At 64.8% G+C, this 112,429-nt stretch carries 107 protein-coding genes and 2 tRNA genes (2 of these 109 running past the window's edge); 63 read left to right on the top strand and 46 right to left on the bottom strand.

From position 1 onward, the window contains the following. Positions 1-129, top strand: the final stretch of a protein-coding gene (locus tag ACOQOU_RS01700) for an IS1595 family transposase (RefSeq protein WP_306025828.1). It extends 759 nt beyond the left edge of the window; the window shows 129 of its 888 coding nt (coding positions 760-888); the start codon falls outside the window, past its left edge; its stop codon occupies positions 127-129. 291 nt (positions 130-420) lie between these two features. On the opposite strand, the gene ACOQOU_RS01695 is transcribed toward ACOQOU_RS01700, so the two are convergent. From ACOQOU_RS01695 to ACOQOU_RS01680, 4 genes are all read right to left on the bottom strand, one after another. Beyond that, a complete protein-coding gene (locus ACOQOU_RS01695) occupies positions 421-966 on the bottom strand; it encodes a hypothetical protein (RefSeq protein WP_306025827.1) in 546 nt (181 codons plus the stop codon). Between the two features lie 111 nt (positions 967-1,077). Then, positions 1,078-1,689: a hypothetical protein gene (locus ACOQOU_RS01690; RefSeq protein WP_306025826.1), complete on the bottom strand. Its 612-nt coding sequence runs from the start codon at positions 1,687-1,689 to the stop codon at positions 1,078-1,080. 101 nt (positions 1,690-1,790) lie between these two features. Beyond that, the gene (locus tag ACOQOU_RS01685; protein WP_306025825.1) at positions 1,791-2,402 is read right to left on the bottom strand and encodes an SH3 domain-containing protein; all 612 of its coding nucleotides are present in this window, start codon (positions 2,400-2,402) and stop codon (positions 1,791-1,793) included. 19 nt (positions 2,403-2,421) lie between these two features. Further along, positions 2,422-3,150 (bottom strand): VIT1/CCC1 transporter family protein, encoded by a 729-nt coding sequence (locus ACOQOU_RS01680; protein WP_109768179.1) that lies wholly within the window; start codon positions 3,148-3,150, stop codon positions 2,422-2,424. 96 nt (positions 3,151-3,246) lie between these two features. Between ACOQOU_RS01680 and ACOQOU_RS01675 the strand changes: the two genes are divergently transcribed. Both ACOQOU_RS01675 and gltX read left to right on the top strand, forming a co-directional pair. Beyond that, positions 3,247-4,482, top strand: a complete 1,236-nt coding sequence (locus ACOQOU_RS01675; RefSeq protein ID WP_306025824.1) for an MFS transporter — start codon at positions 3,247-3,249, stop codon at positions 4,480-4,482. Positions 4,483-4,500: 18 nt separating this feature from the next. After that, entirely contained in the window at positions 4,501-5,880 is a 1,380-nt protein-coding gene (gltX, locus tag ACOQOU_RS01670) for a glutamate--tRNA ligase (protein ID WP_109768111.1), read from the top strand. On the opposite strand, the gene ACOQOU_RS01665 is transcribed toward gltX, so the two are convergent. The 4 genes from ACOQOU_RS01665 to dgcA form a co-directional block, all read right to left on the bottom strand. Then, positions 5,798-6,847, bottom strand: coding sequence for a DUF2865 domain-containing protein (locus ACOQOU_RS01665; RefSeq protein ID WP_158585145.1), 1,050 nt, complete (start codon positions 6,845-6,847; stop codon positions 5,798-5,800). The two genes, gltX and ACOQOU_RS01665, sit on opposite strands and share 83 nt — an antisense overlap. 170 nt (positions 6,848-7,017) lie before the next feature. Then, positions 7,018-9,366, bottom strand: a complete 2,349-nt coding sequence (locus ACOQOU_RS01660) for an NADP-dependent malic enzyme (RefSeq protein ID WP_109768109.1) — start codon at positions 9,364-9,366, stop codon at positions 7,018-7,020. Positions 9,367-9,447: 81 nt separating this feature from the next. Then, positions 9,448-10,224 carry an SDR family oxidoreductase gene (locus ACOQOU_RS01655; RefSeq protein WP_306025823.1) on the bottom strand — a complete coding sequence of 259 codons (777 nt, stop codon included), beginning with the start codon at positions 10,222-10,224 and terminating at the stop codon, positions 9,448-9,450. 75 nt (positions 10,225-10,299) lie between these two features. Beyond that, positions 10,300-11,301: an N-acetyl-D-Glu racemase DgcA gene (gene dgcA, locus ACOQOU_RS01650; RefSeq protein ID WP_109768107.1), complete on the bottom strand. Its 1,002-nt coding sequence runs from the start codon at positions 11,299-11,301 to the stop codon at positions 10,300-10,302. Positions 11,302-11,449: 148 nt separating this feature from the next. Between dgcA and ACOQOU_RS01645 the strand changes: the two genes are divergently transcribed. From ACOQOU_RS01645 to ACOQOU_RS01630, 4 genes are all read left to right on the top strand, one after another. Beyond that, entirely contained in the window at positions 11,450-12,634 is a 1,185-nt protein-coding gene (locus tag ACOQOU_RS01645; RefSeq protein WP_109768106.1) for an ABC transporter permease, read from the top strand. Then, positions 12,634-13,410 (top strand): ABC transporter ATP-binding protein, encoded by a 777-nt coding sequence (locus tag ACOQOU_RS01640; RefSeq protein WP_306025822.1) that lies wholly within the window; start codon positions 12,634-12,636, stop codon positions 13,408-13,410. Before ACOQOU_RS01645 ends, ACOQOU_RS01640 begins: the two co-directional genes overlap by 1 nt. A gap of 13 nt (positions 13,411-13,423) precedes the next feature. Then, positions 13,424-14,803: an MlaD family protein gene (locus ACOQOU_RS01635; RefSeq protein ID WP_306025821.1), complete on the top strand. Its 1,380-nt coding sequence runs from the start codon at positions 13,424-13,426 to the stop codon at positions 14,801-14,803. A gap of 107 nt (positions 14,804-14,910) precedes the next feature. Then, positions 14,911-15,534 carry an ABC-type transport auxiliary lipoprotein family protein gene (locus ACOQOU_RS01630; RefSeq protein ID WP_306025820.1) on the top strand — a complete coding sequence of 208 codons (624 nt, stop codon included), beginning with the start codon at positions 14,911-14,913 and terminating at the stop codon, positions 15,532-15,534. Positions 15,535-15,611: 77 nt separating this feature from the next. Here ACOQOU_RS01630 and ACOQOU_RS01625 read toward each other — a convergent pair whose 3' ends face one another. Next, a complete protein-coding gene (locus ACOQOU_RS01625) occupies positions 15,612-20,114 on the bottom strand; it encodes a hypothetical protein (RefSeq protein ID WP_306025819.1) in 4,503 nt (1,500 codons plus the stop codon). A 348-nt stretch (positions 20,115-20,462) separates the two neighbouring features. On the opposite strand from ACOQOU_RS01625, the gene ACOQOU_RS01620 reads away from it, so the two are divergent. The 5 genes from ACOQOU_RS01620 (at position 20,463) to folK (ending at position 23,050) form a co-directional block, all read left to right on the top strand. After that, positions 20,463-20,837 carry an Hpt domain-containing protein gene (locus tag ACOQOU_RS01620; RefSeq protein ID WP_306025818.1) on the top strand — a complete coding sequence of 125 codons (375 nt, stop codon included), beginning with the start codon at positions 20,463-20,465 and terminating at the stop codon, positions 20,835-20,837. Positions 20,838-20,950: 113 nt separating this feature from the next. Then, complete coding sequence (locus ACOQOU_RS01615) at positions 20,951-21,271, top strand: 2Fe-2S iron-sulfur cluster-binding protein (RefSeq protein ID WP_109768101.1); 321 nt, start codon at positions 20,951-20,953, stop codon at positions 21,269-21,271. 112 nt (positions 21,272-21,383) lie between these two features. Further along, the gene (gene folP / locus ACOQOU_RS01610) at positions 21,384-22,184 is read left to right on the top strand and encodes a dihydropteroate synthase (RefSeq protein ID WP_420578769.1); all 801 of its coding nucleotides are present in this window, start codon (positions 21,384-21,386) and stop codon (positions 22,182-22,184) included. Between the two features lie 16 nt (positions 22,185-22,200). Beyond that, entirely contained in the window at positions 22,201-22,545 is a 345-nt protein-coding gene (folB, locus tag ACOQOU_RS01605) for a dihydroneopterin aldolase (RefSeq protein ID WP_196780257.1), read from the top strand. Beyond that, on the top strand, positions 22,535-23,050 hold the full coding sequence (gene folK, locus ACOQOU_RS01600) for a 2-amino-4-hydroxy-6-hydroxymethyldihydropteridine diphosphokinase (RefSeq protein WP_342633458.1): 516 nt from the start codon (positions 22,535-22,537) through the stop codon (positions 23,048-23,050). The genes folB and folK overlap by 11 nt, the downstream gene beginning before the upstream one ends. A gap of 22 nt (positions 23,051-23,072) precedes the next feature. Here folK and ACOQOU_RS01595 read toward each other — a convergent pair whose 3' ends face one another. The 4 genes from ACOQOU_RS01595 to ACOQOU_RS01580 all read right to left on the bottom strand — a co-directional run bounded on the left by ACOQOU_RS01595 (position 23,073) and on the right by ACOQOU_RS01580 (position 26,837). Beyond that, entirely contained in the window at positions 23,073-23,606 is a 534-nt protein-coding gene (locus tag ACOQOU_RS01595; RefSeq protein ID WP_420578768.1) for a hypothetical protein, read from the bottom strand. Between the two features lie 73 nt (positions 23,607-23,679). Beyond that, positions 23,680-24,798 carry a YcjF family protein gene (locus tag ACOQOU_RS01590; RefSeq protein ID WP_306026605.1) on the bottom strand — a complete coding sequence of 373 codons (1,119 nt, stop codon included), beginning with the start codon at positions 24,796-24,798 and terminating at the stop codon, positions 23,680-23,682. Next, positions 24,795-26,243 carry a YcjX family protein gene (locus ACOQOU_RS01585; protein ID WP_306026604.1) on the bottom strand — a complete coding sequence of 483 codons (1,449 nt, stop codon included), beginning with the start codon at positions 26,241-26,243 and terminating at the stop codon, positions 24,795-24,797. Before ACOQOU_RS01585 ends, ACOQOU_RS01590 begins: the two co-directional genes overlap by 4 nt. A gap of 87 nt (positions 26,244-26,330) precedes the next feature. Further along, positions 26,331-26,837, bottom strand: a complete 507-nt coding sequence (locus ACOQOU_RS01580) for a SixA phosphatase family protein (RefSeq protein WP_306026603.1) — start codon at positions 26,835-26,837, stop codon at positions 26,331-26,333. A gap of 207 nt (positions 26,838-27,044) precedes the next feature. On the opposite strand from ACOQOU_RS01580, the gene dksA reads away from it, so the two are divergent. After that, the gene (dksA, locus tag ACOQOU_RS01575; protein ID WP_109768095.1) at positions 27,045-27,464 is read left to right on the top strand and encodes an RNA polymerase-binding protein DksA; all 420 of its coding nucleotides are present in this window, start codon (positions 27,045-27,047) and stop codon (positions 27,462-27,464) included. Positions 27,465-27,520: 56 nt separating this feature from the next. Here dksA and ACOQOU_RS01570 read toward each other — a convergent pair whose 3' ends face one another. Then, positions 27,521-28,327, bottom strand: coding sequence for a flagellar biosynthetic protein FliO (locus tag ACOQOU_RS01570; RefSeq protein WP_306026602.1), 807 nt, complete (start codon positions 28,325-28,327; stop codon positions 27,521-27,523). Positions 28,328-28,467: 140 nt separating this feature from the next. Between ACOQOU_RS01570 and cckA the strand changes: the two genes are divergently transcribed. Beyond that, positions 28,468-31,053: a cell cycle histidine kinase CckA gene (gene cckA, locus ACOQOU_RS01565; RefSeq protein WP_306026601.1), complete on the top strand. Its 2,586-nt coding sequence runs from the start codon at positions 28,468-28,470 to the stop codon at positions 31,051-31,053. A 57-nt stretch (positions 31,054-31,110) separates the two neighbouring features. Here cckA and ACOQOU_RS01560 read toward each other — a convergent pair whose 3' ends face one another. Together ACOQOU_RS01560 and ggt are read right to left on the bottom strand one after the other, a co-directional pair. Next, positions 31,111-31,302, bottom strand: coding sequence for a hypothetical protein (locus ACOQOU_RS01560; RefSeq protein WP_109768092.1), 192 nt, complete (start codon positions 31,300-31,302; stop codon positions 31,111-31,113). A 249-nt stretch (positions 31,303-31,551) separates the two neighbouring features. Then, positions 31,552-33,342 carry a gamma-glutamyltransferase gene (ggt, locus tag ACOQOU_RS01555; protein ID WP_306026600.1) on the bottom strand — a complete coding sequence of 597 codons (1,791 nt, stop codon included), beginning with the start codon at positions 33,340-33,342 and terminating at the stop codon, positions 31,552-31,554. A gap of 257 nt (positions 33,343-33,599) precedes the next feature. Between ggt and ilvD the strand changes: the two genes are divergently transcribed. Beyond that, positions 33,600-35,324 carry a dihydroxy-acid dehydratase gene (ilvD, locus tag ACOQOU_RS01550; RefSeq protein ID WP_306026599.1) on the top strand — a complete coding sequence of 575 codons (1,725 nt, stop codon included), beginning with the start codon at positions 33,600-33,602 and terminating at the stop codon, positions 35,322-35,324. Continuing rightward, positions 35,324-36,133, top strand: coding sequence for a tetratricopeptide repeat protein (locus ACOQOU_RS01545; RefSeq protein WP_109768090.1), 810 nt, complete (start codon positions 35,324-35,326; stop codon positions 36,131-36,133). The genes ilvD and ACOQOU_RS01545 overlap by 1 nt, the downstream gene beginning before the upstream one ends. Positions 36,134-36,161: 28 nt before the next feature. Here the strand turns inward: ACOQOU_RS01545 and ACOQOU_RS01540 are convergent, their stop codons facing one another. From ACOQOU_RS01540 to erpA, 3 genes are all read right to left on the bottom strand, one after another. Further along, positions 36,162-36,413, bottom strand: a complete 252-nt coding sequence (locus tag ACOQOU_RS01540; RefSeq protein WP_120222621.1) for a hypothetical protein — start codon at positions 36,411-36,413, stop codon at positions 36,162-36,164. A gap of 70 nt (positions 36,414-36,483) precedes the next feature. Next, complete coding sequence (gene xth, locus ACOQOU_RS01535) at positions 36,484-37,266, bottom strand: exodeoxyribonuclease III (RefSeq protein ID WP_306026598.1); 783 nt, start codon at positions 37,264-37,266, stop codon at positions 36,484-36,486. Positions 37,267-37,312: 46 nt separating this feature from the next. Further along, positions 37,313-37,666, bottom strand: a complete 354-nt coding sequence (gene erpA, locus ACOQOU_RS01530) for an iron-sulfur cluster insertion protein ErpA (RefSeq protein ID WP_245412735.1) — start codon at positions 37,664-37,666, stop codon at positions 37,313-37,315. A gap of 130 nt (positions 37,667-37,796) precedes the next feature. Between erpA and ACOQOU_RS01525 the strand changes: the two genes are divergently transcribed. From ACOQOU_RS01525 to tatC, 10 genes are all read left to right on the top strand, one after another. Then, positions 37,797-39,017, top strand: a complete 1,221-nt coding sequence (locus ACOQOU_RS01525) for a deoxyguanosinetriphosphate triphosphohydrolase (protein WP_306026597.1) — start codon at positions 37,797-37,799, stop codon at positions 39,015-39,017. A gap of 56 nt (positions 39,018-39,073) precedes the next feature. Continuing rightward, positions 39,074-40,819 carry an arginine--tRNA ligase gene (argS, locus tag ACOQOU_RS01520; RefSeq protein WP_306026596.1) on the top strand — a complete coding sequence of 582 codons (1,746 nt, stop codon included), beginning with the start codon at positions 39,074-39,076 and terminating at the stop codon, positions 40,817-40,819. 96 nt (positions 40,820-40,915) lie between these two features. Continuing rightward, on the top strand, positions 40,916-43,702 hold the full coding sequence (locus tag ACOQOU_RS01515) for an SPOR domain-containing protein (protein ID WP_420578767.1): 2,787 nt from the start codon (positions 40,916-40,918) through the stop codon (positions 43,700-43,702). A gap of 80 nt (positions 43,703-43,782) precedes the next feature. Continuing rightward, on the top strand, positions 43,783-44,808 hold the full coding sequence (nagZ, locus tag ACOQOU_RS01510) for a beta-N-acetylhexosaminidase (RefSeq protein ID WP_306025665.1): 1,026 nt from the start codon (positions 43,783-43,785) through the stop codon (positions 44,806-44,808). Positions 44,809-44,909: 101 nt separating this feature from the next. Beyond that, the gene (locus tag ACOQOU_RS01505; protein WP_306025664.1) at positions 44,910-45,722 is read left to right on the top strand and encodes a segregation and condensation protein A; all 813 of its coding nucleotides are present in this window, start codon (positions 44,910-44,912) and stop codon (positions 45,720-45,722) included. Between the two features lie 56 nt (positions 45,723-45,778). Next, positions 45,779-46,495 (top strand): SMC-Scp complex subunit ScpB, encoded by a 717-nt coding sequence (scpB, locus tag ACOQOU_RS01500; RefSeq protein ID WP_420578897.1) that lies wholly within the window; start codon positions 45,779-45,781, stop codon positions 46,493-46,495. Between the two features lie 80 nt (positions 46,496-46,575). Beyond that, complete coding sequence (locus ACOQOU_RS01495; protein ID WP_109769179.1) at positions 46,576-47,694, top strand: ABC transporter ATP-binding protein; 1,119 nt, start codon at positions 46,576-46,578, stop codon at positions 47,692-47,694. 32 nt (positions 47,695-47,726) lie between these two features. After that, positions 47,727-47,966, top strand: coding sequence for a twin-arginine translocase TatA/TatE family subunit (locus ACOQOU_RS01490; protein ID WP_109769178.1), 240 nt, complete (start codon positions 47,727-47,729; stop codon positions 47,964-47,966). Between the two features lie 41 nt (positions 47,967-48,007). Beyond that, the gene (tatB, locus tag ACOQOU_RS01485) at positions 48,008-48,802 is read left to right on the top strand and encodes a Sec-independent protein translocase protein TatB (protein WP_306025663.1); all 795 of its coding nucleotides are present in this window, start codon (positions 48,008-48,010) and stop codon (positions 48,800-48,802) included. Between the two features lie 23 nt (positions 48,803-48,825). Beyond that, positions 48,826-49,665, top strand: a complete 840-nt coding sequence (tatC, locus tag ACOQOU_RS01480; protein WP_420578896.1) for a twin-arginine translocase subunit TatC — start codon at positions 48,826-48,828, stop codon at positions 49,663-49,665. 36 nt (positions 49,666-49,701) lie between these two features. Here the strand turns inward: tatC and ACOQOU_RS01475 are convergent, their stop codons facing one another. Together ACOQOU_RS01475 and ACOQOU_RS01470 are read right to left on the bottom strand one after the other, a co-directional pair. Next, complete coding sequence (locus tag ACOQOU_RS01475; RefSeq protein ID WP_306025661.1) at positions 49,702-51,282, bottom strand: MBL fold metallo-hydrolase RNA specificity domain-containing protein; 1,581 nt, start codon at positions 51,280-51,282, stop codon at positions 49,702-49,704. A gap of 68 nt (positions 51,283-51,350) precedes the next feature. Next, positions 51,351-52,304, bottom strand: a complete 954-nt coding sequence (locus ACOQOU_RS01470) for a 1-phosphofructokinase family hexose kinase (RefSeq protein ID WP_306025660.1) — start codon at positions 52,302-52,304, stop codon at positions 51,351-51,353. 122 nt (positions 52,305-52,426) lie between these two features. Here ACOQOU_RS01470 and ACOQOU_RS01465 point away from each other — a divergent pair, with 122 nt between their 5' ends. Further along, the gene (locus tag ACOQOU_RS01465; protein WP_306025659.1) at positions 52,427-52,756 is read left to right on the top strand and encodes an SMR family transporter; all 330 of its coding nucleotides are present in this window, start codon (positions 52,427-52,429) and stop codon (positions 52,754-52,756) included. A gap of 5 nt (positions 52,757-52,761) precedes the next feature. Here the strand turns inward: ACOQOU_RS01465 and ACOQOU_RS01460 are convergent, their stop codons facing one another. From ACOQOU_RS01460 to ACOQOU_RS01450, 3 genes are all read right to left on the bottom strand, one after another. Next, positions 52,762-54,099, bottom strand: coding sequence for a GH1 family beta-glucosidase (locus ACOQOU_RS01460; RefSeq protein ID WP_306025658.1), 1,338 nt, complete (start codon positions 54,097-54,099; stop codon positions 52,762-52,764). Between the two features lie 157 nt (positions 54,100-54,256). Continuing rightward, positions 54,257-55,663 carry a type I glutamate--ammonia ligase gene (gene glnA, locus ACOQOU_RS01455; RefSeq protein ID WP_109769173.1) on the bottom strand — a complete coding sequence of 469 codons (1,407 nt, stop codon included), beginning with the start codon at positions 55,661-55,663 and terminating at the stop codon, positions 54,257-54,259. Between the two features lie 59 nt (positions 55,664-55,722). Further along, entirely contained in the window at positions 55,723-56,061 is a 339-nt protein-coding gene (locus ACOQOU_RS01450; RefSeq protein WP_109769172.1) for a P-II family nitrogen regulator, read from the bottom strand. A gap of 226 nt (positions 56,062-56,287) precedes the next feature. Between ACOQOU_RS01450 and ACOQOU_RS01445 the strand changes: the two genes are divergently transcribed. The 4 genes from ACOQOU_RS01445 to prfB all read left to right on the top strand — a co-directional run bounded on the left by ACOQOU_RS01445 (position 56,288) and on the right by prfB (position 63,115). Continuing rightward, positions 56,288-57,769 (top strand): NAD(P)H-hydrate dehydratase, encoded by a 1,482-nt coding sequence (locus ACOQOU_RS01445; protein ID WP_346433271.1) that lies wholly within the window; start codon positions 56,288-56,290, stop codon positions 57,767-57,769. A 136-nt stretch (positions 57,770-57,905) separates the two neighbouring features. Further along, the gene (locus ACOQOU_RS01440; RefSeq protein WP_109769171.1) at positions 57,906-59,189 is read left to right on the top strand and encodes an N-acetylmuramoyl-L-alanine amidase; all 1,284 of its coding nucleotides are present in this window, start codon (positions 57,906-57,908) and stop codon (positions 59,187-59,189) included. Positions 59,190-59,397: 208 nt separating this feature from the next. Beyond that, positions 59,398-61,878, top strand: coding sequence for a penicillin-binding protein 1A (locus ACOQOU_RS01435; protein WP_109769170.1), 2,481 nt, complete (start codon positions 59,398-59,400; stop codon positions 61,876-61,878). A 111-nt stretch (positions 61,879-61,989) separates the two neighbouring features. Further along, positions 61,990-63,115, top strand: a protein-coding gene (gene prfB, locus ACOQOU_RS01430) for a peptide chain release factor 2 (RefSeq protein WP_109769169.1) whose coding sequence is annotated in 2 segments (ribosomal slippage) — positions 61,990-62,058 and positions 62,060-63,115 — 1,125 coding nt in all. Because the reading frame shifts where the segments join, the coding sequence is not laid out codon by codon here. 4 nt (positions 63,116-63,119) lie between these two features. Here prfB and ACOQOU_RS01425 read toward each other — a convergent pair. Continuing rightward, complete coding sequence (locus ACOQOU_RS01425) at positions 63,120-63,500, bottom strand: hypothetical protein (protein WP_109769168.1); 381 nt, start codon at positions 63,498-63,500, stop codon at positions 63,120-63,122. A 137-nt stretch (positions 63,501-63,637) separates the two neighbouring features. On the opposite strand from ACOQOU_RS01425, the gene ppsA reads away from it, so the two are divergent. Next, positions 63,638-66,019 (top strand): phosphoenolpyruvate synthase, encoded by a 2,382-nt coding sequence (gene ppsA, locus ACOQOU_RS01420; protein ID WP_109769167.1) that lies wholly within the window; start codon positions 63,638-63,640, stop codon positions 66,017-66,019. A 1,073-nt stretch (positions 66,020-67,092) separates the two neighbouring features. After that, a complete protein-coding gene (locus ACOQOU_RS01415; RefSeq protein ID WP_306025657.1) occupies positions 67,093-68,019 on the top strand; it encodes a hypothetical protein in 927 nt (308 codons plus the stop codon). On the opposite strand, the gene ACOQOU_RS01410 is transcribed toward ACOQOU_RS01415, so the two are convergent. After that, on the bottom strand, positions 67,999-68,247 hold the full coding sequence (locus ACOQOU_RS01410; protein ID WP_306025656.1) for a DUF6471 domain-containing protein: 249 nt from the start codon (positions 68,245-68,247) through the stop codon (positions 67,999-68,001). The two genes, ACOQOU_RS01415 and ACOQOU_RS01410, sit on opposite strands and share 21 nt — an antisense overlap. A gap of 100 nt (positions 68,248-68,347) precedes the next feature. Between ACOQOU_RS01410 and ACOQOU_RS01405 the strand changes: the two genes are divergently transcribed. Then, entirely contained in the window at positions 68,348-69,313 is a 966-nt protein-coding gene (locus ACOQOU_RS01405) for an IS1595 family transposase (protein WP_306025655.1), read from the top strand. Here ACOQOU_RS01405 and ACOQOU_RS01400 read toward each other — a convergent pair. Further along, positions 69,310-69,558 carry a hypothetical protein gene (locus tag ACOQOU_RS01400; RefSeq protein ID WP_306025654.1) on the bottom strand — a complete coding sequence of 83 codons (249 nt, stop codon included), beginning with the start codon at positions 69,556-69,558 and terminating at the stop codon, positions 69,310-69,312. The genes ACOQOU_RS01405 and ACOQOU_RS01400 overlap by 4 nt on opposite strands. A 36-nt stretch (positions 69,559-69,594) precedes the next feature. Here ACOQOU_RS01400 and ACOQOU_RS01395 point away from each other — a divergent pair, with 36 nt between their 5' ends. Continuing rightward, on the top strand, positions 69,595-70,281 hold the full coding sequence (locus ACOQOU_RS01395) for a hypothetical protein (RefSeq protein WP_306025653.1): 687 nt from the start codon (positions 69,595-69,597) through the stop codon (positions 70,279-70,281). 51 nt (positions 70,282-70,332) lie between these two features. Here the strand turns inward: ACOQOU_RS01395 and ACOQOU_RS01390 are convergent, their stop codons facing one another. Then, complete coding sequence (locus tag ACOQOU_RS01390) at positions 70,333-70,785, bottom strand: hypothetical protein (RefSeq protein WP_306025652.1); 453 nt, start codon at positions 70,783-70,785, stop codon at positions 70,333-70,335. A gap of 1,023 nt (positions 70,786-71,808) precedes the next feature. On the opposite strand from ACOQOU_RS01390, the gene ACOQOU_RS01385 reads away from it, so the two are divergent. Beyond that, positions 71,809-73,413, top strand: coding sequence for an isocitrate lyase (locus ACOQOU_RS01385; RefSeq protein WP_306025651.1), 1,605 nt, complete (start codon positions 71,809-71,811; stop codon positions 73,411-73,413). A gap of 191 nt (positions 73,414-73,604) precedes the next feature. Here the strand turns inward: ACOQOU_RS01385 and ACOQOU_RS01380 are convergent, their stop codons facing one another. Further along, entirely contained in the window at positions 73,605-74,480 is an 876-nt protein-coding gene (locus ACOQOU_RS01380) for an ATP-binding protein (protein WP_306025650.1), read from the bottom strand. Between the two features lie 143 nt (positions 74,481-74,623). Here ACOQOU_RS01380 and yajC point away from each other — a divergent pair, with 143 nt between their 5' ends. The 4 genes from yajC (at position 74,624) to ACOQOU_RS01360 (ending at position 78,714) form a co-directional block, all read left to right on the top strand. After that, positions 74,624-74,974, top strand: coding sequence for a preprotein translocase subunit YajC (gene yajC / locus ACOQOU_RS01375; protein WP_109767055.1), 351 nt, complete (start codon positions 74,624-74,626; stop codon positions 74,972-74,974). Positions 74,975-75,072: 98 nt separating this feature from the next. Then, positions 75,073-77,652 carry a protein translocase subunit SecDF gene (secDF, locus tag ACOQOU_RS01370; protein WP_109767056.1) on the top strand — a complete coding sequence of 860 codons (2,580 nt, stop codon included), beginning with the start codon at positions 75,073-75,075 and terminating at the stop codon, positions 77,650-77,652. A 22-nt stretch (positions 77,653-77,674) separates the two neighbouring features. Then, complete coding sequence (locus tag ACOQOU_RS01365; RefSeq protein ID WP_109767189.1) at positions 77,675-78,076, top strand: Mth938-like domain-containing protein; 402 nt, start codon at positions 77,675-77,677, stop codon at positions 78,074-78,076. Positions 78,077-78,183: 107 nt separating this feature from the next. Further along, on the top strand, positions 78,184-78,714 hold the full coding sequence (locus ACOQOU_RS01360) for a hypothetical protein (protein WP_306025649.1): 531 nt from the start codon (positions 78,184-78,186) through the stop codon (positions 78,712-78,714). A gap of 284 nt (positions 78,715-78,998) precedes the next feature. On the opposite strand, the gene ACOQOU_RS01355 is transcribed toward ACOQOU_RS01360, so the two are convergent. Then, positions 78,999-79,307, bottom strand: coding sequence for a 2TM domain-containing protein (locus ACOQOU_RS01355; RefSeq protein ID WP_306025648.1), 309 nt, complete (start codon positions 79,305-79,307; stop codon positions 78,999-79,001). A 236-nt stretch (positions 79,308-79,543) separates the two neighbouring features. Between ACOQOU_RS01355 and ACOQOU_RS01350 the strand changes: the two genes are divergently transcribed. Continuing rightward, a complete protein-coding gene (locus ACOQOU_RS01350) occupies positions 79,544-80,812 on the top strand; it encodes a saccharopine dehydrogenase family protein (RefSeq protein ID WP_306025647.1) in 1,269 nt (422 codons plus the stop codon). Positions 80,813-80,836: 24 nt separating this feature from the next. Here the strand turns inward: ACOQOU_RS01350 and ACOQOU_RS01345 are convergent, their stop codons facing one another. Next, positions 80,837-81,844 carry a homocysteine S-methyltransferase family protein gene (locus ACOQOU_RS01345; protein WP_306025646.1) on the bottom strand — a complete coding sequence of 336 codons (1,008 nt, stop codon included), beginning with the start codon at positions 81,842-81,844 and terminating at the stop codon, positions 80,837-80,839. A 42-nt stretch (positions 81,845-81,886) separates the two neighbouring features. Here ACOQOU_RS01345 and ACOQOU_RS01340 point away from each other — a divergent pair, with 42 nt between their 5' ends. From ACOQOU_RS01340 to ACOQOU_RS01320, 5 genes are all read left to right on the top strand, one after another. Further along, a complete protein-coding gene (locus tag ACOQOU_RS01340) occupies positions 81,887-82,726 on the top strand; it encodes a phytoene/squalene synthase family protein (RefSeq protein WP_306025645.1) in 840 nt (279 codons plus the stop codon). A gap of 67 nt (positions 82,727-82,793) precedes the next feature. Beyond that, positions 82,794-83,228, top strand: a complete 435-nt coding sequence (locus ACOQOU_RS01335) for a hypothetical protein (protein WP_109767060.1) — start codon at positions 82,794-82,796, stop codon at positions 83,226-83,228. Beyond that, positions 83,228-84,229: a sterol desaturase family protein gene (locus tag ACOQOU_RS01330; protein ID WP_109767061.1), complete on the top strand. Its 1,002-nt coding sequence runs from the start codon at positions 83,228-83,230 to the stop codon at positions 84,227-84,229. Before ACOQOU_RS01335 ends, ACOQOU_RS01330 begins: the two co-directional genes overlap by 1 nt. Positions 84,230-84,239: 10 nt before the next feature. Further along, on the top strand, positions 84,240-84,650 hold the full coding sequence (locus ACOQOU_RS01325; protein ID WP_306025644.1) for a PaaI family thioesterase: 411 nt from the start codon (positions 84,240-84,242) through the stop codon (positions 84,648-84,650). A gap of 137 nt (positions 84,651-84,787) precedes the next feature. Next, entirely contained in the window at positions 84,788-86,086 is a 1,299-nt protein-coding gene (locus tag ACOQOU_RS01320; protein WP_306025643.1) for an NADH:flavin oxidoreductase/NADH oxidase family protein, read from the top strand. 9 nt (positions 86,087-86,095) lie between these two features. On the opposite strand, the gene ACOQOU_RS01315 is transcribed toward ACOQOU_RS01320, so the two are convergent. From ACOQOU_RS01315 to ACOQOU_RS01285, 7 genes are all read right to left on the bottom strand, one after another. Further along, entirely contained in the window at positions 86,096-86,413 is a 318-nt protein-coding gene (locus ACOQOU_RS01315) for a type II toxin-antitoxin system RelE/ParE family toxin (protein ID WP_420578766.1), read from the bottom strand. Continuing rightward, positions 86,397-86,678 (bottom strand): type II toxin-antitoxin system ParD family antitoxin, encoded by a 282-nt coding sequence (locus ACOQOU_RS01310; protein ID WP_109767064.1) that lies wholly within the window; start codon positions 86,676-86,678, stop codon positions 86,397-86,399. Before ACOQOU_RS01310 ends, ACOQOU_RS01315 begins: the two co-directional genes overlap by 17 nt. Positions 86,679-86,753: 75 nt before the next feature. Then, the gene (locus ACOQOU_RS01305) at positions 86,754-87,296 is read right to left on the bottom strand and encodes a peroxiredoxin-like family protein (RefSeq protein WP_306025641.1); all 543 of its coding nucleotides are present in this window, start codon (positions 87,294-87,296) and stop codon (positions 86,754-86,756) included. Between the two features lie 84 nt (positions 87,297-87,380). Beyond that, positions 87,381-87,971: a hypothetical protein gene (locus tag ACOQOU_RS01300; RefSeq protein WP_109767065.1), complete on the bottom strand. Its 591-nt coding sequence runs from the start codon at positions 87,969-87,971 to the stop codon at positions 87,381-87,383. Then, positions 87,968-89,395 (bottom strand): methylenetetrahydrofolate--tRNA-(uracil(54)-C(5))-methyltransferase (FADH(2)-oxidizing) TrmFO, encoded by a 1,428-nt coding sequence (gene trmFO, locus ACOQOU_RS01295; protein ID WP_306025640.1) that lies wholly within the window; start codon positions 89,393-89,395, stop codon positions 87,968-87,970. The genes ACOQOU_RS01300 and trmFO overlap by 4 nt, the downstream gene beginning before the upstream one ends. Positions 89,396-89,528: 133 nt before the next feature. Further along, positions 89,529-89,678, bottom strand: coding sequence for a DUF1127 domain-containing protein (locus ACOQOU_RS01290; RefSeq protein ID WP_342633456.1), 150 nt, complete (start codon positions 89,676-89,678; stop codon positions 89,529-89,531). Positions 89,679-89,945: 267 nt separating this feature from the next. Further along, entirely contained in the window at positions 89,946-90,092 is a 147-nt protein-coding gene (locus ACOQOU_RS01285; RefSeq protein WP_109767067.1) for a DUF1127 domain-containing protein, read from the bottom strand. Between the two features lie 208 nt (positions 90,093-90,300). Here ACOQOU_RS01285 and ACOQOU_RS01280 point away from each other — a divergent pair, with 208 nt between their 5' ends. The 6 genes from ACOQOU_RS01280 to ACOQOU_RS01255 all read left to right on the top strand — a co-directional run bounded on the left by ACOQOU_RS01280 (position 90,301) and on the right by ACOQOU_RS01255 (position 96,214). Beyond that, positions 90,301-91,464, top strand: coding sequence for a DUF2157 domain-containing protein (locus tag ACOQOU_RS01280; RefSeq protein ID WP_306025639.1), 1,164 nt, complete (start codon positions 90,301-90,303; stop codon positions 91,462-91,464). Beyond that, positions 91,457-92,041, top strand: a complete 585-nt coding sequence (locus ACOQOU_RS01275) for a GDYXXLXY domain-containing protein (protein WP_109767069.1) — start codon at positions 91,457-91,459, stop codon at positions 92,039-92,041. The genes ACOQOU_RS01280 and ACOQOU_RS01275 overlap by 8 nt, the downstream gene beginning before the upstream one ends. Before the next feature lie 99 nt (positions 92,042-92,140). Continuing rightward, a tRNA-Leu gene (locus ACOQOU_RS01270) sits at positions 92,141-92,225 on the top strand. Between the two features lie 88 nt (positions 92,226-92,313). Next, entirely contained in the window at positions 92,314-93,780 is a 1,467-nt protein-coding gene (gene tig / locus ACOQOU_RS01265; RefSeq protein ID WP_109767070.1) for a trigger factor, read from the top strand. A gap of 167 nt (positions 93,781-93,947) precedes the next feature. Beyond that, positions 93,948-94,670 carry an SDR family NAD(P)-dependent oxidoreductase gene (locus ACOQOU_RS01260; protein ID WP_306025638.1) on the top strand — a complete coding sequence of 241 codons (723 nt, stop codon included), beginning with the start codon at positions 93,948-93,950 and terminating at the stop codon, positions 94,668-94,670. An 8-nt stretch (positions 94,671-94,678) separates the two neighbouring features. Next, positions 94,679-96,214, top strand: coding sequence for a cryptochrome/photolyase family protein (locus tag ACOQOU_RS01255; RefSeq protein WP_306025637.1), 1,536 nt, complete (start codon positions 94,679-94,681; stop codon positions 96,212-96,214). On the opposite strand, the gene ACOQOU_RS01250 is transcribed toward ACOQOU_RS01255, so the two are convergent. Then, positions 96,192-97,343 carry an NAD(P)/FAD-dependent oxidoreductase gene (locus ACOQOU_RS01250; RefSeq protein WP_306025636.1) on the bottom strand — a complete coding sequence of 384 codons (1,152 nt, stop codon included), beginning with the start codon at positions 97,341-97,343 and terminating at the stop codon, positions 96,192-96,194. The genes ACOQOU_RS01255 and ACOQOU_RS01250 overlap by 23 nt on opposite strands. Positions 97,344-97,378: 35 nt before the next feature. On the opposite strand from ACOQOU_RS01250, the gene mnmD reads away from it, so the two are divergent. Then, a complete protein-coding gene (mnmD, locus tag ACOQOU_RS01245) occupies positions 97,379-98,044 on the top strand; it encodes a tRNA (5-methylaminomethyl-2-thiouridine)(34)-methyltransferase MnmD (protein ID WP_306025674.1) in 666 nt (221 codons plus the stop codon). Here the strand turns inward: mnmD and ACOQOU_RS01240 are convergent. Continuing rightward, positions 98,041-98,871, bottom strand: a complete 831-nt coding sequence (locus ACOQOU_RS01240; RefSeq protein ID WP_306025635.1) for a class I SAM-dependent DNA methyltransferase — start codon at positions 98,869-98,871, stop codon at positions 98,041-98,043. The genes mnmD and ACOQOU_RS01240 overlap by 4 nt on opposite strands. Positions 98,872-98,991: 120 nt before the next feature. Here ACOQOU_RS01240 and ACOQOU_RS01235 point away from each other — a divergent pair, with 120 nt between their 5' ends. From ACOQOU_RS01235 to ACOQOU_RS01225, 3 genes are all read left to right on the top strand, one after another. Continuing rightward, the gene (locus tag ACOQOU_RS01235; RefSeq protein ID WP_109767074.1) at positions 98,992-99,993 is read left to right on the top strand and encodes a hypothetical protein; all 1,002 of its coding nucleotides are present in this window, start codon (positions 98,992-98,994) and stop codon (positions 99,991-99,993) included. 77 nt (positions 99,994-100,070) lie between these two features. Continuing rightward, positions 100,071-101,012 carry a DMT family transporter gene (locus ACOQOU_RS01230; protein ID WP_245412733.1) on the top strand — a complete coding sequence of 314 codons (942 nt, stop codon included), beginning with the start codon at positions 100,071-100,073 and terminating at the stop codon, positions 101,010-101,012. Between the two features lie 85 nt (positions 101,013-101,097). Beyond that, complete coding sequence (locus ACOQOU_RS01225) at positions 101,098-103,110, top strand: acetyl-CoA carboxylase biotin carboxylase subunit (RefSeq protein WP_306025634.1); 2,013 nt, start codon at positions 101,098-101,100, stop codon at positions 103,108-103,110. A gap of 65 nt (positions 103,111-103,175) precedes the next feature. Here ACOQOU_RS01225 and lipB read toward each other — a convergent pair whose 3' ends face one another. The 6 genes from lipB to ACOQOU_RS01195 form a co-directional block, all read right to left on the bottom strand. Further along, positions 103,176-103,895 carry a lipoyl(octanoyl) transferase LipB gene (gene lipB, locus ACOQOU_RS01220; RefSeq protein WP_306025673.1) on the bottom strand — a complete coding sequence of 240 codons (720 nt, stop codon included), beginning with the start codon at positions 103,893-103,895 and terminating at the stop codon, positions 103,176-103,178. Between the two features lie 66 nt (positions 103,896-103,961). Next, on the bottom strand, positions 103,962-104,354 hold the full coding sequence (locus ACOQOU_RS01215; RefSeq protein WP_109767197.1) for a VOC family protein: 393 nt from the start codon (positions 104,352-104,354) through the stop codon (positions 103,962-103,964). Positions 104,355-104,629: 275 nt separating this feature from the next. Then, positions 104,630-104,705 (bottom strand) — tRNA-Thr (locus tag ACOQOU_RS01210). 76 nt (positions 104,706-104,781) lie between these two features. Next, positions 104,782-105,267 (bottom strand): bacterioferritin, encoded by a 486-nt coding sequence (gene bfr / locus ACOQOU_RS01205; RefSeq protein WP_109767077.1) that lies wholly within the window; start codon positions 105,265-105,267, stop codon positions 104,782-104,784. Between the two features lie 57 nt (positions 105,268-105,324). After that, positions 105,325-105,639, bottom strand: a complete 315-nt coding sequence (locus ACOQOU_RS01200) for a (2Fe-2S)-binding protein (RefSeq protein ID WP_306025633.1) — start codon at positions 105,637-105,639, stop codon at positions 105,325-105,327. A 134-nt stretch (positions 105,640-105,773) separates the two neighbouring features. Beyond that, entirely contained in the window at positions 105,774-106,286 is a 513-nt protein-coding gene (locus ACOQOU_RS01195; protein WP_306025632.1) for a hypothetical protein, read from the bottom strand. 247 nt (positions 106,287-106,533) lie between these two features. On the opposite strand from ACOQOU_RS01195, the gene ACOQOU_RS01190 reads away from it, so the two are divergent. The 7 genes from ACOQOU_RS01190 to ACOQOU_RS01160 all read left to right on the top strand — a co-directional run. Continuing rightward, positions 106,534-107,232: a hypothetical protein gene (locus tag ACOQOU_RS01190; protein ID WP_306025631.1), complete on the top strand. Its 699-nt coding sequence runs from the start codon at positions 106,534-106,536 to the stop codon at positions 107,230-107,232. Between the two features lie 90 nt (positions 107,233-107,322). Then, on the top strand, positions 107,323-109,047 hold the full coding sequence (locus ACOQOU_RS01185; RefSeq protein WP_306025630.1) for a class I adenylate-forming enzyme family protein: 1,725 nt from the start codon (positions 107,323-107,325) through the stop codon (positions 109,045-109,047). Next, positions 109,044-110,906: a class I adenylate-forming enzyme family protein gene (locus tag ACOQOU_RS01180; RefSeq protein WP_306025629.1), complete on the top strand. Its 1,863-nt coding sequence runs from the start codon at positions 109,044-109,046 to the stop codon at positions 110,904-110,906. Before ACOQOU_RS01185 ends, ACOQOU_RS01180 begins: the two co-directional genes overlap by 4 nt. 6 nt (positions 110,907-110,912) lie before the next feature. After that, positions 110,913-111,047, top strand: coding sequence for a hypothetical protein (locus ACOQOU_RS01175; RefSeq protein ID WP_306025628.1), 135 nt, complete (start codon positions 110,913-110,915; stop codon positions 111,045-111,047). Between the two features lie 25 nt (positions 111,048-111,072). Continuing rightward, positions 111,073-112,221 carry an MBOAT family O-acyltransferase gene (locus tag ACOQOU_RS01170; RefSeq protein ID WP_306025627.1) on the top strand — a complete coding sequence of 383 codons (1,149 nt, stop codon included), beginning with the start codon at positions 111,073-111,075 and terminating at the stop codon, positions 112,219-112,221. A gap of 17 nt (positions 112,222-112,238) precedes the next feature. Then, positions 112,239-112,376 carry a hypothetical protein gene (locus ACOQOU_RS01165; protein ID WP_158585143.1) on the top strand — a complete coding sequence of 46 codons (138 nt, stop codon included), beginning with the start codon at positions 112,239-112,241 and terminating at the stop codon, positions 112,374-112,376. Continuing rightward, positions 112,363-112,429, top strand: partial view of a hypothetical protein gene (locus ACOQOU_RS01160; RefSeq protein ID WP_306025626.1) — the beginning only. Its footprint extends 1,058 nt past the window's final position; only the first 67 of its 1,125 coding nucleotides appear in the window; its start codon is at positions 112,363-112,365; its stop codon lies off the right edge, out of view. Before ACOQOU_RS01165 ends, ACOQOU_RS01160 begins: the two co-directional genes overlap by 14 nt.

Genomic DNA, 112,429 nt, shown 5'->3' with positions numbered 1-112,429 from the left:
TCGGTTCGCTCAACGCACATTCACGTGTCGAGCAAATACATGGACCGCTATCTCAACGAGTTCGCTTTCCGGTCGAACCACCGGGATCGTCAGAACGCGATGTTTGATCTGATCGTGTCCCGCGTATGACGCGGGATGCGGCTTCATCAAACGCCTTGCGATCAACAGGGCCTATGCCGGCCTCCTCCCTCTCGCGGATGAAGTCTTCCAGCCGGCCTTCTTTGATTGCTTGTGCTAACGATAACATCAAATCAGTGTAGACGAGAATCGAGAATTTTGCTACGAACCAAACCGTGGCACCGATTTGGCACCACGGCTAAGCGAGCTTCGGATACGAGGTAGCGCCTAAGCCCTGGCAGCGACTAACAAAGCGGTTTGCCACATGGGGTACTCCTTTCTCATGCGCCTGCGACGGCTGGGTTAGAAGGGTATCTCCTCATCGAGGTCACGGACGAAGTCGTTCGTCGCGCGCTCTTGATGAGAAGGGGTGGAGCCGGAGGGACTCGAACCCTCGGGAGCAGAAGGTGGGTAGCCCCTCTCCCGTCCAACCGGCCCCTGATCTTGTTTGGGCTCCGCTTCGGCGGAGTCCTCACCCCCACCATTTGGAAGGAACCATCTTCCGTCGCGGTTTTCCGCCTGCCCATCCTTGCGCAAGCGTGAAAGAATTGATGACACCGTTGTGTTTGTCGTTTCACGGCCATTGCGCGTCAGTAAATCGGCGATCTCAGCGGGCGTGTGGCCCATTCCGTCAGCCGAAAGCGTGTCGCGAATGAGGTCATTCAGGGTTGGCCCGCTTCCACGCCCTCTCTCAGGGACCGGCTGGCCCGTCAGAACCGCAATGGCCTCATCAAGGGATTTCTGCTTCGCGCGCGCTTCTTTGAGACGCTCGGTCAGCGTCTCAATAGATGCGGCAGTGTCGTCACGCTCTTGCGTGAGTACGGCAATGGCTGGATTTGTCGCTGTCATGGGGGCACGATAAACACCGACTCGTGTCTGCCCGTCAAGGCGCTAATGCAAACTTTTTTCTTGTTTGTATAGTCTGGCTTGCCGCAAGGCAATGCGGGCATAAAGATATCTTTATGTGATTAACTTGCCTGAAGGGGATAATTCCCTATTTGATTCGGTTACTTTAATGTCTTTATTTAGCTCGATTAGGCTGCCTTCAATAATTTTTGTTATCTCTTCCACGTCGGCTTGAAGAGAAAAAACGATATCTTTCAGCTCTTCAGTCATTCCTTCGCTTCGCATCTGAGGTAAAATTGGCTCATAAGTCTTGTAAACATCTCTAAGCCTGTCAATTTTTTTTTGTGACCTTATAATGCCGAATGCCGCTGATGGTTTATAGTTGATCAAATGATAGTCCTGCATGCGTGAATCCGGTATCTTAACTAGCTCAAAGCTATCCCTCACCGAATCCGCATCTTCATCTATTGTGCTTTTGACAATTGAAAGCTGATCCTCACTGGCAAGCAACTCCTCCTTCCAATCTTTCAATAGTTCTCGATAATAACGCGACAAATTCAATGAATTGTTTTCATCCACCATCTGCCGTAGTGCAAAATCGCGTTCGAATATTTTGGATTGCCTGTAGCTAAAGTAAAGGGCAACTATAGCGCTGATCACGGCCGCGATTGCTGCAAGCGCAGTCCAGAATTCTATCGTCGTGACGGTCGCCGTTCCAGATGCCATTCTCAAGCCTCGCTGGGTTTGTTTACTCTGGCCACGCAACGCTCTGATGCGATGGTACTACGACAACCGATTCGCGCAAATAGAGTATCAGTATCGTTGTTTTAGCAGCGCCGGACGGTGGTGTTCAGTTCGGGCTCGTCTGCGTCCGTGCACAGGAGCGCGCCCCAGATGTAGCCGGTTTCGCCTTCGCCGAATTCGATCTGGAACCAGAAGAAACCGTCCAGGAATTCGTCGGTGTTCCGTTTGATGATGACCGGCTCTCCGTCGCCCAGGCTTGCGACCTTTTCCGCAAAGACCGAGGGCGCGGCGCGGACATTGCCGCTTGCCGTGCCGCGCGCGTCATGGGCGGACCACCGAAAGTTGTTGTCGGAACCGTAAAGCGCCATCGTCTTGATCGAGTCGCGGGTCTGGTGACAGCGCGCCGTTCGCCCGTCGGCCAGGGTCAATTGGCCCTCTGGCACGAAGCCTTGAAACGACAGGCCGTTGCCGGCGAACGCGAAGCTGTTGCCGCTGCGCTGACCGGTCGCGGGCAGCACGGTCTCCTCGCCGCCGATCTTCAGATAGGCGTTCGCCCATTCCAGATCGAGCCCGACCGAGGCGACGATGTCGCGGTCGAAACACACGAAATCGAAGCCCGGCGATGCTTGCGCACTGGTTGCGCCGATGCCGGCAAGAACGGCGAACGCCAGCGTTGCGATAGATCCGCGGACCATGTGGATACTCCCAGATAGTTCAGCCTGCCCCGAACCCTCTTAGCGCATATCCGATGCCGAAGGCGATGGCTGCCGCGCCACAGCCGATGGTCAGTGTTTCGAGGCCCGAGACCCACCAGCGCTGCAGCGACCAGCGGCTCTTCATCGAGCCGATGATGAAAAAGACGGTGGCTGTCATGGCCAGCGCCACCGGGTTTGCCGTCGATGGTTCGAAGACGAAGTAGGGTACAAGCGGCACAGCGCCGCAGGCGATGAAAGCGGCGAACGTGGCGGTCGCCGCGGCCGTCGGACTGCGGATGTTCTCGCTCAAACCCAACTCTTCCGTGATCATGGTTGAAATCCAGCGCTCCCGATCGGCAGTGATGGCGTCGACGGCGCGCTCGAGCGTCTCGCCTTCAAACCCTTTGGCCATAAAGATTTGCCGGATTTCCTCGCGTTCGCCGTCAGGATCGATCGCGATGTGGCGCTTTTCCATCGCCCGGGCGCGTTCAAGTTCGTCATGCTCGGTCTTCGTGGCCGAATAGTTGCCGGCGGCCATCGAAATGCCATCGGCGATCAGATTGGCGAGCCCCAAAATGATGACGATGTTGGCCGAAAGCGCCGCGCCGACCACGCCGGCGACGATGGCAAAAGTGGTCACCGCGCCGTCAATGCCGCCATAGACCCAGTCGCGCAGATAGTTGGGCTTTGTCCCTTCGGCCAGCCGGGCGGCGATGGCGTCCGGCTCGTGCCGATGTTCGAGATTCATGGTTCTGCTCCGCGATGGGGCCGCCGCGCGCATTGCCAGTTGCCTCTTGACGGGCCAGGCGCTAGGGCGACCGAAGTCATTGTCTAGGCCCTCTTCATGCCATTTGTCCGCTTTGTGGCCAACAACGCCCGGTGGATCGCCGGCGGATTTCTGCTGACGTTCTTTTCGGCCTTCGGCCAGACCTTCTTCATCTCGCTTTCAGCGGGCGACATCCGCGCCGAATATGGCCTCAGCCACGGCCAGTTCGGCGGGCTCTACATGCTTGCGACGCTCGCCAGCGCCCTGACCCTGCCCTGGCTCGGGCGGATCGTCGACCGCTACGGCGCCGCGCGCGTGACGATGATCATCGTGCCGTTGCTGGCGCTTGGCGCTGTGGGCATGGCGTTTTCCGTACATATCGCCACGCTGGTCGTCGTCATCTATGTGCTGCGCCTGTTCGGGCAGGGCATGATGACGCAAAACGCGCTGACCGCCACCGGGCGCTGGTTCGCGGCCAATCGCGGACGCGCGGTCTCGCTTGTAACGCTCGGCCACAATGCGGGCGAGGCGCTGTTCCCGTTCGCGTTCGTCGCCGTGGCCGCCGCGCTTGGCTGGCGCAATGCCTGGCTTGCCGGAGCGGCGATCCTGATCCTTGTGGCGCTGCCGCTCATCTCCATTCTGACCGCCAGGGAGCGCGAACCGCTGTCCGATCCGCCGGACACAAGGGCGGTCGCGCCGCGCGACTGGTCCCGCGCGGAGGTGATGCGCGATCCGCTCTTCTGGGTTCTGCTGACGGGCGTTCTTGCGCCGGCCTTCATCGGCACGACCATCTTCTTTCATCAGGTCTACCTGGTGGAGTTGCGCGGCTGGTCTCTGCCGGTCTTTGCATCCTCCTTCGCCGTGATGAGCGTGACGACGATCTGCTTCGTGCTGATCGCCGGCGCGCTGATCGACCGGTTTTCGGCGACCGCGCTGCTGCCGATCTTTCTCGTGCCCCTGTCGCTTGCATGTCTGGCGCTCGGATTGCTCGAGGCGCAATGGAGCGCGTTCCTGTTCATGGCGCTGCTCGGCGTGTCCTACGGTTTTTCCTCGACGCTGTTCGGTGCGCTGTGGCCGGAAATCTATGGCACGCGCGAACTGGGCGCGATCCGCGCGGTGATCGTGGCGATGATGGTGTTCGGCACCGCCGTCGGGCCGGGCCTGACCGGCGCGCTGATCGATATCGGCGTTGCCTATCCGGCGCAGATCGTTGTGATGGGGTTCTACTGCGCCGTGGTCGCCGTGATCATGACCATGGCGTCGCGGCGCCTTCTGAAGCGCCGCGAAGCGCATCTTCTTGCCAATGCCGGGTGACTTCCGTAAGCGGGCGTCATGACTGTCACCGTTCGTTTCGCGCCGTCGCCGACGGGCCATATCCATATCGGCAATGTGCGCACCGCGCTGTTCAACTGGCTCTTTGCCCGGCAGAACGACGGCGCCTTCATCCTGCGTTTCGACGATACCGATACCGCCCGCTCGAAGGCCGAATATGCCGAGCAGATCGAGCGTGACCTGCGCTGGCTCGGCATCGATCCGGACCGCATCGCCTACCAGTCGCAGCGCATGGATGCCTATGACAAGGCGGCGCAGGCGCTCAAGGACGCGGGGCTGCTCTATCCATGCTATGAAACGCCGGACGAATTGGAACGGCGGCGCAAGATCCGCCTGACTCGCAAGCTGCCGCCGGTCTATGGCCGCGAGGCGCTGAAGCTGACCGACGCCGAAAAGGCGGACCTTGAAGCAAGGGGCCACGCGCCGCACTGGCGCTTCCTGCTGCCCAACTTCGCGGACGATCCCTTTGCGCCCGAGCGCACCGATGTGCGCTGGAGCGATGCGGTGCGCGGCGAGCAGAGCGTCGATCTGGCTTCCATGTCCGATCCGGTTCTGATCCGGGGCGACGGCACCTATCTCTACACGTTGCCTTCGGTGGTCGACGACATCGAAATGGGCGTCACCCACGTCATTCGCGGCGACGATCACGTCACCAACACCGGCGTGCAGATGGCGATCTTCCGGGCGCTCGGCGCCGAGCCGCCGGCATTCGGGCACCACAACCTTTTGACCACGGCCAGCGGCGAGGGCCTGTCCAAGCGCTCGGGCGCGCTGTCGATCAAGAGCCTGGCCGAGGCAGGCTACGAGCCGATGGCGGTGGCCAGCCTGGCGGTCCTGACCGGGTCGTCGACCGCGATATCCGCGATGGCGGACATGGAGGCGCTGACCGGTGCCTTCGACATCACGGCGACGACCAAATCGGCGGCAAAATTCGACCCCGCCGATCTGGACGGACTGAACCAGACGCTGGTGCACGATCTGCCGTTCGATGTGGTGCGCACGCGGCTGGGCGATGCCGGCGTCGACGTGGACGATCCGCGCGCCGAAGCGTTCTGGGTCATGATCCGCTCCAATGTGAAGAAGGTGGCCGACGCGGCCGACTGGTGGCCGGTGATCACCGATCGTCCAGCCAAGGACGCGGCGCTCGATGGCGACGATCTGGCCTATGCGCGCGCAGCGTTCGATTGCCTGCCCGAAGGCACGGTGGACCCCACACTGTGGAAGCGCTGGACCGAAGCGGCGAAGGCGCAATCGGGCCGCAAGGGCAGGGCGCTGTTCATGCCGCTGCGGATCGCGCTTACGGGAAGGGCGTGGGGACCGGATTTGTCAGATCTATTGCCTCTTCTGGGTCGGGAAGAAATTCTCCGCCGACGACCCTGATTTCGTCGCGGCTGTCGGCGACATCATGGATCTCTCCGACGCTGACGGAGCGGGCGATATCCGTCATTCGCCCGACCGTAAGCCCCTGGGCCGTGTTGGCGCGGGTTTCGGGATCGGCGGCCAGATCCGGGCGAAAGCGCGGCGGCGGCAAGCGACCGGGCTCTTCGTCGGCCTGCTCGGGCGGCACTTCGCTGGGGCGCGGCGTGATGCCCTCAATGCCGATCAGGCTGGTGTTGGCCCGTCCGCAGGTGCAGTTCTCGCTTCGCCGGCGCTCGCGGAAGTCGAACGCCGTGGCAAGATCGGTATAGGCGGTGCCGTCCAATGCCGTCATGTTCCGCGGGCCGTCATCATCGCCGCTGCGGTGCGTGAACAGCATGGTGGGCGCTGCCGGGCAAAGGGCTGCGCATATCGCCTTGTCCCGCTCGAATTGGTCGGCGTTCGTGGCAAACGAGATCGGGAAGAAGTAGCCGTCGCATGTGCGCACGCACAGCGTCCGGTGTTCTCCGGCGAAGGAAGGCCGGGCAGGGGCAACCGGCCGTGATGCATGGTTGCGGTTGGGTTGCGCCCGCCTCACCGTGCCGGGCTCCCGGCGGACCGAAGCGATGCGTGTCGACTGGCTGCGGCTGCAGGCGCGCTGGACCGCGCGCTCGAGGCGCCGGATTTCCCGCTGCGATGCACCGCCGCGATTGCGGTCACGCACGCGCTGCAGCTTGCCCAGGTTCGCCTGCATCTGGTTGATGGTCGAGCCCAGCGACCGGCATTGCCGGGAACCCGACTGCCGACAGCGTTGGCGGTTGTACATGCGCTGCGCCTTGCGCAACTCGCGCTGTTGGCGCTCGGCCGCCTCGGCGTAGCGCCGGTATTCGGCGCGGTTGCCGCTGCCGCGCCTTGCGCTGGCGAGTTGCGATTGCAGACTGTTGCAGGATTGCGCACCGGCCGGGGTAGCCGACATGGCGGTCAGCGTCACGAGCGTCATGGCAATTGCCATTCCGCACAGACACGCCACACAGGCTTTGAAAAGCCGGTACACCATCAACGCCGAACCCCATCCCGCCACCACTGTGACAGAAACACCGTGCCACTTGTTTAAGCGGGCGGGGTCAGCATGTCTCGTTCAAGCTGAATTTACGATGAACGTTAACGACCGGTAACGGCCGTGCCGGCGTGTGTGCCGCCCTGGGCCGCGGCCTGGGCGGCTTCGACGGCCGCGATCGCGGTCATGTTGACGACGCCGCGCGAGGTTACCGATGTCGTCAGCACATGGGCGGGTCGCTGCGTCCCCAGAAGGATCGGGCCGACATGCAGCGCATCGGTCATCGACTTGACGGCATTGAGCGTGATGTTGGCCGCATCGAGGTTCGGGAAGACCAGAAGGTTGGCCTCGCCCTCGAGGATCGAGTGCGGCAGGACGCGGGCGCGCAGCTCGGGATTGAGCGCGCTGTCGGCATGCATCTCGCCATCGACGCACAGTTCCGGCTGGGCGGCATGCAGGATTTCGACAGCACGGCGCATCTTGGCGGCCGAGGCGCTGTCGCGCGAGCCGAAATTGGAATGCGACAGCAGCGCGGCCTTGGGTTCGACGCCGAAACGCCGGATCTCCTCGGCGGCGAGCAGCGTCATCTCGGCCAGTTCCTCGGCGGTAGGATCGATTGAGACATAGGTGTCTGTGAAGAACGTCATGCCGTTGCCGGAGATCAGCATCGACAGCGCCGACAGATCGCGCGCGCCCTCGCGGACCCCGACGATGGACCGCACGGTGCGCAAATGCCGCTCATAGCGGCCGTCGAGGCCGCAGATCATCGCATCGGCCTCGCCGCGCATCAGGGCGATCGCCGAGATGACGGTGGCATTGGTGCGCACAAGCGTTCGGGCATAATCGGGGGTGAAGCCCTGCCGGCCGCCGATGGCGATCAGATGATCGACATAGTCCCGATAGCGCGGATCGTTTTCCGGATTGACCAGTTCGAAGTCCCGGTCGGGCCGTATCCGCAGGCCGTAGCGCTTCAGCCGCGCCTCGACCACCTCGGGACGGCCGACGAGGATCGGCTCGGCGATGCGGTCCTCCAGGACGATCTGGGCGGCGCGCAACACGCGTTCGTCCTCGCCGTCGGCGTAGATGACCTTGTGCGTGGCCGCGGCCTGGGCCGACGAGATCACCGGCTTCATGACGAGGCCCGACCGGAAGACGAACCGGTTCAGCCGGTCGCGATAGGCGTCCATGTCCTCGATGGGACGCGCGGCGACGCCGCTTTCCATCGCCGCCTTGGCGACGGCCGGCGCGATCCGGAGGATCAGCCGCTGGTCGAAGGGCGAGGGGATCAGGTAGTCGGGCCCGAAGATCGGCGTTTCGCCCGAATAGGCGCGGGCGGCGATGTCTGAGGGCTCTTCACGGGCGAGTTGTGCGATGGCGGTCACGGCGGCCGCCTTCATCGCCTCGTTGATGGTCCGCGCGCCACAGTCGAGGGCACCGCGAAAGATGTAAGGAAAACACAGTACGTTGTTGACCTGGTTGGGGAAATCGGACCGGCCCGTGCAGATCATCGCATCGGGACGCGCCTCCCGCGCGGCGTCCGGCATGATTTCGGGAACCGGATTTGCCAGCGCCATGATCAGCGGATTTTCCGCCATTTTTGCCAGATATTCGGGCTTGAGCACGCCGGCGGCGCTGAGACCCAGAAAAACGTCGGCGCCGTCGATGGCCTGCTCCAGCGTGCGGTGCTCGGTCTGGCGGGCAAAGACGGCCTTCCAGCGATCGATCTCGCCGGGGCGGCCGTCATAGACCACGCCGTCAATGTCGGTGACGATGATGTTGTGGAGGCTTGCACCGAGCGACACGAGAAGATTGAGGCAGGCGAGCGCTGCCGCCCCGGCGCCCGAAGTGACGATCTTCGCCGTCTCGATCGATTTACCGGCAAGCTCCAGCCCGTTGAGGATGCCGGCGGCGACGATGATCGCGGTGCCGTGCTGATCGTCATGGAAGACCGGAATGCCCATCATGTCGCGCAACCGTTCCTCGACTTCGAAGCACTCGGGCGACTTGATGTCTTCGAGATTGATCCCGCCAAAGGTCGGTTCGAGCGCGGAAACCACATCGACCATGCGCTCGACGCCCGGCGCGTCGATTTCGATGTCGAACACGTCGATGCCGGCGAACTTCTTGAAGAGCACGGCCTTGCCCTCCATTACCGGCTTGGATGCGAGCGGGCCGATATTGCCGAGGCCGAGGACGGCCGAGCCGTTGGAGACGACGGCGACCAGATTGGCGCGCGCGGTATAGTCCGCAGCCCGCGCCGGGTCTGCGGCGATCGCAAGGCAGGGCGCGGCGACACCCGGCGAATAGGCGAGCGCCAGATCGCGCTGGTTGCCCAGCGGTTTCGTGGCCCGGATTTCGAGCTTGCCGGGAACCGGGTTCTGGTGGAAGAAAAGCGCGTTCTCGTCGAGGTCCGAAGGCACCGACTTTTTTGCTGCATCCGTCTCGCCACTCATGGCCGCCCCTCCCGGTTCTTGTATTCGACAACCGGTAGACCAATGCGGCGGTTGCGACAATTCGTTCCGGCCGAAAAGCGTTTAAAACGCGCTTTGATAGACCCCGCCGTCGAGCCGGATGTTCTGGCCGGTGATGTAGCCGGCATGGGTGGAGCAAAGGAACGCGCATGTGGCGCCGAACTCTTCCGGGGTGCCCAATCGGCCTGCAGGGATGGCGCCGATCTGGCGGGCCTTTTCGTCGTCGAACTCAACGCCGCGCTTGTCGGCGGCGTAGACCATGGTCTGACGGATCCGGTCCGTGTCGATCTTGCCGGGGAGGATGTTGTTGATCGTCACATTGCTGCCGGCGACCGACCGGGCGATGCCGGCGAGGAACGCCGTCAGGCCGGCCCGGGCGCCCGACGACAGGTCGAGCCCCAAAATCGGCTGGTAGACCGACAGCGATGTGATGTTGACGATCCGGCCGAAACCGCGCTCGGCCATTCCGTCGATCGTCCGCTGGATCAGCTCGATGGGCGTGACCATGTTCTGCGTGACGCCGTCGAGCAGCGCATCGCGATCCAGTTCGCGGAAATCGCGCAGGGCCGGGCCGCCATTGTTGTTGACGAGGATGTCGGGCTGCGGACAGGCCTCCAACAGGGCATCCTGCGTGGCGTGATCGGACACGCTGCCCAGGACGATATCGACGGTGACGCCATGGGCGCGCAGGTCCTCGGCGGTCTTTTCGGTGGCTTGCTCGTTGCGGCCATTGATCACCAGATTGACCCCTTCGCGGGCCAGCGCCTCGGCGCATCCGCGCCCCAGACCGCGGCTCGATGCGCAGACGATCGCGCTTTTGCCCTTCAATCCCAGATCCATGCCCATCCTCCCGGTTTGGCGGCTGCGTGTTTGTCCGGGTGACCTAAACGATCGCCCGGCGGCGTCAATGCCGGCTCAGCCCCAAAGCGCCGGTTCGGGGGGAGAAACAGTGCTGCCGTAATAGTGAAGCGCCGGCTTGCGGTCGCGCGCAAGCAGCAGCGGACCGTCCAGATCGATGAAGTCGGCGTCCTGGGCCAGCAGGACGGCGGGCGCCATGGCGAGCGAGGTTCCGACCATGCAGCCGACCATGACGCCGAACCCCATCCGGCGGGCCTTGTCGCGCATCGCCAGCGCCTCGGTCAGCCCGCCGGTCTTGTCGAGCTTGATGTTGACGACGTCATAGAGCGCGCCAAGCGCGTCGAGATCGGCACTCGTATGGGCGCTTTCGTCGGCGCAGACCGGCACGGGATGCGGAATGCGTCCCAGAATGGCGTCTTCGCCGACCGGCAGCGGCTGTTCGACCAGCGCGATGTGCAGACGCGCGGCTTCCTCCATCATCGCGATGAGATTGTCTTCGCGCCAGGATTCGTTGGCATCGACGATGATCCGCGCATCGCGGGCGTTGGCCGTCACGGCGTGCATGCGGGCAATGTCGGCTTCGTCTCCGCCCAGCTTCATCTTCAAAAGATGCCGCTTGTTCGCCGCGCGCGCGGCATCGGCCATGTTTTCGGGGGTGTCGAGCGACAGGGTGAGCGCGGTTTCGACCGGGCGCGGCGGGTGCCGGCACACCAGCGCGTGCACGCGGCGACCCGATCGTTTGGCATCGAGATCCCACAGCGCGCAGTCGACCGCGTTGCGCGCCGCGCCAGGCGGCAAGGCCGATGCCAGATCGATACGGAGCCTGTCGCAAGGGGCCGAGGCATCGAGCGCGGGCAACGACTCCAACTGGGCGATCACGCCGTCTACCGTTTCGCCGTAATGGGCATAAGGCACGCATTCGCCGTGGCCCGAATGGGTGCCGTCGTCCAGCGTGCAGGCGATGACATGGGCATGGGAGCGTTCGCCGCGGGCGATCCGGAAGCGGCCATCGATGGGAAAGCTTTCGGCGCTTGCGGTCAGCGAGAGCGATGAGGCCATGATATCCAGGATCCTTGCAATGGCGCTGCCAGAGCAAAGGGAATACGCCTGCCGGGGGGCGTTGTGCAACGGCCACGATGGGCATGTATCGCGCGGCCGCAGCGGCTTTGAGGCTGACGGACGGGCTTGCAGGCGCTAGAACTGTGACATGACGCTGGTCCAGGACGATGAATTTGCGCAGCCGCGCGCCTCGTCGGAGGCGCTGCCGACGGTCGAAGCCGACCGGGCGGGCGGCGATCCGGTGCTGCGGCTTGCCGGTGTCTGGCTGACCGCCACGGTCGGGAGCGTCGATGCCGATCTGTCCAAGGCGGTCAAGGCGACCGGCGATGCGGGCACGCTGAAGATCGATGCCAGCGCGGTCAGCCATCTGGACACGGCCGGCGCATGGCTGATCGTGCGCACCATGCGCATTGCGCAGGCGCGCAACCAGCCGGTTCGCCTGGCCGGCTTGAAGCAAGGCGCGCAGACGCTGGTCGACGAGGTCGCCGAGAGCACCGCGCGCCCCGAACCTCCCCCGCCTTCAGAGCGCGTGGGGCTTGCCACCATCCTGGCGACAATCGGGCACTATGTGTGGGATCTGCGCCGCGACGCCACGATGGGGCTGCACATGCTCGGCGCGGCGGTGCGCGGCAGCCAGATGAAATCGGGCCACCGCAATCCGATGGCATGGGCGCCGGTGGTCAACCAGATCGACCGGATGGGCGTGCGCGCCATTCCGATCATCGTCCTGATGTCGACCATCATCGGCGCGATCATTGCCCAGCAGGGCGCCTTCCAGTTGCGCTATTTCGGCGCCGAGATCTTCGTCGTCGACCTGGTGGCGATCCTCGTCCTGCGCGAGATCGGCGTTCTTTTGACCGCCATCATGATCGCCGGCCGGTCGGGCAGCGCGATCACCGCCGAGATCGGATCGATGAAGATGCGCGAAGAGGTGGACGCTTTGACCGTGATCGGTCTCAATCCGATCGGCGTTCTTGTCTTTCCGCGCCTGGTCGCGCTGGTGATCGGCCTGCCGCTTCTGACCCTGATCGCCAACTTCTCTGCGCTGGCAGGCGCGATGTTCGTCGCCCAGGCCTATTCGGGCATCAATCCCGAAGCGTTCATAATGCGCATGCGCGATGCGATCGACATGTCGACGTTCCTTGCAGGCATCATCAAGGCGCCGTTCATGGCGATCATCATCGGGATCATCGCCTCGGTCGAGGGGATGAAGGTGGGAGGCAGCGCGGAATCGCTGGGTGCCCGCGTCACGGCCTCCGTCGTCAAGGCGATCTTCGTGGTCATCGTCGTCGACGGGCTGTTTGCCATTTTCTTTGCGGCGGTGGACTTCTGATGAGCGCCGATGCCGACATCGTTTTGAGCGTGCGCGACATGCATGTCCGCTTCGGCAGCAATGTCGTTCTGGACGGGCTGGATCTGGATGTGCGGCGCCGCGAAATCCTCGGCTTCGTCGGAGCGTCCGGCACGGGCAAGTCGGTGCTGATGCGCGCGATCCTGGGACTGACGCCGAGACAGGCCGGACGTATCACAATCTTCGGGCACGATCTGTCGGCGGTCGACGATGACGAGCGCATCCTGATCGACATGCGGATGGGCGTTCTGTTCCAGCATGGCGCGCTGTTTTCGGCGCTGACCGTGGCCGAAAACATCGAAGTGCCGATGCGCGAATATGTCCAGCTTCCGCCGAAACTGATGCGCGAGCTGGCCATCGTCAAACTGGAAATGGTCGGGCTGAAGCCCGCCGACGGCGACAAGTATCCGTCCGAACTGTCGGGCGGCATGATCAAGCGGGCAGCGCTGGCGCGCGCGCTGTCGCTCGACCCGGATATCGTCTTTCTGGACGAGCCGACATCCGGGCTCGATCCGATCGGTGCCGCCGAATTCGACGAACTGATCGCCAAACTGCGCGACACCATGGGTCTGACGGTCTACATGGTGACCCACGATCTGGACAGCCTTTTCACCGTAGCGGACCGGATCGCGGTGCTGGGCGAGGGCAAGGTGATCGCCGCCGGGCCGTTGTCGACAATGCTCGCGCATGACAATGCGTGGATAAAATCCTATTTCCGTGGCAAGCGGGCGCGTCACATTCCCGCCAAGGTAGAGTAGGCGTCCGAGCACGATGGAAACCAAGGCCAACTATGTCGCCGTCGGGGCGTTCACCGTTCTGGTGTTCGCCGCCGCCTTCGCCTTTGTCTACTGGTTCGCGCGCAACGACACCGGTGGCGAGACGGCGCAGCTGAACATCGTGATCGCCGGCTCGGTGACTGGTTTGGCCAATTCGAGCGTCGTCAAGTTCAACGGCATCGATGTGGGCAAGGTGGACCGGCTGGGCTTTGACGCCACCGATCCAGGCGTCGTGATCGCCGAAACGCAAGTGCGGCGCGACCTGCCGATCACCGCGGAAACCAAGGCGGTCTTGTCGTTCACCGGCCTGACCGGCATCGCCCATATCGAGCTGGAGGGCGGTGCGGTCGATCAGCCCAACGTGTTCGAACTGGCCGAACGGGAGGGGACGGTCGCGACGATCGACGCGGATCCCACCGCGCTCAACGATCTGCTCGCCACCGCGCAGGACATCGCCAACCGGGCCAACAACATCCTCACCGACGTCGAAAGCTTTGTCGCGGACGCGCGCGGGCCGCTGACGCGGGCGGTCGAGAATGTCACCGAGATCAGCGACGCGCTGGCCGCCAATTCGGGCCGCATCGACGAGTTCCTGACCGGTATGGGCGATCTGGGCGAATCGCTGGGCACCATGTCGGTCACGCTGGAACGCACCCTGTCGGGCGCGGACGAACTGATCGCCGCGGTCGATCCGGACGATGTGGCCGCGATCGTCACCGAAGTGCGCGGCTTTGCGGCCGACCTCAATGAAGCGTCGGACGATCTGGACGGTCTTGTGGCCTCCGCGCGCACGACACTGGAGGGGCTCGAGAGCATCGGCGACCGGGTCGACCAGTCGTTCGACCAACTCGACACGCTGATTGGCGCGGTCGATCCCGACGCGGTGGGCGAGGCGGTGTCGGGCTTTGCCGATGCGGGCCGGGCGGCGCGCGACATCACCGCCGATATCCAGGGCGTGACCGCCGAACTCGAAGGGCGCGGTGAGGATATCGACACCATCTTCGCCAATGTCACCGAGATGTCCGAACGGCTGAACGCGGCCTCGGTCCGCGTCGACGGCGTTCTGGAGAAGCTCGACGGGTTTCTGGGTGAAGGCGGCGAAGGCGGCCAGAACCTGATTGCCGAGGCCAGCGAGACCTTGCGTTCCTTCCGCGACGTCGCGAGCAACCTCAATGCACGGCTGGACAGCATTGGCGGCGGTCTCGAGCGGTTTTCCGATCGCGGCCTGCGCGATATCGAGGCGCTGGTCAACGAAACGCGGCGGTCGATTTCACGCATCGAACAGACGATCACCAGCATCGAACGCGACCCCCAGCAACTGATCTTCGGAGGCGATGGCGGGGTCAAGCGCTTTGACGGGCGCGAGCGCCGCTGATAAGCGGAGAAGGACGATCCGCGGAGGGTCCGGTTTCGCGCAGCAGGCAGCCGAGCGGGGCGTGCAAGTAATGTGTCATGGGGCGATGACGGGGTGCAGCAGTGTCCATGAGTGAGCCGGGCCGACGGCCGTTGCGCCTGCCACGATCGATCGCCGTTCTGCTGGTATCGGCCGGCCTCGTCCAGGGCTGTGCCGCGCTCGGCGGCACGGGTGAGCCGCCCGACACGTTCGACCTTGTGGCGCCGCGCGACGTGTCAGCGGGACCGGTGCGGCGCGGCACGCAGATCCTGATCGCCGAGCCCGGAGCCGTTCAGGCGCTCGATTCCCAGAATATCGTCGTCGAGACCGCGCCGTTCGCCATCCAGTATCTGGGCGATGCGCAATGGGGCGACCGTCTGCCGCGTCTGGTTCAGCGCCGGCTGGCCGAGAGCTTCGACCGCGCCGATCGTTTCGACGGCGTGGGCCTGCCGGGGCAGGGGCTGGCGATCGACTACCAGATCGTGACCAACATCGCCGAGTTCGGCATCGACATTCCCGCCGCTGCCGCCCGGATCGAGATCGAGGTCAAGCTGCTGGACGACCGCAGTGGCGTGGTTGCCGCCGATCGGCGTTTCGCCGCGTCGGTTCCGGTCTCGCGCACCGGCAGCCCGGACGATTATGTCGCCGCGCTCAATGCGGCCTTCGCCGGCGTCGCCACCGAGATCGTTGCCTGGTCGGCCGATCTGATCTGATCGCCGCCGCCGGCTGAACAAAGAAAGCCCCGCTCGGTCCGAGCGGGGCTTTTTTTGTCTGAAGCGGCTTTGAACGATCAGCGCAGGCGACCGCTCGCATGGGCCAGCATGGTGTAAACCTTGCCCGTGTCGGACGTCAGGTAGGTTTGCGACATCACACCGTCGCGGTCGTTGCGCGACACGTCGCTGAGCAGGCGTTCGAAGTCCCGCACGTAGCGGTCGACGGACGAGCGGAACGCCGGATCACGACCATAGCGCGCCTTGATGTCCTCGAAGGTGCGTTGCCCGGCAAGCGTGTAGAGACGGCGCGTGAAGATGTCGCGTTCGCCGCGCCGGTAGCGATCCCACAATTGGGCGGCTGCCTCGTGATCGATCGCCCGGGCGATGTCGACCGACAGCGAATTGAGCGACTCGACCGTCTGGGCCGGCTGCCGCGCCGGGGTGGGCTGCTCCTCGCTCGATGCGCGTTTCAACAGGTCGCTCACCCAGCCGCCGCCATCGGACGATGCCGGTGCCCGACGGTCGGGCTCGGGCGCACGCGGCGGAGCGGCGGGCGGTGTGTCGTCGAACCCGCCGCGAAGCTCCGGCTGGGCGGCAGCCAGGGGAGCGGCATGCCCGGCCGGGGCGCGGTCGTCCGCGCTATCCGACCGGGCCTGCGGCTTTTTTGAGCGGGCTGCGCCTCCCACGTCGAATGCGCGTCCCGATTCCTCGACGATGCGTGAGAGGTCCTTGAGCGCGTTGATCTGCTCGCTGACCGCGCGCCGCATCGCATTGGCGCTTTCGCGCGTTTCCTCTGGCAGTTCGAGCACGCCGCGGCGCACCTCGTCCCGCGCGCTTTCGAGCTCCGACCGGATCTCCGACGATACATGCCGCATCTGCGCCGTTGCTTCGTCGAACCGGCCCATGGCTTCGTCGGCGGTCTGCCGGATGCTGGTGGCCAGCTTGTCGGTCGAACTGAGCGCACGGCTTTCCACCTGGCTCAGCGTGTCGCCGATCATCGTCTCGAACGAGCGCATGGTCCGCTGGATTTCCTCGGACTTGGCCACCAGTCCCGAAGCCAGTGCCTCCAGAGCGTCGCGGCGATCGCCGAGCGTTACTTCGAGGTTCGACTGGGCCTTCTCGAACAGGTCCGATGCCGAGGCCAGCACCTTGCCGTGATCGTCGAATCGGGCAGCGATCGATGCGATGTCGTTGAGCGTCTTCTGCGAGACATTGTCGAGTTTCTCGGCATTGTTGCCCAGCAGCGAAACGGACGTGTTGAGGTTCTGCGCGATCGCGCCGGTACGGCTGGCAAAGCCCTCGGTGGTTTCGGCCAGCTTGCCCTCGATGGCGCCCAGATTACCGGTCGCCATCTCGATCAGTTCGCCCAGCTTGGCGTTGGAGGCCGACAGGCGGTCCAGAAGGCTGCCAACATCGCCGCCAAGGCTGTTCTGCATGGTCTCGACGGTCTCGCGCGTCCGGTCGAGCAGGCCGCCGACAGCACCGGACAGATTGTTCTGCATGGATTCGACGGCGGTGATCGTCTCGGCGGTGCGGTTGGCGAGCGCATTGACCAGCGCATCGTTCTCCGCCCGCAGGCGCTCCGTGGCAGCGCGTGTCGCGCTCTCCAGTTGTGCGGCGATCTCCGCGCCATCCTGGCCGAGGCGCTCGATCAGCGGCACGGCCGTTGTCTCCAGCGTCCGCGCCAGCGCGCCGGTGCGATCGCCGATGCGGCGGTCATAGGCGGCAATCTCCTCGCTGAGCGTCGTCTGGTGCGTTTTCAGCACCTCGCCAAGACGCGCGGTCAGCACATCGCTCTGGTCGGCGCCCAGTTGCGCGACCCGCTCGGTTTCCGCGTCGATCGCGGCCCGGGTCTCTGCGACGCGGTCGCGCAGCGTGCCGGCAAGGTTCGCCGCGCTGTCTTCGAGCACGCGGCGGACATTCTCGACGCCCACCGAAAGGGCGCGCTGCATGGTGCTCGTACGCTCGTCGACGATGCCCGACTGGTCGGTGAAGGCCTCGTTGATGGAGTCTGTCGCCTCGCGCAGCGCGACCACGGCCGCATTGGACCGGGCCTCGACGGAGGAGGCGATCTCGTCGGCCATGGCAGACAGCCGCCGGGTGAGCGCTTCTGTCTTGGCCTCGATGTCGGCGCTTGGCGCATCGAGCACGGCCGAAAGGCTCTGCGCGGTCCGCTCGGTCGCTCCGAACAGGGCCGCTGTCTTTTCCTCGAGCCGCTCAAGAAATGCGCCGGTGCTTTCGGAGACTTTCGCCACCGTGGCTTCGCCTGTCGCGTTCAGGCGTCCGATCGTCTCGTCGCCGACGGACGTCAGGCCGGAGACGGCACGCTCGCCGCTGGCGGCCAGCTTGGCTGCGACCTCGTCGCCGGCGCCCTGCAGACGCGCGACGGTCTCTTCGGTTGCACTGCTCAGGCCCGACACCGCGTTGTCGCGCAGCGAGGCGATGGACGCCACCAGACGCTGATTGGCGGCATCGAGCTCGGTGACCGAACCGTCGGCGCTCTGGGTGATCTGTGCGGCTGCGTCCATGCTGGTGCCCATCAGGCGGCCCATCAGTTCCTCGCCGGCACTGGCAAGTTTCGCCGTCGCGTCATTGCCAAGCCCTGCGATGCCGGAGGTGATCCGCTGGTGCGCTTGCTCCATGCCATCCATCGTGCTCTTGGCGGAGGCCGATATGGCGTCGGCGGCCGCCGTTCCCGCTTCGATGAAGCGTGCGGCGTTCTGCTCCACGCTGGCGCTGACATGCTCGCCGAGCGCGGCGGCACGGCGTTCCATCGCCGCGGTCTGTTCTTCCAGCGCGCTGGTGATGCGCTGGGTGCCGTGATGGGCGGCGGCAAACGCGGCCTGCGTCTTCTCGTCGAGCCGCTGCGTTGCCTGCTCGACATTGTCCGTCAGGCGCGCAATGCCCTCATCGGTCGCCGAGACGAACCGTTCGGCGAGTTCGCCGGCCTTGCCGTCAAGACGCGCCGACTGGCTGTCCATGGTCGAAGTCAGCGTTTCGGCGGACTGCAACACCGCATCGGTCATCGCCTGTGAGCGGGCTTCGGCCCTGGCGAGGAAATCGGCGGTCCGTTCGTCGACTGCGGCGGTCATGCGCGCCGAGACGCCGTCGAGCGTTTCGGCGATCGCCGCGGTGCGCGTCTCCATCGCCTCGCTCAGCGACCGCTGGGCGGCGCCGGTCTGTTCCTCGACCGAATTGCGCGCGCTTTCGGCGGTTTCGGTGATCGATTGTGCGCCGTCGGTGAGCGTGTCGGCGATCGCGCGGGTGCGGTCGAGCAGCGTCTCGTTGAGCTGGCGCGCGCGCGCGTCCAGCGCCACGTTGAGGCGCTCCGTGCTCGCATCGACGGCCGAAATGCGCGTCTCGAACTCCTCGACGAGGTTCTGGCCGCGTTCTGCCAGCAGGCTCTTGAGATTCTCGGCCTGGCCCTCGATCGTGGCGCCCAGTTCGCGCCCGGCCGTCTCGGTGACGGCGTTGAGATTGGCAATGCGGGTCTCGATCAGGCTGGCGAGCGCATCGCCCGAGGCGGTAAACCGCCCGGAGATCTCGTCCATTTGGCTGGCAAGGCCGGCATTGACGGTCGAGCCGGTCTCGTTGAGGCGGTCGAGCAGGCTGTCGCCGGCCTTGTTGATGTTGGTTGTCAGATGCTCAGAAGCAGACAGCATCTTGTCTCCGAGCGTGTTGGTGGCCGCCGTCAGTTCCTCGCGCAACTGCTCATGCGCTCCGGAGATCGATGCGCGCAGGCGTTCGGCATGGGTGACGACGCCCTCGCGCTGATTGCCCAGTTCGCTCAGAAGCGAGCGGACCCGCACTTCATTGTCGGTGTAGGCGCGTTCGAGCTCGGTGACCTCGTTCTGCATCAGCGCTTCGAGTTCGCTGGCGCGCGCGATGGTCCGCTCGATGCCTTCGCCCATCGCGGCGACCTCGCGCCGGACGGCCTGGCCGACCATGGCGACGCGCTCCTGGGCGAGGTTTTCGGGCGCTGCCAGGCGGAAGGCGATCTCGCTCATCGACCGGGCGGTGTTGCGCATCTCCTGGGCCCGGCGAACGAGCACCGCAAACCCGTAGAACAAGATGACCGGCACGACGACGCCGATCATGATCGCGATCACGCCGGGCAGGGCGCGCAATTGTTCGATCGTCCTGATCTGCCAGACATCGGGTGAATAGAGAATGTGCGCCAGCGCGGCGCCGGCGCCGATCCAGATGAGGCTGACGATGGTCGCCCAGACGAACGATTGCCCGCCCGGCCGCGCGCTGATCCGTTCGAGCAGTTGGGCATATTCGCGCTCGGCGCTGTCGTCATTGGCGGCGCGATAGGGAGCCGACGCGGTCGCCGCGGCGGCGGTTGTGCCTGCGGCAGCGGCAACTGCAACGGCAGGTTCGACGGGCTGGTTGGCTTCGCTGAGTTCTCCGGCGGCCTTGCTGACCTGCGCTTCGAAGTCGTCCAGCGACAATTCGCTGTCCAGATCGACATCGGCCATATCACCGGTGTCGCCCGATGTCAGATCGTTCTCCAGCGCTTCCTGAAGCGCCAGTTCCATATCCGCATCCAGGTCCGGTGCATTCTTGTTCTGAGCCATGAAAGCCTCACCTGCTACTCAACTCCGGGCACGGGCCCGGACATACGCTTGCCAGCCATCGTGCAAACGCGCCGGAACTGCAGGCGCAATTGTGGCGTCGCGATGGTTGAGCCTTATCGTAGAGCCACGGGTGCCAGAATGGAACACGATATCGCGACACCCCCAAAAACTTTAAAGATAAAGTTAACGCACTGTGAGAACGGCGGAAATCCGCCGCCGGAACAGGGCTCTGCGAGCCGGTTCCGATTTCGCCGTTTTCGCCCCATTTCGGCCCGCACCCGCCATTAACGGCTTGCCCATCAGTTTGTGACAGCCTCTGCCAAGGGACAGTGCGTGCGGGTGATGCTTATGGATACTCAATCAAGACATCCGGTGTTCGAGACGCCGGACATGGCCTATCAGACGATGGCGCGTGAACGGCCGGTCGATCTGGTCCGGCTGGCGCGGCAGACCGGCGGCGACCGGGCTCTCGAGGAAGAGGTGCTCCACCTGTTTCTCAAGCAGGCCAAGTCGATCGGCAAGGCGATGCGCGTCGGCACGGATGCCGACCAGCGCAAGCGCCATGCGCACACGCTCAAGGGCGCTGCGCACGCGGTGGGAGCCGGCGCGATCGCCGATACGGCCAAGGCCGTCGAGGACTCGCCCGGAGAACGGCGGTGCGTCCGTGCGCTTTTGACCGAAATCGACCGGACATGCGATTACATCAACTCGCTTCTGCGCTGACGGCGCCTTGAGGCGTACCGAGCGCGGGTTTGCTTGACAATCGGGGGCGAACGGCTAAGTCGCGCTTCGACGATCCGCGCCGCTGGTGATGCGCGGACCTGCCGGAGTGAACGATGCCCAAACTGACGATCGTCGCCTTTGATGGAACCGAGTTCGATCTGGACGCGGAGGCCGGTTCGACGGTGATGGAAAACGCGATCAAGAACGCGGTTCCGGGCATCGAAGCGGAATGCGGCGGGGCCTGCGCCTGCGCGACCTGCCACGTCTATGTCGATGAGGCCTGGACCGAGAAGGTGGGCCAGCCCGATGTCATGGAAGAGGACATGCTGGATTTCGCGTTCGAAACCAAGCCGAATTCCCGCCTGTCGTGCCAGATCAAGATGACGGACGATTTCGACGGGCTGATCGTCCGCGTTCCCGAACAGCAGGCCTGACCGCCGTTTCCTCAGCCCCGCGGGGTCATGTCCTTTGACCGACCCGTTTGAACCACGTCCATGGCGTATCGGCTCCGGCGCAAGGCTGGAACTGGGGCCGCGCGGACTCGTGATGGGCATTTTGAACGTCACACCGGACAGTTTTTCCGATGGCGGGCATCATGCGGACCCCGATGCGGCGGTAGCGGCAGCGCGCGCGATGGCCGAAGCGGGCGCGGCGATCATCGATATCGGTGCCGAAAGCACGCGGCCGGGTGCCGAGGCGATCGATGGCGAGGCCGAGCGCCGGCGCCTCCTTCCGGTGATCGCGGACGTCCGGTCCGCGCTTCCCGACATGCCGGTCTCAGCGGACACCTATCGGTCGGAAACCGCCCGCGCGGCGCTCGAAGCCGGCGCTGGAATCGTCAATGATGTCTGGGGTTTGCAGCGCGATCCTGCGATGGCGAATCTGGCTGCGGAAACCGGCGCCGGGCTGGTGATCATGCACACCGGACGCGACCGAGACGTTCTGCCCGATCCGATCGAGGATCAGCGCGTCTATCTGTCCCGGTCGATCGAGATCGCGCTCAAGGCCGGGGTCGCGCAAGCCCAGATCGTGCTCGATCCCGGTTTCGGCTTCGCCAAGGACGCCGAACACAATGCGGTGCTGATGGCGCGGTTCGGCGAGTTGCACGCGCTCGGCTTTCCGCTTCTGGCCGGGACCAGCCGCAAGCGTTTCCTCGGGTATTTCACCGGCCGGCCCGTCGAGGCGCGCGACGTGGCCACAGCCGCCAGCTCGGCATTGTTGCGTGCCGCCGGCGCGGCGGTTTTGCGGGTACATGATGTCGCAATGAACGTGGACGCGGCGGCGGTTGCCGATGTTATGATCGCCGCCGGACGCCAGGGGGCTGGCGCCGGGACGGAGCTGGCCTGACGTGTACGAAATCCGGATGATCAACTGCGCCTTCTTTGCGCGCCACGGTGTGTTCGACCAGGAGGAGTTTCTCGGTCAGCGCTTTTATGTCGATGCGCGGCTGTTCGTCGAGCCGGGACGGGCGCTTGAAGACGACGATATCTCCGACACGGTCGATTACGGTAACGCGTTCAAGGAGATCGAGCGGATCGTCACCGGCAAGCGGCGTTATCTGATCGAGGCATTGGCCTATGAGATCGCCAAGGCGCTGTGCGCGCGCTGGCCGCAGATCAGGCGTGCCGAGATCACGCTGCGCAAGCCCAATGCGCCGGTGCCGGGCGTGCTCGACCATATCGAGGTTCATGTCTGCCATGATGCCTGAGACCGTGAGCGCGCTGATCGCCCTTGGCGGCAATATCGGCGACGTCGCCGGTGCGATGCAGTCCGCGCTGGGCCGGCTGCATGCCGAACCGGGCATGTCGGTCGTTTCGGTATCGCCGATCTACTCGACACCGCCCTGGGGGATTACCGAGCAACCGCGCTTCCTGAACGCGTGTGCCGAAGTTGAAACATCGATCCCGCCGCATGTCTTGCTGCAACGGGTTTTGGCCGCCGAACGGGGCGCCGGGCGCAGGCGCCTGCGCCGCTGGGGGCCGCGCACGCTCGATATCGACATTCTGGCCTATGGAGATCAGGCGATCGAGAGCCCGACGCTGACCGTGCCGCATCCGCGCATGTTCGAGCGTGCGTTCGTGCTGGTGCCGTTGGCCGATATTGCCGGGGAACGGGTGATCGGCGGGCGCCGCGTGTCGGATGCGCTTTCGGCACTCGACACGAGCGGCATCATTCGCACCGACGATCTTCTGTCGCTGCCGCGTGCCGCCTGACGCAATTTGCGCTTGTTTGGTTCTAGCGGACCGAGCCGACCTGGACCGGATCGAGCCGGTCGAGGCTCATGCCGATCACCGGCACCAGTTCTCCGCCGACGCGCACGGATACCGTGACATTGAGCGTGTTGTCGTCGGCCAGACGCGCCAGCATGGCGCCGTCGAGCTGCTTGCGGTTGAGCGTCAGCGCCACACGGTCGCGGCTGACATTGCCGGCGGTGACATCGAGGCCTTCGCCGCCGGCGCCGTCGAGAAACGTCCCCGAATAGGTGCGGCCGTCGCGCTGCACGGTGGCGGTCATCTTCTGGGTGAACAGACCGACGCGGCAATCGCCGTCGAGCGACATGCCAAGCCGGCTGTCGGGGACCGAGCCGTCGAACTGGCAGATGAACTTGGTGCCGCGATACTTGCCGGCGACGATCTCGCCGGGCCCGCGCCACTGGCCCTCGATCTTCTGAAAGAAACGCGCATCACGCGCCTGGTCGGCATGCGCCGGAACGGTGGCGCCGGCAATCGTGCCGGAAATCAGGACGGACATGGCCAGGCGGTTGAGCATGGGGCGCACTCTTTTTGCGATGTTTGGCCGCGATCATTGGCCCGCAATGGTTAAGGCATGGTTGTGATCCTACTCACGATGCGCCGTTTTTGTCATCACGATCGGTTTCACCCTGCTGGGCGGCGGTGAACCGGGTCAGCGTCCGCGCCATCTCGCCGACCCGCGGCGCCGGCAGAGCCTCGAACGGCGCCGGGCGGCATACGCCGATCGCCGAAATGCCGACGCGAGCGGTCATCAGCCCGTTGACGACGCCCTCGCCAAGCCGGGCGGAGAGGCGCGCGGCTACGCCGTGGCCGACCAGCTGCTGGATCAGGCTGTCACCGAGCGCGATCGTGCCGGTCACCGCAAGATGGCTGACCACGCGGCGGACCAGCGCGATGGTGCCGAACGTGCCGGCGCGGCCGCCATAATGCTCGGCGATGGTGCGGATCAGGCGGACATTCTCGAACAGCACATAGCCCAGATCGACGAAGGCGCGGGGCGAGACGGCGGTCACGACGGACACACGCTTGGCCGCGTTCATCACGATGGTGCGCGCTTCCGCGTCGAGCCCGGCCAGCAGCGCGCGTTCTGCGATGGCGTGGCGGTCGGCGGCGTCGATCACCTCGCCCTTGAGGTCGGCAAGGTGTGCCCGGCCCGTTGCGGTTTTCGGGTGCGAGGCGAAATGCGCCTCAAGCCGTCCGGTCGCTTTGGCGATGTCGCGCGCATTGCCGTCGGCGAGGGCCTTTTCGGTCTCGGCCCGCAGCCCGGCGATGGATCGCTGACTGGCTATGGCCCAGATTTCGCGGGCGATGAAGGCAACCAGCGCCAGCGCCAAAAGACCGATCGCGACCAGACCGGCCTGTCCGAGCACCGGATGCCGCTCGAACAGGTCGCGGACCAGTTGCTCGAGCCACAATCCCAGCGCCAGCGTGACGATGACGCCCAGCGCCGAAAGGCCGATTCCTGCAAGGCCGAAACGCCGCGCCCGGCGCCTTGGCGGCGGCGGTGGCGCGGTCGCTTCGGGCAGATGTTCGGTGGCGAAGAAGTCCTCTTCGGCCATCTCGACGCGAGCCGCATCGTCGATGGCGCGCGGTTCTCGGGCGGCCGACCGCGTTTTGGGGCTGGCTTTGGCCTTTCCCGCCTTGTCTGGCCTGGCGGCGTCATCCTCATCGACGGCGAAGGCGCGGGGCTTGCGCGGGGTCTCGCTCATTTCAAACGGTCTCCCAGAAGGAACTGCAGTGCCTTGTCGAGGCGAATGTGCGGCAGCGAAAGCGTCACGCCCTCGGCGGTCTTTTCAAGCCGTGGCGGGCGCATGCGCACAAAGCGCTGGCTGGCAGCATCGACCGGCTCGAACAGGGCGGACGGGTCGGCGGGCAAATCGCCGGGGAAAATCGCCGTTTCGCGATTTCCGTCGAATGTCTCAGCGCCGATGGTCTCGCCGGCGATAGGTGTGCCGACGACCACGGGCAGGGTCTCACCCTTCTCGTTCACCGTCGCCTCGCGTGTCGCGCGCACCGCCGCGAGCGCGACCGTATTGACCGAAGCACCTGAAAGGCTTGCCTTTTTGGCCGCATTGGCAACGATGCGCTCGATGATCGCCTCGAGCCTTGCGTGACTTTCATGATGCAGATGATCGGCCTTGGTGGCGGCAATGAGGATGCGGTCGATGCGGCGCTGGATGAGAGCGGAGAAGGGGTTGTTCGTCCCTGGCCGGAAGCAGGTGAGAATTTCCGTCAGCGCGCGTTCGAGGTCGGCCACCGCAGCATGGCCGGCATTGATCGCCGACAGCGCGTCGACCAGCACGATCTGCCGGTCGAGCCGGGTGATATGGGCGCGAAAGAACGGTTTGACCACGAGCGACTTGTAGGCCTCGTAGCGGCGCTGCATCATCGCCTGCATGCTGCCGGGCCTGGCTCTGTCAGCGCGCTTGGTAAGCGGCGCGAAGGTGAGTGCGGGCGAGCCTTCCATGTCGCCGGGCATCAGGAACCGCCCAGGCGGCAGGGTCGACAGCGCCAGATTGGCGGCGCGGCATTCGGCCAGATAGGCGCGGAACGTCTCGGCCAGCCGGCCCGCCAGCACCTCGTCGGCCTCCGCATCGGGATCGACCGTGTCCGCGACCGCCAGCCAGCCGGCGGCAACGGCTTCACGCGCCGGGCTGCGGGCGGCGCTTTCCGCTTCCTCGGAGAAGACCGCGAAGTCCTTGCCGAGAAGCGGCAGGTCGAGCAGCCATTCGCCGGGATAGTCGATGATATCGACATGCAGCCGGCCGCGTCCGAAAAGCCGGTTCCAGGCCGAGGCGCTCTCATAGTCGATCGTCAGCCGCAGCTGGCTGATCGAGCGCGTCGAGTCGGGCCAGATGCGCTCATCGACCAGCGAACGCACATGATCCTCATAGGCAAAGCGCGGCACGCCGTCATCGGGTTGCGGTTCCAGAAAGGCGCGCGCCAGACGGTTGGAATGGGCGACATCGAACAGGGGCAGCCGCCCGCCGTGAATGAGATTGTGGACGAGGGCGGTGATGAACACCGTCTTGCCGGCTCGCGACAGTCCGGTCACGCCGAGCCGCACGTTGGGGTTGAACAGACCGGCTGCCCGGCCGGCGGCTGTGTCCAGGGCGATCAGGGCTTCGTCGCCCAGCGAAGTCAGTCGGTTCAAATGTCGTGTGCCCCCGCGTCCCGGACCGTTGCGCTGCCGCGATATAGGTGTTTGCGCCGCGCGGGGGAAGGGAGCGGCGCGCCGGGCTCACGATCCGGCGGGCGTCAGATAGGCCTCGAGCCGGCCGGAAAGCTTCTCGATATCGGCCATCGGACCGTCCAGCGCGATCACCGCAAGGCCGGACGTGCGGAAGCCCATCTGCAAATCGTCGACCAGCGCTTCGTCGCCATCTTTGGCAAGCGCGATCGCCACGTCTTCGAGCATCGGATTGTGGCCGACCAGCATCAGATTGCCGTCGAACCCCGATTTGGCCGCGACTTCGAGATAGCCCGGCGCATCGGTGGCATAAAGGTTCTGGTCGTAGCTGGTCAGCGCCGACAAATCGTGGAACGTGTTGATCGCGTCGAGCGTCTGCCGCGCGCGGACGGCGGATGAGCAGATCACCTTTTCGGGCAGCAGGCCCCGTTCGACCATGGCGGCAGCAAGCGCCTTGGCGTCCTCGACCCCGGATGCGGCGAGCGCCCGGTCGAAATCGCGTTGGCCGGGCTCGGCCCATTCGGCCTTGGCGTGGCGCAACAAAAAAAGCCTGCTCATCGCTGTTCTCCCGGTTCGGCGCCCTGTTGCCGACAAAGGCCATATCGCGCGCGCCACGGCGGCGCAATCGTTCAAAGGCCGAAGAAACGCCATGGCGCAAACGCTTTCCCTGACGGCGAAAAACCATTGGCATTTCACGGAATTGCAACTTGTGGCAGCGGCGGGGTGAGACTATACAGCGGCCAATCTTCATGCAGGGATCACGCGATGGCTGACGAGATCACGATCAAGGGATACGAGCCCAGCGAAGACGAACCGTTCATGAATGACAGGATGCGGGCCTATTTCCGCGAGAAGCTGACCGGCTGGAAGAACGAACTGCTGCGCGAATCGCGCGAGACGCTCGAAAATCTCCAGCGCGACAGCGCCAACCATCCGGACATTGCCGACCGCGCCACCTCGGAAACCGACCGGGCCATCGAGCTGCGCGCGCGCGACCGCCAGCGCAAGCTGATCAACAAGATCGACATGGCGATCAAGCGCATCGATGACGGAACCTACGGCTTTTGCGAGGAAACCGGCGATCCGATCGGCGTCAAACGTCTGGATGCGCGGCCGATCGCGACCCTGTCACTGGAAGCCCAGGAACGGCACGAACGACGCGAAAAGGTCTATCGCGACGACTGAGCGCCAATCGGCGTTTCGCGTCTGGGTTGTCGAGGCGGATTGACCGGCGGCGTCGGTCAGCGGTCGTTCTTGGGTGCGTCGATCAGCCCTTCGAGCAGCTTGTCCATTTCATCGTCGAGCGTATCGCCGACATCGGTGCCGGCCGCCACCGGTGCCTGGCGCGCGGCATCTGGCTGCGCGGCGGGTTGGACCGGCGGCGCGCCCTGCGGTTTTTCCGGTGAGCGGGTTTGGGGCTCAAGACGCGGCTCGGCGCGCACCGGGGCCGGGGACGGCGCTTGCGGTGCCGGGTCGAGCCTTGGTTCGACGCGCGGTTCGCTCTTCGGTTCAACCCGTCGCTCGGGCACGGGGGCAGGCTCGCGCCTGGCCTGAGCCGCTTGCGGCGGACGGGCCGGTTCGGCCGGCGCAATGCGCGGTGCAGGTGTCGGGGTTTCTGGGGCGGCCGGTTTTGCCGGTACGGGCTCGGCCGGTTTCGGACCGGCGGCCTGACGCACCGAAGCGGTTGCGGGCTCGGCCGGCCCGGGCGCTGCGGCGGCGGGGCCGGATTTGCCGGCTGCCAGCGTCCCTTCGTCTTCCGTGCCGGCCGCAAAACCGGTCTCGACGACGATGTCGTTGTTGCCGCCGATCAACAGAAGATGCTCGACATCGTCGCGCCGGACCAGCACGAGGCGCCGGCGATTGTCAATTGCCGTCGCATCGAGAACGGCAAGACGGTGCTTGCGTCCTCCGGCGATGAACATGCCGCGGCGCATATGGCGCATGCGGGTGAACGCGAAGACCAGCACCAGCAGCACGACCAGTCCGGTCAGCCCGTAGGCAGCCGCTGCGGTCGCGGGGTCACTGAACAATCCGGTCAACCAGTCCATGGACGATCCTCACTGTGGCGGTGTGTGCTAACAAGTCCCGAGCCTTGTGACAAATTTTTGCGCCAAGGGCTTTTCCGGGCAGATGGATTGTGATTCAACCGGTCGCGCAAGGTTCGGAACACAGGCGGCGGACAAACGTGATGGCCAGGGCAAAGCACGGCGCCGGCGGCCGCGCAAGCAATGCGCGGAAAGACAGCGGACCTTCGCCCACCGTCCGCCTGATGATCCTCGGCGTGGTCTCGCTGGCCATGACGATCATCCTCTACTTTTTCCGCGATTCCATCAATGAAGGGTTTTTGCTGGCCTTGCTGGGCCTTCTGGCAATGGTCGGTGTCTTTTATCTGTTCGCCTCGGTGATCGGGCTGGTCGCGTTTTCCGGCGAGCGGCGCGAAGGCGCCATTGTGGACGGGTTCGTCGAAAGCCTGCCCGAAGGCGTCTGCGTCACCGACGCGTCCGATGCGGTGATCTTTGCCAATGGCGCCTATCGGTCGCTGGTCGGCGCAGCCGAAGATGTCGAGGTGCAGCCGCCCGAAGCGGTGCTGTCGCGCCACGACGATGCGGCAAACGCGCTTTACCGGCTGGCCAACAGCGCCACGCGCGGTCTGGATGCGGAGGAGGAGTTCCGGCTTCTGAGCGGGCTGGGCGCAGCGCAGGGCGAGCCGCGATGGTATCGTGCCAGCGTGCACGTGATGCCCGGCGGATCGTCGGGCAAGGCGATGAAGGCGTGGCGGATCGCCGACATTTCAGCCGAGCGTCTTCAGCAGGAGCAGTATTTCCTCGAACTGCAAAAGGCCATCGACCATCTCGACCGGGCGCCGGCCGGCTTCTTCGCCGCCGAACCGGGCGGCCGTATCCAGTATGTCAACGCCACCCTTGCCGAATGGCTGGGCATCGATCTGACCGGCTTCGTGCCCGGCGAAATGACGCTGTCGGACATCGTCGTCAGCGGCAGCGTGCAAATGCTGACCGCGATCAAGGCCGATCCGGGCAAGGTGCGCAGCGCGATCGTCGATGTCGAACTGGCCAAATCGAACGGCGAGAGCTTGCCGGTTCAACTGATCCACCGGGTTCAGACCGCGAGCAACGGCGATCCGGGGCCGATGCGCACGATCGTGCTCAACCGGGCGCAAGGCGCCGACAGCGCCCAGGATCTGCGCAGCGCCGAGGTTCGGTTCAGCCGCTTCTTCAACTCGACGCCAATGGCGATCGCCGCGCTCGATGCCGACGGGCGCATCCTGCGCACAAATGCGTCGTTCGCCGGCCTTTTCGGCGCGGTTGCCGATCACGATGCACTGGCGCGGCGCGTGAAGTTCGACACGATCATTCACGAGCGCGATCTCGAAAGGTTCGAAAAGGCGTTCGAGGCGGCCAAGGGCAATCGGGCGAACATCGAACCGTTCGACACGGTCCTGCCCGTCGAGGGCGCCGAGCGCCACGTCCGCATCTTCGTCAACGCCGTCGCCAGCCCGATCGGGGGGCCGGACCACGATGCGGGCCTCGAGGAGGCGGCGATCGTTCATGCGATGGACACGACCGAGCAGAAGGCGCTGGAAGCGCAGATGGCGCAAAGCCAGAAGATGCAGGCGGTGGGGCAGCTTGCCGGCGGCATCGCGCACGACTTCAACAATGTGCTGACCGCCATCATCATGGCGTCGGACCTTTTGTTGAGCAATCACCGCCCGTCCGACCCGTCCTTCCCGGACATCATGAACATCAAGCAGAACGCCAACCGCGCCGCGTCGCTGGTCCGGCAACTGCTGGCGTTTTCGCGGCGCCAGACCCTGCGGCCCGAAGTGCTGTCACTGACCGACGTGCTGGCCGATCTGCGGATGCTGCTGAGCCGGCTGATCGGCAACGACATCAAGCTGACGATCGAGCACGGCCGCGATCTGTGGCCGGTCAAGGCGGATCTCGGTCAGTTCGAGCAGGTGATCGTCAACCTGACGGTCAATGCGCGCGACGCGATGGCTGGCGGCGGCGAATTGGCGATCGCCACACGCAATGTTCCCGCCGACGAGGTCGCCGGCATGGAAACGCCCGGGATCGAGCCGGGTGACTATGTGGCGATCGAAGTGGCCGATACGGGCACCGGCATCCCGGTCGATGTGGTCGAAAAGATCTTCGAGCCGTTCTTCACCACCAAGGAAGTCGGCAAGGGCACCGGCCTCGGCCTTTCCATGGTCTACGGCATCATCAAGCAGACCGGCGGCGGCATCTATGCCTCATCGGTGGAGGGCGAAGGCACGACCTTCACCATTTTGCTGCCGCGGCACGAAGCCGATGCGGATGGGGCGGAAGATTCGGCACCGGTGCGCAAGGAGCCGGCGCCGGATGCCGAAAAACGCGACCTGTCCGGGTCCGCCACCGTGCTTCTGGTCGAGGACGAGGACGCGGTGCGCATGGGCGGCGTCCGGGCGCTGACATCGCGCGGATATACGGTTCTGGAGGCCGGCGACGGGATGGAGGCGCTGGAGATCATGGCCGAGGCCGAAGGGCCGGTCGATCTGGTCGTCTCCGATGTGGTGATGCCCGAGATGGACGGGCCGACGCTGCTGCGCGAACTGCGCAAGGATCATCCCGACATCAAGTTCATCTTCGTGTCGGGCTACGCCGAGGACGCGTTCGCGAAAAACCTGCCGGAAGGAGCGCAGTTCGGTTTCCTGCCCAAACCCTTCTCGCTCAAGCAACTGGCGACCAAGGTCAAGGAAACGCTCGAAGAGCAATGAACGGTGCTGGCCAGGGTTGATACACCCCGGTGATGGCGCACCGCCGGTGCTACGCGATCAGCGGCGGCGGTCTGCGATGCGGACCGGCTGGACCTGCATTCGCATGCTTTCGTGACCCAGCGTGTTGATCGCGATCGCGCGTTTGGCGAGATCGGTCGCTTCGGCGATCAGGCCGGCGCCCTTGAGCAGCTTGGCCTGCTTGATCATGATACGGGCCAGGTCGAGGGCCTTGTTGGTGCGGGCGGTCATCACGAATTCTCCCTGTTCGGAATTGCGTCGCTTATCAAATGGGATGCGGGAAGGCGGTGTGCCAGTGCTCCGGCTGTGGACGCACCGTTCACGCGGGTGGATGGTTTGGGGGGATGCGCACTTGTGGCCGGGCTGAGGCGCGGCAAGCCTTTTGCGCGTTTTTGCCGTGTATTGATCATGGTTGCATGGGCCATGGCATCGATCTCCTGACTGAATTACGCCGTAGCGGATCAACCGGATCACAACATCTTACTGGCCGAGCGCAATGCCCTCGCGGCGAGGGTCGGCACCGCCTTCGAGCCTGTCGCCAATGGCGATCGCATGCAGCCCCGAATTGAGATCGCGCACATTGATCTCAAAGCCGAGATCGGCGAGCGGTTGGGCCAGCGCTGCGGCATCGGTCCCGTCTTCCAGATCGAAGGTGCCGAACCTGTTCACCAGATGCGGCATGGCGATGGCCTGCTGGACGTTCATGCCCCAGTCGATGTGGGCGATGATCGACTTGGCGACATAGCCGATGATGCGACTGCCGCCGGGCGAGCCGATCACCAGCACCGGTGCGCCGTCGCGCATGACGATGGTCGGCGCCATGGAGGAGCGGGGACGTTTTCCGGGTTCGACCCGGTTTGCGATCGGCACGCCGTCGCGATGGCTGCGGAAGGAGAAATCGGTCAGCTCGTTGTTGAGCAGAAAGCCGCGCACCATCAGCCGCGAGCCGAACGCGTTCTCGATGGTCGTGGTCATGGACAGCGCATTGCCCGCTGAATCGACGATCGAGATGTGGCTGGTCGAGGGCAGTTCGAGCGCTTCGTCGTCGGCCCACAGGAGCGCATGGTCGAAAGTGGGCTCGCCCGGCGCGACATTTTCGAGCGCGGCATCGGTCTCAAGCAGCCCGGCGCGTTCGGCCAGATAGTCGGGATCGACAAGGCCGGAAACGGGAACCGGCACGAAGTCGCTGTCGGCCATGTAGCGGCCGCGGTCCGCGAAGGCGAGGCGCGAGGCATCGCCGATCAGTCGCCAGCTTTCAGGATCGTCCGGCCCAAGCGCGGCGAGATCGAAACTGTCGAGCATGCCGAGGATCTGGCCGACCGTCAGCGCGCCGGAAGAGGGCGGGCCCATGCCGCATATGTCGTGGCCGCGATAAGGCACGCAGACCGGCTCGCGCTCCTTGACGGCGTAGAGCTCCAGATCGTCGAGTGAAAGAACGCCCGGATTGCCGGGTGCCGTGCGGATGGTATCGACAATCGCCTCGGCGATCGGGCCTTGATAGATGGCGCGGGCGCCTTGGGCCGCCATGGCGCGCAGGGTTTCCGCATAGTCCGGGTTCTGCAGCATGGCACCTTCGGCAAGCGGTTCGCCGCCGGGCAGGAAATAGGCGGCCGTCGTCTCGAACCGTGACAGGCGCTCGGCATCGCGGGCCACGAGCGATGCCAGTCGAGGCGACACGGAAAAGCCGTCTTCGGCCAGCGCGATCGCATCGCCGAACAGGCTGCCCCAATTGGCGGTGCCCCAGCGCCGATGCGCTTCTTCCATCAGCGCCGGTGTTCCCGGTGTGCCCACGGAGCGGCCGCCGACGACGGCATCGAAGAACTGCAGCGGTTCGCCGTCAGCGTCCTGGAAAAGGCGCGGCGTGGCGGCGCGCGGCGCGGTCTCGCGCCCGTCCAGCGTGGTCACCGTGCCGCTTGCCGCGTCAAACCAGACCAGAAACGCGCCGCCGCCGAGGCCTGACGATTGCGGTTCGACCAGCCCGAGCACGGCCTGCACGGCGACCATCGCATCGGCGGCAGTGCCTCCGGCGGCCAGGATATCGGCTCCGGCCTGAACGGCCAGCGGGTTGGCGGCGGCGACCATCCAGTCCTGCGCGACGGCCGTTTCGCCGGCCTGTTTGGCATCCAGCGCGGCTTGCACGGCCGGCGAAGCGCCGGCAAACGCGGTATCGGTGGCGGCCTCGGGAGCCACGGCATCGGCTGCCTCCTGCGCTTGGGCGGCCAGCGGAAGGGCAACGAGGGCAAGGGTTGCGAGGAACGATCGGACGATCATGGCGCGGCTCCATTGACGGTGTGCCGAGCGTGACATGGCGCCGGCGGGCCGTAAAGCGGAACGGGCGTTGAGGAAACTCGTCTGCGCATCACGCTTTGTGACGATTCGGCAACACTTCCCGGCAAAGATTTCCGCTAAGGAGGGTACGGGGGAGGATGCCCCTTTTCCGTCATAAACCGCGCGCAACCCCGGAGGCGCGCTGCCCGGCGGGTGACTTTGCGTTGCCCCAAGGGACAAGCGACAAGGATCGGACCACAATGGACAAGCCTGTATTCGACAAATCCAAACTGCCCAGCCGTTACACGACGGTCGGGCCGGCGCGTGCACCGCACCGCTCGTATCTCTATGCGATGGGTTTGTCGTCCGAAGAAATTGCACAGCCGCTGGTCGGCGTCGCCTCGTGCTGGAACGAAGCCGCGCCCTGCAACATAGCGCTGATGCGGCAGGCGCAGGTGGTCAAGAAGGGCGTTGCCGCGGCCAATGGCACGCCGCGCGAGTTCTGCACGATCACCGTCACCGACGGCATTGCCATGGGCCATCAGGGCATGAAGGCATCGCTCGTCTCGCGCGATGTGATCGCCGATTCGGTCGAACTGACCATGCGCGGCCATTGCTACGACGCGCTCGTCGGCCTTGCGGGGTGCGACAAGTCGCTGCCGGGCATGATGATGTCCATGGTGCGTCTGAACGTGCCGTCCGTGTTCATCTATGGCGGCTCGATCCTGCCCGGCACATTCAAGGGCCGGCAGGTCACTGTCCAGGATGTGTTCGAGGCGGTTGGCCAGCATTCGGTCGGCAATCTGAGTGACGAGGATCTGGCCGAACTCGAACAGGTGGCCTGCCCGTCGGCGGGCTCGTGCGGCGCGCAATTCACCGCCAACACGATGGCGACCGTTGCCGAGGCGATCGGCCTGTCGCTGCCCTATTCGTGCGGTGCGCCGGCGCCCTACGAAATCCGCGACCGGTTCGGCTTTGCCGCCGGCGAAAAGGTGATGGAACTGATCGCCCGCAACATCCGCCCGCGCGACATCGTCACGCGCAAGGCGCTGGAAAATGCCGCAGCCGTCGTCGCCGCATCGGGCGGATCGACCAATGCGGCGCTTCATCTGCCGGCGATCGCCCATGAATGCGGTATCGAGTTCGATCTGTTCGACGTCGCCGAGATCTTCAAGAAGACGCCCTATGTCGCGGACCTCAAGCCGGGCGGCAAATATGTCGCCAAGGACCTGTTCGAGGCCGGCGGCATTCCGCTTTTGATGAAGGCGCTTCTCGACGGCGGTTTCCTGCATGGCGACTGCATGACCGTGACTGGCCGCACTTTGGCCGAAAACATGGAGCATGTGCGCTGGAACGACGAGCAGGACGTTGTCTATCCGGTCGACAAGGCGATCACCAAAACAGGTGGCGTGGTCGGGCTGAAGGGCAATCTGGCGCCGGACGGGGCGATCGTGAAGGTCGCAGGCATGAAGAGGCTGAAATTCACCGGCCCGGCGCGCTGTTTCGACAGCGAGGAAGAATGCTTCGATGCCGTCAATGGCGGCAATTACGAGGCCGGCGAGGTGCTGGTGATCCGCTATGAGGGACCGAAGGGCGGACCGGGCATGCGGGAAATGCTGTCGACGACGGCGGCGATCTACGGCCAGGGCATGGGCGACAAGGTCGCGCTGATCACGGACGGCCGCTTTTCCGGGGCGACGCGTGGCTTCTGCATCGGCCATGTGGGGCCGGAAGCGGCGGTGGGCGGCCCGATCGGGCTGTTGCGCGATGGCGACGAGATCACCATCGACGCAGTCGAGGGGACACTGGATGTGGCGTTGAGCGAGGACGAACTGGCCGCGCGCCGCAAGGAATGGAAACCGCGTGAAACGGACTATACGTCCGGCACGCTATGGAAATATGCCCAGACGGTTGGCGATGCGCGCCATGGCGCGGTGACCCATCCGGGCGGGGCGAAGGAAAAACAGTGTTACGCGGACATCTGATGTCGCAGTTTGCGTTCAAGGAATGGCTCGGGGGCGTTCTCGCCCTCGGCCTGGCGACATGTGTTGCCGCAGCCGCCGTCCCGGCGGCCCACGCGTTCGACGAGCAGGGCGGTGTGTCTTCGGCGCCCGCCCATAACAGCATTCGTTCGCTGTTCCGGTTCGGCTTTACCGCCTATCAGAGCGGCAACAAGGACGAGGCGTTCCGCGCCTATCGCGATGCCGCCGAACAGGGTCATTCGGGCGCCCGCTGGAAGCTGGCCCACATGTATGCGGCCGGCGACGGCGTTGCGGAAAACGACTATGAAGCCTTCAAGCTGTTCCAGGGCATCGTGCGCGAAGGCGCCGCGCCCGGCTCGCAGGAGTCCACCTTCGTCGCCAATGCGCTGGTCTCGCTGGCCAGCTACGTGCAGCGGGGCATTCCCAATTCGCCGGTCGTGGCCAATCCGGCGCAGGCGCGCGAACTCTACTGGCAGGCGGCGGCCAATTTCGGCGAACCCAACGCCCAGTTCGAGCTGGGCCGCATGCTGCTTTACGGCGAGGGCGGCCATGCCGACCCGCGTCAGGCCGCGCGCTGGTTCAACCTTTCGGCCGGCAAGGGCCATGTCGGGGCGCAGGCCATGCTCGGTCAGATGCTGTTCGAGCGCGGCCAGACCGTGCGCGGGCTGTCGATGCTGACGGCTGCCCTCAACAGGGCCGGACCGCAGGACCGCGTCTGGATCCGGCCCGTCCACGAGGAAGCGTTCGCGCTGTCTTCGGAGGCCGACCGCCGCACCGCGATGGTGCTGGCCGAGGAGATGGCGAGCCGCTGAGGCCGCGCAACAAGCCGGTTCAACCGATCTATGACAATCCCGGCACGGGGCAACCCTGCTGCACGGTCTTCCAGGCGGTGTTGTTGAGAACGCGATCACAGGTCGCCAGAACCTCGCCGGACGGCAGATCGAGACACATGGTCTGACCAACCGGGACATCCTGTCCCTTGAAGCGGCAGGTGCAGGGAATGTCCGGCCCCACGACTTTCTGGGCCAGGGCAGGCGCGGGCAGGGAAACTGCTCCGACCGCCAAAATGACTGCAAGACAGCGTTTCATCATGACGCACCTCCGGCGCGGAGAGTGTTCCACATTTGACGAAAATTCACAAACCGCCGGTTGCAGGGTCGGGTCAGAACGCCATCTGCGCGACGACCGGAACATGGTCGGACGGCTTTTCCCAGCCGCGCACATGCTTTTCGACGTCGACCGATTCGAGCCGGTTGGCAGCTTCCGGCGACAGCATCAGATGGTCGATGCGGATGCCGTTGTTCTTCTGCCAGGCGCCGGCCTGATAGTCCCAGAACGTATAGGTTTCAGGGGCGTCGGTCACGGCCCTCAGCGCGTCGGTGAAGCCGGCATTGGCAAGCCGGCGGAATGCACCCCGGCTTTCGGGCCGATAAAGCGCATCGCCCTCCCAGACGGCGGGATCGTGGCAGTCCCCGGGCATCGGGATGACGTTGTAATCGCCCGCCAGCACCAGCGGCTCCTCGAGCGCCAGACGCTCGCGCGCCCAGGCGTCGAGCCGGTCCATCCAGCCCAGCTTGTAGGGAAACTTGTCCGAATCGACCGGATTGCCGTTGGGCAGATAGAGCGAGACGACGCGCAAAACGCCATTGCCGGTCGAAAAGACGCCCTCGATAAAGCGTGCCTGCTCGTCGTCGTCATCGCCGGGCAGCCCGCGATTGACCTCGTCGAAAGGCAGGCGCGAGAAGATCGCAACGCCGTTGAAACCTTTCTGGCCGTTGGTTTCGACATTGTAGCCGAGCGCCTCGAAGGCCTCGCGCGGGAAATTCTCGTCCACCGACTTGATCTCCTGCAGGCAGGCAATGTCGGGTTTGGACTGTTCCAGCCAGCTCAAGACCGTGTCGATGCGCGCCTTGACGCCGTTGATGTTCCACGTCGCGATCTTCATGGGGCGATGTTCACGCGTGCGGGTCCGGGCAAAGGGGCGTATCGAATCAGATCGTGAACGACGTGCCGCAGCCGCAGCTTGCGACCGCGTTGGGGTTCTTGATCTGGAAGGACTGGCCGATCAGATCATCGACGAAGTCGATCACCGAGCCACCCATGTAGACGAGAGAAAGCTCGTCCACCAGGATGGTTGCGCCGTCTTTTTCAAGCACAACATCATCGTCGTTGCGGCCCGATACGAGATCGAACTTGTAGGAAAAGCCGGAGCAGCCTCCGCCTTCGACGGACACGCGCAGCGCGTCCTTTTCGGGCTCGCCTTCCAGTACCTTGGCGACGCGCGCGAAGGCGGCGTCGGTCACCGAGACCTGCTTGCCCGTCATCGTCTGGTCGTGTGCGGTCATGATCGTTCCCTTCGGCACAGCGCGCCGGTTCGGATTTGTTGACCGGAAGGTATGGACGCCCGGAGCCGCCGTCAATATGCGTGAGGGCAGGTCATGCGCGCATGACCTCGGGAAAAGGCAGCGACGGGCCATGGCAGGGCGGTTCGGCGATATCGGCTTCGGGTTCGGCGGGCGGGCGGTCTATGCCACCGATCCGGCGAAAAGCCGTGGCCGGCTGATCGCCGAGCCGGAAAGCCCGACGCGAACGCCGTTCCAGCGCGACCGGGACCGGATCATCCATTCGACTGCCTTCCGGCGGCTCAAGCACAAGACGCAGGTCTTTTTCAGCCATGAGGGCGACCATTACCGCACGCGGCTGACGCACACGATCGAGGTGGCGCAGATCGCCCGTGCTTTGGCCCGCGCCTTCCGCATCGATGACGATCTGGCGGAGGCGGTGGCGCTCGTCCACGATTTCGGCCACACCCCGTTCGGCCATACGGGCGAGGATGTGCTCGACGCGCTGATGGCCGGCCATGGCGGGTTCGACCACAATGCCCAGGCGCTGCGCGTCGTCACCCGGCTGGAGCGGCGCTATGCTGGCTTCGACGGGCTCAACTTGACCTGGGAGACGCTGGAGGGCCTCGTCAAGCACAACGGACCGCTGATCGACCCGGCAACGGGTACGCCGGTTGGCGGCAAGGCGGTGCCCCGCGCAATCGCCGATTATCTGGCCGGCCACGACCTGGAGGTCCAGCGGCATGCCGGCCTGGAGGCGCAGGCGGCGGCGATTGCCGACGACATCGCCTACAACACGCACGATCTCGATGACGGGCTGCGGGCCGGGCTGCTGACATTCGACATGCTGCGCGGCGTCCCGCTGGCGGGCGAGGCGCTGGCGATTGTCGACGATCACTATCCCGGTCTCGACGATGGCCGCCGTGCGCATGAGATGACACGCCGGGTGATGACGGCGATGGTCGAGGATGTGATCGCCGAGACGGCATCCAACCTTGACCGGAAAATCCCGCAATCGGTTGCCGACATTCACGATGCCGGTGAAACGCTGGCCCGGTTTTCCGCCGCCATGGCGGAGCGCGAAGCGGGCCTCAAGCGCTTCCTGTTCGAGCATCTCTACCGACACGAGGAGGTGATGCGGGTGCGCGCTCAGGCCGAGGCGGTGGTGCATGACCTGTTCCGCCGGTTCACCCGATCGCCGTCGCTGATGGGCGGCGAATGGGCCGATGACGCAACCGCCCTGGACGAGACGCAGCTCGCAATCCGCGTTGCCGATTACATTGCCGGCATGACCGACACGTTCGCGCTTTCCGAGCATCGGCGGCTGTTTGACCGGACACCGGATTTGCGTTAGCCAGCCGCGCAAACGCTGGCAGCACGACGCCGGCCCACACCCTCCAGGATCGTTCGATGAACATTTTCGCCCTGTTCCGCGACCGCATCACCGATGCCGTCCAGCGGATGGACCTGACCGCCGCCGATGGCTCGGCGCCCGACCTGTCGCGCATTCAGGTCGAGCCGCCGCGCGATCCCGACCATGGCGATCTGGCGACCAATGCGGCGATGGTTCTGGCCAAGAAGGTGGGCCAGAACCCGCGCGAGCTGGCGCAGCGGATCGCCGATGCGATGGCGGCCGATGCCGATGTGAGCGAAGCGTCGGTGGCCGGGCCGGGTTTCGTCAATCTGCGGCTCTCGGACGGTTTCTGGACCGCGCAGCTTGCCGAAATCCTCGACAAGGGCGTTGCCTATGGCCGCAGCGAGATGGGGCAGGGCATCAACATCAATGTCGAATATGTCTCGGCCAATCCGACCGGGCCGATGCATGTGGGCCATTGCCGCGGTGCCGTGGTCGGCGACACGCTGGCCAACCTTCTGGCCTTTGCGGGCCATGATGTCGTCAAGGAATATTACATCAACGATGCCGGCGTGCAGGTGATGGCGCTCGGCCGGTCGGCACTGCTGCGTTACCGCGAGGCGCTGGGCGAGGAGATCGGCGCGATCCCCGAGGGGCTCTATCCGGGGGACTATCTCAAGCCGGTCGGCCAGGCATTGGCCGACGCCCATGGCGACGCGCTTCTGACCAAGCCGCAGGACGAGGCGCTGCGGATCGCAACGGACGTTGCCATCGATGCCATGATGGACATGATCAGGGCCGATCTGGCGGCGTTGAACGTCCATCACGACGTCTTCTTCTCCGAGCGGCAATTGCATGCCGACGGCGCACGGAAAATCCGCGCCGCGATCAACGAACTGACCATGAAGGGCCATGTCTACAAGGGCACGCTGCCGCCGCCCAAGGGCCAATTGCCCGACGACTGGGAAGACCGCGAGCAGACATTGTTCAGATCGACCGATGTCGGCGACGATCTCGACCGGCCGCTCGTCAAGTCGGACGGCCAGTACACTTATTTCGCTGCCGACGTCGCCTATTTCGTCGACAAGTTCGAACGCGGGTTCGACGAGATGATCTTCGTGCTCGGCGCCGACCATGGCGGCTACGTGAAGCGCATGGAAGCGCTGGCACGCGCGGTCTCCGGCGGCAAGGCGATGCTGACCGTGCTGCTCACCCAGCTCGTCAAGCTCTACAAGGGCGGCGAACCGGTGAAGATGTCCAAGCGGTCGGGCCAGTTCGTGACTTTGCGCGAGGTGGTCGACGAGGTGGGACGCGATGCGGTGCGGTTCATGATGATCTACCGCAAGAGCTCCGAACCGCTCGATTTCGATTTTGCCAAGGTCACCGAGCAGTCCAAGGACAACCCGGTCTTTTACGTGCAATACGCGTCGGCGCGGTGCCATTCGGTGCTGCGGCAGGCGACCGAGCAGATGGGCGCGATCTCGCCCGATCCGGCCGCGCTCGACCGGCTGACCGATCCGGGCGAGATCGCGCTGGTGCGCAAGCTGACCGAATATCCCCGCCTGATCGAGGCGGCGGCCTCGGCGCGCGAGCCGCATCGCGTTGCCTTTTACCTGTACGATGTCGCCAGCGCGCTGCATGCGCACTGGAACCGGGGCACCTCCGATGACGCCTTACGCTTTGTTAAGGTTAACGACCGACAATTGACGCAAGCCAGACTGGGTCTCGTGCAGGGCGTGTTGAACGTTCTGCAGTCGGGGCTTGCGATCCTGGGCGTTGATGCGCCTACCGAGATGCGGTGATCGCGGGTCACGTTTTGCCCATATTGCGCTGGCAGTAGCGTCAATGCGGGGCGGGGTGCGACCCGGCCTGCCGGGTAAGAGTTCAGGACCGCTATCATGGCCGACACAGCCGACCGCAAGCCTTTCCGTTCCGACGATGACCTGCCGGCCGACGGCCCTGGCGGGATCGATCCGTTGCTCGAACTGTCGCAGATTGCCGGTTTCGAACCCGATGGCGGCGCGCAACCCGAGGCGCGGCAGATCGATCTCGAAGATGCGCTGCTTGCCGAACTGACGCCGCAGGAAGCGCCGGCCGAGCCGGTGGACTTGCCGCCCTTCATCGGCGGCGGTCCCGATATCGATGCCACGACATCGGCCGACGATCCATCCGCGCCGGTGATGGAGCCAGAGCTTTCGCCGCCCCTGGCCGACCCCGCGCCTGCCATGGATACATGGCCGCCATCGCCGTCCGAAGCGGAGGCGCCGCCGCCGCCGGCCTCCGACGCCTTCGACGAGGTGCCGGCCTTTCTTTCAACGCCTGGACCGGATCCCGACACGGCGCCCGCTGCGCACACGCTGGAAGACGAACTGGCCGCGATGCTGGCCGGGGACAGGGCGGCCGAGCCCGCCACCGACGTGCCTCCGGCGAACACCGGGCCCGCCATGGCCGCCCCGCCGGCGGCCGATCCTGCGCCGCCTTCGGACGATGCCGGCCTTGCGCCCGTCGCCGAAGAGTCCGCCACGCACGATATGGATCCCGCGCCGGTGGAGATGTCCGCCGGAACGGCCAGCATGATGCCGGACGCCGAATGGGGTGCCGAGCCGGTCGATCCGGCGCCGAAGGATCGGGGCTCCTTCGATGCCTCGCCTCTGGGCGCGGCGCCGGCCGGCGATGTCTTAGCCGATCCGGCGGAGACGCCGGTGCCGATGTGGGATGAACCGTCCGCGCCGGAATTGCAGGCTGCCGACCGGTCCGAATTCGGGCCGGAGCCAGACATGGGCGTTGAGGCGCCACGAGCGCCAAGCCTCGACGAGGATTTCGCCGCGGCGTTCGACGAGGAACTTTCTGCCGCTGACGGCACGGACGCCAACGAAGACCCTTTCGTTTCGCGGGATTTGTCCGACGCCGCGCCGGCCGACGATCAGCCGGCCGAAGCCGAACCGCTGGATCCGGTCGACGAACTGGCCGCGATCATGGGCTATGAGCCGCCGGCGACCGACGCAGAGGCTGAGGCGTCCGCCGCATCCGAGCCGGATGTGGCACGGACGCTCGACGCCATGGATGCCGATTTCGAAGCAGCGCTGGATGCCGATCTGTCGGGCGCCCTGTCGCTCGACGATGATGCGGCCTCCGTGCCGCCGGCCGCCATGGCTGCGGCCAACGCGGACCCGGCGCCGATGCTCGACATGGTCGACATGAGCCCTTTCGAAGCCGTTCCGGCCAGCGACTTCGAGGTTCCCGAGTTCGATGGCGGCGATGCCCGCCCCGCCGAGGCGCCTGACGGCGTGGGCGCTGCGTTCGAGGATGCGTTCGACCGGGAGCCCTACGCGACGCCCCAGCCCGTCGGTCTCGCGCAGGGAAATGCCGATCAGGCGCCCGCCGCCGCGATGGCGGCGGCGTTCGATTCCGAGCAGTTCGAAGCCGAATTGGCCCGCGACATGGAATTCGTCGGCCATGATCTGAACGCCCAACGCGGTGCGGACGGTCTCGACCTCGATGCCGTCGAGGACAATGCCACGCCGGCGCCGGCGCCGGCCGAACGGTCCGGCCGGCGCGGCATGGTCATCGGCCTCGTCGTGGCCGGCCTGGCGGTTGCGGGCGTTGCCGGCGTCCTGGCGCTTTCAGGCGGCGATGGCGCGGTCGATGACGGTCCTGTGCTCGTCGAAGCCGATGACGCGCCGGTCAAGATCGAGCCGGACGATCCGGGTGGCACCACCGTGCCGAACCAGGATCGCGCCGTGTTCGCCGATGGCGACACAGCGGAACCCTCGCAGCAGAATCTCGTTTCGACCGCGGAAGAGCCGGTCGATATTGCGACCGCCCCCGCCGACAGCCTGCCGGCTGCCGTGGCGATTGGCGAAAAGGCGGAAGACCGTTTGACCGAGGGCGGCACCGAAGCGTCGTCATCGGATGCCGTCGCGCCGATCACGCCGCGGCGTGTGCGCACGCTGATCGTCCGGCCGGACGGCACGCTTGAGGAGCGCGCGCCTGCACCGGTTGAAACCGCCACGGCCGATCCGGGCGCCACCGAAACGCCTGTCGCATCCGCGCCGGCGGCGACCCAGCCGGCTGCGCCTCAGACCGCACCAGTCGTTGAAGCGCCGCAGACCGTCGCCGGCGTTCCCGTGACGGACGCCGCCGAACCGGCCGCGCCGGTGGCCAACGATCCAGTAGCCGATGCGGCAAGCAGCACGTCTGCCGCCCCCGCAAGCCAAGCGGCCGCTGAGGCCGCCAGCGAGGCAGCACCGGTGGTCGTTCGGCGCGTGCAGACGACCACAGCGACGCCGCCGCTGATCCGCGATCGCCCGTCGGACCAGCCGGTCAATGTGGTCAACCGGCAGCAGGTCGCTGCCGCACCGGCCGCTGCGCCGGCACCGGCACCGCAAGCCGCAGCGGCCGCCCAGCAGGCCGCCGTGCCTGTGACGACGACCAGCGGCTCGACCGGCTTTTCCGTTCAACTGGCCGCCTTGCCTTCGGAAGAATCCGCGCGCGCAACGGCGACGCGCCTGTCACAGCAATATGGCGGGCTGATCGCGGGGCGCGGTCTGACGATCCAGCGCGCGGTGATCGAGGGACGCGGCACGTTCTACCGGGTGCGGGTGGCGGCCAACGGCTCGGGTGACGCCAACGCCCTGTGCAACTCCATCAAGGCGTCGGGCGGCAACTGCTTCGTGGCCCGATAGGCTGTTTTTGGCATCACCGACGACCAGACGGGCGGCGTGGCCGCCCGTTTCGTTTTGCCGGCAAGCGGTTATGCTGGGCCATGACCGAATCAAAGGCGATCATTTTCGGCTGTTCCGGCCCCCGTCTGACCGACGAGGAAGCGGCTTTCTTTGCCGATGAACGGCCCTGGGGCCTGATCCTTTTTGCGCGCAACATCGGCGAAGCGGCCGAAATCGCAGATCTGACGGCGCGGTTCCGCGATATCGTCGGCCGCACCGATGCGCCGGTTTTCATCGATCAGGAGGGCGGGCGGGTGCAGCGCATCCGCCAGCCGATCGCGCCGAACTATCCGTCGGGAGCGGCGCTCGGCGCGCTCTACAGGAAAGACCGCGCGCAAGGCCTGCACACGGCGCGGCTGATGAGCCGGCTGCACGCAGCCGACCTTCTGCCGCTCGGCATCGATGCGGACTGCCTGCCGGTGCTCGATGTGCCCGTTCCCGGTGCTCACGATGTGATCGGCGACCGCGCCTACGGCCACGATGCGAAGAGCGTCGCCGAGATGGGCCGGGCTGCCGCCGAGGGTTTGCTGGAGGGCGGTGTCTTGCCGGTGATCAAGCATATACCCGGCCATGGCCGGTCGCTGGTCGACAGCCACAAGGCGCTGCCCGTGATCGATGCCGACATCGAGACGCTGGCATCGACGGACTTCGAGCCGTTCCGGCAGTTGGCGGACATGCCGATGGCGATGACCGCCCATGTGGTCTACACGTCGCTGGACCCGGACAATCCGGCAACCACATCCGCCCGCGTGATCGGCGAAGTGATCCGGACGCAGATCGGCTTTGACGGGCTCTTGATGACCGACGATCTGTCGATGCACGCCCTTTCTGGGGATTTCTCGGCGCGGACCAAGGCTTCGCTTTCGGCGGGCTGTGACGTCGTTCTACACTGCAACGGCCTGCTCGATGAAATGCGGCCCGTCGCCGAGGCCGCGCCGCAATTGTCGGGCAAGGCGCTGGAGCGCGCAGGCCGGGCCACCGCCATGGCCCGCCGGACTGGCAGCGCGGCGTCCGAAACGGCGGCGCTGCGCGATGAATTTGAACGGTTGGTCGCGACGGTCGCCTAGGCGGCGGGTGCCGGCCACCATGGAGCGACGGCACGATGGCAGGGGCGCAGCCCAAGAGTGCGGAAACATCCAAGGCGCCGCGGCCAACCAGGCCGGTGCCGATGGATGCCGTGTGGCAGGACAACGGCCCGGAGCGGACCACCGGCGAACCCTCGCTCGTCGTCGACGTTCACGGCTTTGAGGGGCCGCTCGACCTGCTTTTGCACCTTGCGCGCGACCAGAAGGTCGATCTGACGCAGATTTCGGTGCTCGATCTCGCCCGGCAGTATCTGGCGTTCATCGAAGGCGCCAAGGCGCTGCGGATAGAGCTTGCGGCCGATTATCTGGTGATGGCGGCGTGGCTGGCCTATCTCAAGTCCCGCCTTCTGGTGCCGCAGCAGCGCGAGACCGACGAGCCGTCGGGCGAAGAGATGGCGGCCATCCTGCAATTCCGCCTGCGCCGGCTCGAAGCGATGCGCGATGCGGCGGCGCGGCTGATCAACGGCAATCGGCTGGGCCGCGACATGTTCGCGCGCGGCATGCCCGAAACGGTCGTCATCGAGCGCAAATCGGCATTCCAGGCCAATCTCTACGATCTGCTGGCGGCCTATGGGGGCACCCGGCAGCGCAACACCAACACCGAAGTGCGTATGGAAAAGCGCACCGTCTGGTCGCTCAAGGATGCGCGCGACATTCTGACCCGGCTGATCGGCACGATGACCGACTGGACGCCGCTCGATGCGTTCCTTCTGGCCTATGTGCCGTCGCCGCGCGAGCGCACGACGGCGATTGCGAGCGCGTTCGCGGCCAGTCTGGAAATGGTGCGCGAGGGCGTGATCGATATCAGGCAGGACCGGCCGTTCGCGCCGCTGATGATGCGGGATGCGGGCCGGGCAACGACCGGGGCGGACAGCGATGGGGAGAGGGCGCAGTGACGGATCAAATCGACGAGGGTGGCGACGCGCTCGGCATCGGCGATCTCAACCAGGTGCTGGACGAAGCGTTCGACGCGCCGGACCGCCGCGACACGGTCGGCGACAATCCGGCGACGCGCATGGCGCTGGCCGAAGCGGCGCGCATGGCCGAGGCGCTGGTCTTCGCCTCCGCCGAGCCGGTGACGGAAAAGGCGCTGGCCGAACGGCTGCCGGACGGCATCGATGTATCCTTGGTGATGGCGCAGCTTCAGGAGACCTATGAGGCGCGCGGGGTCAATCTGGTACGCATCGACAGTTCCTGGGCATTTCGCACCGCGTCCGACCTGTCCTTCCTTTTGAGCCGCGAACAGATCCAGCAGCGCAAATTGTCGCGGGCCGCGCTCGAAGTTCTGGCGATCATCGCCTATCACCAGCCGGTCACGCGCGCCGAGATGGAGGAGATCCGCGGCGTTGAAACATCCAAGGGCACACTGGACGTGCTGCTCGAAAGCGGCTGGGTGAAACATCGCGGGCGCCGCAAGACGCCGGGCCGGCCGGTGACCTATGGCACGACGCTGGCGTTTCTGGACCATTTCGGCCTGTCGGAGCTGCGTGACCTGCCAGGCATGGAAGAGCTGAAGGCGGCAGGTCTGCTGTCCGCCCGTCTGCCGTCGGGCTTTGCGATGCCCAATCCGTCTGCCGATCCGGACACGCTCAGCGAGGACGAGGAACCGCTGACCGACATCGATCTGGAAGAACTGGGTCTGTTGACACCGAAAGCGGGCAATGATTGACAGCCCTGCCGGCTGAACTCGCGGTTCTGCCGGGCGAGCGGAGAGATGCTCGCGGTCACACGGGTTTAACGGGCACGCATATGGCTTCAGCGCCGGCCAAAGCGCCGCCGCCGCGCACGGGCGTCACCTTCGCCGCCGAACTGACCTTTGAGGGCATACACCTGCATTACGGGCCGGTGCACACGCTCAAGGGCATTTCGCTGACGGTCAGGGCGGGGGAAATCCTGTGCCTGCTCGGCCCTTCGGGATCGGGGAAGACATCGCTCCTGCGCGTTGCGGCTGGCCTTGAGCGGCAGACCGCCGGCCGTGTCCTGATGAACGGGCGCGAAGTCGCCGGGCCTTCCGTTTTCGAGCCTCCCGAAAAGCGCTCGGTCGGCTTGATGTTCCAGGACTTCGCGCTGTTTCCGCACATGACGGTGGCGCAGAATGTCCGCTTCGGGCTGACCGACATGGCGGCGCGCATCGCCGCCGGCGAGGCGCAGTTGGCGATAGACCGTGTCGGGCTCGGCCATCACGTCAATTCCTATCCGGACGTCCTGTCGGGCGGCGAGCAGCAGCGTGTCGCGCTGGCCCGGGCGCTCGCGCCGCGGCCGTCGGTGATGCTGATGGACGAACCGTTTTCCGGCCTCGACACGCGGCTCAAGGACTCGGTGCGCGCCGAAACGCTGGCGATCCTGCGCGAGATGCGGGCCACGACCATCGTCGTCACCCACGATGCCGAGGAGGCGATGCGGCTTGGCGACCGGATCGCTCTTCTCGACCGTGGGCGGATCGTGCAGGCGGGCACGGCGGACGAAATCTACCACGATCCGGCCAATCTGTTCGTTGCCGGGTTCTTCAGCGAACTCAATACGTTCGACGCGCGAGTCGAGGGCAATGGCGTGGAAACGCCGCTGGGCCGGTTCGACGCAGGCCGCCACGCTCCAGGAAGCGAACTGACGGTCGCGATCCGCACCGCCGGCCTTGACGTTGCCGCCCATGGCGGCGGCATGCCGCCGCCGGGAACGGTCCCGGGACGGATCACGGCACGGCGCTTTCTGGGCGTTTCCGAACAGTTGCTCATCGCCATCCAGGGTGCGGACAAGCCGGTGAGCGCCCGCATCCGCGCCGACGAGTTGGCGCGCGATGCGCGCGATGTCACCATTTCGGTACGCAACGGCGACATATTGCTGTTTGAAAGCGGGCGCGAAAGCGCTTAAGTGAACCCAAAGGATTTAAGGGAGAGCTATCCATGGGCGCCTTCAGCATCTGGCAGTGGATCATCGTCTTGGTCATCGTGCTGCTCCTGTTCGGACGCGGCAAGATTCCCGAACTGATGGGCGACGTGGCCAAGGGCATCCGGAATTTCCGCAAGGGCATGAAGGACGAGATCGCCGAGGACGAGGAGACGCCCGAGGAGCCGGCCCGCACCGTCGAGCATCGCTCGGAAGAGAGCGTCAAGGATGTCAAGGACGCCGTCAACAAGGGTTGACGGCCGGGCGGCGCGCGCTGTGTGCGCAAGGTAACTGATCGATGCTGCCTGATTTCGGCTGGACCGAACTTCTGGTTATTTCCATCGTTCTGATCGTTGTGATCGGACCGAAGGATTTGCCGCGAGTCCTGCGCGGGTTCGGCAACACGATGAGTTCCGTGCGCCGGATGGCCGGCGATTTCCGCAAGCAGTTCGACGACGCGCTCAAGGAGGCGGAGCTGGACGATGTGCGCAAGCTTGCCGACGATGTGCGGTCGCTCGATCCGCGCCGGCAGATCAAGGATGCGCTCAATCCGCTGTCGGAGCCGCTCGAGGAGATCGGCCGCGACATCGACGCCGACATGAAGCGGGCCATGGGCGACAGCAAACTGCCCGAACTGCCGAAAAGCCCGCCCCAGATGGGCCTCGATCAGGCCGGCGCGAAAGCGCGCGCGGCGCAGGCCGCAAGGACCGGGAGCGGCAAGACCGCAAAGCCGGCGGCGGAGCCGGTCGCGCGCGCTGGAGAACCCGCGTCCTCAACCGCCGCAAAGGCGCCTGCCACAGCGCGGGCGCGCGGCAAGACCGCCAAGGGCGGCGCAACTGAGAAGCCCGCCAAGGGCGCAAAACCGTCGTCCAGGACCTCGGCGAACGGCGCGGCCTCCAAGTCCTCGACACGCAAGAGGGGGACAAGCACCGCAGCGTCCAGGTCCCCGTCGGCCAAGACGGCGAAGACCGCATCGCAGCGGACCGCTTCTGCCGAAACCGCCTCGGCGAAGACCGCATCGTCAAAGCCGCGCAAGCGCCAGTCCGCCAAGGCGGCCGCCGATCAGGACACCGGCGGGAGCACAACGTCGTGAGCCGAGACAACGAAGAGGCGCAGATGGAGGCGACCGCCGCGCCTCTGATGGAGCATCTTGTCGAGTTGCGGCGCCGCCTGATCTGGTGCGTGGGCGGCTTTCTGGCCGGTTTCATCCTGTCGTTTGCCTTTGCCACGCCGATCTTCAACGCGTTGGTCGTGCCGTTTCAATGGGCCGTCGACTGGCACGGCATGACCGCCGACGATGTGCAGTTCATCTACACCGCGCCGCAGGAATTCTTCTTCACGCAGATCAAGATCGGTGCGTTCGGCGGGCTCGTGCTCGCCTTTCCGTTGATCGCGACGCAGCTCTACCTGTTCATCGCGCCGGGGCTTTACGCCAATGAACGCGGCGCGTTCCTGCCGTTTCTTTTGGCCACGCCGATCCTGTTTCTGATCGGCGCGGCGCTGGTCTATTTCATGATCATTCCGATGGCGATGTGGTTCTTCCTGTCGCTTGAACAGACCGGCGGCGAGGGCGTCGCCTCGATCCAGCATCTGCCGCGCGTGTCGGAATATCTGTCGCTGATCATGACGCTGATCTTCGCCTTCGGGCTGGTGTTCCAGCTTCCCGTCGCGTTGACGCTTTTGTCGCGCGCCGGGCTGGTGACGCCGGAAGGGCTCGCAAACAAGCGCAAATATGCGATCGTCATCGCCTTTGTCGCGGCGGCCATCCTGACGCCGCCGGACCCGATGACCCAGCTCGGCCTCGCCGTGCCGACCATCCTTCTTTACGAACTGTCGATCTTCATGGCGCGCCGTTTCCAGCCGCCGCCGTCCGAATATGATGAAGAGGACGAGGAAGACGACGATCCCGAACCCGGCGATGCGGCGCCCGATTCCGCCAAGGCCGGCGCTTCCTGATCGGTCACGCCCATCGAGGTAACGCGGCCGGGTGCGTCAGAGCACGCCCTGCAGCCGCTTGATCAGCGCGCGCCGTTCGGCATCGTTGTCGGCCGTGTTGAGCTGCTGGGTCAGCGCGACGATGAACGCGGCATAATCGTTGTTCCAGTCGGTCAGCAATTCGTCCGCCGGTATGCGCTGGGCGACGCGGCCCTTGGACCGGGCGTCGCCGGCCACCAGCTCAAAGCTCTCGTCGAATTGCGGCATGTGGATATGGCCGGCGTCGATGCCGCGATCGGTCAGAAGGCGGGCCAGTTCCTCGCGGGCGTCGTCGTCGCCATGGTTGAGGAATATGCCGCCGGAAACGGGCGTGCGTTCCATGATCCAGTCGATCAGTTCGCCCTGATCGGCATGGGCCGAATAATTGCCCAACCGACGGATGTCGGCGTTGACGACATATTCCTTGCCGTGGATGCGCACCATGTCGGCGCCCGACGTGATGACGTGTCCCAGCGTTCCGGGCGCCTGATAGCCGACGAACAGGATGGTGGCGTTGCGCCGCCAGATATTGTTCTTGATGTGGTGCTGGATGCGGCCGGCATCGGCCATACCGGATGCGGAGATGATTACCGCGCCTCCATCGATGCGGTTGATGGCTTTCGATTCCTCGACATTCTGCACCAGGCGGAACTGGGGATCGCGAAACAATTGGCCATTGTCGATTGCCACGTCCGACAGCGTGTCCGCATGCTTGATGAAGACTTCCGTGACGTTCTTGGCGAGCGGGGAATCGAGGAAGACGGTGGCGTTGGGCATGTCGCCATTGGCCAGCAGCACGCCGATATCGTGCAAAAGCTCCTGGCTGCGTTCGACGGCAAAGGCGGGGATGACCACATTGCCGCCTGCCGAGAGCCCGCGCACCAGTTCCTTGCGCAGCATGTCGCGGCGCTTTTCGAGCGTGTAATCGTCGCGGTCGCGATCGCCATAGGTGGATTCGCAGATGATGTAGTCAAATCCGGTTTCGGCCTCGGGTTCGGGATGAAACACCTTTTCCTCCGGGCCGATATCGCCGGAAAAGAGCAGCCGCATTGTGTTGCCGGTGTCACCGTCGGGGAACTTCACTTCGGCCGAAGCCGATCCCAGAATGTGGCCGGCATTCCAGAATCTGATCCGGATGCCCGGCGCCGGCTCGAACCATTCTTCATAGCCGCCGATCGGCCGCAGCAGCCTGAGCGTGTTTTCCGCATCGACATCGGTGTAGAGCGGTTCGACCGGTTCGAGCCCCTTGCGCTGTCGCTTGCGGTTCCAGCGCTCGGTGTTGGACATCTGGATCTTGGCGGAATCGCGGAGCATGAAATCGAGCAAATCGCAGGTCGGCTCGGTTGCGTAGATCGGCCCGGAAAAGCCGTGCTTGACGAGTTTTGGCAGCAGGCCGGAATGGTCGATATGGGCGTGCGTCAGGACCAGAAACCCGGCATCGGCGGGGTTGAACGGAAAGTCTCCGTCGTTGAGCTTGCGGATCGTCTTGTTGCCCTGGAACAGGCCGCAATCGACCAGAAAGCGCGTCGTGCCGGTGTCGAGCATCGAGCACGAGCCGGTCACCGTGCCGGCGGCGCCGTAAAAGGTCAGCGTTGCCATGGATCGTCTCCCCATCTTCGGTGAAAAGATGTGGCAGATTTGCCGTGCCGGGGGAAGGGCGGATGCCGTCAGAGCCGCGTCGTGGCAACCTCGGCGCGGAACGACACGGCCAAATCGCCGTCACACAATTGCGTGCCGGGCGTGAGGACCGCCGAAGCCGCCGCCGCCGTGCCGTGGACGAGGGCGGTCGCAAAATCCTCGCCGTTTGCGATGGCAAGCGCATAGGCGCCCACGAAACTGTCGCCGGCGCCGACCGCGCTCAGCGGCTTTTCGACGGGGCGGCTGGTGAGAATCTGTTCGTCCGCCGACACACCGACGGAGCCGCGCGCTCCAAGCCCGATGACCAGATGCCGCGCGATGCCCGCCTCGACCAGCGTTGCGCCATAGCCGGCGAAGTCTTCAGGCGTGTCGAGCGGGCGTGCCGATGCGGTGAGCGCTTCGTCCTTGTCCATGCGAAGCGTGTGCAGCGGCGTGCCGGTTCGCGCGCACAGCGCCTGCAACACGGGACCGGACGTGTCGGCGATCAGCGAAGCGCCGCCACGCGAAGCCGTCTCGTGCATGCGCTCGATCAGGGACGGGTCGGCGCCGGGCGGCAGGCTGCCGGAAACGACAAAGAGCGCGCCTGGCGCGCAGTGCGCCTCCAGCATCGTCAGCAGCGCGTGTTCCGTATCCGGTTTCCAGTCCGGTCCCGGCAGCACGAAACGGTAGAGCCGGCCGGTGGTCGTCTCGCGCGCGGTGAAGGACTGTCGGGTCTGTCCGCCGGCGGCAATCGTCACGGCATCGATGGCTTCGCCAGCCAGCATCGCGGCCAGCATCTCGCCGGTCGCCCCGCCCGATGCAACGAGCGCGGTCGATTGTCCGCCGAGCTTGGCGATGGCGCGCGAGACGTTGATGCCGCCGCCGCCGGGATCGAACTGCGCGGGGCCGCATCGCAGTTTGACATCGGGCCGGACGGTTTCGACATCGGCGGCGATATCGACCGCCGGGTTGAGCGTGACGGTGACGACGGGCTTCTGGTCCATGTCAGGCAGGCGTTCCCTGGCGTGAAAACGGCGCGGCGGGGTATGTCGGCGCGAACCGGTTTGTTGTAGCAGGGAGCGTGCGGCAGGCAAGCCGCCGACGGTTCATCAAGGGAGTTTGCCGCATGCCATGGCTGTATCTGGCGATCGCCATCACCGGAGAGGTTATCGGGACCTCCGCGCTCAAGGCGTCGGAATCCTTCTCGCTTTTGTGGCCTTCGCTGATAACCGTCGCCGGTTATGCCGTCGCGTTCTATTTTCTCGCCCTGACGTTGAGGACGATCCCTGTGGGTGTCGCCTATGCGATCTGGGCCGGGGCGGGGATCGTCATCATCTCGCTGATCGGCCTGTTTGTTTTCGGCCAGAAGCTCGACGCGGCCGCCATTGCCGGCATCGGGCTGATCGTCGCCGGCGTCGTCGTCATCAACACACTGTCAAACAGCGTTTCGCACTGAATGGCCTAATCGCGCGCCAGCGCCTGCTTGAGCGCATGCCAGCTTGCCTTGGGCGTCCGCTTGAGCGTGCCATAATCGACATGGACAATGCCGAAGCGCTTGCCGTAGCCAAGCGCCCACTCGTAATTGTCGAGCAGCGACCAGACCGTATAACCCTTGACCGGAGCGCCGTTGTCGATCGCACGGCGCATGGCGTCGACATGGGCCTGCAGATAGGCGATGCGCGGTCCGTCATCGACCGCACCATTGAGCAGCACATCGGTTGACGCCATGCCGTTCTCGCTGACGATCAGCGGCAGATCGCCGGTGTGGCTCTCGGCGATCCAGCCCAGAAGCCATTCGAAACTTTCCGGCGTGATTTCCCAATCCATGTCGGTTTTGGGCAGCGGGCCGGGGACTTCCTTGAGAGATGGCCACGCTTGGGCCGCATCGTGGGCGATCAGCTTGCGGGTATAGAAATTGACGCCCAGCCAGTCGAGCGGTCGTGCGATCTGCTCCATGTCGTCTTCCCACCCTTCGGGCAGGTGCGGCCGCAGCCCCTGCAATGCCCGGCGCGGATAGGATTTCTTGAACAGCGCGCCGAGGAACCACTCATTGTAGATCGCATGGTACCGGAGCGCGGCCTCGGCATCGCCGTCGTCGCCGTTCGCCGGCTCGGCGGGCTCGAAGTTCAGATAGATGCCGATATTGTCCTGACCGGCGGCGCGCAGCACATCGACGGCCTTGCCGTGCGCGACCAGCACATGATGCATTGCCCGTGCCGCGGCGCGGATGTCGCGCAGGCCCGGCGCATGATTGCCCAGAAAATGACTCAGCCAGGCGATGCACCAGGGCTCGTTGAGCGTGCCGGTCGCGGCCATGCGGTCGCCGATGCGGTCGATCACATGGCCGGTGAAGTCCGCGAACCGGTCGGTGACGTCGCGGTTGCGCCAGCCGCCCTCATCGGCAAGCGCGGCCGGCAGGTCCCAGTGGTGCAGCGTCAGCATCGGCTTGATGCCGCGCTCCAGCATCGCGTCGGTCAGCCGGTCATAGAAGTCGAGCCCCTCGCGATTGACCGTGCGGCCGTCGGGCATGACCCGTGCCCAGGACACCGAAAACCGGTAGGCGTCCAGATTGGCCCCGGCGATCAGGTCGAGATCGGCCTCATAGCGGTGATAGTGGTCGCAGGCGATTGCGCCGTCTTCGGCGTTGGCTGTGTTGCCGGGCGTCGCGGCAAACGTGTCCCAGTGCGACGGGCCGGCCCCGCCAAAGGACGATCCCTCGATCTGATAGGCAGACGTTGCGACCCCGAACAGGAAGTCGTCGGCAAAATCCGAGCGTCGAAAGTTCAGCGCGCTGGCCATCGGCCCCCCTTTCCAGCACAACGAACGAATGCATGAGGATACGCCAAAGCGCTTTGACCGCCAGATGCGATTTTTTGGGGTGTCTTCCGGCAGGCGGGCGGCTTGGCTGCGAAGCAAAAGGCCGCCCCTGAGGGCGGCCTTTCGGAGTGCGGTCGGGTCAGACCGAATAGTACATGTCGAATTCGACCGGGTGCGGCATCTGCTCGAAGAGGATGTTTTCTTCCTCCTTGAGTGCCAGATAGGCTTCGATCTGGTCGTCGTCGAAGACGCCGCCCGCCTTGAGGAAGTCGCTGTCGGCACGCAGTGAATCGATGGCCTCGCGCAGCGAAGCGCAGACCGTCGGGATGCCTTCGAGCTCTTCCGGCGGCAGGTCGTACAGATCCTTATCCATGGCTTCGCCCGGATGGATCTTGTTCTTCACGCCGTCCAGGCCAGCCATCAGCATCGCCGCGAAGGCGAGGTAAGGGTTGGCAGTCGGGTCCGGGAAGCGGACTTCGACGCGCTTGCCCTTCGGCGAGCCCGAGAACGGGATGCGGCACGAGGCGGAGCGGTTGCGCGCCGAATAGGCGAGCAGAACCGGTGCTTCGAAGCCCGGCACCAGACGCTTGTAGGAGTTGGTCGAGGCGTTGGTGAAGGCGTTGAGCGCCTTGGCGTGCTTGATGATGCCGCCAATGTAGAACAACGCGGTTTCCGACAGGCCGGCATACTCATCGCCCGCCATCAGCGGCTTGCCGTCGCTCCAGATCGACTGGTGGACGTGCATGCCGGTGCCGTTGTCGCCAAAGACGGGCTTGGGCATGAAGGTGGCCGACTTGCCGTAGGCGTGGGCGACATTGTGCACCACATATTTGTAGAGCTGCACTTCGTCGGCCTTGCGCGTCAACGTGTTGAACAGCATGGACAGTTCGTGCTGCGCCGCACCCACTTCGTGGTGGTGCTTTTCGGTCGCAACGCCCATTTCCGCCAGAACGGTCAGCATTTCCGACCGGATGTCTTGGGCGCTGTCGATCGGGTTGACCGGGAAGTAGCCGCCCTTGGTGCGCGGACGGTGGCCCAGGTTGCCGGTCTCGTATTCGGCATTGGTGTTGGTCGGCAGTTCGATGCTGTCGAGCTGGAAGCCGGTATCGTAGGGATCGGAATTGAACTTGACGTCGTCGAAGATGAAGAATTCCGGCTCGGGGCCGAAATAGGCCGTGTCGCCGAAGCCGCCGGACTTGACGTAGGCCTCGGCACGCTTTGCGGTCATGCGCGGGTCGCGATTGTATCCCTCTCCGGATACCGGATCGAGAATGTCGCAGAAGATCGCCATGGTCGACTGCGCATAGAACGGGTCCATGTGCGCGGTTTCGGTGTCGGGCATCAGGTTCATGTCCGACTCGTTGATCGCCTTCCAGCCGGCGATGGACGAGCCGTCGAACATGATGCCATCGGCGAACATGTCTTCATCGACGACATTGCAGTCGATGGTGACGTGCTGGAGCTTGCCGCGCGGATCGCTGAAACGCAGATCGACGAACTTCACATCGTTGTCTTTGATCTGCTTGAGAATGTCACTTGCACTCATTGTGTTCCCTTTGTTTCCTTTCAAGTGGCAGTGTTGAGTGTTGGGGTATCGGTCGGCCGTCAGACGGCGTCTGCGCCCGTCTCGCCGGTGCGGATGCGCACGACTTCCTCGATCGGAGAGACGAAGATCTTGCCGTCGCCGATCCGGCCCGTCTGGGCGGCGTTGCGAATGGCTTCCATCGCGCTGTCGACCGTTTCGTCGGAGACGACGATCTCGATCTTCACCTTGGGCAGGAAGTCGACGACATATTCGGCGCCGCGATAAAGCTCCGTGTGGCCCTTCTGGCGGCCAAAACCCTTGGCTTCGGTCACCGTGATGCCCTGCAGGCCCACCTCCTGCAGCGCTTCCTTGACCTCATCAAGCTTGAAGGGCTTGATGATCGCCTCAATCTTTTTCATCCTCGCGACGCCTCCGACCAGTTGAGTTGCTCACCCATATGCAGATGCCATGCCAAGTCGCGCTTCGCGTCTCGCAACGCCGAAAACGCCGAAAAAGCGCGCAGATGAGGCGCGTGGCACCGGCAGTTGTTGGCCATCGCCGTCAAAACAGGCGCAAAAACGATGAAAAATTGGGCATTATGCACAATTCGGCGGCACAAATTGTCGCCAAGTGGAACTAGGCCCCGTGCGTGACGTCGGTCCGTTCGCTCTGATGACTAATGCCGAAATGGCGGCGGCGGACGGCGCAACCATAAAAAGCGGCGCGTTCGGCGGCATCGTGCTGATGGAGCGGGCAGGCGGGGCGGTGGCGGACGCCGCGCTGGCGCGGTTCGCGGCGGCTGCGCGGGTGCATGTCCTGTGCGGGCCCGGCAACAATGGCGGTGACGGCTATGTCGCTGCGCGCATTCTGGCCGGGAAGGGTCTTTCGGTCCGTCTGTATGCGCTGGCGCCGCCCAAGCCGGGCACCGATGCCGCGCTCGCGGCCGAAACATGGGCCGGCCCGGTCGGCGGTTTGGATGCGTTCGCGCCCGATCCGGCCGATCTGGCGATCGATGCGGTGTTCGGTGCCGGCTTTTCCGGAGCCTTGCCCGATCCGGTCCAATCGGCGCTCGCGCGGGCCGTGGACAGAAGATGCCCGGTGCTTGCGGTCGATCTTCCGTCGGGCGTCAATGGCGATACGGGGCAGGGAGCCGGTGCGGTCGCTTGCGCGGCGACCGTCACCTTCTATCGCCGCAAGCCCGGCCATTTGCTCTACCCCGGCCGGGCGCTGTGTGGCGAAACGATCGTCGCCGATATCGGGGTCCGGGCGGCCCGGCCGACCGCGACCTTCGAGAACGCGCCGGACCTGTGGCGCGGCGCGCTGCCGCGCCCTGGCGCCGACACGCACAAATATGCGCGCGGCGCGGTGGCGGTTTTCTCCGGCCTAAGGCACGGCACCGGCGCTTCGCGCCTTGCGGCGTTGGCGGCGCAGCGGGCCGGCGCCGGGGCGGTAACGATCCTTGGTCATCCCAATGCGCTCGACATCCACGCGGCGCACGTCACCTCGATCATGCTGCGGGCATGGGGCGACGATCCGATGGCCGCCCTCGGTACTCTCAAGGGCATCGGCGCGGTGGTGCTAGGGCCGGGGTTCGGCGACCTGCCGCTGGCCCGGTCGCTTGCTGCGGCGATTGTTGACGACAAGGGGCCGGCGCTGGTTCTGGACGCCGACGGCATCACCGCTTTTGCCGACGATGCCAGCGGCCTGTTCGACGCGGCGCGGGTGCGCGACGAGCCGGCCCTTGTGCTGACGCCGCATGCGGGCGAATTCGCCCGGCTGTTTCCCGATCTGGCTGCCGATGCGGCCGCCGGGAAACTGGCCATGGCGCGCGCCGCCGCTGAGCGGGCCGGCGCGGTCGTCGTCCTCAAGGGCCCCGACACGGTGATTGCCGCGCCGGACGGCCGGGCGGCGGTCAACGCCAATGCCACGCCCGCACTGGCAACGGCGGGCTCGGGCGATGTTCTGGCCGGCGCCGTTGCCGGCCTCGCTGCGCAAGGCATGCCCGCCTTCGAGGCCGCGTGCGCGGCGGTCTGGCTGCATGGCGAGGCGGGCCGGGCCTCGGGCCCGTTGGCGATCGCCGAGGATTTGATCGCGGCGCTTCCAGCGCACCTCTCCAAACTCGTCTGATCAGGGCGGCATTTGCGTTCAACGGGCACCATGCCGCAGCCGGCCTGCGTTTGCGCGCGCTGAAAGATGTGGTTAACCATGGCGCCGCTATGGTGGCGCCCATGTTGGACGGCACGGGATCGGAAGTGGGCCGGCGATGAGACCAGCGGAAACCGGCACGGCGCAAGGGCCGGGCAGCCTTGCTGCCCGCTTGTTTGCATGGCTGGTGCTGGCGCTTGCCGTCAGCCTCGGGTTTGCCCATGCCGCGCAGGCGGCGTTCGACGCGCCGGTGGCTGTCGATGTGCGCGCCGCCGGCGACGCGGACGCAACGCGCATCATCATCAGTTTCGACCGGCCGGTGAGCGCCGACCACAAGCTTCTCGATCATCCCTACCGGCTGGTTCTCGATTTCGAGCGCATCGGCTACGGCTTCGAAGCGGGCGACGACACGCTGAAGGGCATGGTTGGCGCAATGCGCTACGGCGACATGAGCGAGACCGGATCGCGGATCATTTTCGAGATCGGCGCGCCGTTTGAGGTTGTCGAGCTGTCGAGTGGGGCGGCTGAGAACTTCTATCGCCTGATCATCGACTTGCGGCGAACCGATGAGGCGGCCTTTCAGCAGGCGCTGCTCGACACGATGGCGACGAGTTCGATCATCGCGCGCGGCAGCAAGACCGACCGTCTGGGATCGGCGCCGCTGGCCCCGGCGCCGCGTTCGGGTGCGTTCACCGTCGTTCTCGATCCCGGTCATGGCGGCATCGACAGCGGGGCGGTCGGCGTCGGCGGCACACGCGAGAAGGATGTCGTCCTGGCGTTCGCCAGGACGATGCGCGACGAACTTCAGGCGATCGGCGGCGTCGAAGTGGTCATGACGCGCGAGGACGATGTCTTCATCTCCCTCGACGAGCGGGTGCGTTTCGCCCGCCAGCACGGCGCGGCGCTGTTCGTGTCGCTGCATGCCGATTCCGTGCGCCAATCCTATGTGCGCGGCGCGACGGTCTACACGATCTCGGACAAGGCTTCCGATTCGGTCGCAGCGGAAATCGCGCGCTCGGAGAACCTGTCCGATTCGATCGCCGGCATCGTCTATGAAGAAGAAAGCGGCCCCGTGGCGGACATTCTCGTCGATCTGGCGCGTCAGGAAACGCTCGGCTTTTCGGTCCAGTTCGCGCGGCTCGCCATCTCGCACATTTCGCGCGCCTCGCGCATCATCAACAATCCGCACCGTTATGCCGGGTTTCGCGTTCTCAAGGCGCCCGACGTGCCGTCCGTTCTCGTCGAACTGGGCTATCTGTCGAACCGGGAAGACGAAAAACTGCTCAACAAGCCCGAATGGCGGGCCGAACTGGCGGCCGAACTGGCCGCTGCCGTGGCCGAGTTCGGGGCTTTGTCCGGCCGGCAGCTTGCGGGCGAGGCGCGCGCGGCCGCCGGAAACTGACGCTGGATGCTCCGCGCGGTCTTGGCGCGGGCAGGGGTAACCGTTACAGCGGCCAAAGAGCTCTGCCGTTACGTCAAACCCCGCTCGCGTCTGTTATATTCGCGGTTGCCATGATGCGGTCTCATTGTAGCCGCAGCGCTTGAATCGGAATTTGGGACGCGGCGCGCCGGACAGGATTGCGACCGTGTGGACGGGATAGACGAATACGATGATACGCTTGTTGGGCTACTTCTTCGGCATCGGCATGGCGGCGTTCCTTTTGGTGGCAGCCGCTGTGGTGATCTATATCGGCAACCTGGCCGACGAACTGCCCGACTATGAGGTGCTGGCCCGCTACGAGCCGCCCGTGACGACGCGCATGTATTCGGTCGACGGTCAGCTGATGGGCGAATTTGCGCGCCAGCGCCGGCTGTTCCTGCCCATCCAGGCGGTGCCTGACCGCGTCAAGGCGGCGTTCCTGTCGGCCGAGGACAAGAACTTCTACAATCATGTGGGCGTCGATTTCCTGGCGCTCGCACGTGCCATGGCGACAAACGTCGAAATCGTCGTCGGCGGGTCGAACCGTCGGCTGGTGGGCGGTTCGACGATCACCCAGCAGGTCGCCAAGAACTTCCTTCTGACCAGCGATCGCACGGTCGACCGCAAGGTGAAGGAAGCGCTTCTGGCCTTCCGTATCGAGCAGGCCTATTCCAAGGACCGCATTCTCGAACTCTATCTCAACGAGATTTTCTTTGGCGCCGGCTCCTATGGCATTGCCGGCGCGGCGCTGACCTATTTCGGCAAGGCGGTGAACGAGCTCGACCTGCATGAGGCCGCCTATCTGGCCGCGCTGCCCAAGGCGCCGTCCAACTACCATCCGTTCGACGACACCGAGGCCGCGCTGGCGCGCCGCAACTGGATCATCGATCGCATGGTCGAGAATGGCTATGTGACCACCGAGGCCGGCGAAATCGCCAAGGACGAGCCGCTCGACGTCAATTTCCGCCGGTCGGGCGATTTCGTGTTCGCGTCGGAATATTTCACCGAGGAGGTGCGCCAGCAGATCATCGAACGCTATGGCAATGACGCGCTCTATGAAGGCGGCCTGTCGGTGCGCACGACGCTTGACCCGGTCATGCAGGACCAGGCGCGGACCGCACTTCAGGAAGGGTTGATCGATTTCGACCGGGACTGGGGATGGCGCGGTGCGATCGGCCAGATCGACATTTCCGGCGACTGGGGTCCGGCGCTCGGTGAGTTCGATCTTCTGCGCGATGTGCCGGAATGGACGCTGGCCGTCGTGCTGGCCACTGGCGAGGAAGGCATCCGCATCGGACTGCGTCCCGATCGCAAGCTGGGAGGTGGGGTCGTCGCTACCCGCGCGCAGGGTCTCATCCCGGCGGGCAGTTTCGACTGGGCTTTCCGGCTGCGCGACGATGGTGAACGGCGCAGCGCGGACGGTATCGGCGATGTGGTCGCGCCGGGCGACGTGATCTATGTCAGCGCCGTTCAGGGCGAGGATGCCGCCGAAGGCACATATGCCTTGCAGCAGGTGCCCGAGGTTTCGGGCGCACTGGTCGCCATGGACCCGGTCACCGGGCGCGTTCTGGCCATGGCGGGCGGCTTTTCGTTCCACGACAGCCAGTTCAACCGCGCAACGCAGGCCTACCGCCAGCCCGGCTCGTCGTTCAAGCCGTTCGTCTATGCGGCCGCTCTCGACAATGGCTACACGCCCGCCTCCGTGATCATGGATGCGCCGATCTCGATCGTTTCGGGTGGCGAGGTCTGGGAGCCGAAGAACTATGACGGTTCGGTCTCCGGCCCGTCGACGCTGCGGCTTGGCATCGAGCGGTCGCGCAACCTGATGACCGTCCGTCTGGCGCAGGACATGGGCATGCAGCTGGTCTCCGAATATGCCGAGCAGTTCGGCGTCTATGACGATCTTTCGCCGGTTCTGGCGATGTCCCTGGGGGCGGGCGAAACGACCGTCCTGCGGATGGTCACCGCCTATGCGGTGCTCGCCAATGGCGGCCGGCAAATCCAGCCCTCGATGATCGACCGTATCCAGGACCGCTACGGCAAGACCGTCTACCGTCAGGACAGCCGCCAGTGCGACGCCTGCGATGCCGGCCAGTGGCTCGGGCAGGACGAACCGCAACTGGTCGATACGCGCGACATCGTGCTCGATCCGATGACCGCCTACCAGATGACCTCGATGATGGAAGGCGTCGTCCAGCGCGGTACGGCCACCAGCCTGCGGGATCTGGGCCGGCCCATCGCCGGCAAGACCGGCACCACCAACGATTACAAGGACGCCTGGTTCATCGGTTACACGCCGAACCTTGTCACCGGCGTCTATATCGGCTTCGACAAGCCGACTCCGATGGGGCGCGGCGCCACCGGCGGCCAGCTCGCCGCGCCGGTGTTCAAGCAGTTCATGGTGTCGGTGCTCGAGGACCGGCCGATGACCGACTTCAGCATCCCCGACGGCATGACGCAGATTCAGATCGACCGGAAGACCGGCATGCGTGCCAGCGAGGGCGGCGACATCATCGTCGAGGCGTTCAAGCCCGGCACGGGGCCTGCCGACAGCTACTTCGTCATCGGCGCCGACCAGGTCGCGATCCAGGCGCAGCAGGCCGAACGGCAGCGGCAGATTTCGCCGAACGCGCAGCAGGCCGTGCAGAGCGGCTCGGGCGGTCTGTTCTGACGGACTGTGGGCTTTACACCTCTCCGCTTCGTCCCTAAGTGACTGCCGAAGCGCCGCAATTGCTGCGGCGCGCCGTCCATTTCCCCATCGGCAAGAGGCACACCGCATCCCATGCGCGCAGAAATCGCCACCCTCACCGACAGCATCAGGCAGGCCATAGCCCTGCTGAGGAGGCATCTTTGACTGGGATGCATCCGTAAAGCGGCTCGATTATCTCAACTCCCGCGCCGAGGACCCCGACCTTTGGAACGATCCGGCCGAGGCGCAGAAGCTGATGCAGGAGCGCCAGCGCCTCGAGGAGATGATCGGCGCGATCAAAGGGTTCGACCAAGCGCTTGACGACAATGTCGAACTGATCGCGATGGGCGAGGAAGAGGGCGACGCCGAAACCGTCGCAGAGGCCGAAGCGGCCATTCGTTCGCTCGAGAGCCAGATCGAAAAGCGCCAGGTCGAGGCATTGCTGTCCGGCGACATGGACCCCAACGACACCTATGTCGAAGTGCATTCGGGCGCCGGCGGCACCGAGAGCCAGGACTGGGCCAACATGCTGCTGCGCATGTACACGCGCTGGGCCGAGCGGCACGGCTTCAAGGTCGAACTGCAGGAATATTCGGCGGGCGACGAAGCGGGCATCAAGTCGGCGACGATCCTGGTCAAGGGCCACAACGCCCATGGCTGGCTGAAGACCGAGACGGGCGTGCACCGTCTCGTGCGCATCAGCCCCTACGATTCCAACGCACGGCGCCACACCTCGTTCTCGTCGGTCGGCGTCTATCCGGTGATCGACGACAATATCGAGATCGACATCCAGGACAAGGACATCCGGGTCGACACCTACCGGTCCTCCGGTGCGGGCGGCCAGCACGTCAACACGACCGATTCGGCGGTGCGCATCACGCACATTCCGACCGGCATCGTGGTGACCTCGTCGGAGAAGTCCCAGCACCAGAACCGCGCCAACGCCATGAAGGCCCTTCGGGCGCGCCTTTATGATCTGGAGATGAAAAAGCGCGAGGAAGCGGCGCAGTCCGAGTTCGACGCCAAGACCGACATCGGCTGGGGGCACCAGATCCGCTCGTATGTGCTTCAGCCCTACCAACTCGTGAAGGATCTGCGCACGGGCACCGAATCCACCGCGCCGTCCGACGTTCTGGACGGTGATCTCGACAAGTTCATGGAAGCCGCACTCGCCCAGAAGGTTTCCGGCGAGCGGGTCGATGTCGAGGACGTCGAATAGGCCGCTAGCGGTAGCCTGCCTTGCGCATCATCTGGATGTGCGCCACCGCGGCCATCAGCGCCAGCCGCATCGAGCGGGCGTTGCCGATCCCCACGATCTGGTCGTCGTCCTGACCGCGTGTTTCCTTGAGCGTGCAGCGCCATATCGTATTCTTCTGGGTGCTTGCGTGACCGTCGAACGACAGCGCCCAGCCGGGGAAAGCCTGTCCGGTGACGGCAAGCGCCCCGTCCACGCCTTCGGCGAGCATGGCCTGAGCGTCGGCGGCCTCGATGCCGCTCCCGTCGATGCCGGCGAGCATGGCGGCGCCTGCCTCGGCCTGATCCGTGTCGAAGCTCTCGGCCGCTTCGAAGCTTTCATGCAGTGCCTTCAGTGCTGCCTCGTCCATCGTGAACTCCCTGACTGTCAACGCCGCTTAACATAAGCGCGGCAGACTGCCTGCCCTTGACACCAATCAAGGAAAGCGGATTGGAGCCGCGCGAGGTTGCGGGCAGCCATCAACGTTTCCCAAAGGGAGTAACCCCAGTGCCCAGCTCATCGCAGAACGTCATCTTTTTCGAGGAACTGGCACGCGGGGACGTCGCCAAGGTCGGCGGCAAGAATTCCTCGCTGGGCGAGATGGTGCAGCAACTGGGCGGCAAGGGCGTGTCGGTCCCCGGCGGCTTTGCCACAACATCGGACGCCTTCCGCGCCTATCTGGCGCACAATGATCTGAACGCCTTCATCAAGGACCAGGTCGAGCGCTTCGACGACGGGCGGCTGACCCTGCAGCAGGCGGGCGAGGCGATCCGCGCGGCGATCTTCAAGGGCGAATGGCCCGACGACATACGCGCCGACATCCTGATCGCCTACAAGGAGTTGTCCGAACGGGCGGGGACGCAGAACCTGTCGGTCGCGGTGCGTTCGTCGGCGACGGCCGAGGATCTGCCCGAGGCGAGCTTTGCCGGCCAGCAGGAGACCTTCCTGAACGTCACCGGCGAAGTGGCTCTGCTCGAAACCTGCCGGCGCTGCTATGCCTCGCTCTTCACCGACCGGGCGATCACCTATCGCCGGCTGCAGGGTTTCGACCATACCCAGGTTGCGCTGTCGGTGGGCGTCCAGCAGATGGTGCGCTCGGACATTTCCGGCTCGGGCGTGATGTTCTCGATCGATACCGAATCGGGTTTCGACAAGGCGGTGCTGATCAACGCCGCCTGGGGTCTTGGCGAAAACGTCGTCCAGGGCGCCGTGAACCCCGACGAATATGAGGTCTACAAGCCGTTCCTTTCCAATCCCGACCTCAAGCCGATCATCGAAAAGGCGCGCGGCTCCAAGGACATCAAGATGATCTATGCGCGCGAGGACGGCGCGATGACGCGCAATGTGCCAACATCGAAGGCCGAGCGCGCTGCCTTCGTGCTCAATGACGAGGAGATCCTTGATCTGGCCCGCATGGCCTGCACCATCGAGGAGCATTACGGCCAGCCCATGGACATGGAGTGGGCGAAAGACGGCGAGACCGGCAAGCTCTATATCGTCCAGGCGCGGCCCGAGACCGTGCAGTCGCGCGCCAACCAGGGCACGATCAAGAGCTACACGATCGACAACAAGGGCAAGACGCTGCTCACCGGCCTGTCGGTCGGTGCCGCCGTCGTCGCCGCGCCCGTCTGCCTGATCGAGCACGCAAAAGACATCGACAAGTTCATCGACGGTGCGATCCTCGTCACCTCGATCACCGATCCGGACTGGGTGCCGATCATGAAGCGGGCCGCGGCCATCGTCACCGACCATGGCGGGCGCACCTCGCACGCGGCCATCGTCAGCCGCGAATTGGGCCTGCCGGCCATCGTCGGCACGGGCAATGCCACCCACGTCCTGCACGACCATCAGGAAGTCACGGTCTCCTGCGCCGAGGGCGACCATGGCTATGTCTATGAGGGCTTTGCCGACTATTCGTCCGAGGATATTTCGCTGACCGACGTGCCCGAGACGAAAACGAAAATCATGCTCAACATGGCGAGCCCGTCGGCGGCGTTCCGCTGGTGGCGGCTGCCGTCCGAGGGCGTGGGCCTGGCGCGCATGGAGTTCGTGATCAACAATGTCATCAAGGTCCACCCGATGGCGCTGATCCACTTCGACACGCTGAAGGACGAGGCGGCCAGGGCCGAGATCGCCGAGATCACGCGCGGCTATGAGAACAAGGCCGACTTCTTCGTCGAAGAGCTGGCGCGCGGCCTGTCGCGCATCGCCGCGGTCGCCTATCCGAACCGCGTCATCGTGCGCATGAGCGATTTCAAGACCAACGAATATGCCGAGCTTCTGGGCGGGCACGATTTCGAGCCCAAGGAGGAAAACCCGATGATCGGCTGGCGCGGCGCCTCGCGCTATTATGCCGACGGCTACCGGCCGGGTTTCGAGCTGGAATGCAAGGCGATCAAGAAACTGCGCGAGGAAATGGGCTTTGACAATGTGATCGTCATGATCCCCTTCTGCCGGACGCTGACCGAGGCCGACCGTGTGCTCGAGGTGATGGCGGGCTGCGGGCTCAAGCGCGGCGAGAACGGGCTCGAAATCTATGTGATGTGCGAGATCCCGGCCAACGTCATCCTCGCCGAGCAGTTCGCCGAGCGGTTCGACGGCTTTTCCATCGGCTCGAACGATCTGACACAGCTGACGCTCGGCGTCGACCGCGATTCGGGCGATCTGGCGGACGTGTTCGACGAGCGCGACCCGGCGGTCTTGTGGATGATCCGGTCGATCGTCGAGCGGGCGCACAAGGTGGGCGCCAAGGTCGGCTTTTGCGGCCAGGCGCCGTCCAACTCGCCGTCCTATGCGAAACTCCTGGTCGAGGCGGGCATCGACACGATCTCGGTGACGCCGGACTCCTTCCTTGAGGTGAAGGGCCACGTCCACGACGCCGAGGGGTAGGGGGCGTCTCGCTTCGCTGTTCTTGGGCAAGGACGTGGCCGAAGCCCCACCTCCCACTTGAGGGGAGGTCGGCGACTGGCGAGCGTAGCGAGACAGAGCCGGGTGGGGGTATCGGTTCGCCAGACACTCCTGATTGTTACCCCACCGCATCGGCTGCGCTCCGCTTGCCTCTGCTGCCTCCCCTCAAGGGGGAGGCGGGCGTGTGTGATTGTCACCGCGCTTCAACTTCAAAGCCGGCGTCTGTCAAAGAACGGGAACAACGGGCGGTTTGGTGAGCCGCGATCCGTAGTTTGTATAGTGCGGTCGCCAAACCGCCCGTCCGGCGGGCTTGCGGTGATCGTCATGTGGAGCGCCGGCGCGAGGCTCGCGCCCTGCCGTGGCTTTTGGATTGGTCCCGTGCGCCACAGACCCGCGACGTTGCGAAACCATCCTCTGGCCCCGTCCGATCCTGACCGCCGGCCGGGTCTGGCCGATGGCAGGCGCGGACGGACACCGCACATCTTCGTTCCGCACCGACGTGGGGATTCATCATCCAGCCATGCGACCGCTCGCACGGCCCGCCGGTCCACCGCCGCGCCCGCCGTTGGTGGTGGCCATCCGACGTTCCGATGGGCGCGGTGTGAGAAGTATGGGGGAGGGGGAAGGGTGGTTGGATAAGTTATTTGGTCGCCGCGCGTCCACGCCATCCCCGGGGCTTGGTCCGAGAGGGACGGGCCACTACCCCACGCTCCGTCATCCTCGGCCTCCGAGCCGAGGATCCATTCCAGAGGCCGTTCTGTCCGTGACGAAGCCGAAACCGGTGTCGAGACACTCGACAGACCTGCTCGGCGCCCTGTTTCGGTTCACTGCCTGCCCGCCGACGCCTCTGGAATGGATCCTCGGGTCAAGCCCGAGGATGACGGCGCTGAGTTGGACGCCTGGCGCGAAACCGCAGAATCAAGCGCCCACGGTCACCTCTCCTCCGTCATCCCTGCGGCCTTACGTAGCAAGCGCACCAAGGCAAATAATGGTGTTGTCTGGCGCCGATCTGAAATCTATCTTTCCGCTCAATCATGTAGCGGAGGGGCAGGCGCATGGAATTGCTTTTGCGTCATGGAGTCGAGTACGAGGTCGCCGATCCTGTTTCAGTTGAAGACCTGATAAAATCAATCGAAGCTCATGCTCGTCTGCTTCGGAAATCTGGTGATCTTCTCGGCGACTTACTGCCGGGGCTTCGCATCGAACCAAAGCAGGTTTCCGTTGTCAGCCTGAGTCAGCAAAGCCCGTTGAAGGAGATGTTCGCCTTTGCCGTTGTCATGTCATACCAAAAGGAGTTGGAGCAAGAAGTGCCAGAGCTGATCGAAGCCTTGACCGGAACGCCGATCTCCGACCAGCACGATACGCTGGTTACGGTGCTGGTCATGCTGATTGCGATCTACGGCATCTCAAAGGCTTTCGACGCGCTCTTTCCGGGGCGATCTCGCGACAACCTAGATCATGCTCGCGAAGGTCTCTTGAGCAAGGCGGCAGCTCTTACGGGCATCGCCGCGAAACGCATCCTGGCGGCTGTAGAAGTTCTGTTTACAGGGCGCAGCAACCGCGTTCTCGTTGGGGCCTCGCAAAAGGTGTTCGCACCGACACGCGGTCAGGCTGATGCGGCAATACGTGACAACAGCGGGGCCGTCTTGGTGTCGCCCGAAGCTGTAAAGGACGCGCAATCTGCTTCCGGAATCCCTTTTGAGCCGGAGGATGAAGAAGGACCGAAATCACAATCCGAATTTCATCGCGGCGTTCGAGTTATCCTTCATGCCATGGACAAAGATCACAAGCGTCGAGGATGGGCGGGCCACTGCCCTGATCTGTTTGATGACCGCATCCCGATGCATCTTGAGAAGGCGCTCTCGCCCGATTCCATATTCGGTAAAGACGAGATCAGGGGCGACATATTGCTCACGTCGGAAGAGGACGAAAACGGCGATATGAAGCCCAAGGAATTCCTACTAGTCCAAGCCGACCTGTAGGCTTCGCGCGTCGATCGCCTCCAAACACTGCAGCATGAATGCGGCTGAAAAGCCGCCTCGCGCGATCTTGTTGTTCAGGTTCTTCTCGGTTTCCCGGACGCCGATGTCACTCAGCTTCTCAGCCAGTTGGGCATAGGTGATACCGCGCCGCTTCAATTCCCCCTTAAGGAGGTTCTTCGCCTTCGCTTCATACGCCTGATTGACCGGGTCGTCTTTTCTGGTTGCCATGGGTCGCTCCATTTACCCTCGTTTTTGAGGGTATAAACCCTTGACAATAGCGATGCAAGTCCGCATATACGGGGTGCAACACCATCGGATATGCGGATAAATGGCACAACACTTCCTTCTCTCGGCTCAAGCCCGCACCCTCTCGCTCAAGGCGATCTACAAGGCCGGCGAGCAAGCGGCCTATGAGACGTTCTGCAAGCTGCGCTGGCAGGACACCGGCGGCAAGGCTGTGTGCCCGCGTTGCGGATGCACCGAGACGTACACGATCAGCACCCGCCGCAAGTTCAAGTGCAAAGCTTGCCATCACCAATTCAGCGTCACGTCCGGCACGATCTTTGCCAGCCGCAAGCTGGACTTCACAGACATTCTCGGCGCCATCGCCATCTTTGTGAACGCCGTGAAAGGCGTGTCGGCTCTGCAACTCGCTCGCGATCTCGACGTTCAATACAAGACCGCATGGGTGATGGCGCACAAGCTGCGCGAGGCCATGGCCAAGGACGTGCACACCGGCGAAATCCTGCAAGGCGAAGTCGAGATGGACGGCGCATACTTCGGTGGCAAAATCCGTCCGGCCAACGCCAAAAAGAACCGCAAGGACCGTCGCCTCGCCAAGCACCAGACCGGCAAGCGCCGTGTCGTCGTCGCCATGCGTGAGCGCCGTGGCCGGACCCTGCCCTTTGTCGAACTGTCGGAAGCCCGTGGCGTCGAGCTGGCAAAGCAGCACATCGACCGCATGGCCATTGTGTCAGCCGATGAAGCCAGCCATTGGGACATGCTGCACGCGGGCTGGCAGGTCGAACGCGTCAACCACAGCGAAGCCTACAGCGACCACGGCAAGCACACGAATTGGGTTGAATCGTTCTTCTCACGCCTGCGCCGGATGGTCAGCGGTCAGCATCACCATGTGTCGCCGCAATACCTCTACCAGTACGCAAACCATGCCGCATGGTGCGAGGACAACCGCCGCAACAGCAACGGTGCAAACGCGGTCAGCCTGTTGGAGAACGCGCTGGCGTCACCCGTCAGCCGGACGTGGAAGGGGTATTGGCAGCGGGCAGCAGTCTAGGCGGCTTCCAGTTTCCCGCTCAATCGAAAGAAACTGGCCAGCTTGCGAGCGGCATCTTCAGAATTGAACTTTGCCAAAACACTTGCCGGCTCGGTCGGATTCCGGTTGTCCACGCTCATCAAGTAAAGGCCGTACCCATCAATTGCGGGGTCGCTTTCGCGAGCCAGTTCCGCTTCGCTTGCAGTTATTTCCCCAATGCATAAACTTTCTCGGTTGGAGAAACTTGCAATCACTTGGAATGTCATGTGATTCACCTTTGCCTATTGGGAGACTGATTCGCCATGGTTAACAATCCGTCAATTTCGGTCAACAAATTGGCCGAATATATTCTCAGCAAGGCGGCCCGACAGCGAAAGATTCTGCAGGACAGGAAATACCCGGACCCGGACTTCAACGTCGGCATGTATCATCGCGAAGCATCGGAAGCTGTTGCCTCTTATCTGGCAAACGGGGCGATTGATGCAACCCCCATCAATCAGCGTGTCCAAGCATTGGCTCAGCTGGCACCGGATAAAATAGGCACAGCGAGGCGCGTCAACGCAAACATCGATGCACTGGAACGTTTTTCTGAGATGCTAGACGATATCGACCTACTCGGAGCTGAGCCGACGCTGGCGCCCCACGCCCCGCCCAAGCTGACCTACCACAACGTCAACATATCAGTCCGGCCCGAGATCATCCTTCGAGGTGAGGGCGCCAAGGGGAAGAAATTTGTTGGGGCAATCAAACTGCATTTCTCAAAGACGCACCCACACAGCAAAGAGTCTGCCGGCTATGTGTCCGCAGTCGTGCAGGAGTTCTGCAGTTTGCATGTCGCTGGAGAAGCTGAGACCGTACATCCCGGCTACTGTCAGGTGATTGATGTCGCGTCGGGCAATGTCTTTCCGGGGGTTAAGGCCACGGCACAAAGATTGAAAGACATTGCAGCAGAATGCCAAAACATCGCTGGCCTTTGGCCAACCATCTAAACCGACCACACCACATTCCCCTTGCCGTCCGCAGCCTTGCGGGCGGCAGAGTTACCGAAGCCGCCAGCGCTTGGCTTGGCCGGTGTAGTCGCAAACCTCGACCGTGCCGGCTGCCTGCCACCGGTTTAGAACCTTCCGAGCGTAATTGCGTATCCGGCGCTTATCCGCGTCCGGGAAGTGGCATTGGAGGTGTTCGGCTATTTCGGGTGTTGTCACGCCGTCCGGATTGGCTGACAGCAACTCACGAATGGATTTGTGACGCGCCAGCGCCTCGGCCTTCGTCACCCTGTCCTTCGGCGCCCGCTTGATCGGCTGGATGCCTTTGAAATCGGTGAAACCAAACAGGCGCAACGTGGCGTCCACATGGGCGATATGCTCGCTGAGGGTTTGCGCTCGTCTAAGCGCCTCAGCCTTTTCGCCAGCCAATTCAGCGCGCTTGGTGATCAAGCCCGAGATCGTCAGTCGATAGCCATCCGTCCGGGTGATCGGGTACTTGCGAGTCATGCGCCAATTGTAGTGGAATCAGCGCTCTGGCCGTAGTCTGGCGTTGGTGCGCTTGCTACATAAGGCCGCATCCCTGTGCTTGTCACAGGGATCCATTCCTGAGACCGTTGTGGGTATGCGACGAGGGCTACGTTTGCACCATGGCGCCGAATTCATTCGGCCTCACGATGTGGCAGCGTCGCACAAGCCCATAGCTCAAAAGGACCGCCATCCGGCTGCTGGGCAAGAGTTGGCGCCGCAGCAACGGCTCATTGCGTCCAATTGAATGTCCCGACCTGCTCTCCGTTCATGTTGAAGAACGTGCCAGCCCCTCCTGACCTGAACAGGTAGATGATGCCGAACTCCTGATATGAAACCTGCAGACCGCTTCCTGTTTTCTGCATTGCCCGATCTGCTGGCGACAATCTAGAATCCCGCAGACACAAACCGCTGTCGGAAGAGCAGGAAACCACACGCGGACTGTAGGGTCCGCCATTCGCATCGTGCCAATCCGAGGTGATTGTGATGCGGGATCCCTCGGATATCTCCTGCGCAAGTGCATTTGATCCAATGCCGACCAAAGAGACAGTCAATACAGCCGCAGCCAAGTTCTTCAAATTTTGCGCCTCCGCTCATCGGTCCAAAAACTGTTCAAACGTAGCAGTGCTCCCAGTCATGTAAACGACGCTCCTTGCCGGAGAGGTTCTTTCTTAGAGTGTTCTCTGAGTCAGCAGTATCTTGACCGCAGCTCCCAAATGGGTCGCAGTCGTCGGAAAGCCATCGATCTAGGCGGTCCAGCCATTGTCACAATCTTGACAATCCCACACATCTCCGCCCATTCCACCGCCAGTTTTACACGAATTTTACAACGCAGATGCAGCATTTTCGTGCGTTGGCGCTTCGGTTTCGCTAATTCTGTGCGCGAAAGCCGCGTCGCAGCCATGCTGCAGTGCCGTTGAAGGCCGGATGGCCACAGTCTGTGACACGGTTTGACAGAACAGTCATAGGCCCCGCCGGTGCGGGGTGCGAGCCAAGGAGCCGATCATGAGCTACCAGAGTGAAATCCAGACCGCGTCCGACCTGATCTCCGCGCAAGGGGCGCCGTGGGACGGCATCAATGCCGAATATGTGGCGCGGATGCGGCTGCAGAACCGGTTCAAGACCGGCCTCGACATCGCCAAATACACCGCGAAGATCATGCGCGAGGACATGGCCGCCTATGATGCGGACCCGGCCAACTACACCCAGTCGCTGGGCTGCTGGCACGGCTTTATCGGCCAGCAAAAGATGATCTCCATCAAGAAGCATTTCGGCTCGACCAAGCGCCGCTATCTCTATTTGTCGGGCTGGATGGTCGCCGCGCTGCGCTCCGATTTCGGCCCGCTGCCCGACCAGTCCATGCACGAGAAGACCTCCGTGCCGGCGCTGATCGAGGAGCTCTACACCTTCCTGCGCCAGGCCGATGCGCGCGAACTGGGGGGCCTCTTCCGCGAATATGACAAGGCGCGCGATGCCGGCGACGAGGTCACCGCCGCCGCCATCCAGAAGAAGATCGATGGTTACGAGACCCACATCGTGCCGATCATCGCCGACATCGATGCCGGCTTCGGCAATGAGGAGGCGACGTATCTTCTGGCCAAGAAGATGATCGAGGCGGGCGCCTGCGCGCTGCAGATCGAAAACCAGGTGTCGGACGAAAAGCAGTGCGGCCACCAGGACGGCAAGGTCACGGTGCCGCATGCCGATTTCCTCGCCAAGGTGCGCGCCTGCCGCTACGCCTTCCTGGAGCTGGGCGTCGATGACGGCATCATCGTCACCCGCACGGATTCGCTGGGCGCGGGCCTGACCAAGCAGATCGCGGTTTCCAACGAGCCGGGCGACATTGGCGACCAGTACAATTCGTTCCTGGATTGCGAAGAGGTGTCGGAAGACGAGATCGGCAATGGCGACGTACTGATCCGCCAGAACGGCAAGCTGGTCCGCCCCAAGCGCCTGCCGAGCGGGCTGTTCCAGTTCCGCGAAGGCACGGGCGAGGCGCGCTGCGTGCTCGACTCGGTCACCTCGCTGCAGAACGGCGCCGACCTTTTGTGGATCGAGACCGAAAAGCCGCATATCGGCCAGATCGGCGGCATGGTGTCGGCGATCCGCGAGACCATCCCGAACGCCAAGCTGGTCTACAACAATTCGCCGTCCTTCAACTGGACGCTGAACTTCCGCCAGCAGGTCTATGATGGCTGGGTCGAGGCCGGCAAGGACGTTTCCAGCTATGACCGCGACCGGCTGATGAGCGTCGAGTATGACGGCTCGGACCTGGCGGCCGAGGCCGACGAGCGCATCCGCACCTTCCAGGCGGACGCGGCGCGCGAGGCGGGTATCTTCCACCATCTGATCACGCTGCCGACCTACCACACGGCGGCCTTGTCGACGGACAATCTCGCCCGCGAATATTTCGGCGAGCAGGGCATGCTGGGCTACGTCAAGAACGTCCAGCGCGAGGAAATCCGCCAGGGCATCGCCTGCGTCAAGCACCAGAACATGGCCGGCTCGGACATGGGCGACGACCACAAGGAGTATTTCTCCGGCGACGCGGCGCTTAAAGCCGCCGGCGAAGACAATACGATGAACCAGTTCGCCATGCCGGCGGAGTGAACTGCACCTCGGCTCACCTCCCCCTTGAGGGGGTGAGCCTGCGAACGGCCACTGGCGAGTGCAAACGAGACAGAGCCCGGTGGGGGGTAATGGAGTGGCCGATGCGCCTCTTCGTTACCCCCACCCGCTCGACCATCGCAGGCTCGGTCTTGCGTGCCTCTCCCCTCAAGAGGGAGGCGATGCGCTGACGGTCACCCCTCCAGCCTCTGCCCGAGCCGCCCCGCCAGATCGGTGATGAACTGCCAGGCGACGCGGCCTGAGCGCGCGCCGCGCGTCGTCGCCCATTCCAGCGCATCGCGGCGCAGTTCGTCCGGTTCCGCCTTGAGCCCGTAATGGGCGGCATAGCCCTCGATCATCTCAAGATATTCGTCCTGCGAACATTTGTGAAAGCCGAGCCACAGGCCGAACCGGTCCGACAGCGAAACCTTCTCCTCGACCGCCTCGGACGGGTTGATCGCCGTCGAGCGCTCGTTCTCGATCATGTCGCGCGGCAGAAGGTGGCGCCGGTTGGAGGTCGCATAAAAGATCACATTGTCCGGCCTGCCTTCGACGCCGCCGTCAAGCGCCGCCTTCAGCGACTTGTAGGACGTGTCGTCCTGGTCGAACGACAGGTCGTCGCAAAAGACGATGAAGGCGAAAGGCGCATCCTTCAGTGTGGCGAGCAGGCGGGGCAGGGTGTCGATGTCCTCGCGGTGGATCTCGATCAGCTTGAGCGGCGTCGTGGCGCCGCTCGCATTGATCGCGGCGTGGGACGCCTTGACGAGCGAGGACTTGCCCATGCCGCGCGCGCCCCAGAGCAGCACGTTGTTGGCGGGAAGGCCCCTGGCGAACCGTTCGGTGTTGTCGATCAGAATGTCGCGCACCCGATCGACGCCCTTTATGAGGCCGATCTCGATCCGGTTGACACGGGCGACCGGCGCGAGCGCCCCGCGCTCCCAGACGAAACAGTCCGATGTTTCGAAGCCCGGCGCCGGGGGCGGGGGCGGGGCGAGCCGTTCGAGCGCCTCGGCCAGCCGGTCGAGCTTGCCTTCCAGCGCCAACAGCCGGTCTTCAGCCGATTGCGTCATCGCGGTCCCTCTCACCAAAAAGGCAATCGGGCGGGCTGGTGCCGATTGTCCCCGGTTTCGGTTGCATCGGGGCTTTGCCTGACTATATTCGCCGCAAATTTCAAGGTCCCAAACGGGGCCATCCGTTCTGGGGAGTTTCTTGCATGTTTGTCACACCGGCTTTCGCCCAGGCGGGCGGCGCGGCCGCCGGCCCGAGCCTGATCATGAGCCTTTTGCCGTTCATCCTGATTTTCGTGATCATGTACTTCCTGATCATCCGGCCGCAGCGCCAGCAGGTCAAAAAGCGCGAGGAAATGCTCGGGGCCATCCGCCGCAACGACACGATCGTCACCGGCGGCGGCGTCGTCGGCAAGGTGACCAAGGTGCATGAGGACGAGGGCGAACTGGAAGTCGAGATCGCCCAGGGCACCAAGGTTCGCGTGATGCGTTCGATGGTGGCCGATGTGCGGGTGAAGGGCGAGCCGGTGGCCGCCAACGACGCCAAGAAAGCCTGACGGCTTTCGCGCCGCCATCGGGGATGGCGCCCCATTTTCGCCAGGCCGGCCCGGCAGGCCGTGCTTGGCTGACGCTCTGTTTCGGGACATGATCTGACATGCTCTACTTCGCGCCCTGGAAGACGGTTCTGATCTGGCTGACCGTGGCGGTCGGCGTCGCGTTCGCGCTGCCCAACCTTTATCCGCAATCGGTGCGCGACAGCCTGCCGGACGTCGTGCCCAGCGACTCGCTGGCGCTCGGGCTCGACCTTCAGGGCGGCGTGCACCTGCAACTCAGGCTCGACCGCGACGATCTGGTCGAACAAAGGCTCGAAGCGACGCGCGACGAGGTTCGCCGCCTGCTGCGGGCCGAGGGCATCGGCTATACCGGCCTTTCGGGGCAGGGCCAGACGGTCGGCTTTACGCTGCGCGACCCCAGCGATGCCGATGCAATGCGCGAGGCGCTTGCCGATCTGACGACACCGGTCACCACCGGACTTCTGACCGGCGGCACGGTGCGCGAGATCGTCCTTTCCGGGCCCGATGCCAACGGAAGGTACGAACTGGAGATCACCGACCAGGGGCTCGACTACCGGATGGCCGGTGCGCTGACCCAGACGGTGGAGGTCATTCGCGGCCGCATCGACGAACTGGGCACGACCGAACCGGTGATCCAGCGCCAGGGCGCCGACCGCATCATCGTGCAGGTGCCGGGCCTTGACGATCCCGAGCGCCTGAAAGAGCTGATCGGTACGACGGCGCGACTGGCCTTCCGCATGGTCGATGTGACGACGCCGGTCGAGGACGCGCTCGGCAGCCGGCCGCCGGTCGGCACGGAGATCCTTTATTCGACCGACGATCCGCCGATCCCCTACGTGATCGAGACGCGCGAGATCGTCACCGGCGAGAACCTTGAGGATGCGCAGGCGGGCTTTGACCAGCGCACCAACGAGCCGATCGTCACTTTCCGTTTCGACGGCACGGGCGCGCAGCGCTTCGGCCGGGCGACGCAGGAAAATGTCGGCCGCCCGTTCGCCATCGTGCTCGACGATCAGGTGATTTCCGCGCCGGTGATCCGCGAGCCGATCCTGGGCGGCACGGGCCAGATTTCCGGCAATTTCACCGTCGATGGCGCCAACGATCTGGCGATTCTCCTGCGCGCCGGCGCGCTGCCGCTGAAACCGACCTTCGTCGAGGAACGCACGGTCGGCCCGTCGCTCGGCGCCGATTCCATTGCAGCCGGCGAGATCGCGGGCATCATCGGCGCGTTCCTCGTCGTCGGCTTCATGTTCGTCGCCTACGGCTTTCTGGGCGTCATCGCCAATCTGGCGCTGATCATCAACATCACTTTGGTGATCGCCGCGCTCTCGGCGCTCGGCGCGACGCTGACGCTGCCGGGCATTGCCGGCATCGTGCTGACGGTCGGCATGGCGGTCGACTCCAACGTTCTGATCTTCGAGCGCATCCGCGAGGAGCGGCTTGGCGGGCGAAGCCTCATCCAGGCGATCGACGCCGGCTTCCAGCGCGCCTTCACCACCATCGTCGATGCCAACGTGACGACGCTGATCGCTGCGATCATCCTTTTCTATCTCGGCTCCGGCCCGATCCGCGGCTTTGCCGTCACGCTCGCCATCGGCATCATCACCACGGTCTTCACCGCCTTCGTCCTGACGCGCTGGATGATGGCGTTCTGGCTGAAGCGCCGCAAACCCAAGGAACTGCCGCTCGGCCTTGGCAAGCATCTGCGCCCCGACACCAAGATCAAGTTCATGTGGCTGCGGCGCTATTCGTTCACGGTCTCCTCGCTGATCGTCGTCGCCTCGATGGCGCTGTTTGCCACGGTGAACATGAATTTGGGCATCGACTTCAAGGGCGGCTCGCTGATCGAGGTGCAGGCGATCGAGGGCGAGGCCGACATTGGCGGCATCCGCAACGGGCTTTCGGATCTCAATCTTGGCGATGTGCAGGTGCAGGGTTTTGGCGCGCCGACCGATGCGCTGATCCGCATCGAGAGCCAGGGCGGCGGCGACAATGCCGAACAGAGCGCCATCGCCAAGGTGCGCGCCGTGCTTGAGGAAGACTACAATATCCGCCGCGTGGAAGTGGTCGGACCGACCGTTTCGGGCGAACTGGCGACCGCCGGCACCATCGCGGTGCTTGCGGCGCTTGGCGCGATCCTGATCTACATCTGGCTCAGGTTCGAGTGGCAGTTCGCGCTCGGCGCGATCATCGCGACGACGCACGATGTGCTGCTCACCATCGGCATGTTCGTTGTGACCGGGCTCGAATTCAACCTGTCGAGTATCGCCGCGATCCTGACCATCGTCGGCTATTCGCTGAACGACACCGTCGTCGTCTACGACCGCGTGCGCGAGAATTTGCGGCGCTACAAGAAGATGCCGGTGCCCGAGTTGCTCGACATGTCGATGAACCAGACGCTGCCGCGCACCATCCTCACGTCGGTGACGACGCTTCTTGCGCTGCTTGCGCTGTTCTTCTTCGGCGGCGAGGTGCTGCAATCGTTTGTCGCCGCGATGATCTTCGGCGTGGTGATCGGCACCTATTCGTCGATCTTCATCGCAGCGCCCATCCTGATCATGTTCCGCCTGCGGCCGGGCGCGCTGTCGCAGGAGAGCGACGACGCGCAGAAGGAAAAGGCGGCCACCGCCAACACCGCGCCGGTCGATATCGAAAGCTGAGGGCGGGGCGGTGGCAAAGACCATCCGCGCCGGCATCGAGATCCGCGATGCGCATTTTCCCGGTCGTGCGCCGATCGACGCCTATGGCAGCGGCGGCTTCCGCTTTGCCGAGATGAGCCATCGCGGCTCGATTCTCGCCCTGCCGTCGGGCATCCATGGCTGGGACGCCAAGCGCTTCGAGGAGATCGACCTGACGAGCCTTGAGAAAGTCATCGCCGACGCCGCCGACATCGAAGTGCTGCTGGTCGGCTGCGGGCCGGACCTGCGCGTTCTGCCCAAGCGCCTGCGCGACACGCTGCGCGAAGAGCATGGCATCGTCACCGAAGCGATGGCGACCGGTGCCGCCGTGCGCACCTTCAACGTGCTGCTCGCCGAGGAACGGGCCGTCGCCGCGGCGCTGATCGCGGTGGATGAGGCGCGGTAGGGGGTGTCACTCTTCCCCTCAATTGTTTTGATATGTCAGAGCGGAGATGGGGGAAACGCCGAAGAACTCTTCATTCTCCTTTTAGACTGGTCAATCGTCTTGGGCAATTGAGTGATGACGAAGTGAGCTTACGTCTGACAAGAGCGGTCGAGATCGCCAGTGCCGCGAGAGCGATCTTGATGAAGTCAAGGCGTTTTCCCGATGAGAGTTTCCTGCCTTCGGCCGAAAAGGGTGGATGGGTGCATGTCGGTATCGAACCGATGCTTCTGGCCCTTTCGATGGAGTTGGCGCTCAAAGCGTGGTATGTTTTTGATTATAATGTCGAAAGCTACCAGAAAACACACGATCTGGCGAAGCTCTTCGACGATCTGAAGTCAGCCAGCCGTGAAAGGCTTGACGCTGAATTCCAAAAGACGGTGAGACCACATCACCCCGAGTTCGTGTTCATCGACCAAGGGGTGCGCCAATTTCTTTATGGCCACAAGGATGCGTTCAAGGACTGGCGTTACCTCCATGAGAATGAGAAAGTGCTGGGATTTGACCAAAGTGCCTTTGAAGCAACACTGGAGATGGTGTTGCGGGAGTTCAGGAAGCGATATCGCGAAGTCGCGGTGCGTTCGGTTTTTTCAAGCATTTGACGTTGCTCCGCCCTTGTTGTGCGGCGCTCTGCTCCAAAATTTCCAGATATGACCGTTCAAACTCGATATGGCCGACGCCCGTATCTGTCCCAAGGGTAAGCCCAAGTCACCGGTGCCATGTCGACCCTGATGGACGTCACCACCGGCGATCGCCTGAACCATCTGCACGAGTCCGACCGCAAGTGGCACCTGCCGGCGCCATTCCCACCCGCATAAGCGTATGCCGGCCTTGCGGTTGGCCCGCGCGCGGTCCCCCGGAGCAGATGAATCCCGGTGCATCCGCCTCAGCCCGCGGCGTCGCGGCCCCAATCCTTGCTGGTCCTGCCGGCCCCGGACTGGCGGAGTTCCTGCTCTGTGAGCGCGTCAAGGACGGTGTTCTTGTCCGCCAGCAGGTAGACGCGGACGCCGTGCAGCGCCACCGCCAACCCCCAGCCAAACAGCGGCCAGATGAACCAGAACGCCTGTGGCGATGTCACCATGTTGATGACGACCAGAAGCGCCATGACGGCCGCATAGACACCGGTGTGCTTGAAGAAGCCGTACTTGGCTTCGGCACGCCGCCTTGCTTGTTGGTATTCTTCCGTTTGGGTCATGGATCACACTCCCGACGCTGAGAACAACCGACGCATGAGAGCTTATCAGACGGCGCAAATTCCATCTTGACGGAAATCAATCGCGCCCGGGCGGCCACCCACGATGATTGATCGGCGTTAAGGCGGGCGTTTCGCCCCTGGCTAGATTGGCGGTCCTGCTCGCGATCGCCAATGGGGCGTCACAATCACGCCGGTGCTGCTTCGTGGGAGGATCGGCAACAGGGCGGAGATTTCCGATGGACGAAGCCACGCCAACGGCGGAACGCGAATTCGACATCGTCTTGTGGGGCGCGACCGGGGCCACCGGCCGCCGCGCCGCCCACCATCTGGCCAGACGCTGCGCCGAAGGCGGCGTCTCGCTCGCCATTGGCGGTCGAAACCGGGACAAGCTGGAAGCTGTGCGCGGCGATCTGCCCGATGCGGGCGGCCCGATCGCGATCCTGGTGGGCGACAGCCATGACGCCGCGTTTATGGATGACATGACCGCCCGGACCAGGGTCGTCGTGTCGACGGTCGGACCGTTTGCGCTTTACGGCAGCGAACTTGTCGCGGCCTGCGCGGCGAACGGCACCCATTATTGCGACCTGACCGGGGAGCCGCAATGGATGCGCGCCATGATCGATGCGCATCAGGACACGGCGCGCCGGACCGGCGCCCGGATCGTCCATGCCTGCGGGCACGATTCGATCCCGTCCGATCTTGGCGTGCAGTTCCTGCAGGAGGCGGCGGTGGCCCGCCATGGCAAGCCGTGCAGACGCATCGCCAACCGCATCACGCGGATGAAGGGCGGGTTCAGCGGCGGCACGGCTGCCAGCTTCGTCAATGCGATGAAGGTGCGCGAGACCGACCCGGACTTCGACCGGCTGTCGCAGGACCCCTATGCGCTCTGCCCGGAAGGCGAGCGCGACGGTCCCGACGGCCCCGACCGTATGATGCCGCTCGAGGTGAGCTGGGATGCGGACCTTCAGGCCTGGACCAAGCCGTTCTTCATGGGCCCGATGAATTCCAAGGTCGTGCGGCGCACCAATGCGATCATGGATTATCCCTATGGCCGCGACTTCACCTATCAGGAGACGGCCCTGACCCGCGGCGGGATCGGCGGCTGGTGGGCGGCGATGAGCTATACGCTGTTCGGCCGGGCGCTCCTGATCGCCATGGCGATCCCGGCGACGCGCCGCCTGCTGCAACGCCGCGCACTGCCGAAATCCGGCGAGGGGCCCAGCAGGGAAGTCCGTGAAACCGGCTCCTATGAAATGGTCATGGTGGGCGAGATGCCCGATGGCACCATTTTGAAGGCACGCATCACGGCGCAGGGCGATCCGGGCGTGCGGTCGACGACGCTGATGCTGACCGAAGCCGCCCTGTGCCTGGCCGAGGATGCGGACAGGATCGCGGTCGGCGGCGGCTTCTGGACCCCGGCGGCGGCGATGGGCCCGCTTCTGCGCGACCGGATCACCGAACATGCGGGGCTGAGCTTCGAGATGATGGGCGACAAGCCGGGGTGATGGGGCGCCCAACGGTCTATGGCGTCAAGCTCTTATGCCAGCGGCGATCTCCCGCATGTGCCGGAAGTCGGACCCGCAGCAGCCACCAGCTATCGAGAGCGCTGGGTGTGCGTGTAAGAGCCGTGCGACCTCGGCGCCCAATTCCACCGGATCGCCGTCATCCAGTTCGGTTGCTTCATCCAGTTCCGCATGGCTGCACCGCGAGGCGTTGACGACAATGCCCCTCAACCGAGCATGACCCGTCAGCACATGGCTGAAATGATCGGGATGCGCGCAGTTCACCATGAAATACTCTGCGGCCTGATCGGTGAGCGCGTCGACCTGGTCAATTGCGTCTTCCAGGCCAGTGCCATTGTCGAGGCACCCATCGGTCTCCACAACGAACGAGACGGCGATTGGCACCCCGCAATCCTTGGCCGCCAGCACGGCGCCAGCCGCCTCCTCGACGTGATTGAACGTGTAGGCGTTGACCAGATCGACACCCGCATCGGCGACCGAGCCGACTTGAACGGCATGATAGGCGCGCGCGTCCGCCACGGTCATGGGCTTGGTTTTGGCATAGGCATCGCGGGCGGGCCCGATACACAGCGCCACCAATACGTCATCGCGCGCCGCTTCCGTCCGCAGGTCGCACATCAATTCCACGGCCTTCCGGTTCAATGCCGTCAAGCGGTCGGAATCGTAGCCCAGCGGTGCCGCGCGGTCGCGGTTCGCCATCCAGGTCGGTGTGTCGATGATGCATCCCAGTTCGAAATCGGCCGCCACCTTCGTCAGATCGCGCATCTGGTCGACGATGATCGGCTGCACTGTTGCGTCTTCAACCAGCGGGAATGACGCGAACCCGGGCAGTTCGACACCCCTGTTGAAGATCAAATCCGTTCCGGTTGCTGCGAAGACGAGAAAGCGCTGATCTGTCTGGTGAGGGAGAAGCCGCTTCATTTGTCCCATCCCGTCTACCGCGCCACGACCAGAGCACTCTAAGGGCGGCAGCCGGTGAGCACAAATCATCGCGTGCGCACGCTGCCTCGCCAACTCCACTGGCCAACGAACCCAGCCAGTGCCATATCCGCTCCCATGAGCGAGCCATCCGACGACCGTCTGAACCAGTTGCGCGAGGCGGATCGCGAGCGGTACCTGTCGGTGCTGTTTGCGCCCGAGGACAGGCGCGCGGCGCTGGCGACTTTGTTCCTGTTCAATGCGGAGACGGCGCGGTTGCGCGATCTGGTCTCCGAACCGATGCCGGGCGAAATCCGGCTGCAATGGTGGCGCGAGGTGATCGGCGGCGAGCGCGCCGAGGAAGCGCGGCAGAACCCGCTGGCCGCAGCGCTGCTCGATGCGATCGTCGCCCACGATCTGCCGGCGTCCGCGTTCGACAATCTGCTCGAAGCGCGGATTTTCGATCTTTATGACGATCCCATGCCGACGCGCACCGACCTTGAGGGCTATCTGGGTGAGACGGCCTCCATGCTGATTCAGATGGCCTGTCAGATCGTCAATGGCGGGCAGACCCCGCCGACGGCGGACGCGGCCGGCCATGCGGGCGTTGCCTACGGGATCGCCACGCTGATCCGGCAGATGCCGCAGCACCGGGCGCGCGGACAGGTGTTCCTGCCCGCCGATCTGCTGGCCGCGGCGGGCACCGATGCCGGCCACTGGCTGGCCGAGGACGACGATGCGGCCTTTGCCACCGCGATCACCGCCTTTGTCGCGCTCGGCCGCGAGCATCTGGCCAAGGCGCGCGAAGCGCTTGCGGACGTGCCCAAGGGCCTGCGCGCGCCGTTCGCCGTGCTGGGCGTTGCCGATGCGGTGTTCACCAAGGCGGCAAAGGCGGGTGGAGCGGCCCGCGCCGAGCCCGTGCGCCTTTCGCCCGTCACCGTGCAATGGCGGATGACGCGGCAGGCGCTCGGCTTCTGAGCGCCAAACTCCCTTTGACGTTTACGTCAAAACCGCTAGTCTGACCCGGTTCTTGGGGAGGAGCGCCATGAGCCTGCCGCTTCTGGTCGCCATCGTCGGCTTCGGCATCGGTCTGATCGTGCTGCTCGTGCATCTGAGCGGCGGGTCGCAGCGGGTGCCGCTGGGCAGCGCCGGCCGGGTGGCCGAACGGTTCCGGATCGACTTTCCCGATGCGGACGTCGCGCGCTGTTTTGAATCGGCGGACGGCTATGAGGCGCTGCTGCTGTTGGCCGACGGCAGTCTGGGGCTGGTGCACACGGTCGGCTCCAAATCGCTGACGCGGCACTACAAAAGGGAAGAATTCGGCACCATGATCAGCATGAAGGACGAGGCATCGCTGGCGTTCGACGCCCATGAGATGACGCTGCCGCGCATCGTCATCGCGTTCGCCTCGCGCGAAGAACGCGACACGGCCGTTGCGGCGCTCGGCCTTGATGCGATTTCCCTGTCGGAGGCCGCGTGATGGATCTCGATGCGCTGATCCCCAACTATCCCGATGTCACGCAGGTGGCGATCCCGTTTTTCATCATCGCCATCATCGTCGAGCTCTATCTGATCAAGCGCTTCCGCGACGAGCGCAAGGCCGGGTTCGAAACGCGCGACACGCTGACTTCGCTTCTGATGGGCACCGGCAATGTCGTCGCCGGGCTGCTGCTCGGCTTCATCGCGTTTGGCGTTTTGATGTGGGCCTGGCAGTTCGCGGTCTACGATTTCGGCTTTTCCTGGTGGGCGGTGCTTCTGTGTTTCATCCTCGATGATCTGCGCTACTACTGGTATCACCGCATCGCGCACCGCTCGCGCTGGGTTTGGGCCGAGCACGTCAACCATCATTCCTCGCAGCACTACAACCTGACCACCGCGCTGCGCCAAAGCTGGACCGGCACCTTCACCGGCATGTTCATCCTGCGCATTCCGCTGGTGCTGATCGGCTTCCATCCGGTGATGATCGCCTTTGTGGGCGGGCTGAACCTCGTCTACCAGTTCTGGATCCACACCGAGGCGATCGGCAAGATGTGGAAGCCGATCGAGGCGGTGTTCAACACGCCCTCGCACCATCGCGTGCACCATGCGACGAACCCGCGCTATCTCGACGCGAACTATGCCGGCACGCTGATCATCTGGGACCGCATGTTCGGCACCTTCGTGCCCGAACTGGACGAGGACATGCCGCGCTACGGGCTTGTGCGGAACATCGGCACGTTCAACCCGATCAAGGTGGCGTTTCACGAATGGTGGGCGATGTTCGCCGATGCGGCGCGGCCCGGCCTGACCTTGAAGGAGCGGTTCTTCTATCTGGTCATGCCGCCCGGCTGGAGCCATGACGGAAGCCGCGACGACACGACCAAGATCAAGGCGGACTATGTGCGCCGCCATCCCGATCAGGCAGGCATGCCGGGCCTGCCGCCGGCTCCGGGCGACGCGCCGGCGGACACCGCGTCCGGCTTGCGCAGCCCGGCCGAGTAAGGCCGATCCGATGGACGAGACGCATGCCTTTGCCGCCGATATCTTCGCGGCCCAACCGTTCACGCAGTTGATCGGCGCCGAACTGGTCGCCGCCGGCAAGGGCCGTGCGGAGATCGCCGTCGAAATGCGCGACGCGTTGCGCCAGCAGCACGGTTTTGCCCATGGCGGGCTGATCTCATATCTGGCCGACAATGCGATCACCTTTGCCGGCGGGCTGGGGCTCGGGACCGACGCGCTGACGTCGGAATTCAAGATCAACTATGTGCGGCCCGCCAGGGGCACGCGCCTGATCGCCCGCGCCACCGCGCGCGGGGTCGGCCGGCGCCAAGCCGTGTGCAGTTGCGAAATCTTCTCCATCGACGACAGGGGCGAGCGCCTGTGCGCGCTGGCGCAGGGCACGGTGGTCGCGGTGGCGGGTTGAATTGCGGACAAGTCCGATTGCGGAGATGCAAATGACTTCGTCACGTTAACCGTGTTGCACCATAGGTTTGTGGTTAATCTTTCGTTACTTTGCCTGTTCATGTAGATTGCGGCCTGTTTCCGGTACGGGTAAACCTGATGGCGCAATCGACTGTTCTTGCTCAACCGCTGATGCTGCCATGTGGCGCGGTGCTGAAAAACCGCATCGCCAAGGCGGCCATGACGGAGGGGCTGGCCGACGGGACGAACCGCGCCAACGAACGCTTCACCACCCTGTACAGCCGCTGGGGCGAGGGCGGCGCGGCGCTTCTGATCACCGGCAATGTTCTGATCGACCGCTGGCATCTAGAGCGCGGCGGTAATCTGGCCATCGACGGCGAACAGGGCAATGAGGCGCTGGCGGCACTGGCCGACATGGCCTCGGCGGCCAAGGCGCACGGCGCGCACATCTGGATGCAGCTCAACCATGCGGGCCGCCAGACCCAGAAGATGATCAATCCCAGGCCGAACGCGCCGTCCGATGTCGGCCTGAAAATGGGCAATGGCCGTTTCGGCACGCCGACGCCGCTGTCCGCCGAGCAGATCGAGACGATCATTGCCGGCTTTGCGCATGCGGCGAAAACGGCCGAGCAATGCGGCTTCGATGGCGTTCAGGTCCATGCGGCACACGGCTATCTGATGAGCCAGTTCCTGTCGCCCCTGTCGAACCGGCGCGACGATGAGTGGGGCGGCAGCCTGGAAAACCGCGCGCGCATCCTGCTGACGATCGTTGAACGCATCCGCGAGACGGTGGCGCCGGGTTTTGCCGTTGCGGTCAAGCTCAACTCCGCCGATTTTCAGCGCGGCGGCTTCTCCGAGGACGACAGCGTGACCGTTGCCGGCTGGCTGGCCGATGCGGGCGTCGACATGATCGAGGTGTCGGGCGGCAATTACGAACAGCCGCGCATGATCGACTTCAACCGCAAGGATCCGCTCGCCGCCCAGAAGCGGGAAAGCACGCGCCGGCGCGAGGCATATTTTCTCGAATTCGTGCCCAAGCTGCGCGCCGCCGTGTCGATCCCGGTGATGGTGACGGGCGGTTTCCGGTCAAGGGACGCCATGGAGGCGGCGATCGGCGACGATGGCGTCGACATGATCGGTCTCGGCCGTCCGCTGGTGCTCGACCCGGACGGCGCCGCCCATCTTCTCGAAGGGATGGCCGAGCGGCTGGAGAGCCGCGACGACGACCTTGTGATCGGCGGCGGGCTCCTGGGGCCGCGCTCGCCGATCAGCTTCCTGCGCGACCTCAATGCCTGGGCCGCGCTCGGCTGGTACTATGAGCACATCTATGCGCTTGCCGACGGCAAGCAGCCGGACAGGTCGCTGAGCGCGTTCCGCGCGCTTCTGGCTTACGACCGCACCGAGGGCGCGGCTGCCAGGCGGCTGGTGCGAAACTGACCGGATCGTTCAGTCTTCGTCAGAGAAGGCGGCGTCGACGTCGCGACCGCGGTAGAACACATTGGTGATGGCAAAGCGGTCGTCCTCGACGCGATAGGCGATCAGGGCGGAGCGCTCGAAAGGCACGGTTCGCAGGCCCGGCGCCAGATCGTCGCGTGCCGTGCCGCTATGGGGAGCGTTGCCAATCGCCTGGCACCGATCGACGATCCGCGACACGAAGCCGAGCGCGGTCTCCAAAGACGCCGTTTCACGGGCGATCCATTGGTAGATCGTGGCAACGTCGTCGTCGGCCTGCTCGGAAAAGATAACCTCAAGCGGCGTCATCATGCGCTTCGTTCAACGCAGCCTCATGGCGCTCCTTGATACGGCGGCGCACATCCTTGATCGGCACCCTCGGTCTCGGGTCCTCGATGGAGGCCTTCACGCGGGCGCGCAGCAGGTCGAGTTCCTGCTGCTGTTTCTCCCACAGGCGCAGCGCCTCGCGGATCACCTCGCTGGTCGAACCGTAATGGCCGGCCTCCACTTCGGCGCGGATACGCTGGGCCATGGGCGCGGTGATGGTGATGGAGAGTTTCTCGGCAGGCTTGGTCATCGAACGGCTCCCGACAAAGTAGGATCATATCCTACCACATGCCGGACTATCGTCCAACGGCGCGAACAGGCTGGCTCAGTTCGGCAGTTCGCCCGTATATTCGCCGCGCGCCGGATAGTTTTTCTCGATCGCGAAATCGAGAGCGGCGACCAGTTCGCGGAAATGCGGACGCACGAACGGCATGGTCTGCACCGAGCCGTAATAGAGCGTCTGCTCGGGCGTAACCATGAACAGGCCGGGCTCGGCGAACAGCACCGGCTCCTCGATGCCGATCGAGGTCTTGCCGCGCGAGGTGGAGATGTAGAGGCCCCATTCGCGCGCCTTGGACAGCGGCAGGTCGTGGCCGAACCGTAGGTTCTGATTTTCGATCTTGTCGGCCATGGCGCGCGTGCGCTCCTCGCCATCGCTGCTCAGCGCCAGAACGCCAACGCCGCGCTCGGCAAACTCGGGGGCCTGCCTGTCGAATTCCTTGAGGTAGGTGGCGCAGATCGGGCAGTGCAGGCCCCGATAAAAGCAGATCACCGTGCCGCGTTCGCTTGGTTCGGCGGCAAGGTCGAACGAGCCGTGATTGAGCGTCGGCACCGTCAGATCGGGCACCTTCTGGCGTGGAATGAGCATGGATGTCCCCTTGTCTGAAAGTCGGTCGCGCGCAGCAAGCATGGCGATGTCACCACGCGCAAGTCACGGATGGGTGAAAGGTGTTCAGCCGTCCGGATCGGGGATGGTCAGTTCGTCGACCGGCTCGTTGTTCTGGGTGATCACGGATGGCGCCGCGCCGCCAAACTCGTGGACCACCCGCCAGGGGAAGCGGGTCTTCGCATCGATCCAGTACTGGCTCTTGACCGGTATGCCCGAGCCGGCAAGCGCATAGTCCAGCGCAAAGCGGTGCACGGCCTTGCCGTCGAGATCGATGTCGTAGTCGCAAACGATGTTGGTGGCCTCGTCGGCCTGCGTCTGGCGGCCGGCGGCCTGCGCGTCGAGCTGTTCCCGGGTCTGCTCCGACACGAGGGACCAGCTCTCGCCGCCATCGGCGCTCGAATAGAAGCGTCCGCCGATCCACAGGCTGACCGGCGTCTCATTGGCATCGAGCGCCATGCCGCGCCCGTCCGGCGTCGACAGGGCGAAGCTCTCGATCGTCGCGCCGCTCATCTCGGTGGTCACATTCTGGCGCATCGGCACCGGATGGGCGACGTCGAGCATGGCGGCGCGCGCGTCGGCTTCGCAGTCGGCGAGCGCGGCCTGAGAGGACAACAGGAGGGTCGCCGCGGCAGCGGGCAGGGCGGTTCGTGTCATTCGGCGGCCTCCACATGCATGTTGTCCGTACAGAGCCAGGCTTTTGCATCGGTGATCGCGCGGCCGGTCATGGCGCGCTTCTTGGCCATCGCCTTGTCCTTGCCGCGGAACCGGCCCTGATGGCCGTCCGGCTTGCGGATTGCGCCCGGCTCGAGCGGCGGGAAAAGGCCGAAATTGATGTTCATCGGCTGGAACGAGCGCTTGCCCGGCTCGTCGTCGGCAACCAGATGGCCGCCCGTGATGTGGCCGAGCAGCGACCCGAACGCGGTCGTTGGCGGCGGCAGGTCCGGCTGTCCGCCCAGCCGTTCGGCGGCGGCGAAGCGGCCCGCGAGAAGGCCGATGGCCGCCGATTCCACATAGCCTTCGCAGCCGGTGATCTGGCCGGCAAAGCGCAGGCCCGCGCGGCTCCTCAGCGACAGGTCTGCGTTCAACAGTGTCGGCGAATTGAGGTATGTGTTGCGGTGAATGCCGCCCAGCCGCGCGAACTCAGCCCTCTCAAGGCCCGGGATCGTGCGGAAGATGTCGGCCTGGGCGCCATAGCGCAGCTTGGTCTGGAAACCCACCATGTTGTAGAGCGTGCCCAGCGCATTGTCCTGGCGCAGCTGGACGACCGCATAGGGCTTTTCGTCCGGCCTGTGCGCGTTGGTGAGCCCCATCGGCTTCATCGGGCCGTGCCGCAGCGTCTCGCGGCCGCGTTCGGCCATCACCTCGATCGGCAGGCAGCCGTCGAAATAGGGCGTGCCTTCCCACTGTTTGAATTCGGTCTTGTCACCGGCGAGCAACGCGTCGATGAACGCATTGTACTGCGCCTCGTCCATCGGGCAGTTGATATAGTCCTTGCCCGTTCCGCCGGGTCCGACCTTGTCGTAACGCGACTGGAACCAGGCGACGTTCATGTCGATCGTGTCGGTGTGGACGATCGGCGCGATGGCGTCGAAGAAGGCCAGCGCATCCTGGCCGGTCTCGGCGGCGATCGCTTCGGCGAGCGACGGCGCGGTCAGCGGCCCGGTGGCGATGATAGCCTGATCCCAATCGCCCGGCGGCAGGCCGGTGATTTCCTCACGGACGATGGTGATCAGCGGATGGGCTTCGATCTTGTCGGTGACCGCCTGCGAAAAGCCGTCGCGGTCGACCGCCAATGCCGAGCCGGCCGGCACCTGATGGGCATCTCCGCAGGCCATGATCAGCGAGCCGGCGAGCCGCATTTCGGCATGCAAAAGGCCGACGGCGTTCAGTTCGGCATCGTCGGAGCGGAAGGAATTCGAGCAGACAAGTTCGGCCAGATGGTCGGTCTTGTGCGCGTCGGTGCCGCGCAGGCCGCGCATTTCGTGCAGGATGACCGGCACGCCGGCTTGGGCCGCCTGCCAGGCCGCTTCCGAGCCGGCAAGGCCGCCGCCGACAATATGGACGGGATCGGTGGTCATGATGACGGGTTAGCGCATCGGCGCTCCGCCATCAATGTGGCGGCCGCCGCGGCGCTATAGCTGCCACAACGAAAAACCCGCCGAGCGCTGCTCGGCGGGTTTCCGGGAGGTCAATAAATGCGGTCGAACCGCGTCAGGCCGGGCGGCCGCCGCGTGCGACGGCGGGAATGTCGCCGCGGGCGAAACCGATGTCTTCCAGCTCCCGCTCGGAGAGGCGGCGGAGCTGATTTTCGGTGTCGCGGACCGAACGCCAAGTCTTGAGGGTGTGCGCGAATTTCATCATCGTTCTGTCCTTTCTGTTGCGGGCTTCGATTGATCCCAATCTGGGTGTTCCGAAACGCTTTGGGTAGTGCCGATACGGCATGTCCGCCATGAATTATTGCAGGGCTGCGCGGCTGCGGAATGCGCCGCGCAACAAACGAAAACACCCGCCGGGGGAGGACCGGCGGGTGTTCTTCACATGAAGGCGCGGCAAGGGAGGAGGTGCCGTGAGCCTTCACTGCCCGACCGGTCCGGGAGGAGGAGAGACCGGCGGGGCGAAACCGATGGATCAGGCGCGGACCGACTTGCGGGCGATCTCTGCGATGTCGCCGCGGGCGATACCCAGATCGTCCAGTTCGCGCGTCGACAGGCGGCTGAGTTCGTTGTAGGTCCGGCGGGCTTTGCGCCACTGCGAGAAGGAGCGAGCGAAGTTCATGACTTTTCCTTTCAGTTGACTCGCGGTTTTATCCGTTTTGTCATTTCTGTTACGACCGGCATATAGGCGGCGCTTTCAGGAGTGATAAGCCCGTTTTGTGCATAGCACATATGCGTTTTTGCATTGCACAAAAATGCCATGATCCTTTCCGGAACGTTAACGGCGTCGGTTTTCCAAGTATATGAATTTCAACAAGAAAAACTGAGCGATGGCGAGCTATCTGGAGAACCAGATCAAAGATTGGCACAATCGTGGCATCATCGCCGACGATGTCGCCGCCGCGCTCTTGGCCGATATCGGACGAAGCGCCGCCGCCGCCCGCGATGGGGACGCAAAACCGTTCTCGTTTTTCCGAATCGTCGCCATTTTCGCGGCCATCTCGTTTGCCGCTGCCATCGTGATGTTCATTTCGGCCAACTGGGAGGCGATCCCGCGCCTTGCCAAGGTTGCCGGCATCATGGTGCTGATCGCCGGCGGGCTGATCGGCGGCGCGGTCATCGGTGCGCGTGGCGGCCGGCATGCGCGCTGGCTGGAGGAGGCGGCCTATCTGGTGGCGGGCGCCGCCTATGTGGGCGGCGTGGCGCTGGTCGGCCAGATGTATCATCTGCCCGGCGATATCGGTCAGGCCATGTTCGGCTTCGCGCTGGGGCTCGGCATTGCCGGGCTGGCCGTGCGCAGCCACGTGCTGGCGGCCGGCGCGCTCGGTGCCATCGCCTGGTGGTATCTGGAAACACCGGCACCGGAGACCCTGGTTGATGCGGATTTCGTCATCTTCGCCGCCTTCTGCGCGGCGGGCTACGCGCTTTCGCGGTTCGGCCGCATGCCGTGGCTGCGGTGGGTGGCGGCAGCGACCTTCCTCGTCGGCCTCGTGCCGTTCCTGTTTTCGGTTCTGGAGGCCATCGCCGACTTCTATGAAGGTCTGCCCGACGGGGCGCGGCTGGCGATATGGCTGGCGCTTCTCGCGGCGAGCCTGGCCGGGTTGTGGCTTGCGCGGGGCGCCGGCGGTCCGGCGCCGGCCTTCTTGCGCCGGCCGGAAACGGCGTTCGGCGCGGGGCTGATCGCCCTTCTTGCGCTGCATGTCGAAAGCGGCGACCTGCTGCCGCTGTTCGTCGTCGGGCCGATGACGCTGGGTTTTGCGCTCTATGCGCTGTTTACCCACGGCGCGCGTTCGCGCACCATCCGTTATGTCTCTTATGCGGTTTTTGTCGGCGAGATCCTGTTTCTTTACGGGGAAACGGTCGCCTCGCTCCTGGGCACGGCGGGTTTCTTCCTTGCCGTCGGGGTGACGCTGACGCTGATTGCGGGCGGGATCTATTGGGCGGAGCGCCGCTTCAAGCGCCGCGCTGCAATTGAGGAGAAGGCCGATGGCTGAGCCGGCGCGTGCCAAGCCGTTCGTCGTCCCCGCCGCTGTCGCCGCGACCGCGGTTCTGTGCGCGATCCTTGCCTGGATGATCGAAAGCCGCGCGCAAATCCTGCGCGAGGGTGCCGAGATCGTTCTCAAGAGCGAACCGATCGACCCGCGCGACCTGCTGCGCGGCCACTATGTTGTGCTGACCTATCCGGCCCAGCAGATCACCGGCGACGTGCTGGCCGGCCTGACGGCGGAAGCCGGCATGCGTGAGCCGGGCCGTGACGTTCCGGTCTATGTCACCTTCGAGGCCGGGCCGGACGGCCACCACAGGCCCGTCGCCGCATCGCTCACCAAGCCCGATGAAGGCATCTTCCTGCGCGGCACCGCGCCCTATCTGGATGGCAGAACCGTTACGCTCTTTGTCGACTATGGCATAGGGCGCTTTTACACCAATGAGCACCGGGCGCCGGAACTGGAGGCGCGGATGCGCGCCGGCGGCCTGACCGAGATCGTCATCGCCGTCGGCGCCGACGGCACCGGCCAGATCAAGGCGTTTCGGCAGGCCGGCGAGACCATCGTCACCGAGCCGCTCTATTGACGCGCGGGTCGCTCGAAACGAACGGCGTTTTTCATTTGATGCGCCGGGCCATGATGCTATAGGGGCCGCCACTGGCGTCATGCTGCGGCCTGGCGCGCTGCGGATATGGCGGAACTGGTAGACGCGCTGGATTTAGGTTCCAGTGCCGCAAGGCGTGGGGGTTCGACTCCCTCTATCCGCACCACCAATTCGCCACCGGGCAGTTTGAACATCCAAGAGGCGCACCCAGGCATGCCGACGGGCAGCGCGCCGGCAGAAACGAAGGTTAGAAGATGCAGGTCACCGAAACCGTCAATGAAGGGCTCAAGCGCGAGATCAAGATCGTGGTGCCCAAGTCCGATCTCCAGGCCAAGCTCACCGACAAGCTGCACGATGCCAAGGGCCGTGTGCGCCTGAACGGCTTCCGGCCGGGCAAGGTGCCGGTCAGCCATCTGCGCAAGATGTACGGCAAATCCTTCATGGCTGAGATCGTCAACGAGATCCTCAGCGAGACGCCGCGCTCGATCCTTGCCGACCGCGGCGAGAAGTCCGCAACGCCGCCCGATGTCGACATGACCGAGGATGAGGGCGAGGCGGAAAAGGTGCTGACCGGCGAGAGCGATTTCGAGTTCTCTGTGAGCTACGAGGTCATCCCGCCGATCGAGACCAAGGATTTCTCGACGATCGCGATCACCCGCCCGGTGGTCGACATCGCAGAGGAGGAGGTCGAGGAGCAGGTCAAGAGGATCGCCCAGTCGGCCGCCGAATATTCAGAGAAGAAGGGCAAGGCCGCCGATGGCGACCGGGTGACGATCGACTATGTCGGCAAGATCGACGGCGAGGCCTTCGAGGGCGGCACCGATGACGATACCAAGCTGGTTCTGGGCTCGGGCACCTTCATTCCCGGTTTTGAGGAGCAGCTTGTCGGCGCCAAGGCCGGTGACGAGACCCAGGTGAAGGTGGCTTTCCCCGAGGATTACCAGGCTGCCCATCTGGCCGGCAAGGAAGCGGTGTTCGATGTCACCGTGTCGCTGGTCGAAAAGGCCGAACCGGTCGAGATCAATGACGAACTGGCCGAAAAGCTCGGCATCGAGAGCGCCGAGCGGCTGCGCGCGGTCGTGCGCGAGCAGATCGAGGGCCAGTATGGCGGCATGACGCGCCAGAAGGTCAAGCGCCAGCTTCTCGACGCTTTGGACGAGATGTACCAGATCGAAAGCCCGCAAAAGCTGGTCGAGACCGAGTTCAACAATATCTGGAACCAGATCACCAACGAACTGGAGCAGGCCGGCCGCACGTTCGAGGACGAGGAAACGACCGAGGACGAGGCCAGGGCCGAATACCAGAAGCTGGCCGAGCGCCGCGTGCGCCTCGGGTTGGTGCTGTCGCAGATCGGCGAGGATGCCGGCGTCGAGGTGACCGACACCGAACTGCAGCAGGCGGTGATGCGCCATGTGCAGCAATATCCCGGCCAGGAAAAGCAGGTCTACGAGTTCTTCCAGAAGAACCCTGATGCGGTGGCCAATCTGCGCGCCCCGATCTTCGAGGAAAAGACCGTCGATCACCTCCTGACCGTCGTCTCGGTCACCGACCAGACCGTCAGCAAGGAAGAGCTGATGGCCGAGGACGAGGATGAGGAAGCCGCGCCGAAGAAAGAGACGAAAAAGGCTGCGCCGAAGAAGAAGGCGCCGGCCAAGAAAAAGGCGCCTGCCAAGAAGAAGGCCGAGGCCGCCGAGGCCAAGGACGGCGACGCCGCCGAATAGGCAACCGTTCGGGACAGATCACAAAGACAATGGGCCGGCTGCCAAGCCGGCCTTTTTTCGTGTGTGGCGTTTGCCGCCTCCCGCTTTCCGGTTGACCCCGCACCGCTGCGCCTAGGTTAAAGGCGGCGGGCGTCGTGTCCGCCTGCAAGGTCGCGAGAGGACGGGCGTTGGGAACTTATCTGATTTATGGCGGCAATGGCGGCATCGGCTTGGCGATCGCGCGGACACTGGCCGACGACGGGCACGACCTGCATCTGGTCGGGCGTGACGGCGACCGGCTTTCCGAGGTCGCGGCGGAGCTGGGCGCCGGGCACAGCGTCGCCGATGTGACCGATCCGAACCAGATCGCCAGGGCGGCCGGCGAAGCCGGTGATGACCTGGCCGGGCTCGTCTATGCGGTGGGAACGATCAATCTCAAGCCGCTCGGCCGTATGACCGGCGACGACTTCCTGACCGATTTCCGCGTCAACGCGGCGGGCGCCGCGCTAGCCGTGCAAGCCTCGCTCGATGCGCTAAAGGCGGGCGAGGGCGGCTCGGTGCTGCTGTTCTCTTCGGTGGCGGTGAGCCAGGGCTTTGCCGCGCACGCCTCGGTTTCGATGGCCAAGGGCGCCGTGGAGGGGCTGACGCGGGCTCTGGCCGCCGAACTGGCGCCCAAGGTGCGCGTCAACGCGATCGCTCCCAGCCTGACCGCGACGCCGCTTGCCGCCTCCATGACCGCATCCGAACAGATGGCCAAGGCGATCGCCGGGATGCACGCGATCCCGCGGCTGGGCAGTGCAGAGGACCATGCCGCGCTGGCGCGTGTGCTGCTCACAGATGCGGGCGGCTGGATCACCGGGCAGGTGATCGGCGTCGATGGCGGGCGATCCTCGCTGCGCACCAAGGGCTGACATCGCCGATGGGCAAGACGCTGCGCATGGTTCTGGGCGACCAGCTCTCGCGCGATCTGTCCGCGTTGCGCGACGCCGATCCCGAACATGATGTGATCGTGATGGCCGAGGTGTGGGACGAAGCGACCTATGTCCGGCATCACAAGAAGAAGATCGCCTTTATCTTCGCTGCCATGCGTCATTTCGCGGCCGGTCTCGAGGCCGAAGGCTTCACCGTCGACTACCGGCGGCTCGACGCGGACGATGACGCGATCGCCTCGTTCACCGACGCGTTGCGCGCTGCGGTCGAGCGGCACGGCGCCGACCGGATCGTCGTCACCGAAGCAGCCGAATGGCGGGTTCTGGCGATGCAGCAGGGATGGGCGGACCTTTTCGGAATCCAGGTCGACGTCCGGTTGGATGACCGCTTCATTGCCAGCCACGCCGATTTCGCCCGCTGGGCCGATGGCCGCAAGGCGCTGCGGATGGAGTATTTCTACCGCGAGATGCGCAAGGCCACGGGCTATCTGATCGAGGATGGCGGGCCGGCCGGCGGGCAGTGGAACTTCGATGCCGATAACCGCGCGCCGCCCAAGGACGGGCTCGACTTTCCTGACCGCCCAGACTGGACCGTGGACGAGACGACGCGCGAAGTGCTCGATCTGGTTGGCGAACGGTTCGGCGACCATTTCGGCGATCTCGAACCGTTTGCCTATCCCGTCACCCGCCGGCAGGCGCTCCACTATCTGAACTGGTTCGTCGAGCACGCGCTGCCCGATTTCGGCACGTTTCAGGATGCGATGGTGACGGGCGCGGCGCTGATGTTCCATTCGCACCTGTCGGCGCTGATCAATGTCGGCCTGCTCGACCCGCGCGAATGCTGCGAGCGGGCCCAAAAGGCGTGGCGGGACGGCGCCGTGCCGATCAATGCCGCCGAAGGCTTCATCCGGCAGATCATCGGCTGGCGCGAATTCATCCGGGGTGTCTATTGGCGGAACATGCCCGACTATGGCGACAGCAATGCGCTGGGAGCGACGCGCGATCTGCCCGACTGGTTCTGGAGCGGCGAGACGCACATGAACTGCCTGCGCCAAGCCATTACGGAAACGAAGGAAAATGCCTACACGCACCATATCCAGCGACTGATGGTGATCGGCAATTTCTCGCTTCTGGCCGGGCTCGATCCCAAACAGGTGCAGGAATGGTTTCTGATCGTCTATCACGACGCCTATGAGTGGGTGGAGATGCCGAACGTGGTCGGCATGGCGCTTTATGCGGACGATGGCCTGTTCGCCTCCAAGCCCTATGCGTCCTCGGGCGCCTATATCGACAAGATGTCGGATTATTGCGGCTCGTGCCGCTATCGGGTGAAGGTCAAGAACGGCCCGAAGGCGTGCCCGTTCAACTATCTCTACTGGAACTTCCTGATCGAGAACCGTGAGACGCTGGCCGGCAACCGGCGCATGGGCATGATGTATGGCACGCTCGACCGGATGAGCGGCGACAAGGTCGAGGCCGTGCGCGACGATGCGGCGCGGTTCTTCAAGGGGATCGACGAAGCGTGACACCGCGCCGGTCGGGCGCAAACGCGTCCGGCAAGCCCACCAGCTGGTCGCCAGACGCAAAGCCGACCGCCGCATCGGCTATCAGGTGCGCGATGGCGAAGGAGATCTTGAACCCGCCGGTGGCGAGGATCGTGTCGGTCGCGCCGGGCAGGGGTCCGACCAGCGGTTCGCGGCCTTCCGCGCGCGGGCGGACCCCGGCCCAGCGTTCGACAACGGTGGCGCCTTCAAGCGCCGGGCACAGCGCGGCGGCCTGCGCGAGGATGCCGTCGAGCTTCTCGTCGGTCGTGTCCGGCGCGTCGAATGCGTTCTCCGAGGTGGAGCCGACCGCGATCAGGCCGCTGTCATGCGCGATGACATAGACACCCTTGTCGTAGAGGATGGGTGACATGGGATCGATGGGGCGCGCCGGCTTCAGAAGCGCGCCCTGGCCCTTGACGCCGCGACCGATGCGCTTGGGATCTTCCGGCTCGATCAGCGCGAATGCGCCGGTTCCGGCGGCAACGATGGTTGCGCCGGGCGTGATTTCTGTGCCGTCGTCCAGCACCAGCGTGCCATTGGCGCCAAGCCGCATGACGCTGGTGTTCTCGCGGATGGTGATGCGGTCGCTGGCGTCGAGCGCAGCGCGCAAGGCCGCGGTCAGCCTGCGCGGATCGATGCGCGCCGACAGCGTGTCGCAATTGACGCCGTGGGGCAGCGAGTGGCCAGCCAGCCAGCCCGTTGCCGGATTGGCATCTTCGATCGTCCAGCCGATCCCATCCGGCCAATGGGTTTTGGCGCCCTCCACCCATTGCGCGCTCTGGCGGCGCTTTTCGGGATGGCCGATCGGCATCAGCCGGCCGGTTTGCGCATAGCCGCAGCTGAGCCCGGTTTCGGCTTCCAGCGATGCCACGCGCTCGGGCAGCGACAGGAGCCCGTCGAGCTGGAACCGTTTCTTGGCGTTCCAGCCGGTCGGCTGATGCGGCATCAGCGCGCCGAGCATGCCGCCACTTGCGCCCGAGGCGATTGTGCGCTTTTCGATCAGCAGCACATGGGCGCCGCGCCGCGCGGCCTCACGGGCGCACCACAGGCCGACAATGCCGCCGCCGATGACGGCGATATCGGGGTTGGCAGGAGCGGGAGAGACAATCATTGGCGGACGATCTGGAACGCGATGCGCTGGAGTGGATGGATGGCGACATGCCGTTTTCGACCCGGTTTGGCGACCATTTTTACGCCCGCGAGGATGGCCGCGCCGAAACAGGCCATGTCTTCATTGGCCAGAACCGGCTGGCCGAGCGCTGGGGCGACGGCGCCGACATGGTGATCGCGGAACTGGGGTTCGGCACCGGCCTCAATTTCCTGGAAACCTGGCGGCAATGGCGGCTCCACCGCCTGCCGGGCGCGCGGCTCGATTTTGTCTCCTTCGAAGCGCTGCCCATGACGGCCGACGAGATCATGACGGCGATCGGGCGCTGGCCGGACCTTGCGCCCTTGTGCGTCCGCCTTGTCGAACGCTGGCCGGACCTGACATCGACACCGGTGACATGGATCCTCGATCCGCAGACGCGGCTGACCGTGGTGGCCGGCGATGCGCTGGACGGCGTGACGCGCTGGAACGGCCTTGCCGACGCCTGGTATCTGGACGGGTTCGCGCCGGCCAGGAACCCCGACATGTGGTCGGAGCCCTTGATGCAGGCCGTGTTCGACCGGACAAAGCCCGGCGGCACGTTCGCCACCTACACGGCGGCGGGCTGGGTGCGGCGCAACCTTCAAGCGGCGGGCTTCGACGTCGAAAAAGTGCCGGGATTTGGGGTAAAACGCGAGATGATGCGCGGCCGGCGTCCGGATTAGGGCCGCGCCGCCACGACCAGAAAACCCGGGATCGGCGCGCCCTGTTCCAGCCGCACGGTGATCGGCTCGAACAGTTCGATGTCAGGAAAGCCCGCCCGAGCACACATGGTCCGCAGATAGTCCGCCGAATGGGCAAAGCGCTGGTGCGGCGTCACCGTCCAGTCCTTGTCGCCGTCGGCGAGCGCCGGCAGGGTCTCGGCGGAGACGACGAGCCGCGCGTCGGCGGTCGCGTTGGCCGCAATGCCGTCAAACAGCGGCTCCAAAGCGCCGATATAGGGCAGGACGTCGGTCGCCACGATCAGATCGAAGGGCTGGTGGTCAGGGTCGCCGCTTTTCGCCCACTCGTCGAGGAAATGCACCGCCTCGTTGACGTAAAGCGCGTCATAGGCCGCCCGCTCGTCGGCCTTTTCGACCATCTGTTCGGCGATGTCGACGCCGGTCGCATGCGCGCACAGTTCCATCAGCATCATGCCGGACAGGCCGGTGCCGCAGCCAAGATCGAGGAGGCGGTCATAGGGGCCGGGCCGGTTGGCTTTGAGCCATTCGGCCGCCTGCATCGGCACCGCATAGCCGAGCGCGCCGGTCAATATGTCGTCGAAATCCTCGGCGTGCTGGTCGAACAACGTTGCGACATAGGCGTCGGCCGCCTTTTCGGGCGCATCGCCCACGCCCATCGAGGCGAGCCGCATCGCCGCGCCGCACCGGTCGGCGGGATCGAGCGCGAGGCATTGCCGGTAGAGTGCTGCCGCTTCTGCGGTTTGCCCGGCCTTCTCGTGCGCAAGCGCGGCATTATAGGCGTCGGCGAGCGCGTCGGTCGTCTCGATCATGGGGCGGTTCCAGGTTGCAAGCTTGGCTTAACCACGCCGCTTAGCCGAAATTCAAGCGATCCGTGTCAGTCTCGCCCGGGTTTTTGAGGGCGCGTCGCGTCCGAATTGCGGGGAACTGAGATGGGTGAACTGGTTTTGCAGGGTCCTGTGGCCGAAATCGTCGCCAGGAACGCGGTGACCGCCGACGATGTTGCGCGGCTGCGCCGCGAGGTGTTCCGTGACGGCGTCGTGTGCCGGCCCGAGGCCGATGCGTTGTTTGCCATCGACACGTCCTGCCGGTCGCGCGTGCCGGAATGGGACGCATTCTTCATCGATGCGGTGTCGGACTATCTGGTCAATCGCGAGGCGCCGAAGGGCTACGTGTCGGACGCCAATGCCGACTGGCTGATCAGCGCCATATCGCGCGACGGCGTCGTGTGCACACGCACCGAGGTTGAATTGCTCATCGCCGTGATGGAGCGGGCGACGGCGATGCCCGCATCGCTGAGCGCATTCGCGCTGCGTCAGGTGGCGCATGTCGTGACCGATGGCGACGGACCGCTGGCCCGCGGCCGCACGGCGCGTCCGGGCGTCGTGACCGCCGACGATGTCGCCATGCTCAAGCGCATCCTCTACGCCTATGGCGGCGGCGGCAATGCCGGCATCACCCGCGACGAGGCCGAGGTTCTGTTCGACATCAACGACCGGACGGCCGAGGCCGACAACGATCCGGCCTGGTCGGACCTGTTCGTCAAGGCGATCGGCTTTTCGCTGATGGCCGCCACCCGCCACCAGGCGGCGACCCGCGAAACGGCGCTCCAGCGCGAGGCCTGGCTGGCCGACGACAGCGTCGATGTGGCCGGCTTCTTCTCGCGCGTCTTCGCCGGCGGGCTCAAGGGCTACAAGGACGCGGTCATGACCAAGACCGGCGTCGAAAACGCCTGGCGCGAAACCAACCAGGCGTTTGCGGAGGCAACCGCCGCTGCGGAAACCATCGATACGGACGAAGCGGACTGGATCGCCCGGCGCATGGGCCGCGACGGGCTGCTGCACGAAAACGAAAAGGCGCTGCTGCGATTCATCCGGGACGAATCGCCGGACGTGCACCCCTCGCTCGCGCCGCTGATCGATCAGGTCGCCTGACGATCATACGTCCGGTTAGAACCGTTCGGGGCCGATAAGGGCTTTTCCAACCGTGCGCGCCGTGCGACGTCTGAGCGATGGTTCAGGCGCTGCCGTCAAAACCCTCCTTTTCAGCCGACATGCCGGTGCGCGGCATGGCACTGGCCGTTGTCGGCGCGCTTCTGCTGCCGGCCATGGATGCGGTCGCCAAACTGCTGGGCCAGAGCGGCGCCATGTCACCCGGCCAGGTCACTTTCTTCCGCTTTGCGATCCAGACGGCTTTCTGCCTTGTCTGGCTGATGGCCTTCGGCGGCGCTGCCGCGCTGCGCTCGAACCGGTTTGGTCTCAATTTCGTGCGCGGCATGGTTCTGGGCGCGGCGAGCCTGTTCTTCTTCGTGGCGCTCAAATACATGCCGCTGGCCGATGCGATCGCGGTCTTCTTCGTCGAGCCGCTCATTCTGACCCTGCTTTCGTTTCTGGTGCTGCGCGAACCGGTGGGCTGGCGCCGGGTCGCCGCCGTCATTGTCGGCTTTGGCGGCGCGCTGATCGTCATCCAGCCTTCCTATGCGGTGTTCGGGCCGGTCTCGCTCTTGCCGCTTGGCGCGGCAACGCTGTTCGCCACCTATCTGATGCTCAACCGCATTGCCGGCCGAAACGATGGCGCGATGGTCATGCAGTTCGTTTCCGGACTTGGCGGCATGGCGATCGTCGCCGTGGCGATGGCGTTCGGCACCGTGGCGGGCATTGGCGATCTGGCCGTCACGCCAACGGCGGACCCGACCGTGTGGGCGCTGGTGGCGCTGATGGGCAGTATCGGTGTCGCCGGGCACTATCTGTTCGTGCGCGCCTTCCAGATGGCGCCTGCCTCGCTGCTGGCGCCGTTCCAGTACATCGAGATCATATCGGCGGCGCTGTTCGGCCTGCTTCTGTTCAGCGAATTTCCGACGCCGACCAAATGGCTCGGGATCGGCATCATCGTCGCGTCGGGGCTCTACGTCTTCTGGCGCGAACGGACCGTGGACCAGAAAGACGGTGCGTGACCTAAGACAAACAGATCATTGTCCGGGTGCCGGATTTCGGTAACAAGGCCGGACAAAAAGGCACAAGGCGGGGGCTCCGACGGGCATGTTCGACAAGATATTGATCGCCAATCGCGGCGAAATCGCCTGCCGCGTGATCAAGACGGCGCGGCGCATGGGCATCGCCACGGTCGCGGTCTATTCGGATGCGGACGCCGATGCGCTGCATGTCGAAATGGCCGACGAGGCGGTGCATATCGGCCCGCCGCCCGCCACCGAAAGCTATCTCATCGCCGATAGGATCATCGAAGCCGCCAAAACGACCGGCGCGCAGGCGGTGCACCCGGGCTACGGCTTTCTGTCGGAACGGGCCTCGTTCTGCGAGGCGCTTGAGGCCGAGGGCATCGTCTTCATCGGCCCCAAGCCGAAGGCGATCAACGCGATGGGCGACAAGATCACCTCAAAGAAGATTGCCGCCGAGGCGGGCGTTTCCACCGTGCCGGGTCATATGGACCTGATCGCCGATGCGGACGAGGCGGCGGCGATCTCGGCGCAGATCGGCTATCCGGTGATGATCAAGGCGTCGGCCGGCGGCGGCGGCAAGGGCATGCGAATCGCCTGGAACGACGATGAAGCGCGCGACGGTTTCGAACGGTCGAAATCCGAGGCGGCGTCCAGCTTTGGCGACGACCGCATCTTCATCGAAAAGTTCGTCGAGGAGCCGCGCCATATCGAGATCCAGGTGCTCGCCGACGGCCATGGCAACGCCATCCATCTGGGCGAGCGCGAATGCTCGATCCAGCGCCGCAACCAGAAGGTGATCGAGGAGGCGCCGTCGCCGTTCCTCGATGCGGAAACGCGTGCCGCGATGGGCGCGCAGGCCGTCGCGCTGGCGCAGGCCGTCGATTATCAGAGTGCCGGCACGGTCGAGTTCATCGTCGACAAGGACCGCAATTTCTACTTCCTCGAGATGAACACGCGGCTGCAGGTGGAGCATCCGGTGACCGAACTGATCACCGGGCTCGATCTGGTCGAGCAGATGATCCGTGTGGCTGCGGGCGAGAAGCTGGGCATTGCGCAGGACGATGTGACGCTGAACGGCTGGGCCATCGAAAGCCGCGTCTATGCCGAGGACCCGGTACGCGGCTTTCTGCCCTCGATCGGACGGCTGACCCGTTACCAGCCGCCCGCCGAGCAGTGCACGGACGATCTGATCGTGCGCAACGATACGGGCGTCTTCGCGGGCGCCGAAATCTCGATGTTCTACGATCCGATGATCGCCAAGCTGTGCACCTGGGCGCCGACGCGCGAAGCGGCGATCGACGCGATGCGCGATGCGCTGGACGGGTTCGTCATTGACGGGATCGCCCACAACATGCCGTTCCTTGCCTCGCTGATGGCGCACCCCAGATGGCGGGAAGGCCGGCTGACGACGAATTTCATCGCCGAGGAATATCCCGACGGCTTCATGCCGCCCGAACCGGATGCGGAGGCGCGATCCATCCTCGCCGCGATCGCGCTTTCCGTGGAGATCATCCGCAAGGACCGGCTCGACCGGCATGCCGGGCGCATTGCGCCCCATTCCGGCCGGATCGGTACCGACTGGGTGGTTCGGATCGGTGATGAGCGGCTGGCGCTGTCGGTCGCGGCGGCCGAGCCGGGCCCGCAAACCAAATTCACGGTGGCAACAGGGCAGGGTGCGCCCGCCGCGCTGGAAACCGGCTTCCGGCTCGGCGATCCGCTTTGGACCGGGTCTGTCGGCGGCACGCGCGTCGTTGCCCAGATCCGGCCAGTGGCGAACGCGATGGTGATCGACTGGCGCGGCTATTCGGTGACGGCGCAGGTGATGAGCCCGCATGTGGCCGAACTTGAGGCGCTGATGCCGGAAAAGGCGGTCGCCGATACATCCAAACAGCTCCTGTGCCCGATGCCGGGGCTCGTCGTGGCGCTCAATGTCCGTGTCGGCCAGGCCGTGCAGGCCGGCGAGACGCTGGCGGTGATCGAGGCGATGAAGATGGAGAACGTGCTGCGCGCCGAACGCGATGCGACCGTGTCCGTCATACACGCCGAGGCGGGCGACAGCCTTGCCGTCGACGCGGTGATCATGGAGTTCGAATAGGCTTCACTTGTCTTCTGGCCGCGCTTTCGAACCGCGAAACCGGTGCCCACTTTCGCTGAAAGCGCTCAGTTCACGGGGCCGAAGACGGTTTCGAATTCGACCTTCAGCGCGACGTCCAGATCGGCCATCGACACCGGCAGGCCCAGATCGACCAGGCTGGTGACGCCGTGCTCGGTCACGCCGCACGGCACGATGCCGCCATAGTGCGACAGGTCGGGTTCGACATTGATCGAAATGCCGTGAAACGACACCCATTTGCGCAGGCGGATGCCGATGGCGGCGATCTTGTCTTCGGCGGCGATGCCGGGCGCGGGGCCAGCGCGTTCGGGGCGACGGACCCATACGCCGACGCGATCCTCGCGCCGCTCGCCTTTCACATTGAACCGGTCCAGCGTGCCGATCACCCAGGCTTCGAGCGCGGCAACGAAGGCGCGCACATCCTGCCGGCGGCGTTTGAGATCGAGCATCACATAGGCGACCCGCTGGCCCGGGCCATGATAGGTGTACTGGCCGCCGCGGCCCGTTTCGAACACAGGGAAACGGTCCGGCTCGGTCAGGTCCGCGGCATTGGCGCTGGTGCCGGCGGTGTAGAGCGGGGGATGCTCGATCAGCCAGACCATCTCCGGCGCGATGCCCGCATGGATAGCGGCAACGCGGTCCTCCATGAAGGCCAGCGCTGCCTCATAGTCCACCAGCCCGTCGGCGATGCGCCACTCGACGGGCGGCGAACCGGGCACGGCGTGGAACAGGCCGGCCAGATCGTCGCGCGCGGGCGGAGACGGCATTGTCGAAACGTCGCTCATCGCCGTCAGATGGCGCAGCTTGGGCCCCGATGCAAGCGGGGCGGAGTTTCACGGCGCGCGATAGCACACCGCCTGCAGCTTGTTGCCGTCCGGATCGCGTACATAGGCCGCATAATAATCGTCGCCATAGTGCGGGCGCGGGCCGGGTTTGCCCTCGTCGCTGCCGCCATGGTCGAGCGCCAGCCTATGGAACGCATCGACAGCATCGGTGGTCTCGGCGACGAATGCCACATGGGTGCCATTGCCCCAGGTGGCGGGCCGGCCGTCGGCGGGCGGATAGAGATAGATGGTCGGCATCCGGCCGTTCTTCTCATAGGCCGGCGGCTTGCCCTCCGGCTTTGGCAGGCGCGCGAACCCCAGCGCGCCGAGAACGGCATCGTAGAACCGCGCGGCGCGGTCGGTATCGTTGGTGCCAAGCGTGATGTGGCTCAGAACGCTCATCGCTGATTCCCCGTTTTGCGGCACAGGCTAGCCGGTCGCTGCTGACAGGGTGTGTCAGCAGCAAAGCCTCAAATCCGCGCAAAGGCACAAGCGTGACCCGGAGGCTGACCGGCTCCCCGGAGGTGTCAAGCGGAGCGAGACTGCGGTGAGCGAAGAAGTGGTGCAGGTGACCGGAACAACCTGGAACCATCGCTCTCAGCGTTTGCTGCGCAATCGCTTGCCGCTTCTGCAAAGTTTGGTGGGCGTGTTCCGCATTTCGCTGCGCGAGTTGCGTTTGGTGCCCCCACACGGACTCGAACCGCGGACCTACTGATTACAAATCAGTTGCTCTACCAACTGAGCTATAGGGGCGCTCGAAGGCAGATAAGCACAGCGTGCGCGTCTGTAAACCCGCCTTGTGCGCAACCGGTTAACCGGCAACGCGCCGTTACCCGGCCTCGTCGGCCGAGACAGCGTTGAGAAGCCCGTACTTTTCGGCGCCCAGCTTTTCGAGCAGGTCGAGTTGGGTTTCAAGGAAGTCGATATGGCCTTCCTCGTCGGCGATCAGCTCCTCGAAGAGGTTCTTGGTCACGTAATCGCCGGCTTCCTCGCAGACGTCACGGGACCTGGTGTAGGAATCCCAGGCTTCCTTTTCGCCCGCCAGATCGCATTCGAGTACTTCGCGGACGCTCTGGCCGATGCGCAGGGGCGCCACGTTCTGCAGGTTCGGAAAGCCTTCAAGGAAGATGATCCGCTCGACGATCTTGTCGGCGTGATGCATCTCCTCGATGCTTTCGGCGCGCTCCTTGGCGGCCAGCTTCTGATAGCCCCAGTCTTCCAGCAGCCGATAGTGCAGCCAGTACTGATTGACCGCGCCCAGTTCGAGGAACAGCGCCTCATTGAGCCGTTCTATGACCTTCTCATTGCCCTTCATGGCCGAGTCCCTCCGGTTCTGGTTGTTGTCCTGAAATTGGCCAAAAAGGCCGAAACATCAAGCTGCCTTGCGCGGTTTGGCAGCCCTGGCAATGCGGCGCACGGTCTCGTACCGGTCATGCTCCTCGCGGATGCGCGCGATGAACGGAACGATCTTGTCCTCGGGCGTGGCCTTGCGGCGATGATAGGCTTCGCTGACAGAGATGATCGTGTCGATCACGCGCGGGAAGCAGCCGCAGCATTTTCCGCGCTTTGCCATCGCATGATAGACCATGCCGGGCGTGATCAACTGCCATTCGTCGGCCTCGAGAAAGCCGGTGATGACCTCTTCGATTTCGCGGAGCGCGATCACATTGCAGCTGCACACGATCATCGCGGGCGTTTCCTTGCATTCAACTGTTCGAAGTTGGCACGGAGCCGGGCGGAGCGCCCATGATCCATGTCAAACCGTTGGATGCGGCGGGCGAAAAGATAAACATGCAGCGCGGCCATCATCGTCCGTCCGCCTCAGTGCAGCCTTGCGGCGGGGGGACGGCCGCGATGCGCGGACGTGTCCAGTGCACCGTGAATGCGCCGCGCCGGCATCGGCGGCAGGGTCTTTCCCAAACTGCGCATGATCAGCGCAAATTCGCCGGCCGCCAGGGCGACCGCATCGCAGCGACTGGAGCAGGTGAGCGCGCGCAGACACAGTTCGGCCGCCTCGCTGTCGCCATTCTGGATGGCCGAGACGAGGCCAAGGATCAGCATTTCGTCGCGGCTGAGGTCGCAGGGTCCGGTGTTGGCGGTGCGCAATGGGCAGACGGCGCACAGTCCGAGCGCGGTTGCGAATTGCTCGAGAGCGACGGCAGCGGTCCGCGCCTGGGTTTCGGTCAGTTCACGCTTGAAAAGTGCAAGAAGCGGCTTGTCGCCGGCGGCGGTTCCCGAGGTCCACTGGCGCAGGCCGTCAACGACCAGTCGCTCCGCCGGACCGATCAGCGGTCTGGCTGGGGACAGGTGGCCAATGTCGAGCGGTGCGCCCACGGTAAACTCAGGTCTTTCAAAGGTGATGTTCGTTGTCAGATTATGACGCGACCTTAAACTGGTGTCAAATACTCTAGTTTTTAACGATTCCAAACTGCCGCGCGCGACCGCGCGGCGCCATTCTTGGCGCCGGGCGGATCTCGGTCCCTCGCTCTTCAGGGCTTTTTAAGATCACCATGGCAGGATTGCCCGATGCTGCGGGGGTGCGCCGAACGGTGCGGTCCTGCCATCGATCGGGGACCACGGCATGACGACGCACGATTGGAGACTGTATCTGCCCGTTGCGGCCGCTGCCGGTCTGGCCCTGGTCGCAGCCATGCAGCCGCTCGTCGATCCGCGCCTTTTGTTTCTCGATCCGATGATTGCCGGCGTCGTGTCCGGCGATTGCTGCCGCTCCTGGTACGGCTTCATGTCGACGCTCGGCGTCCTGATGTGGGTCGCAACCGGTGCGGTCGCGTTGTTTGCCGCAATGCTGCTCAGGCGCATCGACCGCGGTTCCGGGGCGTGGATGCCCTTGTTGTTCGCCGGTCTCATCAGCCTCTTTTTCGGCATCGACGACGTCTATCTCGTCCACGAAAACGCCGCGCCGAAGCTCGGTGTGCCGCAGATTGCCGTCCTGCTTGGCTATGTGTTCATGGCAATGGCCTACATGGTCCTGAGCTGGCGCCGCATCCTCGCTTTCAACCCGGTCCTGTTCCTGCTCGCGGGCGGGCTGCTCGCCATGAGCCTGGCGTTCGACGTCTTCGGCATCGAAGGCAGCGTGGCGACGATCGTCTGGGAGGACGGCGCCAAGTTCGCCGGCATCGCCGCCTGGGCCAGCTACCATCTGGGCTTTGCCGCGCGGGCTTTGCGCACCGCCATGAGCGCGCCTGCCCGAGCCGGACAGCCCGTTGCCCGCCCGTTCGAGCCGGCGTCGTCGGCTTCGCGGGTTTACCGAACCAGTTAACCAGCGCAGCGTTTTTCAGCCTCTTCCCTTAGGTCATCGGATGCCAATCGCGTACATTGAAGGTCGGGTACGGAGGGGAAAGTGCGTGCGATGACCGCATCGGTAACGCAGCGGAACTGTCACACCGATGACAATGCGCCGGCGCCGCGGGTTCTGGCGCTCGACTATTGGCGCGCGCTTGGCGCGCCGCGCCATCGCATCGCGCGGGCGCTGCATTGCGATGAAGCCGACATTGCCGGCAGCGCGCCCGAAACCGCCGGCTTACCGGTCGCTGTCTCCGCCGTGCCTTGGGCACAGCGCACCGCCAACGCGCTGATCCGAAAGGGCCTGACGCGGCCGCCGACCGAGCAACTCGTCTTCGCCGCAGGCGAGGGCGCGCTGACCGCGGGCGATGTGGCGGCCATCGTAGGACGCGTGTGCGCCGGGCTCGCGGCGCGCGGGGTCGGCAAGGGCACCCGCATCGCGGTCGACGCGACGCAGCGGCTCGAATCCTATCTCGTCACGCTCGCCGCGCTCCTTCAGGGCGCGACGGTCGTCCGGCTTGGCGACACGGTCGGGACGAAGGCGCTGCGCGCCATGATCGAGGCCGCGCCCGCCATGCTGACCTTTTCCGACCGGCTCGATGTCATCGGCGACAGGATCGAAGTGGGCGAGGGCGTGCCGCTCGATGCCTTCGCCGAGTTCGCCGGCGCCTGCCCCGATCCGTCCGACGATTTCTGGTCGGCGCTTCCAACCGTGACGCCCGACGATGCCGCCTTCGTCGGCTTCACCAGCGGCTCGACGGGTGCGCCCAAGGCGATGCAAACCAGCCATGAGGCGGTGTTCCGGTCGACCGAGATCGCCCAGCGCGCGTTCGGCTTCGATGCGTCCGACATCTTCTGCACGGCAACCGATTTCACCGCGCTCAGCGCGTTCCGGTCGCTGGTGACGCTGCCGTTCGCCAGCGGCGGACGGGTCGTCATTCCCGACGCCGAGGCCCGCGACAACCCGATCGCGCTGGCGCTTTTGTGCGAACGCTATGGCGTGACGCAGCTGACCGCGGTTCCGGGCGTGCTGCGCGCCTTCGCCAAGGCCGGCGCACGAGTGACGCGCGAGGAACTGGCGTCCGTCCGCACCGTCTTTTCGGGCTCGGGCGTTCTCGATTTCGCCACCGCCGATCTTCTCCGCGAGCGCTTTTCGCTGCCGGTCGTCGACTATTATGGCGGACGGGAATTTGCGACCGCCGCCTATTCCGATCCGGACACGCCGCACACGATGAGCGCCGGCGGCGGATTTTTGCGCGATTGCCTGGCCATTCTCGTCGATGATGAGCGCAGGCCCGTCGCGCTGGGCGAGGTCGGGGAGATCGCGGTCCATTCCGATTGCATGACGCTGTCGCCGCTGGCGTCGATCGAGACAAAAGGAAAATGGGCCGGCTGGCATTTCACCGGCGATCTGGGGCGTTTTTTGCCGGGCGGCCGGCTGGAAATCGTCGGCCGCCAGAAGGACATCATCAAGACCGCCGAAGGCACGCTCGTCAGCCCGGCCGAGATCGAGGGCGCGCTGAATGCGCTCGACTGGGTCGCCGAGGCCTGTGTCTTTTCCTGGACGGACGCGCACGGGATCGAGCGCATCGGCGCCGCGATGGTCGGTGCACCCGCCGACATCGACGCCGAGCGGACGGCAAAGGCAGCAATCCATGACGCGCTCGGCCCCTACAAGACGCCGGCGCGCATCCTCGTCCTCGACGAGCTGCCGAGGCTGGGCCGGGGCAAGCCCGACAAGGCCCGCCTGCGGCAGCTCCTCACGCAAACCGAGAAGGCATTGTCGCCATGAACCAACAGCCCCTCGATCTGCATGGCCCGCTCACCGGTCTTCTCGACCGGGCGGCGCAGTCGGCCGATGCGAACAAGCCGTTCATGGTGGTCGACGGCAAGCCGTTGACCTATGGCGCGTTCACCGACCGGGTCGCACGGCTGATTGCGCTGTTTGGCGCCAAGGGGCTTTCGCGCGGCGATCGCGCCGGCATCGTCACCGACGATCCGGCCATGGCCGCCGCGCTGATCGTCGCGGCCCTTCGGGCGGGCGTCGCAATCGTCAGTTTCAACCCGGCCATGACGCCGCCCGAGCGCGCCAACGCGCTGGCGGCGACCGATCTGGCGCATCTGTTCATCGACCGGCTGATGTTCGATGCCGGCCCGCTGCCGGCCGGCCTTGCGCACACCATCATCGAGCCGGACACCGGCGCCGGCGGGCTGATCGGCAAGCTTTTGATGCGCGGCGCGAAATCGGCCGGCCCGTCCGGTCTGGCCGGCGAACTGGCGGCCATCGAGCCGGCGCCGATGCCCGCGCCCGTGCCCGCCGACGCGATCGGCCTGATGCTGTTCACCTCCGGTACGACGAGCGCGCCCAAGGTCGTCCAGCTCAGCCACGCCAATCTCGCCGCGCAGCTCGCCACCTTCTTCAAGGTCTATGATTACGACGCCGACAGCCGCATCCTGAACCCGCTGCCGATGCACTTCACCGACGGCATCCTGCACGGACCGCTGATCGCCTTCATGACCGGCGCGATGCTCTACCGGCCGCAGCGCTTCAACGTGCAGGAACTGGGGACGCTGCTCGACAGCGTCTATCGGGACCGCATCACCCACTTCAATCTCGTGCCGGCCATGCTGTCGCTGATGGATCGGCTCGGCGAGGCTTATCGCGACGCGCTCGCGACGCCGGATTTCCGGTACATCCGCTCGAGCGGCGACCGGCTGCCCGAAGCGCTGTGGCGCAGCGTCCAGGAACGCTTCGGCGTGAAGATCATCAACACTTACGGCCTGTCGGAGACGGTGTGCGAGGCGCTCTATTGCGGCCCGTCCGACGACACCTTCCGCATCGGCACGATCGGCAAGCCGGTCGACTGCGAGATCCGCCTCGTCGGCGAAGACGGCAAACCCGCCGCGCCGGGCGAAGCGGGCGAACTGATGATCTGCGGCACCAACATCATGGCCGGCTATCTGAACCGGCCGGACCTGACATCGGACGCCATCGACGGTGGCGGCTGGTTCCGCACCGGCGATCTTGCGACGATCGATGCGGACGGGTTCGTGACCATCACCGGGCGCAAGAAGGCGCTGATCATTTCGGGCGGCGCGAACATCCAGCCGCAGGAGATCGTCGATGCCATGCTGACGCACGAGGCGGTCGCCGAAGCGCACGCGCTGGGCATGCCCGATCCGGTCTGGGGCGAGCGGGTCGTCTGCGCCATCGTGCCGCGCCCGGGGCATGAGGCGCCCGACCAAGACGCGCTGACCGCCCATGCACGCGGTCTTTTGAGCCCCAACAAGGTGCCGCGCGCCTTCAAGGTGATCGAGGCCTTGCCGCGCAATCCGGCCGGCAAGGTGCTGGTCGACCGGCTTCAGGCATTGTTCGGGACCGACGGCGCCACCGAGGGCGAGGCGCAAAGCGGATCGCTGGAGGATCGCGTGATGGCGCTCGCCGCGCAGGTCTTTGTCTGCGAGCCCGCCGATCTGCGCCTGACGAGCGAACCGCGCTCGACCTTCGGCTGGGACAGTTTCGCGCACCTGACGCTGATCAGCGAAGTGGAGCGCGCGTTTTCGGTCACGCTGTCGGCGCGCGATGTGCTGCGCGTGACGACGCTCGGCCATCTGGTCGAGATCTTGGAACAGCACCGGGCCGGGGGCTGATGGGTGATGGACCGCAACTCCCGCACGCCGCGCCTTGCCGCCCACTACCGGCCGGCGCCGCCGGTTGTCTGGTTGCAGGCTTTTCTGATCGCCTGCCTTGCCGCCGTCGCTGCCATTGCCGTTCTTTTGATCGTCCGCTGACGCCGGCGCAGACCGCAGAGCGGCCATGAGCTATCTGTCGATCACATGGCTGTTCTGGATGTGGCTGACCGTGTCGGTCTACTGGCTGGCGCCGCGCACGGCGCGCCAGTTCGTGCTGATGGCGATCACGGTGATTTTCCTTGCCAGCCGTTCGCCGGATTCGGCGATCCTGCTGCTGCTCTTCACCGTGATCACCCATCTGGCCGGCAACATCGCCGCGCCGACATTCCGGCCGGTCGCGGCTGCGATCATCGCCATGCTTGGCGTGCTCGGCTATTACAAGATCACCCAGCCGGTGAATCTGGACAATCTGCTCGACACGGTCGCCATCCCGCTGGGCCTGTCCTACTACACGTTCCGCTGCATCCATTTCCTGATGGAGCGCTACAAGTCTGCGATCCCGCGCGCCGGCGCCCATGAACTGGCGGGCTATCTTCTGTTCCTGCCGACCATCGTCGTCGGCCCGATCAACCGCTTCGACGACTACCGGCGCGACCTCAACCGCCAGCGCTTCGACCCGGCGCTGATCTCCGAGGGCGCCGAGCGCATCCTTTACGGCTATGCCAAGATCGTCATCCTCTCCAACTTCCTGACCGAGGGCGTGCTCGGCGACTACATCGCCACGTTCGACGATCCTGCCGCGCAGCACGTCATCTATCTGGAAATCGTCCAGAACGGGCTAAACCTCTACTTCCAGTTCTCGGGCTATTCGGACATTGCCATCGGCTTTGCGCGCCTGCTCGGCTACCGGGTGATGGAGAACTTCAACTGGCCCTATCTGCAGCCCAACATCTCGGCCTTCTGGCGGTCGTGGCACATCTCGCTGTCACGCTGGTGCCGCGACTATGTCTATTCGGTCGTCGTCGCCCAGACGCGAAGCCCGGCGCTCGGCGCCATGGCAACGATGATCGCCATCGGCCTGTGGCACGAGATCTCGCTGCGTTTCCTCTTGTGGGGCGCCTGGCACGGGATCGGGCTGATCGTCTGGCAGAAGAGCCATGGCTGGACGACGCGGTTCGAGCAGGCGCTGCCGGAAAGCGCGCTGCCCGTGCTGCATGTGGCCAAGGTCGTCTTCACCGTCCATTTCGTCTGGCTCGGTTTCGTCATCCTGACCGCCGGCACGCCGGGCGCCGCGCTTGAAACCTATGGCCGCCTGTTCGGCCTGATCGACTGAGAGGAAAGGGCGCCATCATGTACGGCCTGCTTCTGACCCGCTTCTCACCGCGCACCGCCGGGTGGCTGTGCGCGATCTGGTATGTCGCGCTGCTCGCGGGCATCGTCATGCTCAGCGTCGAACCGCCGGCGGATTTTCGTTATGCGCGCTACTGATCTGATCGGCGGCGCCTGGCTCGGCCGGTTGACCGAACGCCAGACCGAGATCG

The sequence above is a fragment of the Oceaniradius stylonematis genome, from assembly GCF_965223445.1.
GTDB lineage: Bacteria > Pseudomonadota > Alphaproteobacteria > Rhizobiales > Rhizobiaceae > Roseitalea > Roseitalea stylonematis.
The sequence above is the reverse complement of the archived record's forward strand: the minus strand, read 5'-3'. Positions and strand labels throughout refer to the sequence as shown.

Bases quoted from the DNA above. Each gene is read 5' to 3' on its own strand.
- erpA (WP_245412735.1), bottom strand. From the start codon at position 37,666: ATGACCGCACACGACCAGACGATGACGGGCAAGCAGGTCTCGGTGACC.
- ACOQOU_RS01185 (WP_306025630.1), top strand. From the start codon at position 107,323: ATGACCGCATCGGTAACGCAGCGGAACTGTCACACCGATGACAATGCG.
- ACOQOU_RS01400 (WP_306025654.1), bottom strand. From the start codon at position 69,558: ATGACATTCCAAGTGATTGCAAGTTTCTCCAACCGAGAAAGTTTATGC.
- ACOQOU_RS01165 (WP_158585143.1), top strand. From the start codon at position 112,239: ATGTACGGCCTGCTTCTGACCCGCTTCTCACCGCGCACCGCCGGGTGG.
- ACOQOU_RS01305 (WP_306025641.1), bottom strand. From the start codon at position 87,296: ATGCTCATTCCACGCCAGAAGGTGCCCGATCTGACGGTGCCGACGCTC.
- ACOQOU_RS01440 (WP_109769171.1), top strand. From the start codon at position 57,906: ATGAGACCAGCGGAAACCGGCACGGCGCAAGGGCCGGGCAGCCTTGCT.
- folP (WP_420578769.1), top strand. From the start codon at position 21,384: ATGGGCATTTTGAACGTCACACCGGACAGTTTTTCCGATGGCGGGCAT.
- glnA (WP_109769173.1), bottom strand. From the start codon at position 55,663: ATGAGTGCAAGTGACATTCTCAAGCAGATCAAAGACAACGATGTGAAG.
- folB (WP_196780257.1), top strand. From the start codon at position 22,201: ATGATCAACTGCGCCTTCTTTGCGCGCCACGGTGTGTTCGACCAGGAG.
- lipB (WP_306025673.1), bottom strand. From the start codon at position 103,895: ATGCCGTCTCCGCCCGCGCGCGACGATCTGGCCGGCCTGTTCCACGCC.
- ACOQOU_RS01320 (WP_306025643.1), top strand. From the start codon at position 84,788: ATGGCGCAATCGACTGTTCTTGCTCAACCGCTGATGCTGCCATGTGGC.
- ACOQOU_RS01280 (WP_306025639.1), top strand. From the start codon at position 90,301: ATGGCGAGCTATCTGGAGAACCAGATCAAAGATTGGCACAATCGTGGC.
- ACOQOU_RS01190 (WP_306025631.1), top strand. From the start codon at position 106,534: ATGACGACGCACGATTGGAGACTGTATCTGCCCGTTGCGGCCGCTGCC.
- ACOQOU_RS01620 (WP_306025818.1), top strand. From the start codon at position 20,463: ATGGATACTCAATCAAGACATCCGGTGTTCGAGACGCCGGACATGGCC.
- ACOQOU_RS01525 (WP_306026597.1), top strand. From the start codon at position 37,797: ATGGCAGGGCGGTTCGGCGATATCGGCTTCGGGTTCGGCGGGCGGGCG.
- ACOQOU_RS01425 (WP_109769168.1), bottom strand. From the start codon at position 63,500: ATGGACGAGGCAGCACTGAAGGCACTGCATGAAAGCTTCGAAGCGGCC.
- ACOQOU_RS01675 (WP_306025824.1), top strand. From the start codon at position 3,247: ATGCCATTTGTCCGCTTTGTGGCCAACAACGCCCGGTGGATCGCCGGC.
- ACOQOU_RS01680 (WP_109768179.1), bottom strand. From the start codon at position 3,150: ATGAATCTCGAACATCGGCACGAGCCGGACGCCATCGCCGCCCGGCTG.
- ACOQOU_RS01580 (WP_306026603.1), bottom strand. From the start codon at position 26,837: ATGAGCAGGCTTTTTTTGTTGCGCCACGCCAAGGCCGAATGGGCCGAG.
- ilvD (WP_306026599.1), top strand. From the start codon at position 33,600: ATGGACAAGCCTGTATTCGACAAATCCAAACTGCCCAGCCGTTACACG.
- bfr (WP_109767077.1), bottom strand. From the start codon at position 105,267: ATGAAGGGCAATGAGAAGGTCATAGAACGGCTCAATGAGGCGCTGTTC.
- ACOQOU_RS01200 (WP_306025633.1), bottom strand. From the start codon at position 105,639: ATGATCGTGTGCAGCTGCAATGTGATCGCGCTCCGCGAAATCGAAGAG.
- ACOQOU_RS01415 (WP_306025657.1), top strand. From the start codon at position 67,093: ATGGAATTGCTTTTGCGTCATGGAGTCGAGTACGAGGTCGCCGATCCT.
- nagZ (WP_306025665.1), top strand. From the start codon at position 43,783: ATGACCGAATCAAAGGCGATCATTTTCGGCTGTTCCGGCCCCCGTCTG.
- ACOQOU_RS01170 (WP_306025627.1), top strand. From the start codon at position 111,073: ATGAGCTATCTGTCGATCACATGGCTGTTCTGGATGTGGCTGACCGTG.
- ACOQOU_RS01230 (WP_245412733.1), top strand. From the start codon at position 100,071: ATGGTTCAGGCGCTGCCGTCAAAACCCTCCTTTTCAGCCGACATGCCG.
- ACOQOU_RS01385 (WP_306025651.1), top strand. From the start codon at position 71,809: ATGAGCTACCAGAGTGAAATCCAGACCGCGTCCGACCTGATCTCCGCG.
- tatC (WP_420578896.1), top strand. From the start codon at position 48,826: ATGGAGGCGACCGCCGCGCCTCTGATGGAGCATCTTGTCGAGTTGCGG.
- ACOQOU_RS01490 (WP_109769178.1), top strand. From the start codon at position 47,727: ATGGGCGCCTTCAGCATCTGGCAGTGGATCATCGTCTTGGTCATCGTG.
- secDF (WP_109767056.1), top strand. From the start codon at position 75,073: ATGCTCTACTTCGCGCCCTGGAAGACGGTTCTGATCTGGCTGACCGTG.
- ACOQOU_RS01335 (WP_109767060.1), top strand. From the start codon at position 82,794: ATGAGCCTGCCGCTTCTGGTCGCCATCGTCGGCTTCGGCATCGGTCTG.
- ACOQOU_RS01180 (WP_306025629.1), top strand. From the start codon at position 109,044: ATGAACCAACAGCCCCTCGATCTGCATGGCCCGCTCACCGGTCTTCTC.
- ACOQOU_RS01300 (WP_109767065.1), bottom strand. From the start codon at position 87,971: ATGACACGAACCGCCCTGCCCGCTGCCGCGGCGACCCTCCTGTTGTCC.
- ACOQOU_RS01635 (WP_306025821.1), top strand. From the start codon at position 13,424: ATGGAAACCAAGGCCAACTATGTCGCCGTCGGGGCGTTCACCGTTCTG.
- ACOQOU_RS01215 (WP_109767197.1), bottom strand. From the start codon at position 104,354: ATGAGCGTTCTGAGCCACATCACGCTTGGCACCAACGATACCGACCGC.
- dksA (WP_109768095.1), top strand. From the start codon at position 27,045: ATGGCTGACGAGATCACGATCAAGGGATACGAGCCCAGCGAAGACGAA.
- ACOQOU_RS01540 (WP_120222621.1), bottom strand. From the start codon at position 36,413: ATGATGAAACGCTGTCTTGCAGTCATTTTGGCGGTCGGAGCAGTTTCC.
- ACOQOU_RS01470 (WP_306025660.1), bottom strand. From the start codon at position 52,304: ATGGACCAGAAGCCCGTCGTCACCGTCACGCTCAACCCGGCGGTCGAT.
- cckA (WP_306026601.1), top strand. From the start codon at position 28,468: ATGGCCAGGGCAAAGCACGGCGCCGGCGGCCGCGCAAGCAATGCGCGG.
- tatB (WP_306025663.1), top strand. From the start codon at position 48,008: ATGCTGCCTGATTTCGGCTGGACCGAACTTCTGGTTATTTCCATCGTT.
- gltX (WP_109768111.1), top strand. From the start codon at position 4,501: ATGACTGTCACCGTTCGTTTCGCGCCGTCGCCGACGGGCCATATCCAT.
- ACOQOU_RS01340 (WP_306025645.1), top strand. From the start codon at position 81,887: ATGAGCGAGCCATCCGACGACCGTCTGAACCAGTTGCGCGAGGCGGAT.
- ACOQOU_RS01250 (WP_306025636.1), bottom strand. From the start codon at position 97,343: ATGATTGTCTCTCCCGCTCCTGCCAACCCCGATATCGCCGTCATCGGC.
- trmFO (WP_306025640.1), bottom strand. From the start codon at position 89,395: ATGACCACCGATCCCGTCCATATTGTCGGCGGCGGCCTTGCCGGCTCG.
- ACOQOU_RS01690 (WP_306025826.1), bottom strand. From the start codon at position 1,689: ATGGCATCTGGAACGGCGACCGTCACGACGATAGAATTCTGGACTGCG.
- ACOQOU_RS01645 (WP_109768106.1), top strand. From the start codon at position 11,450: ATGACGCTGGTCCAGGACGATGAATTTGCGCAGCCGCGCGCCTCGTCG.
- dgcA (WP_109768107.1), bottom strand. From the start codon at position 11,301: ATGGCCTCATCGCTCTCGCTGACCGCAAGCGCCGAAAGCTTTCCCATC.
- ACOQOU_RS01655 (WP_306025823.1), bottom strand. From the start codon at position 10,224: ATGGATCTGGGATTGAAGGGCAAAAGCGCGATCGTCTGCGCATCGAGC.
- ACOQOU_RS01405 (WP_306025655.1), top strand. From the start codon at position 68,348: ATGGCACAACACTTCCTTCTCTCGGCTCAAGCCCGCACCCTCTCGCTC.
- ACOQOU_RS01570 (WP_306026602.1), bottom strand. From the start codon at position 28,327: ATGGACTGGTTGACCGGATTGTTCAGTGACCCCGCGACCGCAGCGGCT.
- ACOQOU_RS01450 (WP_109769172.1), bottom strand. From the start codon at position 56,061: ATGAAAAAGATTGAGGCGATCATCAAGCCCTTCAAGCTTGATGAGGTC.
- mnmD (WP_306025674.1), top strand. From the start codon at position 97,379: ATGGATGGCGACATGCCGTTTTCGACCCGGTTTGGCGACCATTTTTAC.
- ACOQOU_RS01685 (WP_306025825.1), bottom strand. From the start codon at position 2,402: ATGGTCCGCGGATCTATCGCAACGCTGGCGTTCGCCGTTCTTGCCGGC.
- ACOQOU_RS01240 (WP_306025635.1), bottom strand. From the start codon at position 98,871: ATGATCGAGACGACCGACGCGCTCGCCGACGCCTATAATGCCGCGCTT.
- ACOQOU_RS01590 (WP_306026605.1), bottom strand. From the start codon at position 24,798: ATGAGCGAGACCCCGCGCAAGCCCCGCGCCTTCGCCGTCGATGAGGAT.
- ACOQOU_RS01465 (WP_306025659.1), top strand. From the start codon at position 52,427: ATGCCATGGCTGTATCTGGCGATCGCCATCACCGGAGAGGTTATCGGG.
- ACOQOU_RS01255 (WP_306025637.1), top strand. From the start codon at position 94,679: ATGGGCAAGACGCTGCGCATGGTTCTGGGCGACCAGCTCTCGCGCGAT.
- ACOQOU_RS01330 (WP_109767061.1), top strand. From the start codon at position 83,228: ATGGATCTCGATGCGCTGATCCCCAACTATCCCGATGTCACGCAGGTG.
- ACOQOU_RS01640 (WP_306025822.1), top strand. From the start codon at position 12,634: ATGAGCGCCGATGCCGACATCGTTTTGAGCGTGCGCGACATGCATGTC.
- yajC (WP_109767055.1), top strand. From the start codon at position 74,624: ATGTTTGTCACACCGGCTTTCGCCCAGGCGGGCGGCGCGGCCGCCGGC.
- ACOQOU_RS01595 (WP_420578768.1), bottom strand. From the start codon at position 23,606: ATGCTCAACCGCCTGGCCATGTCCGTCCTGATTTCCGGCACGATTGCC.
- ACOQOU_RS01625 (WP_306025819.1), bottom strand. From the start codon at position 20,114: ATGGCTCAGAACAAGAATGCACCGGACCTGGATGCGGATATGGAACTG.
- ACOQOU_RS01355 (WP_306025648.1), bottom strand. From the start codon at position 79,307: ATGACCCAAACGGAAGAATACCAACAAGCAAGGCGGCGTGCCGAAGCC.
- argS (WP_306026596.1), top strand. From the start codon at position 39,074: ATGAACATTTTCGCCCTGTTCCGCGACCGCATCACCGATGCCGTCCAG.
- ACOQOU_RS01515 (WP_420578767.1), top strand. From the start codon at position 40,916: ATGGCCGACACAGCCGACCGCAAGCCTTTCCGTTCCGACGATGACCTG.
- ACOQOU_RS01460 (WP_306025658.1), bottom strand. From the start codon at position 54,099: ATGGCCAGCGCGCTGAACTTTCGACGCTCGGATTTTGCCGACGACTTC.
- ACOQOU_RS01310 (WP_109767064.1), bottom strand. From the start codon at position 86,678: ATGACCAAGCCTGCCGAGAAACTCTCCATCACCATCACCGCGCCCATG.
- ACOQOU_RS01380 (WP_306025650.1), bottom strand. From the start codon at position 74,480: ATGACGCAATCGGCTGAAGACCGGCTGTTGGCGCTGGAAGGCAAGCTC.
- ACOQOU_RS01275 (WP_109767069.1), top strand. From the start codon at position 91,457: ATGGCTGAGCCGGCGCGTGCCAAGCCGTTCGTCGTCCCCGCCGCTGTC.
- ACOQOU_RS01630 (WP_306025820.1), top strand. From the start codon at position 14,911: ATGAGTGAGCCGGGCCGACGGCCGTTGCGCCTGCCACGATCGATCGCC.
- ACOQOU_RS01390 (WP_306025652.1), bottom strand. From the start codon at position 70,785: ATGACTCGCAAGTACCCGATCACCCGGACGGATGGCTATCGACTGACG.
- ACOQOU_RS01290 (WP_342633456.1), bottom strand. From the start codon at position 89,678: ATGATGAAATTCGCGCACACCCTCAAGACTTGGCGTTCGGTCCGCGAC.
- ACOQOU_RS01560 (WP_109768092.1), bottom strand. From the start codon at position 31,302: ATGACCGCCCGCACCAACAAGGCCCTCGACCTGGCCCGTATCATGATC.
- ACOQOU_RS01350 (WP_306025647.1), top strand. From the start codon at position 79,544: ATGGACGAAGCCACGCCAACGGCGGAACGCGAATTCGACATCGTCTTG.
- ACOQOU_RS01325 (WP_306025644.1), top strand. From the start codon at position 84,240: ATGGACGAGACGCATGCCTTTGCCGCCGATATCTTCGCGGCCCAACCG.
- ACOQOU_RS01225 (WP_306025634.1), top strand. From the start codon at position 101,098: ATGTTCGACAAGATATTGATCGCCAATCGCGGCGAAATCGCCTGCCGC.
- ACOQOU_RS01235 (WP_109767074.1), top strand. From the start codon at position 98,992: ATGGGTGAACTGGTTTTGCAGGGTCCTGTGGCCGAAATCGTCGCCAGG.
- folK (WP_342633458.1), top strand. From the start codon at position 22,535: ATGATGCCTGAGACCGTGAGCGCGCTGATCGCCCTTGGCGGCAATATC.
- xth (WP_306026598.1), bottom strand. From the start codon at position 37,266: ATGAAGATCGCGACGTGGAACATCAACGGCGTCAAGGCGCGCATCGAC.
- ACOQOU_RS01435 (WP_109769170.1), top strand. From the start codon at position 59,398: ATGATACGCTTGTTGGGCTACTTCTTCGGCATCGGCATGGCGGCGTTC.
- ACOQOU_RS01545 (WP_109768090.1), top strand. From the start codon at position 35,324: ATGTCGCAGTTTGCGTTCAAGGAATGGCTCGGGGGCGTTCTCGCCCTC.
- ACOQOU_RS01495 (WP_109769179.1), top strand. From the start codon at position 46,576: ATGGCTTCAGCGCCGGCCAAAGCGCCGCCGCCGCGCACGGGCGTCACC.
- ACOQOU_RS01660 (WP_109768109.1), bottom strand. From the start codon at position 9,366: ATGAGTGGCGAGACGGATGCAGCAAAAAAGTCGGTGCCTTCGGACCTC.
- ACOQOU_RS01695 (WP_306025827.1), bottom strand. From the start codon at position 966: ATGACAGCGACAAATCCAGCCATTGCCGTACTCACGCAAGAGCGTGAC.
- ggt (WP_306026600.1), bottom strand. From the start codon at position 33,342: ATGATCGTCCGATCGTTCCTCGCAACCCTTGCCCTCGTTGCCCTTCCG.
- ACOQOU_RS01475 (WP_306025661.1), bottom strand. From the start codon at position 51,282: ATGGCAACGCTGACCTTTTACGGCGCCGCCGGCACGGTGACCGGCTCG.
- ACOQOU_RS01395 (WP_306025653.1), top strand. From the start codon at position 69,595: ATGGTTAACAATCCGTCAATTTCGGTCAACAAATTGGCCGAATATATT.
- ACOQOU_RS01410 (WP_306025656.1), bottom strand. From the start codon at position 68,247: ATGGCAACCAGAAAAGACGACCCGGTCAATCAGGCGTATGAAGCGAAG.
- ACOQOU_RS01315 (WP_420578766.1), bottom strand. From the start codon at position 86,413: ATGATGACGCCGCTTGAGGTTATCTTTTCCGAGCAGGCCGACGACGAC.
- ACOQOU_RS01505 (WP_306025664.1), top strand. From the start codon at position 44,910: ATGGATGCCGTGTGGCAGGACAACGGCCCGGAGCGGACCACCGGCGAA.
- ACOQOU_RS01175 (WP_306025628.1), top strand. From the start codon at position 110,913: ATGGACCGCAACTCCCGCACGCCGCGCCTTGCCGCCCACTACCGGCCG.
- ACOQOU_RS01285 (WP_109767067.1), bottom strand. From the start codon at position 90,092: ATGAACTTCGCTCGCTCCTTCTCGCAGTGGCGCAAAGCCCGCCGGACC.
- ACOQOU_RS01615 (WP_109768101.1), top strand. From the start codon at position 20,951: ATGCCCAAACTGACGATCGTCGCCTTTGATGGAACCGAGTTCGATCTG.
- tig (WP_109767070.1), top strand. From the start codon at position 92,314: ATGCAGGTCACCGAAACCGTCAATGAAGGGCTCAAGCGCGAGATCAAG.